The sequence below is a fragment of the Marisediminitalea aggregata genome, assembly GCF_900129565.1.
Classification (GTDB): Bacteria; Pseudomonadota; Gammaproteobacteria; order Enterobacterales; family Alteromonadaceae; genus Alteromonas; species Alteromonas aggregata.
Genome location: NZ_FQWD01000003.1, coordinates 530,686 through 646,028, shown reverse-complemented (window position 1 = coordinate 646,028; position 115,343 = coordinate 530,686). Strand labels below are relative to the sequence as shown.

The window sequence follows — 115,343 nt, the reverse complement described above, 5'->3', positions numbered from 1 at the left end:
TGAGCCAGATGCTGGCCGTCAAACAGCTTCTCAATGATATCCGTATAGTCAGCCATGGGATTCGGCCCCTTTGGTCAAATAGTGAATACTTTGCAACAGTAGCTGGCTGCCCTGGGCGGTTAAAATCGACTCAGGGTGGAATTGAAAACCCAGCATGTTGTCTTGTGCCTGGTAAACCGCCATTACCGTTGTACCAACTGTCGCCAGAGGGGCTAAGCCGTCTGGTAGTTCCGTTGCCATCAATGAGTGATAACGGGCAACGTGCAGTGGCTGCGGCAGGCCTGCAAACATGGCTTCGCCGGTGTGGGTAATCGCCGATGATTTACCGTGCATAACGTCCTCAGCCCGGCCTACTTTGCCGCCGTAATGGGCCACAATAGCCTGATGACCCAGGCAAATTCCCAATACCGGGAAGTGGCCCTGAACCAACGTCAGAAGCTCTGGCATACAGCCGGCCTCATGAGGCGCGCCCGGACCCGGGGATAATAACAGTAAAACCGGCCCATTTTCAGCCGCTGCCTGCATTTTATCGAATAATAATTGTGCCGGCACGTTATTGCGGTAAACCACAATGTTCAGTTCCATGGTGCGTAGCTCATCTACCAGGTTGTAGGTAAATGAGTCGACGTTGTCGAGCAGAAAGACGGTGATTGGCTGACTCATGCGGATGCTCCTTTTACTACCATGGCACTTTTTACTGCGTTAATTACAGCCTGGGCTTTACTGCGAGTCTCATCAGCTTCGGCTTGCGGGTCAGAGTCGTACACCACTCCGGCACCAGCCTGAATATAAGCGGTGCCGTTTTTAACGAAGGCCGACCGAATAACAATACAGGTATCCATGTCACCGGCATTATTCAAATACCCTACCGCGCCGCCATAACTGCCCCGGCGCTTTTGCTCTACCTTGCGAATTAAATTTGCGGCACTGACTTTAGGGGCGCCAACTAATGTGCCCATGTTCATGCACGCCTGATAGGCATGCAGGGCATCTAAGTCGCTGCGCAACTGGCCTACTACACGGGATACCAAATGCATTACGTGGGAGTAGCGGTCAACTTTCAACAGGTCTTTCACATAGCGCGTACCAGGTTCAGACACTTTGGCAACGTCATTACGGGCCAGGTCAACCAGCATTAAATGCTCTGCTTTTTCTTTCTGATCTTCACGCAGGTTCAGCTCAATGCGGCTGTCTAAATCGGGATTGATTTCGCCATTCGGACGTTTGCCCCGTGGACGCGTACCGGCAATCGGGTAGATTTCTACTACGTTGCTCTCGGCGGAGTATTTCAATGCAGACTCTGGTGATGCCCCAAAAATAGTGAAATCTTTGTCTTGCATATAAAACATGTAAGGGCTGGGGTTTTGTTGTTTTAACGCGGCGTAGGCGGTCAGTGGAGCAGGGCAGGGAAGCGAGAACGTTCGGGAGGGAACAACCTGGAAAATATCCCCTGCCAGTATGTGTTCTTTTAAGGTCAGCACGTCCTGGCAATAGGTTTCGTCTGATTTGTCGACGTTAAGCGCGACATCGTCCACTTCCGCCGGTGTCAGGTCGAGCGCCGGGATGTGTTGCAATTCTGCAGCAAGGTGCTCAAGGCGTTGAGCAATAGCAAAATAACTGGTTGCTACATCTGCGCCACTGAACACACTGCCCAGCAAGCTTGCCTGTCGGGTTTGATGGTCGAAGGTGATTAGGGTTTCAGCCAGATAGAACACGTAGTCGGCGCAGTCGTTATCGCCTTCCTGTACCTCGGGCAGTTGCTCGAACGTAGCCAGCAAGTCGTACGCAAAGACACCGCCCAAAAATACCGCGTTCTGATGCTCGCGAATGGGGCTGATTTCATTAACCACGCTGCGAAGTACATCAAATACGCTGGATGATTTGAGGCGCGCGTCTTCGTCCAGTGCGTCATGGCTGGTATCACAGGTCAGGGTGAGTTGTGTTTCACTGACAACCTGGCACTGCAACCCGGGCAGGTTGAGTTCGGTAAACAAGGGAAGAATACCTTTGCCATTGGCACTAAGTGCTTCCAGTGACACCTGCTGACCGCGGCACTCGAAACGCACAGCGGCGTCGACCATTAACAAACTTTGTAAGTTGTCTTTGCTGTCAATCTCAGCAGACTCCAATAGCAGGGCATGGGGCTGATCGCCGCAAAGCCCGGCAAAGGCTGCCAGTGGATCATTTACGTAGGTCGCCGTTCTTTCGATGGTTTCCACTTTTCCCGGTACGACGCCTAATTCGGCCAAACTCATTGCTTTACTCCGGTTAAAAAAAATTAAAAAAAAGGCCCGTATGTTACGGGCCTTTTTTTGTTTATTCTGCGCACTAACGCTCACACCGCCCGTTTATCGAAGGGAGTGCCACCACCAGATAGTTGCCACGTTAAGGCTGTTTAGGGGTTGTTTGAGCATTGTCGTATTCTGTCTTAATTCTTTATCGTTGAAGTTTGATAGGCAATCGCGCTATCAATCCGTATACTTGGCCTATAGAAGAAAACAAAACTCACACTGTGTCAACCTTAAATTTGAAAATACATGAAAATTGACTTACACAGTCACACGACTTTTTCCGACGGGCAACTGACGCCTGCCGAGTTGGTAATGCGGGCGCAGAACATGCAGGTAGATGTGCTGGCTATTACTGATCACGACACTACAGCCGGACTCGACGCGGCTCACGACGGCGTTGCCGCACACTATCCGGGCTTACAATTAATCGATGGGGTGGAAATCTCTACCCATTGGCATAGCTTTGAGATCCACGTTGTGGGGTTAAACATCGACCGGCACAATCAAACCCTACAGGCATTTCTGCAAGTTCAACAGCAAAAGCGCGATGAACGTGCTGCTAAAATCGCCGATAAGCTGGCAAAATGCGGATTCGAAGGTACTTTGGGACGAGCGAAGCGATATGCGCGTGACGGCCAAATCACCCGGGCCCATTTTGCAAGGGTGCTGGTGGACTGCTACTCGGTGACGTCCATGGAGACAGCCTTTAAGAAGTTCCTGGGTAAAGGCAAACGGGCCGCGGTGAAAGCGGAATGGGCAAGCATTGCTGAAGCGGTTGAGGCGATCCATGCTGCAGGCGGTCAGGCAGTACTTGCACATCCTCTGCATTACGATATTACGACCAAGTGGCTGCGAAGACTACTGACGGATTTTAAACACGCAAAAGGCGATGCTGTTGAAGTGGTATTCCCAACGGCAAACCCGGCTAAACAACAATTGTTATTCGAATTGGTCGACGAATACGGTTTTCTGGCGTCGGCTGGTTCCGATTTTCATATGCCGGGTCGTTGGACAGAACTCGGGCGTTGCGGTCTGAAAAGCGATACACTGACCCCAGTATGGCATGATTGGGCGTTAACGCCTGTTTTATCCTCTGAGAGATAATTGTATGAGTCAGTTTTTTTATGTGCACCCCGACAACCCGCAAACCCGCTTAATCAAGCAAGCGGTTGAGTTGATTCGCCAGGGGGAAGTCGTGGTGTATCCCACCGATTCAGGCTACGCCATTGGTTGCCAGATGGAAGATAAGCGTGCGCTGGAGCAGATTTGCCGCATACGTCAAATCGACAAAGACCACAACTTTACGCTTATGTGTCGCGACATGTCCGAACTGTCTGTTTATGCAAAAGTAGACAATACGGCATTTCGCCAAATTAAAAATAACACCCCCGGGCCTTACACCTTTGTGTTAAAAGCTACACGTGAAGTGCCGCGCCGATTGCAAAATCCGAAACGCAAAACCATTGGCATGCGGGTGCCGGACAACGCGATTGCACTGGCGTTGCTGGAAGAGTTAAACGAGCCGCTGATGTCGACGTCTTTAATATTGCCTGGAGCACAGGTAGCCGAATCGGATCCAGATGAAATTCGCGACAAGCTGGAAAAACAGGTTGGCCTGATTTTACATGGCGGCTATTTGGGCGAACAGCCCACAACCGTGGTGGACTTAAGCGAAGGCGAAGCGGTTATCGTGCGTGAAGGTGCTGGCGATATCACGCCTTTTCAGTAATGACAGATTCAAACGATAACCCGTCTTTGCCAACCAATGAGCCAGTGCAGCAGCCGCTGCCGCTGGCGTTTGTGCATGGTGAAGCGGTTATCCAAAAGCCGGAAGACTTATATATTCCGCCGGATGCGCTGGAAGTGATTCTGGAATCGTTTGAAGGTCCGCTTGATTTATTGTTGTATTTAATTCGCAAACAGAAGTTTGATATTACCAGTATGCCGGTAGCTGAAATCACCCGGCAGTACATGGAATACGTCGAGGTGATGCGAACCCTTAAGCTGGAGTTAGCTGCAGAATACTTGCTTATGGCTGCCATTTTGGCGGAGATCAAGTCAAGGTTGTTACTACCTAAGCACTCAGACGACGATGACGAAGAAGCCGACCCGCGCGCGGAGCTCATTCGCCGCTTAAAAGAATACGAGCTGGTAAAGCAGGCGGCGGAAGATTTGGATCTGCAGCCGCGCATGGAACGCGATATCTTCGACGTTTCGGTGACACCCGACGACAGTATTGAGCCGGTCATCATCCAGCCCGACGTGAGCTTACAGGATTTGGTGATGGCGTTTTCTGCTGCTATGCAGCGTGCGGCAGCGTTTGAGCATCACCATATTGCGCCTGAAGCACTGAGCACCCGGGAAAGAATGAGTAAAATTCTGCAAACGCTGAATACTGAAACTTACACCCCCATGGAAGCGCTGTTTACCGCAGAAGAAGGACGCGCGGGTGCCGTTGTTACGTTTTTAGCCATTCTGGAACTGGTAAAAGGGCAGAGTATTCGACTCGTACAGGCCGGGCCTTACGCCAGAATTCATGTGAAATTGGGAAGTCATCATGAAGAAGATTAATGCGCAACAGCTAAAGCAGCTCATTGAAGCTACAATATTTGTGTCAGATGGGCCGGTTTCGATAGAAAAATTGAAAAATACCGTACTGGCGGATTTTACCGTAGCCGATAAAGCGATAAAATCAGCGCTTGATGAATTAATGCTCGATTACCGACCGCGCGGTATCCAACTGGTAGAAGTCGCCAGTGGGTTCCGGTTTCAGTCACTCGACAGCTTGAGCCCCTGGCTCAGCAGATTATGGCAGGAGAGCAGCCCGCGATATTCCCGGGCGATGTTAGAGACCCTGGCGTTAATTGCCTACCGCCAGCCTATTACCCGTGGTGAAATCGAACAGGTAAGGGGCGTAGCGGTAAGCAGTAACATCATCAAAACCCTCACTGAGCGTGAGTGGATTAAGGTAGTGGGCCATAAAGAAGTACCGGGCAGGCCGGCTTTGTATGCCACTACCAAACAATTTTTAGATTATTTTTCGCTGAAGTCCTTGTCGGACTTGCCTAATGCAGACGCGTTTATGCAGTCACTGGAAGACGTCGCAGATGCCTCGTTACATGTATTGGGTGATAGCGACCAAACAGAGCCATTACACTAATGACAGAGAAATTACAGAAAGTCCTTGCTAATCATGGCCTCGGTTCTCGCCGGGAGATGGAACGCTGGATTGAGCAGGGCCGGGTATCGGTTAATGGCGCGGTTGCCACATTGGGCGATCGCGTAGATGCAACGGCGCAAATTCGCGTAGACGGACACGCATTAGCCCGTCAGCAGGAGACACCGGTGTGCCGTGTGCTGATGTATAACAAGCCGGAAGGCGAGCTGTGTACCCGTGTTGATCCGGAAGGGCGCAGTACGGTGTTCGATCGCTTGCCGAATATCAGTCAGGGCCGCTGGATTGCGGTGGGCCGACTGGATATTAACACCAGCGGTTTGCTGTTGTTCACCAACGATGGTGAACTGGCGAATCGATTAATGCACCCTCGCTGTAAAGTTGAGCGTGAGTATGCAGCGCGTATTTTTGGTGAGGTGTCTTCCAAATCACTGCAAGCGCTGACCAAAGGGGTTGAACTGGAAGATGGCTTGGCTAAATTCACTACCATTAAGCCACGCCCTAACGATGATGAAAGTGTTAACCAGTGGTTCAACGTGACGCTCGAAGAAGGCCGTAACCGAGAAGTACGTCGCTTGTGGGAAACTCAGGATTGCCAGGTGAGCCGCCTGATCCGCGTGCGTTACGGACCCATTGAACTGCAAAAACGTCTGCCACAGGGCGCATGGGTAGAGTTGCCGCTGAGCGATGTCAACGCGCTACGTGGTTTGGTGCAACTGCCTCAAGAAAACGAAAGTATGGTAGATGATCGCCAGAATAAGCTTGATCATGCCCGTTTGAGCCGTATGCGCCGTTCGGTAAAGAAACACAAGCTTAGAAAAGAGCGTACACACCGCCGCCAGAGCTAAGTCTAGCAAAGCAAGTTTACTCACAAACAAAGCGAATCTTGAGCAACAGGGTTCGCTTTTTTTATTGGCAATAGCCGCTTATCTATAGAACACCTTCCTGGTTCATCACGTTTGTTGGCCTAAGTATTGTATTGTCCTCTCCGGATAAAGAAATACTAATGAATGCGTAAATAATAATAATTATCATTTACGAATTAAGCTTTAGTCTCTATAATGCAGCCGAAATATTTACCCACACTGATCCAGAGAACACTATGACCAAGAAGCAAATTTTTGCGCTGTCGCCCATTATGCTGGCGTTTGGCCTCCACGCACAGACAACCGAATCTGCCCAGACAGATACTGCGCAGGATGACGTAGAAGTCATCCGTATTGTTGAAAGCCGTATCCAACGTGTGAGTTCAGGTGCCACTGGTTTGGGTTTGGATAGCTTTGATACACCACAGTCATTGTCGATCATCGAAGATGACACTATTGCCAACTACAATTTATTTGATATCAACAGCTTGTTTAAACAAGTGGTGGGTATCAATGTCGATCAGAGTGAAACCGACCGCACTTATTTCAATGCCCGTGGTTTTGACATTACCAGCATGCACATTGACGGCTCTGGTATCCCATTCGGCGATATTTTCGTTGGCGATTTGGACACGGCCATGTACGAAAAAATCGAATTTATTCGCGGTTCCAATGGCTTGATTACCGGCTTGGGTAACCCGTCAGGTACGGTGAACTATGTTCGTAAGCGCCCAGGCAACGAGAAGCAGGCCAGTGTGTCACTGACCGCAGGTCGTTGGAATAATTTCCGCGCCGTTGCAGATGTATCAACGCCACTTACCGAGTCAGGCAGTTGGGCGGCGCGAGCTGTTGTCGTGTATCAGGACAAAGACAGCTGGCTGAATCACTATTCAAATAACCGTACCATTTTCTATGGTGTTGTTGATGGCCAGATCAGCGATGCGCTTACCGTGACGTTCGGTTACTCACACCAGGACAACAACAGTGACGGGGTAACATGGGGTGCGGTACCTCAAATTTATTCTGACGGGACACAAGTCGATTTTGATGAGTCCACTACAACGGCTATGGACTGGACTTACTGGGATACCCTCAACCAAACGGCTTTCGCCGAGGTGAGCTGGTTTATTAATGACAACCTGAACTTTACCAGTAAGGTTAACTACATTAATTACGAAGATCAGTCAGAGCTGTTTTACGCTTACTACAACACAGGTCTGGACAGCAGCACGGGCTTAGGCATGCTGGGCTATCCGGGTAAATTTACCGCCGATGATAAAACCCTGATTTGGGACAACAACCTGCAGGGTACGTTCGAAGCATGGGGTCTTGAACACACCTTTAATTTAGGTGTAAGCCTGGCCGACGCTGAAACCAGTGATATGGATTTTGGTGCGCTGTCTGGCTTTGATGTAATGCCGGCACTGCCTAACTGGACGGGTACTGAAGTTGCCAGACCGACCTGGGCTGACCCTTATCAGGCGGGCTTCACCGATATCACCCTTAATCGCTACTACGGTGCGTTGCAGTTAGCCGTTACTGAAGATTTTGATTTTGTGCTGGGTGCCAGTTTTGTTGATTACGAAAACGAAGGTGAGTCCTGGGGAGCATCAACCTCTACCACTGAAGACGGCAGCAGCCCGTATATCGGTTTTACCTGGGAAGTTTGGGAAGATCTTAACTTCTACGGTAGCTACAGTGATATTTATCAGCCGCAGTATTACCTGAATGAAGACCTTGAACCGCTGGGCTCCGCGGAAGGCCGCAGCTACGAGCTTGGCGTGAAAAAACGTCTTGATAACAACCTGCTGATCAGCTTTGCGGTGTTCAGAACTGAACAGGAAAACCTGTATGAGTTCATTGAATACGGAGACGGTGACGGCATCGATGACGACGATTACTCAGATGACTTCAACTATGCCTTGTACCGCGGGGTCACTGTTGATTCAAACGGTTTCGAGCTGGAAGTATCTGGTCAGGTGTCAGATGAGTGGTTTGTTCAGGGCGGATTTACTGCACTGACAATGGACGACGAAGCAGGTAATGAAGCGCGTACCTTTATTCCTCGTCGCACGCTGAAGTTGCTGGCGGACTACACCCCGTCGTGGGAAGAAAAGCTGAAAGCAGGTGTGTCGCTGAGATGGCAAAGTGAAACCTATTTCACTACCGGCTTTGGTCGAATTAGCCAGGATGCCTACGCGTTGCTGGGCGGCTACGTGCAGTATAGCGTTAACGAGCAGATTTCAGTTAGCCTGAATCTGGATAATATTCTGAACGAAGATTATCTGAGCTCAGTACGCACCGAGCAGGCGTTTGTTGGTTCACCAGTGAACTACAGCTTGTCGCTGCACTGGAACTACTAAAGCGCTGTTCGAGCAGGGTTGATACAACCAGCATGGCAATAAGACGCCCGGTGTAAACACCGGGCGTTTTCGCGTTTTGGATGTCGTGTTTACTAATCCAAAACGGTAACAACGATTAAAGAGGGAGTTTGGCATGAATGTACAACGTCATCCGTTCGCGTTTCTGTCCAGTCAACGATTCTGGTTAAGCGGGCCGGCAACACTGGTAGTGACTTTACTGGTGATGCTGGCGATGGCGGCCTGGTTTCCGCCGGGAATCGGAAAGGTCAATAATATCATCGTGCCACTGGTTATGTTTCCGTTGATTTGGGCGGTGTTGTTTTTCTACACCTATCTGACACAACGTATGCAATCCGCCTGGTGGTTGCTGGTTGTGTTGGCAGTGGTCAACGGCGTTATTCTGGCCTTTCAGTTCTGGGGGAAATAATGAGCAACCTAAACGAACAACCAATACGCTCCAAAGCTAAGGCGTTACTCAGCCTGCATTCCTGGTCGGGGATCGTGTTGGGAATGCTGCTGTACGCAGTCATTTTTACCGGTACGGTAGCCGTCGTGTCAGACGAAGTGGGTGAGTGGTCGAATAGCAATCTTAATCAGCAGATGTTGGCGACACAGGACGTCGATAACGTGCTGGCAACACTGGCAGCCCAAACCGACAGAGCTTATCTGGAGGAAATTTCAGCTTACGAAGATCATCGCCAGAATCTGGTGTTTTTCTTTCACACTCATAAGCAAAATCCCAGTGGCGTGATGGATGAATACGGCGTTCAGTACAAAGTGAATGGGCAAGGCGAGATTGTTCAGCAGCGGGAAGGATTTGGCAGTGATATCTACGCGCAGGACGACAGTTACGCACTCAGCCGCTTCCTGGTATCAATTCACACCGAATTACACCTACCGGCACCCTGGGGCTTAATTTTAACCGGTATTTTAGGCCTGGCAATGCTGGTTGCTGCGGTATCCGGATTTATGATGCATCGCCATTTGTTTACCGACTTATTTACGATTCGTAAACAGCGTGATGGCAAGCCGCTGAAACGCGATTCACATACTGTGGCGGGAACCTGGAGTATCCCGTTTGCGATATTGCTGGCGTTCACGGGAAGCTTCTTCAGTTTTGCTACCGCGTTTGGTTTGCCCGCAATGGCGGTGGTGGCATTTGGTGGCGATCAGGAAGCCATGATGCAAACGTTGGTGGGTGAGCAGGCGCACAAAAGTGAAGCGCCACAAGACTCCGCCAGCATCAACGGTATGCTGGCCGATGCCATCGGTAATCAGTCTGCAGTACCGACCTTTATTGCCATTTCGCACTGGGGGACGGAGTCTGCCAGTCTGACTGCGTTTTTTATGCCGACGGAAGGTGAGGTCGGGTTTGCTCAACGGGTCTACGACGCAACCAATGGTGAGTTTGTTGAGTATAAGCCGCTGGTAGGCACTGTACCGTCTGCCGGTAGTGCCATTATGTCGCTGATCTATCCGATTCATTTTGGCACGTTCGCCGGACTCATGTCGAAAATCATATGGATCAGCCTGGGTGTCGCCTCTTGCTACGTCACTATCACTGGTCTTCAGTTGTACGCGTTCAGAAATGAAAAACAAGCGACTGGCTGGCAGTGGTTCAGCCGCATGTGCGTGTGGGGCTTCACCGGACTGCCATTGTGTTCACTCAGCAGCGCACTGGGCTTTTTTGTTAGCGGTGCACTGCAATCGAATCAGAGTCTCTGGACACCCGTATCGTTTTTGCTGGCCGCAGCAATGGTTTCACTCATTACTCTGATTATCAGGTCAGTAAGGCAGCTTCAGCTGATCTTATTGGTGGCGAATGGCGCGCTGTGTTTAGCACTGCCGGTTATTCGCTATCTGACCTCCGGGTTTGGGTGGATACAGGCCATCGAACAAGGCAACGTTGCGCTGATGTTTATTGATGCTGTGTTGTTACTCTGCGGCGTGTGGTGTTTCTATCGCGTCTATGCATCCAACCAAGCGCAGGAAAGCGATCACACGGCAACAGAAGCGGTAGCCAGTGAACATGTCGGAACCCTGTCAGGAGCGGCAAAATGAACCATTTGATTGCGACGTTACCCTTTATTCTGTTTAGCCTGGTTGTCATTCTGCTGTTGACCTGCTCGGACCCCCGTCGCCGCCAACAGCAGCAAAAGCACAATGGGCACAGTAAGCTGGGTTTTGGTCTGTCGTCACGGGCTAGAAAGTGGCTTGCCTGGAGTCTTGTATTGCCTGTATTGCCATTGGTATTCAGTGGCAATTATGCGGGGCTGCTCATGTATGCGGGGGCTGTGACTGTGATTGGCTGGCTGGTGGTAGAGTCACCTGCATCGGCAATGTAGCGAAGTTAAATGGTTTTCTAGTCAGTCGATGAAAACCTGGCGTTTACCTTACTGCCTTTATCTTAATAGGGGGTAACGCCAGGCTTTGTGTTTTGGAAACCCTTTCGGGCTCTATTAATGACCGCTACCTTGATGTTTCCAGTTCTTTGCGCACTATGGCAGCACCTGCGCTCAACGCACTAAGTTTGGCATTGGCAATATCGCGCGGCAGCGGTGCCATGCCGCAATTAGTGCATGGGTAGAGGTTGTCGGCATCGACATATTTCAGGGCGTTACGCAGTGTATTGGCCACTTCTTCCGGTGTTTCTATGGCATGGTTAGCCACATCGATAGCGCCGACCATTACCTTTTTTCCGCGGATCAACGACAACAGTTCAATGGGCACGTGCGAGTTATGGCACTCCAGCGAAATAATGTCGATATTGGATTGTTGCAGTTTAGGGAATACGGCTTCGTACTGGCGCCACTCTGAACCCAGTGTCTTCTTCCAGTCTGTGTTGGCTTTAATGCCATAGCCATAACAGATATGCACGGCTGTCTGACAAGACAAGCCTTCAATCGCCCGTTCTAAGGCAGCGATGCCCCAGTCGTTCACATCGTCGAAAAACACGTTAAAAGCCGGCTCGTCAAACTGGATAATGTCTACGCCGGCTGCCTCGAGTTCCTTGGCCTCTTCGTTGAGAATTTTGGCAAACTCCCAGGCCAGCTTTTCGCGACTTTTATAGTGCGCATCGTACAAGGTATCAATCATTGTCATCGGGCCAGGCAAGGCCCATTTAATTGGCTGGTTAGTTTGCTTTCTGAGGAACCTGGCGTCATCGACAAACACCGGTTTGGTTCGGGACACCGGGCCAACCACCGTGGGTACACTCGCTTCGTAACGATTGCGAATTGTCACGGTTTCGCGCTGCTCAAAATCCACGCCATTGAGGTGTTCAATAAAGGTCGTCACAAAATGCTGGCGGGTTTGCTCGCCGTCGCTCACTATGTCAACGCCCGCGTGCTGTTGCTCTTGTAATGACAGTCGCAACGCATCTTTTTTTCCTTCGGCAAGTCCCTGTTCAGTTAACTTCCAGGGTGACCAGAGTTTTTCCGGTTCGGCTAACCAGGATGGCTTTGGCAAACTGCCTGCTGTAGAGGTGGGTAACAGTGTTTTCATGGTAAATCTCTGCAATATAAGGTCAACAGAATGCCGGGTTAGGCGTGGTTGGCTGACCATTGTTCAAGGATGTGCTGATAAGGCTTTATAAAATGCTCTTCAGCAAATTTGCCCTGGGCCTTTGCAAGGCGACTGCGCTCTTCGCGGTCATACACAATTTGTGTTATGGAATGATCAGCATTGTTTAAGTTTGGTTTATAGCATTTACCTGCCACGGCGTTGGCGTTGTAGATCTCCGGGCGATAAATTTTCTGGAACGTTTCCATGGTGCTAATTGTGCTGATCAATTCCAGGTTGGTGTAATCGTTCAACAGATCGCCGAAGAAATAAAACGCCAGCGGTGCCACACTGTTAGGTGGCATAAAATACCGTACTTGCAGCCCCATCTTTTTAAAGTACTGCTCGGTAAGCGACGTTTCATTGGCCAGGTATTCAAAACCCAGAATAGGATGCTGGTTTTCGGTGCGGTGATACACCTTGTTGTCAGACACACTTAAACAGATGACCGGCAACTTTTTAAAGTGGGCTCTGTAAGCCTCTGAGTTAACAAAGTGCTGAAACAGTTTGCCGTGCAAGTCACCAAAGTCTCCGGGTACCGAGAATTGGGGTTGGTTTTTATTGTGGTCCAGCAGAACCACACTGAAGTCGTAGTCGCGAACATACGATGAAAAATTGTTGCCGACGATACCTTCAATACGTTCGTTAGTGACGTGATCGACGATATTCGTTTTCAGTATTTCGATTGACGGGAAGCTTTCACCGCTACCCGCAACATCCATTTCAACCGAGATAATGTCAAGCTCAACTGAATAACGGTCACCTTTGGGATTGTCCCAATTTGCGAGTGCATTGAAGCGGTTGTCTACCATTCGCAACGCATTACGGAGATTTTCCTGGCGCTTTTCACCACGCGCCAAATTTGCAAAGTTAGTGGTAATACGGGTGCTGTCTGCCGGATGATAATGTTCATCGAAGCTCACGCGCTTAATGGTAAATGTAAAATCGGTATTCATGATGATTTGCTCGTCTCTTTTCCGAGATAAAACCTAAACTCTTTTCCTTTTGTTGTGCGCAGCTGACCGACTACAACTGCTGGCGGTAACTGGAGCACGGTGTAAGTTATACGCCTATCATATTATGAAAAAAAATGGTTTTATTTCATCAATGCATGAGCTCTGTTCATGGTTTGCTGCCCGTTCCCTGTTTACGGGGGGGCAGCGTTTACAGAAAACAGCAGGTAGGGCGTGGTGAACTTAGTGCTCATCTTCACTTTGCGTTTGTTTCTTCAGGCGTTTTTCCTTCGATTCAGCAATCCACTCAATGGTGTGTTCGACCTTGGGGTCTGGCAGCATCATTTGAACAAACAGTCCAATCGCTAACGCAGCGCCTTTGCGTTTTTTCGCCCAGCGATAAAACACAAAAAACAGGCCAATCAGGCAGAAAAAGGCCAGCCAGACCAGCGCGGGTAAATAAAGGGAATACGGCAAATCCATGTTGCTTCCTTATCAATAGCATTAAGTCCGCTGTGAAGCGGGGTAATTTAATGGTTCAAGGAAAACGGATCTAAAGAGCTCTGATAGTGCTGATAAGTAATTAGGGAAAGATAGGTATTGAGCTGGCTCTCAACAGGGACGGTAGGTAATGGTGCCTGCAGATAAGGCCTAGGTTCGGGACATGTCAGCGTTAGCCAATGCACTGCATGCTTTAGATAATAAAGTACCGGAGCAATACCAAGCGTTTGTGCGTTTGATACGTCACTCGGCGTGATTTGAGCATAGGGTGCAGAGTGATGAGTGGAGGCAGTGTCGACTGAATGCGCACCAGCAACTTCCCATATTACTGACAGGAAAAGTAGCCAAAGTGAAAGATACGATATGCGCTTCATTTTCTTATTGTGGTGACAATAATTCGAGTTTTCAATGTTGTTTTTATAGGTGAGGTGAGATTTTTACGTTATTCGAAATATTGCTCTGGTTGGAAAAGTGATTCCAATCAAATTAAATTTATTAGAGGAGGGATGAGGCGTTTTTGAAAGTAAAGAAGCGGGTGAGCGTTCTTGCTTACCCGCTGGCAGGAATTTATGCCTTACGGCGAATAGCAAGTACGCCCAGTGCAAGACCCAGCAGGGCTAATGGAGCTGGAGCCGGAACTTTGCCTAAGTTATCCGGAGCTTGTGGTACAGACGTTAAGCCTGAGAAGTTTGCAGTTTGGCTCTCAGTGTAAAAACCAACTCGGCCAGACATGAAGCTGGTATTAGTAAATGTTTGCGATACACCGTCTAAAGAGAAGCTAATGTCATTGCCTGAACGACCAACAATAAAGTTGTACTCAACCAGGTCAGCCCAAAATTGCTCGGTTTGAAACAGGATAGTAGATACACCTGCGACTTCCTCAACTAACCACATACCGCTAGCGCCAGAACCTGCATCGTTAAAACCGCCTTGCTCCCAACCCAAGCGATAGTGGTTCATGTCGTCCTGCCAACCAAATACAATACCCATGATGTCATTATCGTTGAATGAGGCCGTGGTCGCAGTCATTGTGCCGAAGAAAGAGAAATCACCGGTTTCAACGAAGTCGCTGACCAAGGTGCCATAAGAATTAGAATTCTGGATAGCATTATTACCGGAACCTACGTTCCAAGTGGCATTCCGACTGTAGTTTGGAGAATCTTCCTGTGACCAAAGTGAAATGTCTACAGTTGTTGCAGCCGCGCTAAAACTCGCAACAAGTAAGCCAGCACTCAATAATAACTTTTTCATTTTAAGTTCCTTTTTCCAGGTTAAGTATTAAATCATCTGTTTTTTTAGATTGACTGTTGCATGACCGGTAGCATTATTGGTGCCAATTTTTTATTTTGATAAATATCAATGCTTTAATGTGCATTCGTAATTGTATTGTAAAGAATGTTGACGAAAATTGGTCAGATGAGTTTGCGTTCAAATTGCTGGCACAGTCTGCATTTTCAAACGCGAAACCTGTGGTGTTTTCACCGAACTGGCAAGGAAGTGTGAGGTTGGTTGCGCCTCAACCACATACCGCAGCGGTGGATTGACATTGCTACTATTAAACGGGTAGCAGGTTACTAATTGCAGGGTATGCTCATTCGGGTCGATGAGCCATTTATGCGAGCGGGTATCAATGATATGGGTGTCTGAAATGACATAGTGTTGCCAGTCCCCCTCGCTAGACTGGATTCTGACAATATCACCTATACTCAGGTTTTCGAGCAACGCGAAATGGGTGTCTCTGTGACCATGAATGATAGTCGTGCCTTTTTCGCCGGGCAGGGCAGTGCCATCAGCTAGGCCAGGTCCAAACGCCAGGCTGGTGCCATGGCTGCCCGCCAACACATACATCGATTCATTTAACGCAGGAAACTCGAGCCGGGCGACCGGCCAGGTATCGGCCCAGGACCAGGGTTTGATAGTTTCTTTCGAGGTTAACGACTGTTGCCATGCGTCAGCAATAAAGTATTGCGCCAACACCGCTTTTCCTTTTATCCACCCGGTGTGCCCCCAACTGCATGCAATAAAGAGGCAGAGTAATATTGAGACCAGAGTTTTGAGCTTCAATCTCGTTCGAATACGGTTTAATGACGTGAACGGAAGCGTTGTCATCATTTCACTCGAATTCTATTGATATGCAAAATAAACAGGGCAACGCAGCCCCAAATACCCAGCCACATGGAGAGGGTTGCAGACGTGGCTGTATTGGCAAACTGCATACGCTGTTGTGCTGAGCCATGGGGCATTACATTGGTGACGCCTTCACCGAACAGGGGCAAATACTGCGGTCTCACTGGTGTTTCATCAACGGCGATAAAGGCGGTAAAGCGGGTTAACAAGCTGTGTGTCAATGCAACGTCCAATACCGCATCCCGAACATCCTGTTGCGGTATGTTGCCGCGCCGGGCCTGGTCCTCGATTTCGGCCACTTTGTATCTTGCCCATAGTGAGCCAATCCCCGAAGTGGAAGCCGCGTCATTCGCTGTTATTGTGGTTTGCCATGCCTGCTGGGCGGTATTACCTGAAATCGGCAAGTGTTGCAGGGGGGCAGATAATTTTGCAAAAGCCAGTAGCGCCTCAGAATGGAATAAGTCTGCTGATTGAGATGGGTAAGGCTCAACGTCTTCAGGCCAGTCTATTGTGATGTTGGTTGCCGCAACGTGATTCAGTTTATTAAACAAGCTCGACATCTTGCCGCGAACATCGTCGCGGTAGCCAATGAGTTCATAGCTGCCACGGCCTAATTGTGCTGCTTTGGCCATGAAAAACGCATTGGGCGCGCTGCCTATTCCTACAGTAAATAGTCGCGCATTGTGGCCGGGAGCCGTTATAAGCTCAAACAGTATTTCCTCATTGCCAATTGCGCCATCAGTAATGAAGACCACCTGTTGCAGGCGTTCAGGATCGGCTAATTGGTTGTAGGCTTCCTGTAACGCCGGGTACATTTCGGTGCCGCCGTCAGCATCCAGCGCAGACACCCATTGTGTTGCAATGTGTTTGAGCTCGTCACTGGCTGGTACTGTACGATCATTAAATACACTGAAATGATCGTTAAAGGCAATGACGTTAAAGCGGTCATCGGGAGAGAGTTGTTTGATGGCGAGGAGCAAGCTGGATTTAGCCTGAATAATCGAGTTGCCCTGCATCGAGCCGGATGTGTCGATAACAAAAATAATATCCTTGGGCAGTGCATGCACGACCGAAGCATTTGGCGGTACCATCATCACCATGGCATAGGTGTCGCCCTCCAGTTGTTGCTGGAAAACCGCCGCGCGTGGCTGCGCCGATACGACTGGTGTCCACTGGAGGACAACATCCCGATCCATCTCTACAACATCATGCTGAAAAGTAATGTTGTAGCGGTCGTTAATTTTATTCACGTCAACGTCGTGGTAAAGACCTTCGATAGACGCCAGCTCCATGCCGCTTTGAAGCGAGACGGTTAAACGCAGTGGGTTTTTCAACCCGTATTCGGGTGGGGGAGTCATCGCCGGCGTAATGAATGGCGCGTCGGGTACCTGATCGGTTGCGCTAGCCCAACCGAATGCGTTGGTGGTCAATGCGTTGGTTGTCGATTCGCTCTCGTCCTCTGGTGGCTGCGATATGCCCGGAATATAGCGCGGCGTAAGCGTTGTGGGCAGTCGCCACTCAAACACGCCAGCTTGGTAAGTTGCCGTATCGATAAAGCTTAGCCTGACTTCTATTTCCTGATGCGGCGCAATATTTGCCACTTTTTGCGTAAAAAGGTTGTCGCGCTGTTGAGTGGTAATGGCCGCGCGCTTGCCTTCGGCGCGGGCTTTTTTATACAGCGTTTCCGCCTTATGGCGCTCTTTAATCTCCCCGATAATACGCCGTTCACCGACGCGCATTTCCATGTGACGCACGGCGGCCATGTCAGGTAGCGGAAAGACGTAAACACCTTCGACCCATTTATCGGAGTCATTCTTAAAGCGCTGAATATACTCGGTAGTTACAACCAGGCCGTTAATGTCGGTTTTGACTGTGGTTTCAAGGTGCAATGACGGCAGTTTTAGTCCACTTTCGCTGGTTAGTTTCAATTCTCCAGCGTGATTATCGTTGTACGGTGTCGCTAAGGCATCAACGCTGAACACGGATATAACCGCGGTGATAGCGATGCCAATCAGCCACCAAATCCAGGCTTTGGATTTGCGTTTGGGTTGTGGGTCAAATATTAAATGTTTAGGTATGCGTTTGGGGTACATAGCAGCTGTCGTTGAGTAAGTGATACCGCTATTCAAACAAGTAAAGGTGTCACAGTGTTGGAGTGAACATGGATATGTAAGAGCAAACTATGGCGAATTATGGCTGGTGGATGGCAAAAACTAACTAGGTAAATCACAAGTAACGAATGATGCTACGTGCCTGAATCCAGAGTTTCGAAAATCAATTAATCAGGGTGACTTTAGCTGGGTTTGCGACATGTGGCGGGTTAGAGCTGCCCTTTTGATGAAAGTATAAGAGAGTCTGAAAAAACGTATTTTGGATCAATATCAACATCACTTACGATAGTTGAAGTTGTATCTGTTCAGCCCAGCCGCTCAAAGGTATTCCGCTTATTGGCCAGCTAAGTATTTGTATCATAGTGACCGTCAGTCAACTGAACACCAGTTTGCTCCTGCTGTTTTGTAACCATTTTTCAAGGTATGTATTAATCAGCCGTGTTATTTGTACCAAGGGATATCTCGATCCAGCAAGGTTTCTAATTTTTTCACGTCTTCATGAAAGCGCACAGAGATTGCCTTATGAACATGTGGAGAGAGCTTGGGCACAGGTTTATTATTGAGCGCTTTTAATTTCTCTATCACCTTCTTTGCGCGCCAGGGAGGTAACCATTTCTCAAGTTTATTTCGGGATGAGTCGGGCCAGTTTAACCACCTGTCCAACATAAGGTTTCTGGGCTGAGTAGGCACTTTGCCTCGTTGGCTCATATCTGGGATGAATGCATCTGAAATGTTCAAATGACGGCAAATTTTTTGGTATGTTTCGAGAGGGTGTTTTACAAAATCATCGTAAAGTATTACTAAAAGCTGGTCATTGTTGAAATGCTGCAAGTAACGCTCGATTTGCTCTGCGTACAAACCAAGGCGTGTATAGTGCCAATCCCAACCCCAACCTTCCGCAACCCGGCTGTCTTCGTTTTCGATAGCTTTTAACAACGGCAGTGGTTCAGATTGAAATTGAACGTTCATACAATAGTGGGAATATAAGCGCGCAACAGGCTCTCGGAGAACTGCAATTAGTTTTGCGTCTGGTGCATGTTGAGCAATGCGTTTAGCGGTTTTGGGGTAGTACAGGTAGCGTACAGATGCATCGGCACGAATTTTCGCGTTGCCCGCATTGGCAAAAGCCTGTTCATAGCTCTCTTGAGTAACGAGTGAGCGGCTGTATTGAAAGTGGTAATTCATTTTCTCTGACAACGGGCCCGGGTGATACAGGTTTTCCCCGACCAGTGCGAAATAATTGGGTTCCTTGTAAGCAGAGAAATATACCTCAGGGTGTTGGTTCAGATAATCTGCAATTGAGGTTGTCCCTGATTTTGCAGCACCAATCAAAAAGAAATTGGGTACGTTTTGCATAAGAAAGCAATGATTCCGTGTAAAAAGCGTTATTGGGGTCTTTTTAGTTAACGCAAATGTAGGTCATATGGATGACTTTACTTAGTAACAATAGCAAAAATCGTATTGAGAGTAAGTTGTTATTTTTTGTAAGTCTTATGCTTAAAATGAGACTTTGTGATAATCATGGGCTTACATCGGAAAACGTGAACTAAAGGAATGATATGAACGAACAGGAATACGCCGGGTTTTGGGTGAGAGTAGGGGCAGCGTTAATCGATTCTATTCTGTTGTTAATTGTCATTGCGCCCCTTATGACGGCTATTTATGGCATGCAGTACTGGACAAGTCCGAACTACTTTCAGGGCTTCTGGGATGTCGTCGTGAATTACTTACTCCCTGCAATTGCGATCATCATTTTCTGGATTTACCGTGCGGCCACACCTGGCAAGATGATGTTGAAATTAACCATTGTCGATGCAAAGACCGGAGGGCAGCCATCCAAGGGCCAATACATTGGCCGTTACCTGGCTTATTACGTGTCTGCGATCCCCTTATTTCTTGGCTTGATTTGGGTAGGAATAGATAAAAGAAAGCAGGGATGGCACGACATGTTAGCGGGTACACTTGTACTGAGAAACAATCAAGCGGTAGCCGTTAATTCAACGCCTGAGGATGAATAGTGGTCTATAACGAACGGATTAGAATCCGTTCGTTATGAAGGAGCAAACTTATTCGCCTAAGGGAGTGTAGGCATATTCTGTTAGTCCAAGTGATGCAAGGGCGTCATCGAGGTGACTCATCGCTTCCTCGGTAGGCCCCGGATAATCACCGGCAATGGCAACATTCCCCATATAGCCAATCTCCTTGCTACCTGGTACGGAGCAAAAATACGCGGCCAGTATCAAGGTTCTCAAACGGTTGAATGCCTGCGCTGGTCGATGGAACGCAATGGGGGCAGCGTCTGTACCAAATGCAATCGTGTCTAAAATAGCCATTTGTGCATAGTTGTCCAGTGCCAAAAAAGGCGAGTTGTACAAGCTTTCTGCTTCGTCATCTAGCCAGTATAACAGTCGTAAAATAGTGTCGCGGTCTCGCTGTTGACTCGCATAGGGTGCACTTACCCATTCATCAACAACATGTGGCGCGCCCACTTCCAATGCCCCGGGTTGACCATTTTCCATTGGCACGAGTATGGCGCTAATGCGCGCAACCAGATCCAGCTGGGTTTGCGTTAGTGTCCTTGGCCAGGGGGAGCTGGGTGGAATGATCAGATTTGGATCTTTGCCGTAACCTTTAAGGGCAATAGGCTGAATATCCATAGCTGGCCAATGGCCGGCATCCATTACACTGTTATTGCCACTGGCAGCGACTTCGGTGGAAGGCGTGCTGGTGCACGCGGCAAGACCTGGTACCGTAGCGCCAGCAACCATGAGTCCGAACAACTTCAGAGACTGACGGCGGCTCATTGCAGGCATTGCCGGTAGACGGGTAGAATTGACGTTTTTCATATCACAGTGCCCCCTGTTGCAATTGACCTGCCAGCCAGTTTGCGTTGCGCATCGCTAGCGTCAGAATGGTCAGTGTGCAGTTTTTATGTGGGTTTGACGCGAAAACACCGCCATCCATGACGAACAGGTTAGGGCAGTCCCAGGTTTGGCCCCATTGATTGGTAACCGAATCCGCGCTGGATGCACCCATACGGGCAGTGCCGACCTCGTGAATGATTTGCCCGCCTTTGGCAATGGCCTGTTCAGCTGGTGGTAAGTCCCCCACCTCGGCACCCATGGTTTCAAGCAGTGCTTTGGCCGTCTCCAGCCCATGTGCCACCTGATTGATTTCATGCGCAGACCATTTCCAGTGAAAACGGGCCACTGGTATACCCCATTTGTCGGTAACCGTCGGGTCGATATCCATGTAGCAATCCGGGTTGGGAAGCATTTCACCTCGCAGTGCGAAGTACACCGACGCGCCGTAATTGGCCTTCGCTTCGTCTTTCAATGACTCGCCGTAGCCTTTGAAATCGCCGGATACCCAGGCACCTGGCTCGCCAAAGCCACTGCCAATCTCAAAGTGGTAACCGCGCGGGAAATTCAGTTCGCCATTGGCTTGTGCCTCATGGCCCCACCAGGGAATGAACAGATGGTTTGCCGTGTGGCCATCTTCGTTGTAGCGAGGCCGGTTGCGCAAAACGGGAATAGTTGCGCCAAGCCCGGCTCCGGTTGAATCCATCAGGTTTTTGCCCAATTGTCCGCTTGAGTTTGCCAGTCCATTGGGGTATTTGTCCGACTTAGAATTCAGCATGATACGAGCGCTTTCGCAGGCACTGGCAGCCAGAATGACGACCTTTGCTGTTAGCGAAATCGCTTCGTTTCGGTTCTTATCGATATAGGTGACCCCGGTGACCTTGCCATCGGCGTCGGTATTGACGTTTTTGACCATGGCATCGGTAATCACTCTCAGGTGCCCGGTTTTTTGTGCCATGGGTAACAGCGATGTTGTGGTCTGAAAGGCTGCGCCAATGGAACAGCCGTGTCCACACGGTGTTGCATAAAAACAGGCTGCCCTGTCATCCTTAGGGCGAGTAAGCACCGCGCGGTGCATGGGCACGGCTTTCATACCCAGTTTATTGGCGGCCGCGGCGACCAATAATTCTGGTACACGTGGTTTCGGCGGTGGTTGTAATACCCCGGGCGGAGAGTCAGGCATGTCGTCCAGGCCCGTATTGGTGCCACATACTCCCACCAATGCTTCTGTTTTGTCGTACCAGGGCGCAATGTCGCTGTACTCAAACGGCCAGTCAGCACCCAACCCGTCTCGCGACTTACCTTTAAAGTCGTGCTCACTAAAGCGCAGGGAATACCTGCCCCAGTGGTTGGTTCGCCCGCCGAGCATACGTGCTCGCCACCACAGGAACTCTGAATCTTCATCGGTGGTGTAGGGCTCATCGGGTACCGTCCACCCACCGTCAACTGTAGCGTCGTAATACCCAAAGTCCTTGTCTACATTACCTGCGGCCATCAGGGGCGCGTCGGCTTTGCGCTTAAACATTGGCGTTTCTTTTACCGGATCGTAGTTGCGGCCGGCCTCGAGCAGTAACACGTTAATTCCGGCTTTAGTGAGTTCGTAAGCAGCCATTGCACCGCCTGCACCCGAGCCTACAACCAGAACCTCATGCTTGAAGGTAGTCATCATGGCAGCTCCCTGATCTTTATATTTTTAAAGGCGACTTTGTCACCGTGATCCTGAAGCCCTATATGGCCTTTAGTCTGTGCTGCAAACCCAGTCCAATTGGCAAATTTGCTGGCAGCTACCAGCTTCTCCCACGTAGAGGAATGCATAACAATGTGCACGGTCATTACGTCGTTTTGCCAAACCTGCAGCACATTGTCATGCAACGAAATCTTAACTGTATTCCATTCTCCCGCGGGCTTTTGAGAGGCAGCGGGTGCCGCAATCATGTCGTAAAGCGCACCGGCGCGACGGGAGTCCAGCTTGCTGTCGGGGTGTCTTTCATTGTCGATGATTTGAATTTCTGGTGCGTGAGAAAAAACGTATTTTCCCATTTCGTCAGCCAGAAAAAAGATGCCGCTGTTACCGCCTTCAGAAATCTTCCAGTCGAGGGTCAGTTCAAAATCGCCGTATTGTTGGCGCGTGATAATGTCCCCGGCACCCCCATCGGTGAGCGTGATGGCGTTGTCCTGAATTTGCCATTTGGGGCTGATGCTGTCTTGTTGGTAGTTTCGCCAGTGTGATAGGGACTGACCATCGAATAATAATTGCCATCCTTGTTGTTTTTCTTGTTCGGTAAGCTGGTTGTCGGTGGCAAGGGCGGAGCTGGATATACCCAGTAAAAACAGGGATATCGCACAGGCTGATAGCGCTTTCATTTTGAAGTCTCTTGTCTTGGTGCATTATTGTTATAACACCAGACTATCACAGCATAAGTTAGCGACAACTGTTATGAGCTTGTTAACAGAAAAGATTCGACCAGTCCTGGAATGGCCAGGATAAATAGCAGATATTACCGGGGGATAATTAAACATGGCGCAGACAAAAGGGAGTCCGCGCCGCATGTTACGCGAGATACGAGAGGTTACATGTTTAACATGTTCTCGATATCGGATTTCAGCGCTTCGGGTTTATCCTTTGGCGCGTAGCGCTTGATGGTCTTGCGATCGCGACTAACCAGAAATTTCGTGAAGTTCCATTTGATACCCTGGGTACCCAATACACCGGGAGCGGCCTTTTTGAGGTACTCATACAGTGGAATGGTATTCTCACCATTGACGTCAACCTTTGCCATTACCGGAAAGGTAACGTCAAACGTCAGTGAGCAAAATTCCTGGATGGCAGCGTTATCGCCGGGCTCTTGTTTTCCAAACTGGTTACAAGGGAAAGCAATGATTTCCAGTCCCATGCTCTGATATTCTTTGTATAGCGCTTCAAGACCGTCATACTGTGGGGTAAAACCACACTTACTGGCGGTATTGACGATCAGTAACACTTTGTCGTCGTAGTCAGACAGAGGAACAGATTTTCCCTGACTATTGGTAACGCTAAATGAATTAAAGTCCATTGTGTAAAACCCGTAAGTTAACCATTACTGGTGAGAATTTTGCCATAGAATACGGGATTTTAATCTATCTGGGATCGTTAAATTTACATCGCGCTCTAAAATAATGCTGCCGTCGAGCATAACGTCATCGCCTAATACCAGGCTAGGGGTGTCACTGTTATTGCTTTTATGCGGTCGCTTGAAGGTAATATCACCGTCAATCTGGCTGTGTCCTTCAATGCGGATATCGCCATTTACTGTTTCAATGTTACCACTCAGGGCCACATCTGCTGCTTCGATATCGCCATTCACCGTAATCAGATTTCCGCCGACTTTGGCGTGCTTCGCTAACTGAATCTCCCCGTTTACGGTAGTTATGCTTTGTCTTACCGTAAGGTGATCATCACTTTCTACGTCGCCGTTTACCACATTGATAGATTCAATGTCGGCATGTTCGCCAACCTGAACACCACCATTAACGGTACTGATGCTGCCGGTGTATACGTGATCGCCAAGCTCTATACCACCGTTAACCGTAGATAAATCTGACACTGTGCGGTGGTCGCCAATATCGATACCGCCAAAGACCTTACTTACACTGCCAGTGAAGTCTTCATTGTGATGATTTCCACCCACGTGTATGACACAGCCCGAAATGGCAAATGACAGAGTAAGACCAAGGGCCAGGGTGCGAAATGTATTTTTGGGTGACTGATGCATAAAAGGCGTGCCTGTTGTTGATACTCAGCACACTTTACCATTGGGAAAGGTGTAAGAAGAGGAGGAATTCTTTACAAGGTATGTCAACAGACACACTTTGTTCGACAACAGGTTGAAGCTGTTGTGCGGGAAAAAACGGGGCTTGTATAAAGCCCCGTTGAAGTGATGTAAATTAGAAGTAGTTGTAACTCACTCGGATGCCTACCGTGCGAGGAGGTTCATACACAGTAGAAATCACGTTATCAACCAGACCAATCGTTTGGGTGATGGACTGTATTCCTTCGTTAGTAATGTTGCGTGCATAGGCCATGACCTGCCAGTCGCCATCCATTGTTTCAAACTGGAAGGCAGTATCAACCGTTGTGACGGCCTCTGCGCGTTGAACAGGCAGGTAATCAAAGCCTATCCAGCGGTCGCCCCGATATCGGGCATCCAGCGAATAAGTTCCGATCCAGTCTCCCAGCTCGAAGTGATAGTCGACACCTAGATTACCTGATAGCTTTGGTGAGTTCCGACCTTCTTTGCCAGAACAATCAACATCCCATATCCCACCATTTTCAGTGGTTTCTACCAGTTCCTGAGCACAACCTGTCACAACACGTACATCAGGATCAGGTGTAAGCTGCTGGTAGCTGTATTGCTCAATTTTATTGTTCAGATATTGCATCGTGCCTCGAACAGTAAGATCGGCTGAGGCGGCATACCAGATATCCAGCTCTGCCCCTTTTATGCTGGACTCACCGATATTCTCGGTAACCAGCGCCGAATTGCCATTTGCATCCAGGCCTAGGTGACTGGCTTGCTGATCTTCATAGTCCCAGTAAAACAATTCGGCATTAAGCTTTAACACGCCGTTTAAAAACAAGTTCTTACTGCCGAGGGTATAGGCATTTAAAAACTCAGGTTCAAACTCTTCCTTACCGGTACTTAACGTAAAGCCGCCTGAGCGATAACCGGTTTCTACACTGGCATACAGTAAACTGTCTTTGGCTGCGTCATATTCAGCGGCTATGCGATAGGTGACTTCGCTCTCATTACGGGTTCTTTGCACTGTAGTGGGGTTTATAAACAATAAATTTGCCCGCAGGTTATCAGGGGCACCGGGGAACAATGGCAACTGACCAAAAGGGACGGGGCCCGTGCCGATGCCAGGTGCGCCTAAAGGCAAATCGGCAGGGTCAATTTGCGCCAGCGTTTCCTCAATGGTGAGACCGGCAGGGATCACCGGGGCGCCGTCACAGTTGGGAATGACAGGTCCACCAGGATACACTTCCATTTCACGTATACATACGTTCAAGAATACATTGGCCACGCCGTCCATGGATTTTTCATCATCACTCCACCGTATACCGCCAACCAAGCGCAGGTCGTCGTTCAGGTGATAGGTTGCACGGGCGAACAGCGCGGTGGAAGTGGACTCAGATGCCTCAATAGTTTGGGTAGATTGCAGACTGTATTGATTGAATGACAGCGCGCCTGAGACGGTTTCGTCGAAGTAATAGGCGCCGAAAATCCAGTCTGTGTTGCCTGCCGTGAATGAGAAACGTGACTCCAGGCTGAATTGTTCATGGTGCTCATTATTCTCTGCAGCCTGAAAGCCAGGGCTCACAAACACCAAATCGATATCTGCCTCTCGATAGGCTGGCAGAATAACTAAGTCTCCCAGATCGGTGGTTAAGTTAATTTCACCCGTGACGCCGATATATTCATTGTCAATATACGAAGGCCGCTGAGGAGTGGTAGATGTAAATCCCGGTGTCGTTGATAGCGTTGCAAAGTAATCGCGAGCCGCATCTGTGTAAGGGCCAGTAAACGGCGCTGACACGTTTTCAGGGGCGGGATTAAAATTGTAGCCAGGAATATTGTTTGGATTGTCACTCACACCGGCAAACGGAAATCCGTAGGTGCCAAGATAGGTGGGTGCGCTGCCTGTTCCTTGTGTCGTAGAGTAGTCAACACTAACGCGAACAGTCAGATCATCTGATACTTCACCGAAAACCTGTGCGCGAAGCGCGGCGTCATCGGTGGACGCCGTGCCGTCGTCGTTATATCCATCATTGGAGAGCGTTGCCCCTGCAACGCGTGCCGCCCAATTATCCGCAATGGGGAAGTTTACGGCTGCCGATGTTTCCAGTGTGCCGTAGTTACCCACCCCCAAAGACAGGGAGGCTGAATATTCGTCCAGCACAGGCTTCTGCGGGATGATGTTAATCGCACCTGCCGTGGCGTTTCGACCATACAGAGTACCCTGGGGACCTTTTAACACTTCTACCCGTTCGAGGTCGAGAAATGACGCTGTAGTGGCGGAAGGACGGCCAATATAAATACCGTCGACATTAAAAGCCAGTGCCGGGTCGGTATAGGCATTCACTGCGAAGTTCCCAACCCCCCGCACAAAGTAAACCGCATTTGAGCCACCACCACTGACTACGCTCAGTGAGGGCGATACTTTTGACAGGCCCATGACGTTGGAGACGCCGTCCCGGGATAATTCATTTTGAGTAATGGCATCGATAGGCAGGGCGGCATCCTGAATGCTTTCGGATTTGCGCTGCGCAGTCACTTCAATTTTCTCGAAGCCATATTCTGGTGTAGTGGTTTGTTCATCGGTTTGTGCCCAGGCAGACTGGCTTAATGCTGCCAGCACTGCCAGATAACATGCGTTTTTATTGTGTGTTGTCATTGTGTTTTCTCGGTAGTGTGAATAATAAATGCGCTCATTCAACATCGAGAGCTATGACATCATGTAAATAAGTAGTTAAAAAATTGTTTATTTTGATTGAATGTATTTAAGAATTTAATAGTCTGTTTCTGTTGTTTTATTTCAGCGAAAAATCTGTTTTTTCCTGGTATTTAATGATAAATACGTTGGATTTGTTGCTAAATTTACCGACTTCGTCAGCAACTTTTTTTGGTAAGTTGTCGCTATAAATAATCGCTTTGATATTGACCTGTTGTGGTTTAGGGTAAAGATAACCGGGCAAAAACAGGATTATTTGCACAATGGTATATCGGGATCTACAAGGTACAGCGGCGTTCAACGGCAACGGAATAAGGTCACTGATTCGTTTCTGGCAAGCATTCGGCGGGCTTGCCACCCTGATTGGCAACAGCGTTAAAGCACATGTGACCACATCGTTATTAGTACTCGGCTGCGTTGTGTACGGGGTAATGGAGTATCGGGCTGAACAGGAGAGTCAGCTTGTCTACGAAACGATGCAGCGAAATGACTTTTTGTTCGTCGATTATTACCAGATAAATCCCGCTTCTGATCCCATTTATCGCTACATTCCATTAAAAGTACTCAGGGTGAACGGGGATACAGTCGATTTTAAAGTTGGGAACATCGCTCATACTACGCCGGTTTCTCCCCGTAAACATGTGCAATATGATGCCGCCATGCGCCGCAACTTTTTCAAAACCGATGCGTTAACCTTACCAATCAGCATGGTAAATCAATACATCGAACAGGGTGTCGTTTATGCGGGTCGACGTCCTAAAACCATGTATATAGATGGCTGGATCGCGATACATAAATTCGAAATTGTGCCAATCGAGGAATAAGCTCAGGCGTGGGGGATGACCAGACCGGCTCTGAGCAACAATGTAACTGCTGCCTGATGTGAGTGGCCTGAACCCGCAAGTAATTAGCGGACACAAAAAAAGCGACATAAAGTCGCTTTTTTTGTGTTTCTTGACGACGTTATTCTTGATCTAACGGCGTGTTGAAATCTTCGGACAGTTCAAAGTCACCGGTAACCGTACTTACTTTTCCGTCTACGAAGGTAATGACCATATTCTTTTCAAAATCTTCACCGCGCTTTTCCATGCCGCGCTTCATTTCGTAGTAGTAGTACCAGGTGTCCTGATCAAACGCGTCTTTCAAAATAGGGCGTCCGAGTACAAACTCTACCTGTTCCTTGGTCATACCAACACGCAGTTTCTTAACGTCTTTATCGTCAAGAAAGTTTCCTTGCGGAATATCTATACGATAAATCCAATTTGAACATGCACTGGTAAATACAGTGAGCGAGAGCACAACAATCAGGTGAGACAGCTTCATTAACAGAAAAATCCAATTAAAACAGTTTGTAATCGTTATAGTGGGCCAAAGAACCGCTATATTACACGTATAGCCGGTGTCTCAGACATACTGGACGTTGAGCATGCTAATCGCTCCGTGCCAGTACGTCAACTTCGACCCACAAAACGGCAATTAGTTCGGTTGGACATTTTCTAAAAGTTCACGAGCATTCGCCAGTGCATTTGGCGTTATTTTATCGCCGGCTAGCAAACGCGCTAGTTCATCAATTCTGGCTTGTTCAGTCAGCGCCAGAATGTGCGTTTGTGTTTCATTACCGTCTGTGGTTTTTGTTACAAACAACTGGTTGTGTGCTTGTGCGGCAACCTGAGGCAGGTGAGTGACACACATTACCTGATTCTCTTTACCTAACCGGCGGAGTAATTGTCCAACAATTGACGCAGTCGGCCCACTTATGCCTGTGTCAACTTCGTCAAATATCAACGTAGGTGTCAGGTCACTGTCTCGACTGATGACCTGCAAGGCCAGCCCAATTCGTGACAATTCACCACCCGATACCACTTTATCGAGCCTGTCGGCAGCCTGACCGGGATTTGTTGATACCAGCATGGCTATATCGTCCATGCCAATCGCTGACGGTTTGGCTGTCGGGTTGTAAGCAACGTCAATGGTGAAAGTGGCATGAGGCATGTTTAACGTACGAATTTGTACTTCAACCTGCTTTGCCAGTTTTGCTGCGGCTTTTACGCGGCTTTCGGACAACGCCTTACTGGAGGCAAGAAACGCCTGGTGCGCCGCTTCCAATTCGGCATTTAATTCGTCGAGACGTTCACTGTCAGCATTCAGGTTCGACAATTCTGAGCTTAAGGTCTGATGGTAGGCGTATAATTCTTCCGCCATTACCTGATGCTTTCTGGCCAGTTCCAGTGCTGTACTGTAGCGCTTTTCAACCTGTTGTAGGCGTAGTGGGTCAATCTCAAGGTGGTCACAATAGCTGCGCAGTTCGTGGGCTGCTTCTTCAACCTGAATGGAGGCGTCGTTAAGCATTGTGACTATGGGCGCCAGGGCTGGATCGTGTTCCTGCAAATCGGCCAGCTTATCCATACTGGTCTGAATGGCTTTTAATGCGTTAAACTCGTCTGATTCATACAGGTTGTAGAAGCTCATCTGCGCTTGCTCTAGCAGAGTCTGACCATTACTCAGGCGTTTGTGCTCCGCTTCCAATTCGGTAAATTCACCGTCTTCAAGGGCAAATTCATCCAGTTCTGACACTTGATAACTCAGCAACTGCTCGCGATCGGCACGTTGCTGCGCGGCTTCCTGTAATCGGTTTAATTCTTTCGCCAGGGCCTGCCAGTGTTGATAGGCAGCACGGGTGTCTTCAAGTGCTTTATGGTTAGCGGCAAAATCATCAACAAGTTTACGTTGAACATCGTCTTTCAGGAGCTGTAAATGGGTATTTTGGCCGTGTATTGCTATCAGGTGCTGACCCAGTTGCTTTAACTGTTGTAGCGCAACAGGGACACCGTTGATGAAGGCTTTTGAGCGTCCTTCCTTTGAAATCAGGCGGCGTATAAAACACGTGTTAGCGTCATCGTCCAATACCAGGTCATTTTCGTCTAACCAGTCTCTGGCTTTCGGGCTGTCCAGCAATGAGAAGTACGCAATAATTTCAGCTTTGTCCGCGCCTTTGCGCACTGCAGACGCGTCTGCGCGCTCGCCCATACACAGGCTCAGTGCGTCAATGGCAATAGACTTACCCGCACCGGTTTCACCGGTGACCGCTGTCATTCCAGACTCAAATGCTATATTGACTTCTTTAACGACCGCGAAATTCTTAACCGAAAGATGAGATAACATAACTAACTCGATATTTATACAGTACGTGTAAATATATACAGTATTTTTGTGATGTAAAGATCTGTGTGGAGAATATTTTTAAAACACCCACCAGGCAACGATTGCCGCGCAGCAGGGGAAAATTAAAAAGTACTTTTGACTCAATAGTATACCGACCTTGGTGACGACCAACAGCGCAAGCAGCAATACCCAGTGTGACAGGTTAAAACTGTCGAACCATAGGATCAGTGCGAGCAGCGGTATACAGTAAAGTGTACTGTAAATTACCGCCAACGTTGACTGGGTTGTGCGAGTAACGGGCAGTGAGTCCAAATAGAACTGGTGTTGCGCTTTCACTTGAAGCGTATCCAGTAATTTACTGCCCAGCAGCACAGCCATGAAGAAACTGCAAAGATAGCCGGCCGCAATGGCTGCATCCAGGTTGACCGCTTGCATAAACACCTGAGCGCAAATTAACAGGATAAGCAGTGAGATAAGTCGTAGCATGACTTTGTTGGCTTGTGCGATGTCTGCCTGCAAGAAGAACCGAAGTAATCCCTTAAGGAGCAGGGGCAGACCTAGTCGGAAAGCAGGTATTTTTTGCTCAGCGAACAACACGCCTGACCAGACTATAATAACCAGCGGCTTTGCTACTTCACCCAGTAATGGCAATGTCATCAATGGTCCCAAAATTAAGCCGATTATGGGGTAGCGACTAAATAGGGCCAACCGAATTACCTGCACGCTTAGTAAACAGGCTGCGGCTATGGGGAAAAGTTGATGTAGCGACATGGATACTGGCTCAGTCAGCAACAAGTCAACGTTCCCAATTGCCATAATTAAAAACAACAGTATCGGACCAGCGACAAAGACGTGGGAAGCATAAACAGTAAGCAGTGCGGTGGTGACTTTTCGCTGTGCCGTCGATAAGGGGAGTCCATTATGGTAGTGCTCGTAGGGCGTGGCAAGAATGCCATCTTTCTGAAGAATGACCCAACTGTGTGTTAGCAATAGAAAGCCCCACAATGCCAGACAATATTGCTGGGTGGATGTCGCTGAGTCTGCCATGACACCCAAAGCCAATAAAGGCAACATCAGTAAAGCTGGCATTGCCATTGGGAATAAATATACCACCCCGGCAGCGGCTTGTTTGATGGTATTTAACCAGGCTTCCAGATGTCGTTGGTATACGGTGAGACGGAATTGCCAGTATTGCACTAGGAAACTCCGCGAATGTGTTGCATGGGGATTTCGCGATCAAATGACAAAGACAACAGCGCGGTATCGTGACTGGCTATAATCAATTGTCCGGTAAAATCCGACAGAATAGCATTCATTGCATGCCGGGCATCGTCATCCAGGCCATTTGTGGGTTCGTCCAGCAACAGCAAATCAGGCTCATGAAGCAAGGCGGTAAGTAAACTGAGTTTTTTGTAATTGCCCAGCGAGAGATCTGATACTCGGGTTTGCAAAAAGGGCGAAAACCCGAGTTGCTCTGCCATTGTTAAGTCCAACGTGCATTGATGCATGTGGCAATGAAAATCTAGCAGTTCACGAGAGGTGAAAAATGTTGGCAAAGCCACTTTACTGGCACTAATACCAATACGCCGCTTGTTTTGTTGTGATGTGACCGGCTGGCTGTTGAAAGCTATCTCACCGGCGTCTGGCATTACCAGGCCTGCGGCGAGCATTAATAACGTGGTTTTGCCACTGCCATTTTCTCCGGTGATGACAACCCGCTTCTCCGGCAAATTCAGAGTGAGATTATTAAAAATAGTCGCAGTGGGGTAACGCAGTGACACAGCGGTAAAGGTGAGCAATGGTCCATCTCTTATTCATAGAATCCAACGACCTAATAGTCACTTTAGGGCAGACAATCTTCAAGTGTTAATTCATTACAAGGTGTGTCTGCTTTCCGCGTATCGGCGTTAACCGCGGTTTGCGGAATGGCACTGGGTAACGAACTCGCATTGCTCGGTTTCCAGAGCATTGTGCACAGGGCCAGCTGCCAAAAGCGACAGCAGAGTAGGTAGGTCTACCGGTTTTGAAAACAGGAAGCCCTGAATTAAATCACAACCACTGCGCTGCAAAAATTCCCATTGGCAGGGGGTTTCCACCCCCTCCGCCAATACGGTTAATTTCAGTGCTTTACCGATACCAATAATCGACAGTAGGATTTCTCTGTCCTGAAGACTGGATTTAATGTGATCGATAAAAGACTTGTCTATTTTCAGTTTGTTGACCTTGAGATGCCGAAGTCTGGCCAAAGACGAATAGCCTGTACCGAAATCATCAATAGACGTGTGAATGCCACGGTCTTTGAAAGCCTGTAAAAACAGGTTGGTTTCGTCATCGTGAGCGGCGATGAGTTTTTCCGTGATCTCCAGTTCAAAGTCGTCAGGCTGAATGTTGTGCTTCGCCATGAGTGCTTCGATTACGTTCAACGGTATCAATTGATCCGAAATGTTTATCGCAATCCGCGGTAATTGAATTCGTCTCGTTTTGGCTCGATGAATGTGCTCAAATACCTTGTTTACTACGTACTCATCGAGCTTGTTCATCAAGTTATACTTTTCTGCGACAGTTAGAAATTCGCCAGGTGAAATCTGGCCATCTGGCGTAAACCAACGCAGTAAGGCTTCAGCTCCCAGAATACTCTGATCCACGCTGTTTACCTGTGGTTGAAAATAAATCTCAAAATCGTCATTTTTCAATGCCAGTTGGAGTCGCTGGGCGAGCTCGAATTCATCTCTAATTTTGTCTTTATTGCTCTGATTAATAAAGTAAAAATCTTGATTTGATGATGCGGGGTCGCGATGTGAATCGTGCTCTGAGTGAGTAAATAACTCAAGGTCAAATTCCTGCTCATGAGCCTGTTCCAACACGCCAATCTCTACTTGCGGGAAGATCTCCCGGTCTTGCACCACGATGGGGGCTTTGAGCTCTCTGGCGATATGTTGAAGTGCACTTAAGCGCTGTGGCTGTTGGCTTTGATAGGGCGTAATCAGGGCAAACTGCCCGCCGCTTATGCGTGCTGCGAAGAATTTACGGTGCCCCAACGATTTAATTCGCAGTGCGATTTCTGACAAAAACAAATCACCAAACTCAGTGCCATAGGTTGAGTTAATGTCTTTCAGATCCAGGTAATTGAAAGTGATATAAGTGAACGATGTTTGCTGATTTTTTGACAGGCTTTTCACATATTCCTGAAGTTTTCGTTCGTTTGGCAGTTGTGTTTTTCGGTCATATCGCTCATTAAACCGCTTGGTTTGTGCCTCTCGAAGCTGGCGAGTGCGATCATAAAATATTGATATGTAATATTGCGTGGCACCACTGTCATCAGCAATTGCCATGATGTGCTGGTGCTCGTAAAACAGGCGCCCGCTCTTGGCACGATTCCAAAGTTCACCACGCCACTCGCCTTTTTGCGCGATTGTTGCCCATAGCTGCGCGTAGTATTCGTCTGTTTGAATACCCGATTTCAATATACTTGGATTTTTTCCAATCACGTCATCTTCGGTGTATTCAGTGAGTTGGCTGAACATGTTGTTGACGTAGATAATTTGATTGTCTTTGTCGCTGATCAGAATGGCGTCGCGGCTTTGCTCAGCAGCCAGACGAAAAACCTGGTCAATCAGCAAGTTGTTTGGCGCACTCATCAGGTACATCCTCGTGGTTACGGGGGCGTCTTACACTGGCTTCGTTAAATCCGCACTCAGGGTAACAACACGCGCGTAAATGTTGCGATAAGCCGACCATTGCTAGTGGAAAAAAGCGCAAACATCTAATGTAAATTCGATGAGCTGAATTATAGTATCGATTAAATCGATGTCAATATCGATTTTTATGTTATTTAACTCTAAATATCGATGTAATCGATTTGGTGAGGTCTTCTTGGGTTATTGGTTTCTCCAACACGATTTCTGCGCCGGCACGCAAGAACTGATCAATCCCTGTTGCGTCTATCATGCCACTCATCCCGATTAATCTGACGTGCTTCAGGTCGTCTATAGATTTGATATTTAAGCACAACTCATCGCCATTGAGGCCTGGAAGATTGAGATCTACAATCATTACATCGGGTTTGAGTTGCTGCACGCGAAGACCTGCTTCAAAACCGTCATGCGCAAGGGTGATTTGCCAGTTGGGCTCATATCGTTCCAACATGACTTTAAGGAATTCGCACAGTTCTTTGTTGTCATCAACAATGAGAATCGACAGGGATTGCAAGGGTTTACCAGGCACAAAGTCCGTTTGGGCGGGGGCAGAGGGGTCACTGAGCTCCATACCCATGATTTTCGCAAACGAATACAACTCTGATCTTTTATAACGTCGATGACCTCCTGGCGTAATTTGAAACGGAATTCGCCCTTTTTGAGACCATTGTCTGAGTGTAACCGGTGAAACGTTCAGGAGTTCTGCCGCTTCACTCGGCGATAGCAACACGTTATTGTCAGTCATGATTGTTTGTTTTTTGACTAAAGTATGATTCTATTCTAAAAGACTTTATTATCCTTTCAAGCGATAAAATCGATATAATCGAAAAAATATGAATAAAACGCTCAACCCGAATATTAATTCGATGAAATTTTCACAAGTGTATTGGATGATGTGGTGCGCAATAATGGCGCTCTTGTCATTGTCCAGCGTGGTGATTTCTGACCCTATACAAGCGCCCTCGATTGGCTTCGCGTTGGGGTATGGTATTGCATTGAGCTTTTTGTTGATGCACGGCTGGCGACGCATATCGATCGTAATGATCGCTAATGTGATCAGCACCATCTTGCTTGTGTTGTTGTCTGATTGGGGAAAGTTGCCTGCCTGGCAGTGGCTTACATTCACGTTGCTGAATTGTTTGAGCCCTTTAGTCGCTATTGTTTTGTTAAATGTGCTGTCACCGGTACTACGACCGGTGTATTTTACGTCGTCAGGTCAATTTGCCGGTTTTGTCTCGGTGGTAGGCCTGGCGGCACCGGCTTTGTTGTTGGTATTGGTTGTCGGACTGATGCTTACAACCAGCATTGAGCCGTCAAATTATGCCGAACAGTTCTTTTTCTGGTGGTGTAGCCTGTTCCTTGGCGCTATTGTCATTACGCCGTTGACCACCCAGTTGTTATACGTAAGCAATGAACCTAGAGAGTGGCGGCGGGTTTCAGTGTTTTTAGTATTTGTCGGTTTGGTCATCGCGGCCATTGTGGTGTTCACCAATAAAGGTGAGCGTTATGCAAGAAAACTGGAGCTGGAGGAAGTTGCTCAGTTAATCAGTCGGGATATTGATAACCGATTGCTGCATATCGACGACGCCATCTTCGTCATTTCTCAGTTTTTTTCCGGCGATCAGAACGTCGATAAAACCATATTTAATTGGTATACACAGCCTTTTTTAAAGAATGAAGAAGGCCTGAGTTTAAGCTGGAACCCCAAGGTAAATGATTATAACCTGGCCGCGATTCAAGCTCAGTTGAACAGCGTGATTGAAGACAGGCCTATTGCTATCCATCAGCCTTCTGAGTCAGGAAGTAACAGTGACGTAAAGCGGCTGGGAGATTTTAAAATCGTGGTGTTACATATCACGCCTTTGGAACCCAATATTAAAGCAGTAGGGTTAGATATCTATGCAAACCCTTCGCGGCGATTAGCAATAAATGCAGCGATACAAAGGGAAAAGGCGACTGCTACACCGCCCATAACACTGGTGCAAAACAATCATCGAGGCGTTTTGTTGATCAGTCCGGTTAGCTACGAGCAATCAGGCACATTAAATGGGCAAATTGGCAACCTGAAAGGTGTGGTGGTGGGGGTTATCGACCTCACGGTGATCATGTCCTCGGTACTCCAGTTACATCAAACCGCCACCCTTGAAATCAAGGATGTCACCGATCCGGCTAATCAGTATGTGGTTTTGGCTGGCCCTGAACAGCACAATTCAGTTCAGCAGGGTATCAGTGGCGTTGCTAACTTCGACTGGGCTGGCAGGCACTGGCAAATCAATGTGTTTAATTCCAGCCTGGGATGGTTAAGCGGCGCTAATCTTGTTCGTTATGGCGTACCGCTTACCGCTTCATTACTACTGTTTTGGGGAATGTCGCTATATCTGGCGAATCAGTTCCGTTTAAGCCGAACGGATTCGCAGTTGCAGGATAAGTCCAGGCTGCTGTGGCAAGTGGCATCTATTCAGCATGCTTTTCTGACCGAACCCAATCTTGCCGTGTGCCTACGTAACTTGTCTCAGGCGTTTATGACAACCTACGACGCGTTGGGTGTAGCGGTTTATCAGCGGGGTGTGTCTGATTACACATTAGCAGAAAAGTACTGTGTAACAGACGATCCCCAACAGATAACCACTTTTGGCAAGTTACTCACTGAATCGGTCAATTATGCTATGGCGTCGTCTGTACTAGAGCAAGAAAAAGCGTGGCAGGCAATTCCCGTTGAAGGTCATGGCAGTCAGGTGCTTCTTGTGTTTCCCACTGCCAATGCCGGACAGTTACTTGGGGCTGTTGTGGTGTGGTCAGCGAATACGCCCGCAATGTCCAGTCACAGTGAGGAACATCATCAGCTACTCATGACCGCGGCAGGCATTCAAAGTGCAGCGCTTGAACAAGCCCGAAGTCAGCAGGCACTTGAGACAATCCAATCTGCAATGGAAGCCAAACAGCAAGCTCAAAAACGGGTTAGAGGCCAGGGTGATGCCCTTGCCGGGTTAGTGCAACATGAACACATTGTCGCGGGCAGCTGGATAGATTCTATACACCTCATTTGTAAAGCGACCAGCAGGGTACTGGATGCAAGTAGAGTGAGTGTCTGGAGCCTGAGTGCGAATAGTAAACAGTTGGTGTGTGAATCAATCTACGATGCTAACACACACAGTTTTAGCGCTGGGTCTGTAATAAATGTAAAGGATATTCCTACTTACTTTAATGCACTCAAGTGTCATAGTCGAATCAACGCGTACGATGCAGTAAATCATCCCAATACCCGTGAATTGGCCGAGAGTTACCTGCTGGTTTACGGCGTAAAGTCTATGCTGGATGCATGCATAGTTAAAGACGGCGAGATAGTCGGCGTAGTGTGTGTGGAAGAACTGCGCCAAAAACGAGAATGGCAGGTAGACGAAGAGAATTTTGTAACCATTGTTGCCGGTTTGGTCGCCCAGTTGTTCCTGAAAGAGGAGTTAGGCAAAGCTAAGGCGTTCTCAGATTATCAGCGACTGGAGAGAGCGCTCGTCGTTGATAATATTCCCGATGCGCTGGCGACGCTGGACATCCAAGGGAAGGTGACTAGTTGTAATCCCGCATTCCTGAATTTGTTTACCGATGGACTCCCATTACCTGAGAAACGAGATATACAGCAGTTTTTGCCGGCTGTAGATGCACAAAGTCTTCATCAGGCACCTACGCAGCAATATGCCATGGAAGTTGCTGGAACACGCCGTAACGGAGATAGCTTCCCGGTCAGCGTGACTGTTGTGAGGTTGCCAGAAGATCGCGAGGTTACCCAGGATGCCTGCCTGGTGCTGCTGCGCGATTTGAGCCGGGAAAAAGCTCAGGAACAGCGTCTTATTCAATCCCAGAAACTGGAAGCCTTGGGTCAGTTAACCGGTACTGTCGCTCATGACTTCAACAATATTCTGGGGATCATTGTTGGCTACGGTCAACTTGTCGCGTCTGAGGTCGACGGTGATTTACAGGCCTACATGAAGCAAATTGTGAGTGCAGGTGAGCGCGCCAAAACACTGATAAAACAACTGTTGGTATTTTCAACCAAAGACAATAAAAAGACCTCATTCGTCGACCTCAATGACGTTATCGACAGTATGCTGCCCAACTTTCAACAAGCAGCTTCACAGCGAACGCTAACTTTTCATGCGTGTGAAAAAGGGTTGCCCGCCCTTATCGAGTCTGAACAACTTGAACATGTTTTGCTAAATCTGGTAGTCAATGCCGTTCATGCAACAAAGCCTGATGGCAGTATTACACTGACAACGCAGGCAGAGAAACTCGACAACGAACAAGCGGAAGTCCTGGGTATCGCGCCAGGTAACTACGCCATACTGGCAATACATGATGACGGTGCAGGTATTCACCCCGACATGCTTGTTCGCATTTTTGAGCCATTTGTAACGACGAAAGGCAAGCAAGGTACGGGTCTTGGATTAGCGCAAGTACTTGCCTACATGAAAAACTTGGGCGGTAGTGTGGTTTGCAACAGTAAGCCCGGCGAGGGTACGGTGTTTACCTTGTATTTTCCAACGCAGCGCAAGCGACCGACAGAACAGCCTGTATTGACAAGTGAGCCAGGTGAATCCAAAACCGTCCTGATCGTTGACGATGAAGAGCTGCTCGCCAGATTGTTTGCAACCCAACTCGACAAACTAGGCTACCAAACCCGGGTATCGACAACCGTTGCTGATGCCAAACAGCAATTACTCGATGCCCCGGTAGACTTGTTGCTGTCAGATATCAAAATGCCAGATGGCGGTGGCTTGGCACTGGTTTCTTTTATTCGGGAGCACAAGTTAACGTGCTACATCCAGTTAATGAGTGGTTACAGTGATGAGGCCGGGTGGGACAGCACGGAGAAACAACTGATAGAAGCCAGGCTCACTAAACCCTTCACCGGTGATGAGTTACAGCAAGCTCTGGAAAGCTGCTTTAGTTGCTCAGTCAAATCGTCAAAGAATGACGCTTAATACAGCTTGCTACCCCAGCCTAATTTTTTGCGCAATACGTTAAAGTAGTTATAGCCCTTCGGGTGCACCATAGACAGCCGGTTGTTGCCTTTGCGCACGCGTATCTCGTCGCCAGGCAGCACCGGCAGCACAATGTGGCTGTCGCAACTCACCTGCAAACTGTCAGAGTTGACCTTTGATACGCGCATAGAGACTGTGCTGTTGGCATCTACTACAATTGGGCGACTACTCAGAGTATGTGGGAACATAGGTACGAGGGTAAGTGCATCCAGGTGAGGCATTAAAATTGGTCCGCCGCCCGACAGCGAATAAGCCGTGGAGCCAGTTGGGGTGGCGACAATAAGTCCATCGGAACGTTGACTGAACACGAAGTGATCGTCAATGAACACTTCGAACTCCATCATATGGGCGACTTTGCCATGGTGAAGAACGACTTCATTGACGGCGGAATTATTACTTTTCAGAAGCTCGTGGCGGTACACTTCTACTTCCAGCAGAAAGCGCTGCTCCACCATTGTTTCGCCGTTGTAGATCAAATCCATCTGCTGAACGACTTCGTCGGGGTGAATATCGGTAAGAAAGCCCAGATTCCCGCGGTTGACGCCGACCACATGAATATTAAACCGGGAAAGCACGCGGGCTGCGCCAAGCATATTGCCGTCGCCACCTACAACGACTGCCAGGTCGGCTTGTTTACCAATGGTGACTAAATCACAAACAGTAAAATCGTCGCAGTCCATTTCTGCGGCAACGGTTTCTTCAACCAGAATGGTGCAATGCTTAGCGCGTAAATAGTCGGCCAATGCATTTAAGCTTGCATGCGCCCCTTTGTGGGCCGCTTTACCGATTAATCCAACGGTCTTATAAGGCATGTGTGTAATTTCCCCATTTACTGGGGCGACATTACCATAACCAGTGAAGCAAAATAAAGCCGGTGTAGGCGCTATCTGGCCTACACCGGCAAAATAGGTGTGAGAAACTTAGCGGGCGGTCCAGCCTCCGTCGAGGATGAGAGTTTGACCCGTGATGTTGCGTGCTGCACTGCTTATCAGGAAGTCTGCTGTGTCACCCAGCTCTTCCAGGCTGATAAAGGCTTTTTTCGGCATCGGCTCCAACATGATCTTATTAACCACTTCTTCTTCGGTAATACCGTTTTCTTTCGCTTGTGCCGCTATTTGTTTTTCAACCAGCGGCGTTTTGACATAAGCAGGACACACGGTATTAATGGTGACATCACAGTCTCCGGTCTCCAGCGCAATGGTTTTAGAAAAGCCCAGCAGACCATGTTTGGCGGCTACATAAGCCGACTTAAAAGGGGAAGCAACAACCGAGTGAATGGACCCAATATTAATAATGCGGCCAAAATTGTTGCTGCGCATATGCGGCAGAAAAGCCTGAGTGAGCAGGGCAGGGGCTACCAGCATAATGTTGATCAATAGCTGCCACTTCTCGGGCGGGAAATCCTCAATTTTCGAGACATGTTGAATACCGGCATTGTTTACCAGAATATCTACTGGCGTATCTTTTAATTTTTCTGGCAATGCGGCTACGCCGGCTGCATCGGTCACGTCGATTTCGACCGGTTGGGCACTGCCACCGGCAGCTTTTAGTTTTTCCGCTGCGGCAGTTGCTGCGTCTAAATTTATATCAGCAATCAATATATGGTGCCCTTTTGCTGCAAGGCGCTCGGCAATACCATAACCAATACCACTGGCACCACCGGTAATGAAGACATTATACGAAGACATGAAGAATCCTTAACGTTTGGCAAGATGAGAAATGAGTGCATCAACCGCTTTGAGCTGCGGCCCGTTTTTAGTGGCGTACTGGTCGCCGGTATAGCCCCACCAATCCCAGCATCCCTGAGGATTCATTGGCATCAGCAGTGACTTTTTGGTTTGAGGATACAATACGACGATTTGATTGTCGTCAGCCCAGCGGTTCAGCCCCGTTTGCTCTACATAGGCCAGGTTAACCGCATCGGAATATTGATTACAGCCGTGAAAGCTAACGTGCACGCGACACGCTTCACCCGCCGCGCAATCGGCAGGAATATAGGCATAGGCTTCATCACCCATGGTATTGGCGTTATCGCCAGCAATGGCCTGTTGATCCAGTGTTACCACCGTACCCGACAGGCTTTCATCGGGAGGCGTTAATTCGCCCAACAGGGCGTTCAGTAATTCGCCCGCCGCATCGTATTCGCACTTGCCAACGTAGGGTGAGGCCGATTCAGTACAACTGCCCCCTTGGTCCAGCGTAGGAAAGACATGGGCAAACGGTTGGTCATTCACGTAGGTCAACTGGGTCTCGGGCACCCATTGCTGGTATTGGGCGAACAAGGCGTCACTGACTTTACTGTTTACCCGGGTATCGGCGGTGCCGTGAAACAACCACACGTTGCTGTTCTTTAACCCTTCTAGTGGTGCAATAGCACCGGAGTCAGCCCACTTTTTTGCTTGCGCATTAAGCGCATTGACGTCGATGGGCGTGTCGACTTTGTTAACACACCGTTCAAGCGCAACGCCAATATCATTGGTCGCACAGTAATACGGGCCTGACGCCAGCATGGCAGCGCCTATGACTTTGTCGCTGTTGGCAATATGGTATTGCGTAGCCATATAGCCACCTGACGACAAGCCGGAAACGGTGAGTTGTGCAGTATCCAGATTCAGCACTGGCAGGCTGTCGGCAGCTATCGAGGTACAGCTGCCAGAGGCAAGCGCTGCGCCAATCAAGGCAAGGGAAAGTTTTTGCATAATACGGTCCTAATACTGAAGAAACGCTTGAATGGTGTCGGCTTGCTCAGCAATGCGCAGTACGCCCTCAAGGTGTCCTAACTGGCCAGAAAGCTCGCTGTAGCGACTGTCTTTACCATTTTCCAATAGTTGTTTATGTGCTTTTTCTGCCATGTACGGCATCAAAAGCAGGTCGGTGCTAGCAGGTAAAAATAAGCTTTTCGCTTCTACGGCTGCCAGGCTTTGTTTCAGGTTGTCACCGTATCCGGCCATAAACAGCTGGCAGGCTCTGACCAGATATAACAGGTGATTGGCATCCATTTTAGCCGCGCGACTGCGAGCGCGACTGTCCAACCACTTTACGATTGAATGTTGTTGGGTAATGCTGTTTAACGGGCCGGTTTCCAACGGGTGATAGTCGAGCTGTTCGCCTTGTTGATTGAAAAAGGCCGGCGTTAATGCTTGTTGCGTGATCAGCATTAAGGAAGCCGCCAAACCATCTACCGGCGCGTCGCCTTGGTAATAGTCGCCATTTGCCCAGTTTTTATCCAGACGAATAGGTATGGCCCACTGTTCCAGTGCGGCTGTTGTCCAGGCATCGCTGTCGCCGGCGCCGATCACTGAAATCATCCGGGGGACCCATTCCGGGTAGCTCGCCGCCCACTCAATGGCCTGCATGGATCCCATGGAAGGGCCAATTACAGCATGCAGCTTTTTAACACCCAGGCTTTCTAACACCGCTTTTTGTACATTAACAAAGTCTTTTATGGTTACTACCGGGAAGCTCAAACCATAGGGTTTGCCGGTATCCGGGTTAATGGTTGCCGGACCGGTGGTGATGACATTGTCGTCGTATACATTGAGGTTGGCCAGGCTATCTACACTGATCACAAAATAACGATTGGTATCGATGGCCTTGCCCGGGCCGATAATCGCATCCCAATAACCGGGCGCCGCGTCATCGGGATGATATTTACCTGCGGCATGGGAGGTCGCTGAAAAATAATGGGTGATTAAAATGGCATTATCTTTCGCGGCATTCAGTTTGCCATAGCTTTCCCAACCGACTTGTAACTGTTTAATGGTGCGGCCACCCACGGTTTTGTAGCTAGGCATACTGAACCGCTGCTTCGTTGTCAGCAGCGACTCAGCTTGTGCAGGCGCGGCAACACTGCACGCGCTAAGCATCAAGGCAAAACAAAGTGCAAGGGTCCTTGCCATGAATTACTCCTAAAAAATACTGAACAGCGCGATAGCCATCGCTAAGCCGAGTAAGGGCACGACCACTGTAAGGGCAGCGACAGAACCATAAGCGGCTTTGTGGGTTTCATGACATATCGCACGAATTGTGGTTACAACGTAACCATTATGGGGTAAAGAGTCCAGCGCGCCCGATGAAATTGACACTATTCGATGCAATTGTTCAGGTTCTACGCCACGGTCTATGTAGTGCTGACCTATTAATGGCAACACAATAGCCTGTCCACCTGAAGCCGAGCCAGTCAGACCCGCAATCACACTCACCGCGATGGCTGCGCCAATGAGCTCATTGCCAGGAATATGGGTCATGACTTCAACCGTAGACTGAAAGGCTGATGTCGATTTGGCAATGGCGCCAAACCCGACGACCGCCGCCGTATTTCCTATTGCGACCAAGGCACCCGTCGTGCCGGTATTAATGGCTTTCGACAAGTCGTGGAAATACTGAAAATTTATAATCATCAGTGTTAGAACGCCGCCGCCTAACGCCACAATCAACGCCAGTTGAGCCAGCGTATCGTGCAACATAAAGCTGAGTACCAGCACCACAATTAATGGAATAACGCCGGTAAGTGGATTAGGCAGATCCCGCATAGGCACCTGAGGATCCGCTTCGCGAGCCTCAAACACCTCGCCGTTGGCAACCGCTTTGCCAATCATTCGCTTTAACCACCAGTAGCCAAACGATGCCATGAAAACAGCAACCACTAGGCTGACTTCCCAGGCGGCAAAAGGCGAGGTGCCAAGATACTTTATTGGGATCCAGTTTTGAATTTCCGGCGAACCCGCCGACGTCATGGTAAAGGTGACCGAGCCAAACGCCATGGTCGCCGGTATGAATCGACGGGGCAGGTTGGCGTCTTTAAACAGGCTCAGCGCCATGGGGTAAACTGAGAAGGCGACAACAAACAAGCTGACACCGCCGTAGGTCAGAATGGCACAAGCCAGAACAACCGCTACAACGGCATGCTTGAAGCCTAGCTTGCCGACAATCCAGCGCGCAACGGAGTCTGCTGCACCGGTGTCTTCCATGAATTTTCCGAAGATGGCGCCTAACAGGAACATGAAGAACCAGGCTGCAATAAAGTTTGCAAAGCCGCTCATGTAGGTAGCCACGAAATTGGCGTCACCAGTGAATACCGGTAATCCGCTGGTCAGCGCAACAATGAGGGCGCATAACGGTGCAGCAATAAACAGGTTCATCCCGCGAATTGTCAGCACTATCAATAGCCCCAGTCCACCGACGAGTCCTAGTAAACTTAGCATAGTGTTACTTTCCTTTAATTAGATACTGTGACCGCAGATCTTCAGAAAGTAGGCAAAGTGTGGCCTGATAAACGTCATCTGCCCATAGTACGATGGTACTAGTTACGAAAATGTTAAAACTCTCTACAGTAATTAACGACCGCACCCTTCAGACAACATGAACACTGAATTACACAAGAAAAGGGACACCACACATGAAACACACAATAGTACAAACCAATGGGTTCACCCGCACGCTTTGCGCGACGGCTGTAACACTTGCCTGTCTGGGCAGCACAAGCGCGCTGGCACAGGAATCAGACAATGTTGATGCGAGCAAGGGCAAGCTGGAAAAAATTGAAGTTACCGCGCGTAAAACGGTAGAAAGCCTGCAGGAAGTACCTGTGGCTATCACTTCAATTGGCGCTGTTGAGCTGGAATCAAAAGGCATTAGCGTTTTAACAGAAGTGCAACAATTCTCACCAAACACCACACTGCAAACCAGTCGTGGTACCAACTCAACGCTGACCGCATTTATTCGTGGTCTGGGCCAGCAGGATCCACTGTGGGGCTATGAACCCGGTGTTGGAATTTATGTCGATGACGTTTACATTGCTCGTCCGCAAGGTGCGGTGCTTGACCTGCTGGATGTTCAACGTATCGAAGTACTGCGTGGGCCACAAGGTACGTTATACGGCAAAAACACTATTGGTGGTGCGGTTAAATATGTGACCAAAGACATGACGGGCGACCCAACCTTCAACATTGAAGGGACAGTGGGTAATTACGCCCGTGCGGACGTGAAGGTGACAGGCCAATATCCGTTAGTCGACGACAAAGTATATCTGGGATTTGGTTATGCCAACCTGAATCGCGACGGTTACGGGGAATACCTGGAAAGTGCACTGGAAGGCCAGGACAAAGAAAACTACAACAAAGACTTATGGGCTGCGCGCCTGACCCTCGAAGCGCATATCACCGACGATCTGTTTTTCCGCTTGGGCTGGGATAAGACTGAAGATACCTCGAATGCCAAAGGCGGCTACCGCTTGCTTCCGAGTATCCTGACGGACGCACCTGTACCTAAATCCAAATATGACTCGTACACCAGTTTACCAACCTGGAACAAAGTAGAGCTGGAAGGGTATAGCTGGTTATTGCGCTACGACGTAAGCGACGATTTCGAATTGAAATACGTGGGCTCACATCGCGAGAGCTACTCTCCAACGAACATCGACTTCGATAATACGCCGCTGGATATCTTTGATGTACCAGCAGAATATGACGATACCAATGACACCCACGAAATTCAGGCGAATCTGGTTGGCGACAACTACACCTTTGTGAGTGGTGTTTATCTTTACGACGGTGAGTCATGCGGTAACTTTGACGCGGTGCTTGGTTTCCTTGGGCGTGCGGCGTTTGGTACACCGGGATTAACCCGTGAAGTATCGGGCTGTAATAACAGTGAAAGCTGGGCGGTATATGGCCAGTTAAACTATGACATTACCAACGAGTTATCGGTATCGGTTGGTGCACGTTATACCGATGAAGAAAAACAGGCTACCGTATTCAATGGCCTGATCTTCGACAATGTGTACCCTTATTCTGGCTGGATCCCTGGCTATGTTCGTCCGGACGGACAATTAACACCACAGGTGCTGGGTTCCGACGGCGATGGTGATGGCACGCTTGACGCGCCGGCCGTACAAAGCTGGTCGCGCTTTACGCCGCGTCTTGGTTTGGAATATACCGTGTCTGACGACACCATGGTATTTGCCAGCTACTCGCAGGGCTTTAAGTCAGGTACCTTCAACCCGCGTGCAACCATTAATGAACCAGGCGTTAATCCTGAAGTGGTTGATTCATACGAGCTTGGTGTGAAGAGTGATGTAACTGAAAGCTTCCGTGCTAACGTTACCTTGTTCGCATACGATCACAAGGATCGTCAGTACATTGGTATTGAAGGTGGCAGCGATGACCCAACTGCGTTAGAGCAGCGTTTACGTAATGCAGCTGAAACGGCAGCAAAAGGTCTGGAAGTTGAGCTGACCTATGTGGCAACTGACAATCTGACATTAACCGCAGCCTACGGCTTTATTGATTTCGAAATTAAGAAAAACGATGCAGTACCGCCTCTGATTGGCCTGGCGAGTACACCAGAAAACACGCTGAACATGGCTGCAACATATCACCTTGATACCGATATGGGTCTGTTTACGTTTAACGCAAACTACTACTACCGCGACGACTATCTGCTGTTTGAAACCAGCGATCTCATTCAACAGGACGCCTACGGTATGGTTAACCTGAGCGTTAACTGGGAAAGCGTGGAAGGCAACTGGTACGGCGGTATTCACGCTAAAAACCTGACCGACGAAGAATATCTGGTAGGTGGATATGACTTTGTTACCCGTAACGAAGATGGCAGCTATGGTCCGGGGTTAGGTGGTGATACCACGCTGATTGGATACTATGGCGACCCAATGACGGTGCTGTTAACGGTAGGCTACCGTTTCTAACCAAACCGCATTAACGACAGAAACGAGGTCAGTCAGGGGATATCCCCTGGCTGACTTTGTCGTTTATCAGCTAATCTGAATCCCAGTATTAAAACCAGAATGTCAAATTACCTGTATTTTCCTGTAAACTGCTTAAAGTTAAACAAAAAAAGAGAAGTTCAGTGGATACCACTATTTTAATTGCTGACGACCATCCCTTATTTCGCGCAGCCATGCGTCAGGCGCTGGTGGATATCGTAGGCGACAGTATTCTGGAAGTGGCGAGCTTTTCTGAGGCCTATGAGGCGGTAGAAGAACACGACGAGATTGAACTGGTGTTTTTGGATTTAAATATGCCAGGCAATGAAGGCTTAACCGGCTTAACTGAACTGCGTACGCAATTCCCCAGTGTGCTGGTGGTCATTGTGTCGGCGGAAGAGGACCCTACACTTATTCGCCGTGCAATCGATTTAGGGGCCAGCGGCTATATTCCGAAGTCTACACCATTGCCGCAAATCGCCGACGCAGTAAATAAAGTGCTGGATGGTGAGCAGTGGTTACCTGGCAATATCAACGATGCAATCTCTCAACTTGAAAATAAGCAGGACAAAGCCTTTGCCGACAAGCTAGCGCAACTTACCCCGCACCAGTTCAAAGTACTCAAAATGATGGCGGATGGCTTGTTGAACAAACAGATTGCTTACGAGCTGGATATTTCTGAGTCTACCGTTAAACAGCACGTGTCTGCTGTGTTACGAAAGCTGGAAGTGATCAACCGCACTAAAGCGGGCGTGCTGTTCAAACAAATGATGAACAACGAAGAAAATCACTGACCGGGGCACCGGCCAGTGAGTCCGGTTTACTGGTTATCAAGCACCAGTACACCCGCACCTGTGTTTGAAATGGGGGCGTGGTAGTGTTTGTGAATGACCTTGGCGTCATCTTTTAAGGCGCCTCGCATCACCAGCCACATAATGGTTTCAATACCCTCGCTCCCGGCACGACGAATGATGTCGGCATTACTGAATTGGGTCATCCATTCAGGATCGGTGGCAATCTTGTCCATGCATTCCAAATCAAATTCAACATCGATAATACCGGCCCGTTCACCTTGTAGCTGGTGAGACATGCCGCCGGTACCTAAAATCACGACGCGTGTATCTTCCGGATAAGATTCCAGCGCTTTACCCAGGGCTTTGCCCAATTTTAAGCAGCGTGCAGCACTGGGAACCGGATGCTGAACAGTATTTACTGCCAATGGAATGGCTTTTACCGGCCAGGGTTCCTGATCACCAAACAGGGCGCGAATAGGGTTCACAAAGCCGTGATCGACTTTCATTTCCTGGCACATACAAATGTCGAATTCCTGTTCAATCAGGGACTCTGCCAAATGCCACGACAGTTTCACATCACCAGTAAAGGACGGTACTGGTTTTAAGCCCCAGCCCTCATCGGCGTTTTCATAGATGTCGGCGCAACCAAGTGCGAAGGTAGGCACCTTGTCTAAAAAGAAATTCAGACCGTGGTCGTTATACACCACAATCACCAGATCGGGTTTGGCTTCTGCCAGCCATTCCTTTGCCGGCCCATAGCCGTCGAAAAAGCGTTTCCAATAAGGCTCCTGAGTGATCCCCTGAGATATTGCATTGCCTACAGCCGGGATGTGCGAACTGGTAATTCCACCAATAATTTTAGCCATTCCAGTAGTCTCCTCTTTTTGCCAGGATTGCTTCCAGGCCGTTGCCCTTGTCTAATAAATTCTGTTGAAACTCTTCAGTGGTAATGCCCTGAAAAGCGGCACCTGCGTCCTGGACAGACACACCACGAGGCACACACATTTTGGCCAGGAAGTAGATATTGGCGCCCATGCGAAGCAGGCCAAGAAAGTCCTGTTCCAACACGGCTTTTTTGTAATCGCCGGTTACGCCCAGCTTGTCACAATAAGCCGCCGGTTCCGCATCAAATTCATCACGACAGGCCTGATCGTTAAATGTGTACAACAATTTATTGATGGCATAGGCCGGGTGAGCGCGCTGACCGTCGAACACATAGGTGCCGGGGATATCGTCATAGTCTTGCTTTTTCCAGTTCATGGGAAACCCTTTGTTTGTTTCTTAATGGTATTTTATGTGGATTTTTTGTGTTTATAAGGGTTAAATTAGTTATTTGATGGCTAATTTTATAGATTGTGATAAAAATGTTGGGAAATGTGGAGTTTGTCGACTTTTACGGTGAGGACGGCACGTTTGCACCGCAAACTTTGTTGTATTGTGAGGCGTTGGTACAGCGCAGTGAACAGCATAACTGGACCATACAGCCTCACCGACATCGCCAGATCACGCAGGTGTTTGTTGTCTTGGAAGGGGGCGTCGACGTCAGGCTTGATACCCAGCAGCAAACCATATCGGCCCCGGTTGCTATTGTTATTCCCGAAGGCGTGATGCACGGATTTGACTGGCAGGCCGATTCTCAGGGCGTAGTGCTGTCCGTGGCGAGCCCATTGTTAAAAGAGGTAACCAGCAACCTTGGTGTGACGTCCAGATTGGACAACGCATTTGTAACCCCCATCCCGAATACAGACCGGGATTACGTGGCGCAACTATGCCAGCAGCTTCAGCATGAGGCTAATCAGCCTAACGCTTTTCAGGAAGCCATGTTACAGGCTTTGCTGCAACAGCTCATGATTTGGTTGTTGCGTGCCGGGTCCGACAATACCGATGACGCAAATCTGACCAAGTCGGAACGCAAAGTCAGGCAGTTTCGGGCGCTAATCTCACGTCATTTTATGCAGCAGCATCAGGTTGGCTGGTATGCGAAGGAAATACGGGTAAGTCAGGCGCATCTCAATCAGATTTGTCGGGAACACACCGGAGAAAACGCACTGGCTTTAATCCACAACGTACTGATCAATGAAGCGAAACGCTTCCTGGTCTTTGCCGATATGCCCGTCGCGGAAATCGCCGAGCGTCTCGGGTTTTCCGATCCGGGTTACTTTAATAAATTCTTTAAACGCTACACCCAAACGAGCCCGGCAAAATACCGCAAGCAAACGCAATAGTTAACAGATATGCTGTTTTAACAGGCGTTTTAGTGCAGCGGGCTTTAACGGTTTTGGCAAGTAGTGCAGCCCAGCCTCGCGTGCTTCATCCCTGACGCCGTCGTGACGGTTTGCCGTATTCAAGATACCTGGCACGTCATATTGCCACAACTCGCGCAGGCGACTCGCTGCCTGAATACCGGTTTCACCATGGTCCAGATGATAATCAACTAGCATCAAATCGGGCACGGGTGTTATGTCTTTTGCTTCTTCAAAACATCGGCTTACGCTAACTGTGGCGCCCCAATCTTCCAATAATTGCGTCATGGCAGCGCTGATTTGTTCATCGTTTTCAATGACTAGTACAAATCGGTTTGCCAACAGGGGGGCGCTGTCTGAGGTTATAGGCTGGCGCGTCTTCAGCGCTGGTGCCGCATGTTGCACAGAGCGGGGAACACTAACGCGGAACTGGGTGCCTTTGCCAGGCTCCGACTGCAGTGACACCTCGTGACCCAGCAAGTGACTAATCCTTTCAACAATCGTCAGGCCCAATCCCAGTCCTTGATTCTGGTGGTTATCCAACTGGTGAAATTCATTAAAAATCTCTGCCTGCTGGTGTTCAGGTATACCTGGGCCGGTATCTATCACGCAAATCGAGACGGCTTTGTTGTTGTGGCGTCTTGCGCCAATAAGCACGGTGCCTTGCTGGGTATATCGCACGGCGTTGGACAGCAAATTTTGTATAACACGGCGTAGTAATTTCGGGTCAGAATGAATGACCAGTTGCGAGGGAACGTAGCGTAACCGAAGCGATTTTTGCTCGCAGATCAACGCAAACTCCTGACACAAACCCGCCAGCATGTCGTCCAGTTTAAAGTCAGTTTTTTGCGGGGTAAGACGACCTGTCTCAAGCTTCGTCATATCAAGCAGTGCGGAGAGTAGGGATTCTGCGCTGTTAAGCGAATTTACCAGTCCTTCGCTTAACGACTGTAATGCCGAGCCAGAGGTCTTTTGCGCCAGCATCGACGCAAACAAGGTAGCAGCGTTAAAGGGCTGCATTAGGTCATGACCGGCAGCTGCCAGAAATTTGGTTTTACTGTCATTGGCTTTGTCGGCTTCAAGTTTGGCTTGTTCCAACTGTTTTGTGCGCCTTATCACACGAGCTTCCAGTTCAGATTTCGCTGTTTCCAGTTCTTCCTGTATTCGCATGTATTCAGTGATATCACTGTAGGTAGTAACAAATCCACCGCCGGGCAGCGGGCTGCCGTTTAATTCAATCACGCGGCCGTCACTCTGTTTTCGCACATATTTATACCGGCTTCCCTCGGCCATGTAGCGAATGCGTTTATTGATCTCTTCGGAGATGTTGTCGGAGTTGCCCAGCAAGCCCCGTTCCGCGTTGTACTCTAGTAAATCCTTTATGGGCATGCCAACCTGAATAAATCCCGGAGGATACTGGAATAATTCAAGGTAGCGCTCATTCCAGGCCAGCATGCTGAGGTTGCGATCCAGTACAGAAATACCTTGTTCTATGTGCTGAACCGATGACTGCAGGACTTCGTGATTAAACTGAAAACTCTGTGATGCTTCCTCTACCCAATGAACCAGATTCGACAAGCCTTGCGGCTGCGTTTCGGCCAGGGCGGTGAGCAATAACCTTGCGCTGGGGTTGCCAACCTGACCGGCTAATAGCTTCTCAACCCGGCTCAATAACCCTTGACTGGCGTAGCCCTGAGGCTGTTGGCTGTCTACCGACAACTGATTTGCCAGCGCGCGGTACACAGGCGGGTCCAGCACCCGTTCTGTGAGAGTTAACAAATCACCGATCTTGATAGCCAGATCAGGCTCAGGCGGTGAGGTATTTTCGTCTTCACTTGTCCGGGTGGCAAAGTGAGGAGTTAGCCAGGCGACAGTGACAAAAACAGCACAGTTGATAAGCAGACTGAATAAATAGCTTTGACCCAGTTGCGCGTCACTGGGAATAGGTTCGAAGTAATAGCTCGATAGCAGGCTGGGGTAGAGCATCCAGCTTACCCAGCAACAAAAGCCAGCTATAAGCCCACAAACCGCTGCGGGCTTGTTGGCGCGTTGCCAGTAGAGGCTGAATAGCATGATGGGAAAAATCTGCGATAGCAGCGCCATTGCAATAATGCCGCTTTTTACCAGGGGCGCAGATTGGCTGATGTTCACGTGATACCAGAAGGCGACTGACAATACGACCAATACGGTTAACCGTCGGATTGACAGCAGTTGCCCGGCTTGCAAAGAGTGCTGTGGCTGTCTTTTGAAGGCGAAGGTAAACCACAGTGGCGTAATGAGGTTATTGGCTATCATGATACCCAGTGCGAGCGTGGCAACAATGATCATGCTAGTGGTGGCCGACAAACCACCAATAAAGGCGATGACAGATACCACGGTATTGTTGTGATGTATTGGCAACGCTAATACCAGTGCGTCAGAAGCATTGGCGCCTTCCGGCATCAACAAACTGCCCGCCAGGCCGATGGGCAACACAAACACGGTCATGCCCAGTAAATACAAGGGGAATACCCAGCGCGCCGTGCGCAGTTCGCTTTCGCCGTTGTTTTCGACGAAGTTCATATGGAACTGGCGGGGCAGGATAAACATTGCGCAAATACCCAGTAACACATGGCTAAAAAAGACGCCCCAGCCTTTGTCGGCATACAGGATTTCACGGGTAGGTGCATGCAGGGCGGCCTGGGTGAATAAATCAAAAACGCCGTCAAACAAGACATAGCAGACATAAATACCGACAACGCACAGCCCAACTAACTTAACCACGGACTCAGCAGCAATACTCGCCAGCAGGCCCGGGTGTTTCTCGGTCAGATTCAAGGTTTGGGTGCCAAACAAAATGGCAAACAGAGCCATTAATGCTGCGACGTAGAAACCCACCGTGCCAGAGCCACTGCTATTGTCAGAGGTTATTAAGGCTATGCTGGCGGTAATGGCGTCGAGTTGCAACGCAATGTAGGGCACTACGCCGAAAAAGCACAGCAAGGTAATGATGGCGGCCAACGTGTGCGAACGGTCGTATCGCAAACTGATAAAGTCTGCCAGAGAGCTGACATTGTGTTGTTGGCAAATGCGGCTGATGCGCAAAATCACCGGAAAGGCAAAAATCATCACCAACACAATACCTACATAGGTTGGGAACACCGGCCAGCCATATTGTGTAGCTTGTGTGGTGGTGCCGAAGAAAGCCCATGACGTACAGTGGACACCTAGCCCCAGACTGTAAAGAAATGGATGCTGTTGATTTCTATCAATTTTTTTGTCGCCCCAAAACGCCAGAACAAATAATCCGATCAGATAAATCAGAACAATGGCCCCAACACTCCAAATACTCAGCATGGCGAATTTCTTTTCCTTATTTTGTACAGGCTTACGTTAGCACAATTCTCGATTCCATAAAAAAATTGTGGATACCCTTGAAGGCCCGCAAACCACCCCCATAACTAGGCACATTGTGAGTGACTACCCAAAAAACATTGTGGAGGAAAGCATGAGCGAGCCACGCGACGTGCAAACAGAAGAACAAGAGCAAACCGAAGCGCAACAAGCCGCTGCCGAAACGGTAGACGAGCAGGTTGAAGCGGCAGAATCTGCAGCGGTTGAAGGTGAGATTGTAGACGAGTCAGCAGCACGTATTGCTGAACTGGAAAAAGCCCTGGCCGCATCAGAAGCTAAATTTAATGAACAGCAGGACTCTGTGCTGCGTGCGCGAGCTGAAATGGAAAATGCCCGTCGCCGTGCTGAAGCGGAAGTCGACAAAGCCCGTAAGTTTGCTTTGGAGCGCTTTGCCGGTGAATTGCTGGATGTGATCGACAACCTGGAACGCGCCGTTATGGTAGCCGACACGGAAAACGAAGCGATCAAGCCCATGCTGGAAGGGGTGGAAATGACACTGAAATCTTTCGTTAGCACGATTGAGAAATTCGGTATGACCCCCATTGATCCGCAAGGCGAAGCATTCAACCCGGAACTGCATCAGGCCATGTCAATGCAAGAGAGCGCTGACTTTGCACCAAACACAGTAATGGCAGTCATGCAGAAGGGTTACGAACTGAACGGTCGCCTGTTGCGCCCGGCAATGGTAATGGTTTCACGCGCACCTGATGGTGGCGTAGATACTCAGGCCTAAAAATTTTTAAAACAACTATTGAAATCAGTGGGCAATAACCCCACTAATTACGCAAGATTACAGAATACTTTTGGAGACACGTAATGGGTAAAATCATTGGTATCGATTTAGGTACAACAAATTCATGTGTCGCAGTTCTAGACGGCGACAAACCGCGAGTAATTGAGAACGCGGAAGGTGACCGCACCACGCCCTCAATTATCGCTTACACCAACGACGGTGAAACACTGGTAGGTCAGTCTGCAAAGCGTCAGGCTGTAACTAACCCAACCAACACACTATTTGCAATTAAACGTCTGATTGGACGTCGTTGGGAAGATAAAGAAGTACAACGCGACATCGACATCATGCCTTATAAAATTGCTAAGGCGGACAATGGCGATGCATGGGTAGAAGTGAAAGGCGAAAAAATGGCGCCTCCTCAGATTTCTGCCGAAGTACTGAAAAAGATGAAAAAGACCGCTGAAGACTATCTGGGTGAACCAGTAACGGGTGCAGTAATCACTGTTCCTGCTTACTTTAACGACTCACAGCGTCAGGCAACTAAAGACGCGGGTCGTATTGCTGGTCTTGAAGTTAAGCGTATTATCAACGAGCCAACTGCAGCTGCCCTTGCTTACGGCATGGACAAGAAGCAAGGCGATAACGTTGTTGCAGTATATGACTTAGGTGGTGGTACCTTCGATATCTCTATCATCGAAATCGATGAAGTAGATGGCGAGCACACGTTTGAAGTACTGGCGACCAACGGTGACACTCACTTAGGTGGTGAAGACTTCGATAACCGTGTAATCAACTACCTGGTAGAAGAATTTAAGAAAGACCAAGGCATTGACCTGCGTAAAGATCCGCTGGCTATGCAACGTCTGAAAGAAGCCGGTGAGAAAGCGAAAATCGAACTGTCTTCTTCACAACAGACTGAAGTTAACCTGCCTTACATTACGGCGGATGCAACCGGTCCTAAGCACTTAGCCATTAAACTGACTCGTGCGAAATTGGAATCACTGGTTGAAGACATGGTGAAAGAGTCTCTGAACCCGGTTAAGCAAGCGCTGGCTGATGCTGACCTGTCAGTAAGTGACATCAATGACATCATTCTGGTAGGTGGTCAGACTCGTATGCCTCTGGTTCAGAAGTATGTAACTGAATTCTTTGGCAAAGAGCCTCGTAAAGACGTGAACCCTGACGAAGCGGTAGCGGTTGGTGCTGCGATTCAAGGTGGTGTACTGTCTGGTGATGTTAAAGACGTACTGCTGCTGGACGTTACTCCGCTTTCTCTGGGTATCGAAACCATGGGCGGCGTAATGACTGCGCTGATTGAGAAGAACACGACTATCCCAACTAAGAAGTCGCAAACCTTCTCAACAGCAGAAGACAACCAGTCTGCGGTAACTGTACACGTACTGCAAGGTGAGCGTAAGCAAGCGTCTGGTAACAAGTCTCTGGGTCAGTTTAACTTAGAAGGTATTCGTCCGGCGGCACGCGGTGTACCGCAAATCGAAGTTACTTTCGACATCGATGCGGACGGTATCCTGCACGTGTCTGCGAAAGACAAAGACACGGGTAAAGAGCAGAAGATCACCATTCAGGCGTCTTCTGGTCTGAACGAAGATGAAATCGAAAAAATGGTTGCTGACGCGGAAGCGAACAAAGAAGCCGATAAGAAGTTCGAAGAACTGATTCAGGCTCGCAACCAGGCTGACGGTATGATTCACGCTACCCGTAAGCAATTGGAAGAAGTGGGCGATGCACTGAGCAGCGACGACAAAGCGCCAATTGAAGCGGCTGTTTCTGCACTGGAAACCGCTGCGAAAGGCGAAGACAAAGCGGAAATCGAAGCGAAAACTCAGGAGCTGATCCAAGCGTCTTCTAAATTGATGGAAGCGGCGCAGGCGCAGCAAGCAGCAGCGGGTGCGGAAGCAACTGACGCTGGTGCAAGCCAGGGCAAGCCTGAAGATGACGTTGTTGACGCTGAATTTGAAGAAGTGAAAGACGACGACAAGAAGTAAGTAACGCTACGCCCGGTTAAGCACCGGGCCACGTTGCAGTCTCAGGCGCAGCAGGGCAATGCTTGTTGCGCCTTTTTATGTAAATAAAGCAGAATTTTTGCAGCCCGTCAGGGTTGTTTCAAACGGGTAGGAATAGCGAGCGATATGTCGAAACGAGATTACTACGAAGTGCTTGGCGTGGACAAAGGAGCCGGCGAGCGCGAAATTAAAAAAGCGTACAAGAAACTGGCTATGAAGTACCACCCTGACCGCACTCAGGGCGACAAAGCACTGGAAGAAAAGTTTAAAGAAATCCAGGAAGCCTATGAAGTACTGACGGATACTCAGAAACGCGCTGCCTACGACCAGTATGGTCACGCAGGTGTCGATCCTAATCGCGGCGGAGCCGGCTTTGGTGGCGGTGCTGACTTCGGCGACATCTTTGGTGATGTGTTCGGTGATATCTTTGGCGGTGGCCGTGGCCGTCAGTCAAGAGCTCGCCAGGGCGCAGATTTGCGCTACAATCTGGAAATGACGCTGGAAGAAGCAGTACGTGGTAAAGAAGTCGAAATTCGCGTACCGACACTGGTTGCCTGTGAGCCTTGTAACGGCTCTGGTGCCAAAAAAGGCAGCAGCCCCAAAACCTGTCCAACCTGTCATGGTAACGGCCAGGTGCAAATGCGTCAGGGCTTCTTTGCAGTTCAGCAAACCTGTCCAACCTGTTCTGGCCGCGGCAAGATCATCTCTGATCCCTGTAATGAATGTCATGGTCAGGGCCGTACCGAGAAAACCAAGACCTTGTCGGTTAAAATTCCGGCGGGCGTGGATACCGGCGACCGTATTCGCCTGAGTGGTGAAGGTGAAGCAGGTGAGAGCGGTGCGCCAGCAGGCGATTTATATGTCCAGGTGCATGTCCGTGATCACGATATCTTTACGCGAGATGGCAATAACCTGTACTGCGAAGTACCGTTAAGCTTCACTACTGCGGCATTGGGTGGTGAGTTACAAGTGCCTACGCTGGACGGTAAAGTGAAGCTGAAAATCAGCCCGGAAACGCAGACTGGTCGTATGTTCCGCCTGCGCGGTAAAGGCGTGAAGTCTGTTCGTAGTGGTGCCATTGGTGATTTACTGTGTAAAGTGGTTGTCGAAACCCCGGTAAACCTGTCTTCCAAGCAGAAAGATCTACTGCGTGAATTGGAAGAGTCTATGGGCAAAGGCTCAGATGCCGCAAAGCATCGTCCGAAGGAGCAAGGCTTCTTTGACGGTGTGAAAAAGTTCTTCGACGACCTGACAAACTAAGCTCACCGCGCTTTTTTGTTCGGTCAACCGAATAAAACTTGTTGAGAGACACGCAATTGTTCAATATAGCAATTGCGTGTTTTTTTATTTGTACACCAATCCCGACCGTCAAATCGCCTTGGTGTCTTATGTTTTTAAATTTTTATTATTAGGGCCTGTTGTTCTTTGCTGTACGACTTTTGGTCTATATGAAAGCATTTTAATCGCGAAACAGCCCTGCAGGCATAGTTGTTCTACGTCAAAGGGCTGTGACAAAGAGTAAAATGCTTTCATGACGACCCCTTCGGGCAGCGCCCGTAGCCGGCTAGCGTGTATCATATATACTGTGTTGACTCTTTTTGATTAAGGCCAACAAGACCAGCAAATAGTTGCCTTGCCTAAATTGCACACGCTAGCCGGCTACAGACTGCTGCAAAAGCGCACAGCAAAGTGCAACAGGCCCTACAATACGCAAAAATAACCACTTTCCATAAGAAAAGGGAGACAGGCAACATGAAAAAGGTTTTGGCCTCAGGTTTGTTGGCATTGTGCGCCGCGGGCACAGTGTTAAGCGGCAGTGCAATGGCCGCAAAGGCAGCGTCTGAAAAACATGCAGAAGCGGCAATCGAGTACCGTCAATCTCTGTATCAGTTAGTAAAAAGCAATGCTGCGCCTATGTTCGGCATGCTGAAAATGAAAAAATTTGATCCGGAAGTTATGAAAACCAACGGCATGCGTTTGGAGCAATTGGCAGATATGATGGCGGACTACCTGTTAGTCGACACAACTGATTTTGATGTACCGACCGACGCAAAGCCTGCATTATTCAGCAACGAAGCTGACGTTAACGACAAAATAGCGGCGTTGAAAAAAGTTGCGATGGATATTCAGGCGGCTTCTGCCACAGGTGACGAAGGCGCTTATGCTAAAGCCATTGCTGGTTTGGGTGGCACCTGCAAGTCTTGTCACGACGACTACAAAGAGTAACGTGTTTATGCTCAGTTCGAACAGCGGTGACGGGCTGAGCGTTTACTTTCTTTCTAACACAGGCAAAATAATTAACTGATACCCACCAGCCGGCAAGTCTGATATTCCCATTAGCCCCGTGCTTGTCCTACGTTTCATCGTTATTCTCTTTATCGAGATGTTTACATCATTAAGCCACATTTTTCCTATCACTCGGCGCAATATTGGTAACTTCTCTGATTCTTACCTATGCTTATTTGAGCGGTAACCAGCAGCCCACAGCAAGGATAAAACACCGGTAAACCGGTGATACTGATGTTTATCAACTTTTTCAGATGAGCACATGGTGTCGGATATTCAGGAAGAGAAATCTCAAAATGCGCTTGAGTCGCTTCCCGGCGTCGATCTCAGGGACATAACTGAACAATTGGTCTCCCTGTCCCGAGGCGCGGGTGCGGCGGTTATTTCTATTGCGGATGATTTTACTCCTCTGCACGGCGTATATTGTCTTGAAGAACATCAGGCAACAGCCACTCAATCCATCGATCTTCAGGTCGTGCGCAGAGCGCCCCCCCAGAGTGATTTTCTGGACGTACCCGTTTTGCATATCGATGGTACGGATTATGAAAAAAAGTATGCTCTGTTGGCGCACCAGCTTAGTGACGCTGATGGGGAATGTGTGGGATGTGTCATTGTGTTTGTGCATCGTCATTTGCATGATGCCGGCCTCGTTGAGGCGGCACTGAGTCTGGCTGCAGGGCGATTATCCTTTGCCCTGATTCAGCAGTTGCAATCTAGCTGCCCGGTGCTGCAAACCAATACCACATTGCATCGCAAATTAGACTTGTTAAACGAGATAGGATCGATATCGAGAACGGGCGGATGGGAGGTTGAACTCAGGTCAGGCAAGGTCGTCTGGACCGATGAAATGTACGCCCTTTACGGTATGCCGGTTGGTTCGCCGGTTACTATGGAATCGGCCTTGGCGTCATTCCCAGCCGATTCCAGAGTCGCAATTGAAGATGCGTTTAATCGCGTCATTAAAGAGGGCAAAGCCTACTGTCACGAAGGGTTCTTAAATCGTATTGACGGACAAGTTATTCGCGTCAAGGCCACCGGTAAAGCGCGCTACAGAGGCGGGCGTGTGACCCATATTTACGGTGCGCTGGAAGACATAACCGACGCCTATCGTCTGTTGGAGACGGAACACAACTACACGGCGTACCTGGCGGCTATTCTGGATAACCTCAATGATGCAGTGGTGACTATCGATGTATCAGGCACGGTCATCACTGCCAACAAATCGCTGTATACCGTCTTTGGTTATTTGCCTGAGGAGGTGATTGGGCAGGATGTGAAAATGCTGATGCCACAGTCATACAGCCAGTTCCATTCCGACTATATCCGCCACTACGTGGAAACAGGCAAAGCGAAAATTATCGGCGTTGGGCGGGAAGTGATAGGTAAACACAAGAGTGGCAAGGAATTTCCTATCGAACTGTCTATTTCTGAGGTGATTCAGGACGGACAACGTCAGTTTGTCGGCATTGTCAAAGACATTACCGAGCGGAAAAAAGCCATTCAGGATATCTATCAAACGGCTTACTTTGACTCACTGACATTGCTGCCTAATATGCGGTCGTTTGAAAAAGATCTCGAACGGGTACTGGACCAAACGGCGTCACAATACCGGTCCTTAGACATCTATTGCTGTTTGATTGATATGGATAACTTCGCACAATACAACTTATCGTTTGGTAAGCATGTGGGCGATGCCATATTGCGGATTGTTGGTCAGCGGTTGAAAAAGCTGTTGCCCGATGGACTCATGCTATACCGAGGGATCGGTGATAATTTTCTTATTTTATCTACCACGCCTATCGATAATAACGCCAAGCAGTCAAGCATGATACTCGATAGCCTGGAATGGGAGTGCCACAAACAAATATCAGCGCCACTTACTATTTCAAAACTAGTCCATAACGTAACAGCCGCTATTGCATCTTGTCGTCTGGACGCCAGAAAAGCGTCATATGAAAAGATTAACGGTGTACTGACCTTTGGTAAGAAACGAGCTAAAAAACAGGGACCTGGCGGCATGCTTGCGCTGGATAAGGCCGCTTTTAACGACTATGCGCGGTATCAGGAAATTTCGCATTCTTTTGCGCGCGCGCTTGATGATGGGGAATTTTATCTCATGTTGCAGCCTCAGTATGACGGTAATCAGCACATTGTCAGTTCGGAAGCGTTGATTCGATGGGAACACCCGACTCTGGGCTTTATCAGTCCGGCGGAGTTCATTCCGGTTGCAGAAGAAAGTGATGCCATCATAGACATTGGAAATTGGGTCATTGAAGAGGCATGCCGGTTGCTGCAAACGTGCCAGAAGCAGGGGGTTCGTACCCGGATAGCAGTCAATATCAGCGGCAGACATATTGTTCGGGCTGATTTTGCCAAACAGTTGCTGGAAACCGTCATCAAATGGCAGGTTAACCCGGATATGCTAATGCTGGAAATCACTGAAACCACGTTAATCAGCAGTGTTGAATTAGTTCGGGAGCGCATGGAGTCGTTAGGTCATGAAGGTTTTTCGTTTTCCATTGATGATTTTGGTACCGGCTACTCAAGTTTGAGTTACCTCAAAGAGCTGCCCATTTCGGAATTAAAGATAGACCGCTATTTTGTCGACGAAATAACTTTTCAGGACGAACGCGTACCTATTGTCGACTCTATTGTCGACTTAGCACATGCGCTGAATGTAAGTACGGTAGCAGAAGGCATCGAGAACGAATTTCAGTGTGATTACCTTAAACAGCGGGGCTGCAGCTACTTTCAAGGCTTTTATTTCTCAAAACCATTAGCTGAAAAGGACTGGCTTAATGCTGTTCTTTCCGCTGAAAAAGTGCAGGTTGCTCAGACCGAAAAATAGCCGTTTTTCGTTAAATTGTCGACATATAAGCCAATGGTCGTATGCGCATTTTTACCATTTTCTATTAATGTAATGTCATGTTGAAACTTTCAAGGCAAGTTTCAGGGTCACCAAATAATAATTAGGAAATGCATGCGTATGTCATACCAAGCCGAATACCAGCGTTCTATTGAACAACCAGAATTATTTTGGGCTGAACAAGCCCGTACCATACCCTGGTACACCTCGCCAAAGACGATCTTGAGTCAGGATAACGACGGAATTTATCATTGGTTTGAAGACGGTGAACTGAATACCTGCTATATGGCTGTTGACTATCATGTCGAGCAAGGACGCGGTGAGCAGCCTGCAATTATCTATGATTCGCCAGTAACCGGCACAAAAAACACTGTGACCTATAGCGAACTGCAAAGCCAGGTTGCCGCCTTTGCCGGCGTATTGAAAAGTCAGGGCGTGGAAAAGGGTGACAGAGTCGTTGTTTATATGCCCATGATTACCGAAGCGGTAGTTGCAATGCTGGCTATTGCGCGATTAGGCGCAATTCACTCGGTTGTATTTGGCGGGTTTGCCCCTCACGAGCTGGCCGTGCGTATTGAAGATGCACAGCCCAAACTGATCGTCACAGCGTCCTGTGGCATTGAGGTCGCTAAAGTTATTGAGTACAAGCCACTTGTCGACAATGCTATTGAACTTTCTTCGTATAAACCACAAGCCTGTATAGTACTGCAGCGCCCTCAAGCAAAAGCGGTTATGCAGGAAGGGCGGGATATTGACTGGTATACCGCCGTGGCTGGTGCCGCTCCCGCTGACTGCGTGGCTGTGAAAGGCACAGATCCGCTTTATATCCTTTATACATCGGGCACAACAGGCAAGCCAAAGGGCGTGGTTCGAGAAAATGGCGGGCATGCTGTTGCGCTGAAATATTCCATGACGGCTGTTTATAATATTCAGCCAGGCGACGTGTTCTGGGCCGCATCTGATGTGGGTTGGGTTGTGGGTCACTCCTACATTGTTTACGGCCCTTTATTACACGGTTGTACCACGGTGGTTTATGAGGGCAAGCCCGTGCGAACACCGGACGCGGGTGCGTTCTGGCGAATGGTAGACGAGTATAAAATTAAAGCTCTGTTTGCCGCTCCCACCGCATTCAGAGCTATCCGCAAAGAAGACCCGACTGCCAGCGAGTTGGCAAAGTATGATATCTCGTCACTCGACACGATTTTCATGGCAGGAGAGCGATTGGATCCTCCTACTTACTTATGGACCGTTGATAAAACAGGTAAGCCTGTTGTGGATCACTGGTGGCAAACCGAGACCGGGTGGGCAATATGTGCCAATCTGATGGGCGTAGAGCCTAAGCCGGCCAAGCCGGGGTCGTCGACTGTGCCAACACCTGGATTTAATGTGCAGGTACTGGATGCTCGCGGGCAGGAACTCCCGCCCGGAGAGCAGGGTGCAATCGCTATAAAATTGCCGTTACCGCCAAGTTGCCTGGCGACGATTTGGGGCGACCTCGAGCGCTTTAAGTCGGGTTATCTGAGTGATTTCCCTGGTTATTACTGCTCAGGCGATGGCGGCTACAAAGATGATGACGGTTATGTGTTCATTATGGGGCGTACCGATGACGTAATAAATGTGGCTGGCCACCGACTGTCTACCGGTGAGATGGAAGAAATCCTCGCCGCCCACGATGCCGTGGCGGAATGCAGTGTTATTGGCGTACACGATGCATTAAAAGGGCAGGAGCCGGTGGGTTTGGTGTTACTGAAAGACGGTTACGATATCGACCCGGATGATCTGCAAAAAGAGCTGGTAGCCATGGTAAGAAAAGAAATTGGTCCTATTGCCTGTTTTAAACGGGCTGTTGTGGTGCCGCGCTTACCGAAAACCCGTTCAGGTAAGATCCTGCGTAAATTACTTCGCCAGATTGCGGCGAATCAGGAAGTCGCGGTGCCATCAACCATTGATGATCCGGCAAGCGTGCCGGAAATCGAATCTATCATGAAAGCGCAAGGGCTGGTGGCGTCAGACTAACCGTTTCAACATCCGACAGAGCGCGTTCTCTGCATTGGCCGGTTTATGCCGGCCTTTTTTGTTTTGACAGTTGTTAGCTTGCCTTTCAGAATACGCGTACTTTTCTGGGGTTGGAGTTGTTAAGTTGTCTGCGTATACCATCCACATAAGCCATATTCTGGCAGAGTATTTCGACGAAATGAGCCTGATGCTGTTAGCGACGTTACTGGTAGTGTATGGCGATATCATCAATAAACACATCAAACGCACGCTTTCGCCATATCACTTTGTGATTCGGTGCGCCCTATTTGTTGTGCTGTGCGCTTTTGGCTACGGCGCATTGACTGTCTACGGCGCGCCTTTTTTGCATCATCTGTTTAACTACATTGCGTATGAATACCGCGGGCTGGCATTTGTTGTAGCGTTTTTTGCGCTGGGGTTAGCTGCAGAACGACGTCGCTATATTTAGATTTTCACAAAGTGTGGTGTGCTCCACAACAAAAAGGGGCGAGATGCCCCTTCGTATTGTACTGAATACAGCTAGTAGAAAAACTCTTCGACAATCGGTTCTGGCGGCAGCACTTCAATAAACACGTACATGGCTGCAATGACAATCAACGCAAGGATGGCGGCAACCAGTAAGCGGGATGAACTGATACCCTGCGCCTTAGTCGTTTTCTTTCCGTGCAGCATGGCTGGCACAAGGAGCTGCTTTTTGTATCTGGCATAAAACACCACCGCGCCCACATGTAACACAATGGCAGCCAATAACACGTTAAAAGCAGTGTGGTGAATGGCGTTCATAACATCACGTGTCGCGTCGGATACCGCGTCGTAGTAGGGACCGTTGCTGAAAATATCATCGCCAATGAACAAACCACTGATGCCCTGGGCTGCTACTAACAGTAACAGCGCTATGACCATCCAGCCGCCAAGCGGGTTGTGTCCCGCATGTTCTTCAGAATGTTTATTAGTCAGGGTTTTGGCATAGGCGACCACTTTACCGGGCCCGGTAAGGAACTGACTGAATTTCGCGTAAGTTGTGCCTACAAAACCCCAACACAACCTGAATAAAATCAGCCCCAGGGTGAAATAACCAATCTTAAAATGCCAATCGATGGCGTCAAAAACTTCGGCTGTCAGATACTGGGCCAGAATACAGGCTACCAATAGCCAGTGGAAAAGACGGGTGGGGATATCCCAGATAAGGCGTTTTTCCATACGTACCACTCCAAAACAGGATGAACAAAAACAAAAGCTTGCACGAGTTGGCGCTGTCAGGCAACGCCGACTACCGCAAATTTTGATCTATCACAGTACTTTTTTATATTGAAGAGCGTGGATTCGCGGTTTTCATCTGGGTCAGCTTCGGGCACAATTTGCGCAAATACAACAACACCCACTAAATAGCAGCATGACGATACAATGTTAGTAGAAGTGGTGTTTTTAAATGTTAAGTAAGGTTTTTCATGAAAGTAGGTCTTTTTGGCGCAAATGGCAGAATGGGGCGCGTGCTTATTGAAGCATTGAACGAGCACGAACAAGCCAGTTTGTCGGTTGCCAGTGTGCGGGATGACTCCCCATGGGTAGGTATGGATGTGGGTGAACTGGCCGGTATTGGCAAACTGAATACAGCTTGCGAAGGTGTATCCGGTCTCAACCCTGATGACGTGGATGTGATGATTGACTTTACTCTGCCAGCCGCCTTTGACAGCAATCTGGCCTGGTGCGTTCAGCACAATAAGCCGGTTGTTATTGGTACGACGGGGCTGTCTGACGCACAGTTAACCAGCCTGGCAGACGCTGCGAAGTCTATTCCTGTGGTATTTGCTGCAAACTACAGTGTTGGCGTTAACTTAATGTTATCGCTGGTAAAACAAGCGGCCAGAGCGCTAGGTAGCAGCGCCGATATTGAAATTATTGAAGCCCACCACCGCTTCAAGCAGGACTCGCCGTCAGGAACCGCTATGGCCATTGGCGAAGCGATTGCCGACGAACTGGGACGCGATCTCAAAACCTGTGCGGTGTACGGACGGGAAGGTAAAGAGCCGCCACGTGACCACAATACAATCGGCTTTGCGACCGTTAGGGCAGGTGATGTAGTGGGTGAACATACTGCTTTATTTGCTGACATTGGTGAACGTCTTGAAATCACCCATAAGGCGTCCAGTCGTCTTACTTTTGCCCGTGGTGCAGTACATGCTGCGTGTTGGTTGGCTGATAAGCCGGCGGCCCAATACGGCATGAATGACGTGCTTTCACTACAAAAGTAAATACTATTATTAATACTTTTGAAGGGTTTGAGTGCTTTTTAGCGCAAAAGCGATATTTTTATAAATTTAGTGGATTGGATTAGACCTTTTGGAATAGTTCAGATATAATCCGCGGAATTTGCCAAAATTTTGCGCTTGAAAAGTGCTTTGCCTTAATTTGGCTGGTACGTAGCGCAGTTTAATTAGCTGCAAATAATTGTAAACGGGAAGTAAGTGTGTCTTTACCTCCCGTTTTTTGTGAGTGTTTATCGTAACTGGCTTAAACTCTCGGTTATCCTTAATTTGGAGGTTGACTTGGCTAATTCCGCCCTTTTGGTGTTAGAGGATGGTTCTGTCTTTAAAGGAACTGCGATTGGTGCGCAAGGCGTGTCTGTTGGTGAGGTTGTTTTCAACACATCAATGACCGGCTATCAGGAGATCCTGACTGACCCCTCTTATGCTGAACAAATTGTAACTCTGACTTATCCCCACATTGGTAACACGGGTACTAACCCGGAAGATGTTGAATCCGACAAAATCTGGTCCAAGGGCCTGGTGATTCGCGATTTACCCCTCGTTGCCAGTAACTTTCGTAACGAACAAACCCTGTCTGACTATTTAAAAGCTAACAACATTGTTGGTATCGCAGACATCGATACACGTCGCCTTACGCGAATTTTGCGTGACAAGGGCGCGCAGAATGGCTGCATTATGTGTGTCGACTCGCTTGACGAGGCCGAAGCGCTATCGCAAGCCAAAGCCTTTCCTGGCTTAAAAGGCATGGACTTAGCCAAAGTGGTTTCAACCACTGAAACGCAGCAATGGGATGGCGGCGTATGGGAATTAGGCACTGGCTACAAAACGGGCAGTGATTACAAGTATCACGTCGTTGCATACGATTATGGTGCGAAGCACAACATCCTGCGAATGTTGGTAGACCGCGGTTGTAAATTGACCCTGGTACCAGCACAAACGCCTGCTGAAGATGTACTGGCGATGAATCCGGACGGTGTATTCCTGTCGAACGGCCCGGGTGACCCTGAGCCATGTGATTACGCAATTGAAGCGATTAAGACCATCGTTGATACCGGTCTGCCGGTATTTGGTATCTGTTTAGGCCACCAGTTACTGGCATTAGCCAGTGGCGCAAAAACAGTAAAAATGAAGTTTGGACACCACGGTGCTAACCACCCGGTTAAAGACCTCGAGCGTGACATTGTGATGATCACCAGCCAGAACCACGGTTTTGCGGTAGACGAAGCATCATTGCCTGACACGCTGAAAGTCACCCATATTTCATTGTTTGATAAATCCCTGCAGGGCATTCATCGTACCGACAAGCCAGCGTTCAGCTTCCAGGGGCACCCTGAAGCGAGCCCGGGCCCGCACGATGCAGCTGCATTGTTTGATCATTTTATCGACCTTATTGAACAGTCAAAGCAGTAGGAACTAGCCCAATGCCAAAACGTACCGACCTAAAAAGTATATTGATTCTGGGCGCCGGACCGATTGTTATCGGCCAGGCATGTGAGTTTGACTACTCAGGCGCTCAGGCTTGTAAAGCCCTGCGCGAAGAGGGCTACCGGGTAATTCTGGTTAACTCTAACCCGGCTACCATTATGACCGACCCGGAAATGGCGGATGCGACCTACATCGAGCCAATTCACTGGGAAGTGGTCCGCAAGATCATTGAGAAAGAGCGTCCTGACGCCATTCTGCCTACCATGGGTGGTCAGACTGCACTGAACTGTGCGCTTGACCTGAACCGCGAAGGCGTACTGGAAGAATTTAACGTTGAGTTGATTGGTGCTACGGCGGATGCCATCGACAAAGCGGAAGACCGTGAGCGCTTCGATAAAGCCATGAAGTCAATTGGTCTTGAGTGTCCGCGTGCTGAAATTGCGCACTCGCTGGAACAAGCTCACGACGTGCTCTCACGCATTGGTTTCCCTTGTATTATTCGTCCGTCTTTCACCATGGGTGGAACCGGTGGCGGTATCGCTTACAACATCGATGAATTCAATGAAATCTGTACCCGTGGTCTGGACCTGTCACCGACCAACGAACTGTTGATCGATGAATCGCTGATCGGTTGGAAAGAGTACGAAATGGAAGTGGTTCGCGATAAAGCAGACAACTGTATTATCGTATGTACCATTGAAAACTTTGATCCAATGGGTGTACACACCGGTGACTCCATCACCGTTGCACCAGCGCAAACCCTGACCGATAAAGAATTCCAAATCATGCGTAATGCCGCCATGGCAGTACTGCGTGAAATCGGTGTTGAAACCGGCGGTTCAAACGTACAGTTTGGTGTCGACCCTAAAACGGGCCGTCTGGTTATCATCGAAATGAACCCGCGTGTATCGCGCTCTTCAGCGCTGGCTTCTAAAGCCACAGGTTTCCCTATCGCGAAAGTCGCTGCCAAACTGGCAGTCGGTTACACCCTGGATGAACTGGCTAACGATATCACCGGTGGATTAACACCAGCGTCGTTTGAGCCGGCTATCGACTACGTTGTAACTAAGATCCCACGTTTCAACTTTGAGAAGTTTGCCGGTTCTAACGACCGACTAACAACACAGATGAAGTCAGTGGGCGAGGTCATGGCGATTGGTCGTAACCAGCAGGAATCACTACAGAAAGCGTTGCGCGGTCTGGAAGTGGGTGCCAACGGTTTTGACCCGATTGTAGACCTGGATGATCCTGAAGCACGCAATAAGCTGATTTATGAACTGCGCGAGCCAGGCGCAGAGCGTATCTGGTACATCGCAGATGCGTTCCGTATGGGCATGACAGTAGAAGAAGTCTTCAATCTGACCAACGTTGACCGCTGGTTCCTGGTGCAAATTGAAGAAATCATCAATCTGGAAAACCACATCGCTGAGATTGGCCTGAGCCAGATTGATGAGACCTTAATGCGCACGCTGAAGCGCAAAGGCTTCTCTGATTCACGCATTGCAACCCTGACTAACGTGGGTGAGAGCGATGTACGTGACACGCGTCGCGGCATGAGCATTAAGCCGGTATACAAGCGTGTTGATACCTGTGCAGCCGAGTTCTCAACCAGCACCGCTTACATGTACTCAACCTACGACGAAGAGTGTGAAGCAGCACCTTCTGATCGCGATAAAATTATGGTGCTGGGCGGCGGTCCAAACCGTATCGGTCAGGGTATCGAGTTTGACTACTGCTGTGTTCACGCAGCTCTGTCGATGCGTGAAGACGGTTACGAGACCATTATGGTTAACTGTAACCCGGAAACCGTATCAACAGACTACGACACCTCAGACCGTCTGTACTTCGAACCAGTCACACTGGAAGATGTACTGGAAATCGTTGCGGTAGAACAGCCTAAAGGCGTTATTGTTCAGTACGGTGGTCAAACACCACTGAAACTGGCGCGTGCATTGGAAGCCAACGGTGTGCCAATCATTGGTACGTCACCAGAGGCGATTGACCGTGCGGAAGACCGTGAACGATTCCAGCAAATGGTTAACAAGCTGGGTCTGAAGCAGCCTGCAAACGCGACCGTAAGTAACATGGAGCAAGCGCTGGCCAAAGCAGAAGAAATTGGCTTCCCGCTGGTAGTTCGTCCATCTTACGTACTGGGTGGCCGTGCGATGGAAATCGTGTACGACCTGAAGGACCTCAAACGCTACCTGAACGAAGCAGTTAAAGTGTCGAATGACTCACCAGTTCTGCTGGACCGTTTCCTGGATGACGCCATTGAGGTTGACCTGGATGCGGTATGTGACGGCACTGATGTTGTGATTGGCGGCATTATGGAACACATCGAACAAGCGGGTGTTCACTCAGGTGACTCTGCGTGTTCACTGCCTCCACACTCACTGGGTCAGGACATCCAGAATGTGATGCGTGAACAGGTTAAAGCGATGGCCCTGGAACTGGGTGTTATCGGTTTGATGAATACGCAGTTTGCAATCAAAGACGGCGAAGTGTACCTGATTGAAGTAAACCCGCGTGCAGCGCGTACTGTGCCATTTGTATCTAAGGCTACCGGTGTACCGCTGGCGAAAATCGCGGCGCGCGTTATGGCTGGCAAGTCGCTGAAAGAGCAGGGCTTTACAGAAGAAGTTATCCCGCCGTTCTACTCGGTGAAAGAAGTGGTTCTGCCATTTGCTAAATTCCAGGGTGTTGACCCGCTGTTAGGCCCTGAAATGCGCTCTACCGGTGAAGTCATGGGTGTGGGTGACACGTTTGAAGAAGCGTACGCCAAAGCCAACTTGGGTGCTGGTGCACCACTGCCTAAGCCGGGTAAAGCGTTATTATCTGTTCGTCAAACCGACAAGCCGAAGCTGGTTGAGTTGTCGAAAGCACTGATTGCTAACGGTTTTACTATCGAATGTACCCGCGGTACGGCAGAATCTCTGCGTGCGCAGGGCATCGAGGCGTCAATCGTAAACAAACTGTCTGAAGGTCGCCCAAATATTGTGGACGCCATCAAGAACGGTGAGTACGCGTACATCGTGAACACCACGGAAGGCCGTCAGGCTATTACCGACTCGGTATATATTCGTCGTGAAGCGTTGCTGAATAAGGTAACTTATACCACAACCATGAACGCGGCATTTGCGACGGTTCAGGCTAAGTCAGCTGATGACCGTGGAAAAGTGACGTCAGTTCAGGAATTACACGCCAAAATAAACGGCTAATGACAGCGAACAGGATACCTAGTATCCTGTTCACCTATGCCGATAAAAATTAACTTGAAAATTGCGCCTGCCGGGCGCATTTTTTATTCAAGAGCAACAACTTTTAAAGTGAGAATAACACAATGACGCAATATCCTATGACAGCTCGTGGGGCAGCACTTTTGCGTGAGGAACTCAATGAACTGAAATCGGTTCAACGCCCAAAAATCATTGCTGCCATTGCCGAAGCCCGTGAACACGGAGACCTTAAGGAAAACGCTGAATACCACGCCGCACGCGAACAACAAAGTTTCTGTGAAGGACGTATTCAGGATATCGAGGGCAAACTGTCTAACGCGCAAATCATCGACGTCACCAAAATGCCAAACAATGGCAAAGTGATCTTCGGTGTAACGGTAACCATTATGAATCTGGAAACCGACAAGGAAACCACGTACCGCATCGTGGGCGATGACGAGGCAAATATTAAAGAAAACCTCATTTCTGTTAATTCACCCATTGCGCGTGGGTTAATTGGCAAAGAATTAGACGACGTTGTTAATATTCAGACGCCAGCGGGTACGGTTGAATACGAAATCGTAGAAGTTGAATATATCTAACTACACCTAATTTGAAAAAGTGGAGCTCTGGCTCCACTTTTTTGTTTTCAGACAGCAGGAAAACAACGCATGGACGAACAAAAGCAAGACGAAATCTTCACACTCGACACCAAAGTGGTGTATCAAAATCGCTGGATGACGGTACGCGAAGACAGTATCGGACGGGAAGATGGCTACCGCGGTATCTACGGTGTGGTGGATAAGCCGAATTTTGTGGTGGTAATTGCGCTTGATGACGAGCAGGTCTACATGGTGGAACAGTTCCGCTACCCCGTAAAAGGACGTCATTTGGAGTTCCCCCAGGGAGCAAAAGAAGGCGACGCACCTTTTGAGCCCCTTGCTGTTGCGAAAGCGGAGTTAAAAGAAGAGTGTGGTCTGTTGGCAAATGAGTGGTTACCGGTTGCCGAACAATTTCTGGCGTTTGGGATGTGTTCTCAGCGCTATCATATTTTTGTGGCTAAGGGACTCTCTCAATCTACCCAGGACTTGGAAGAAACAGAGCAAGGTCTTGAAGTTCACAAAATGCCAATCGCTGAGCTGGAACAAAAAATCCTGGCGGGAGAAATAATGGATGCCACGACCTGTAACGCCTTTGGACTGGCCCGCTTGAAGGGCTTTATCTAACCGTGCGTATTATTGTCGATGATTTGTCTCACCCTCAGGTGCATGCGTTACTGGAAGAGCATCTTGAAGATATGCGCGCTACCTCGCCACCTGAAAGTGTTCACGCGTTGGACTTAAGCGGGTTAAAGCATCCGACTATCACCTTTTTCAGCGCTTGGGAAAACGATGAGCTGCTTGGCTGTATTGCGATAAAACAGCACAATAAAGCGCAAGGTGAGATTAAGTCGATGCGTACTCCCAGAGCAAAACGTGGCCGCGGTACTGCCAGATTATTGTTGCTTCACCTGATGGATTTCGCCCGTGAAAAGGGCATTGAAGCGCTGTATCTAGAAACAGGCTCTATGGCCTTTTTTGAACCAGCCAGGCAGCTTTACGCTCGCCACGGTTTTGAGTTTTGCGGGCCCTTCGCCGACTATACAGACGATCCAAACAGCTGTTTTATGATGCGTTTGCTGTAGGCCAGTATTTAAAGCTATGGCGACTGCTCAGGCACTCTCTGGCTTATCACTGGCTGTCTCCTGACTCTCGGTAGGCACATACTGGGCCAGTGTCAAAGCCTGTATCAGCGGTGAAACATCGATAAGGTGAATCACGTGTGAATAGGTGTGCTGCAGGTTGAGCAGTTTCTCATACACGTCCATGTCTACCTTGGAGAGCAAAGCCAAACGTTGCTTGGTCATCGGCGTAGTCTGGCGAACGTTTGCATGGCATTCCAACGTCGTTGCACACAAAATTACCTTGTTTTCTTCCAGATATTGCACGATTTGTTTGCGTAATTTACTGGCAAAACACTCGTGGGCTGTCAGGGCAATCAGGCGTTGATCGGCTTTTCTTTCACAGTGGATTGCCATGTGGTATCGATTTGCCTGTTGCAGCAAGCGTCGTAATACACTGGAGTCAGGTGGTGACTTGTCCATATCGGCAACAAAACCATGCAGAGGCACTTCATTCGTAAGTTGCTTGAAGGGATACAAGTCATTACTTTGCTCTGGCATATACACGGTTTTCAACCTGCCGTGCATTTGTCGGCCATTAATGATTTGAATCGCAATATGCGGTTGGTTTCTCGAAGCCAGTTCCCACAGATATCGGAAATACACTTTTTGTTGCTGCTCGATATTGCGAATCTTCAGCATGGAAGCGTTCTGGCCTTTAATTTTGCTGGCCATTTTGTTGTTGGCATCGTTCGCCTCGAGCTTTAAGCGCATTACCAGTGTTTGCGGTGAATAATTGAGGACCTGATAGCGCAAGCCTTTCATTTTTAAATCAGGGACACTCACTTTAATAAATTCCGGTGTCGCTTCCTGTGGGGGAGACAGTAGCTCTATTTGCATGCCGCTTAACGAAAAATCCCTGACGATGGCATGGTAAGTGCTCATCAGGCCAAATTTTACGGAGGCGCTTTTTTCTATTCGATAACGCGGCTCTGCGCGGCGATCATTGCCTTCTTCCATAACAAAATGCAGTGGCCAACAGGCCTGACTGTCGCTTAGCTGTTTGGGAAGTTTCGCCTTCTCTATATTACAGTGTGCTTTCAGTTTCCCCAGCTCTTCGTTCATCATGCGAGCATATAAAATGTGCTTCAACTGTGGGATCAGTTCGGAGTCTTCCGTTTTTATATCCTGAATTGTCATCGCATTGCTGCGATCTGTGTCCGGGATTTCACTCAAGCGGTATTGCCAGATAGCTAAGCTACCGGATTCTTCTGCCAGTTTGATAAAAAAGCCCAGTATATTCGCGTGTTCAAGCTCTCTGAGGGTAGCGCATAACTCAATGGGTTTACCGGTGCCTGAGACAATAGTTGCTCTGAACACAAAGGTTTCGTGATAGCGTTGGAGTTCGTCCATAATCCGCTTAAACCTTGCCTTACCAGGTAGGAAGCGGGTGTTGCGACAGCCGGGATTACGCTCGGCGTTGGTGCCGGTCAGCAATACCATGGTGGGAATAAAGGTGTCATTTTCGTTGCGCAGAAACACTGGGATCCATGGCGAGTTCTCCACAATACGGTCGCGATCCAGCGCTTGCATGGTACGCTCGATTTCCAGGTCGCGCTCCAAAGGCATGCGCAACGAAACACCGGCCAGGTATTTGGCTATTTTGGGACGCCACTCCTCATCCTCTTCCGCTAGCGTGAATGTGGCGTGATGCCGTTGTGTGCGGCTACTGAACTCGACATCTTTAAACCGGTAGTGGATTTCCTGGTGCGCCTTGCAAAGTCCCATAATGTCGGGAAACAGAATGGGAACCGGCTCGTCAGCAAACTTGGGGGAGCGGGTACAGGCTACCGTGATTTCCGAGGCGCTGAGTGCGACTACAGCGAGGCTTCTACCATTCTGGTACGCCGTTGTTGATACTGAAAAATGGGGAGTAATTGACAAGTCATCGTCAAATACAATGTCTTTATAGCTTTGCGACTGCACCGTGAACGCCTGCATTATTTTCTGGCGTAATTTGCGCGTGACCTGATTTTTATAGAAGTCCGAGTTGGTAATAGACTCGAATACGCCGACCGTGTATTGGTCCAGGTAGCGCGCCGTTTCCCGCTTCAGTATTTCTGCGCCTACCCGGTCAAGGGTCATGGTGATGCCGAAGTGAGCAAATTTCTTAACCGGAAATTGAGCGAATGCAGAGTTGTCGGCTGGCGCATCTGTTTGCGATGTCAGTCGAATAACTTCGTTTTTTATAACGTTGCGGGCCTGCGCATTCAGTCTGGAAGAAAAGCGATTCAATCCCTCCAACAACTTACCTTGCTGCTGATAAGGAATGAGTGCTTTTATAACGGAGCCGTAGCGTTCAATAATGTCTTGTTCGGTACTCATCGTTTTTGTTCTTTTCGAGTACGTAATGCCATGAAACTTAACATAACACCAAAGTGCCGCCATTGAACAGTGTTTATGGTTTTATCAGGGGCATGGGGTAGCGTCACGCGACCCTTAACCATGTGTCTCACAGTAAAAGATTACCTTTCAAAAGTTCGTATTTTAACCAAAATGATTAATAAAGACGGCTATTGCTTGTTGTTGATTATTTGTTTGTCTAGTTTACATTTTCTTAACTTTTGAAGTTTTTATTAAAACCAGTGACGAACATCGACAAGGTAGGGCATATGACACTGATAAAACGAAACGGAAAATCGCGGCTATGCCTGGCTGCGGCTTTGCTACCGATTGTGTTTAGCGCAAGTTGTGGGGCTAAACAATTAACCAGACCCACTAAGGCACAACATCCTGTTGCAACCAGTGGGCCTCAGGTTGAACAGCTGGACCGGGGACTGATAGCGGTGCCGACCAATAACGGCAATTACCTGAGTTGGCGTTTACTTGCCAGGGATCCCGAAACAGTGTCATTTGATGTGTATCGCAATGGCCAGAAAATCAATCATAGTAAGTTGACCGATGTGACTTCGTTTGTTGATGAACAAGGCACAGCTTCAGATCGGTATCAGGTTAAAGCGTTCTATAGCCGACAGCACAATCGCATACAGCCGCCAGTTGGCGGTACCGGCGTGTCTGATAAAGTGACGCCCTGGACCATGCCTTACTTATCAGTACCGCTGGTAAAGCCTGAAGATGGCTGGATAAAGGGCCAAACTTACAGTTACTCTGCAAATGACACCTCTGTGGCCGATTTGGACGGCGACGGTCAGTATGAAATTCTGGTGAAGTGGTATCCCAGCAATGCCAAAGACAACTCACAGGCCGGGGATACGGGGCCAACATTGATTGATGCATATACCCTTGAGGGCGAACAGCTGTGGCGAATCGACCTTGGGCCAAATATTCGATCAGGCGCACATTACACACAATTTATTGCTTATGACTTTGATGGTGACGGCCGTGCAGAGCTTGCAATGAAAACGGCAGATGGTAGCGTCGACGGTGAGGGTCAGATTATTGGTGATGCTACTGCGGACTACCGCAATGATGCCGGATATATTTTATCGGGTCCGGAATACCTTACCATGTTCGATGGCCTCACAGGTAAAGCGCTGGATACTATTGATTATGAGCCCGCACGCGGCGATGTGAATAGCTGGGGAGACGGGTACGGCAACCGTGTTGATCGTTTTTTGGCCGGGGTGGCTTATCTGGATGGTAGCAAACCGAGTCTATTTATGGCGCGTGGTTATTATACCCGGGCGGTCATTGCAGCTTATGACTGGGAGGCCGGTGAATTTCAACGTCGCTGGGTATTCGATACAGACAATGGTGGTGCCGATGCACTGGCATACGGACAAGGCGCTCACAGCGTCACCGTTGGCGACGTGGATAATGACGGCAAAGACGAGATCGCCTACGGCGCTGCGACCATTGATGACGACGGGCACTTATTGTATTCCACCGAGTTGGGACATGGTGATGCACAGCACATGACCGACATCGATCCTAACCGCCCGGGCATGGAAATCTACATGGTGCACGAGTCCCCGTCGGCTTATACAAAAAATGGCGTTGAGTATGGTGTGGAATTACATGATGCCGCAACCGGCGAAATACTGTGGCATCGCCCCAGCAATCAGGCTGATGTTGGCCGAGGAGTAAGTGCAGATATCGACCCCAACTATGTCGGTAATGAAAACTGGGCGACGCGCGGCGGACTGGTTGCAGCAGATGGCACGTTAATTAGTACTTCACGCCCTGCACCAGTAAACTTTGTCACCTGGTGGGATGGCGATCTAAGCCGGGAATTGCTGGATAAAACGACGATTTCAAAATGGTTGCCGGAGAGTGCTGGTACAACGCCATTACTGGAAGGGGCAGATTATGGTGTGGTGTCGAACAATGGCACCAAGGCAACGCCTGGGCTGTCTGCTGATATTCTGGGAGACTGGCGCGAAGAAGTTATTTGGGCCACAGCAGACAGCAGTGAACTTCGTATTTTTTCAACTACACACCCGACGCAATATCGCTTCCCAACGCTAATGCATGATCCCCAGTATCGCGTTGCGATTGCATGGCAAAACGTCGGTTACAATCAACCGCCGCACCCCAGTTTTTACCTGGGGACCGATATGACCGACACCCCTGCGTTTACTGTGTCAGAAACAGCCGTCGAACCGTTTGCTAAGGCATCGGCTAACGGTTTTGAGCAACACATTGTGGTTAAGCTGTATCAGTCGGGTGATAAAGTAAAATCGACGGATATTTACCGCAGTACTGCTGACGATCCTGAAAATAAACAGTGGGTCGCAACGTTAAACCGAAACGATTCTGTGTTTGTAGACACCGATGTTGCACCCGATGTCACCTATTTATACTGGGCTGAAATGCAACTGCTTCGTCAGTTTGAGGTCGTTAAGCTCGAGCCCACCTATGCCTCACTTACAACCAGCCTGATTCCCGTTGTTGACACTTACCAAAACAGCACGGATGGTCCGGTACAATTAGCCTGGTTTACCCGGTCAATTGATATTGTCAGTATCGACATTGACAGAGCCACGATCACGGACCCTGACGCCGATTCTGGCACATTATCACGTCAAACAGTGGCAACGCTGGCTGCAACTGATACTGCCTGGCAGGATGCATCGAGTCTGGGGGGAGAACAATACTATTACTGGCTGTCATTCATTACACGCGATGGTACGGTAATAGAAGAAGGCCCGATTTTCGCCGAACGCTTTTTAGTACCCAAGACACACCTCACCAGTGAGGAAGTACAGGGTGGCATTCAGATAAGCTGGTCTTTGGAAGACTTCCCACAACCTATTCGCGGTGTGCAGGTGTACCGCAACACCCGAAACCAATTAGGCGGACGAACCCGAATCAGTCCCAGCGCACAGGTTGCCGGTAGCCTGACAGATTCACAGGGACTGGTTGCAGGCACTACCTATTGGTACATGTTCAAATTAACCATGCAGGATGGCAGTACCTTCAATACAGAGCCAGAAGCGGCGATCACCTATTCACAAACAAATGCGGTTCCACAAACCAATCTGGTGAGTCAAAAGGTTGAAGGAGGCATTCAAATCAGTTGGTCTCTTGAGGGTTTCGCCCAACCGATCCGCAGTGTGCAAATTTATCGTAACACCAGCGAGCAGCTTGGCGGACGCACTCGAATCAGCCCCGGGGCACCTACCAGCGGCGTGTTTCTGGATAATCAGGGGCTGGTTGAAGGTACACAATACTGGTACATGTTTAAACTCACTATGCAGGATGGCACTACCTACAATACCGATCCGGAAGCCGTGGTAATGTTCTGATAGTCAATTAACAGGCCCCAATTGCTGAACAGAGGCACTTTTCGCTATTCAGCGCGGCGCCGGGAAAGACGATTTAAATGAAAAAGCCTCGGGGGATTCACCTTGTTCCCGCAACAGGGTGAGTCGTTCGATGGCTTCATCAATGGTTGGAATATGCCCATCTTCTATCCACCACAATACGTAGGTATTCTGTTCAGGCGGGTAGAACCATTCATTTTTTCTGCGCATAAAGTCCCGGTGCAGGGTTTTGAACATAAAGTCTTTTAACGCTTGAGGCGAGGTCCACACTGACATATTTATCAATAAGTCGGGGTCTTCAAACACCTTAATATTGGTCGCATTACCGGCCTCGTCTTTTAAACGCCATACAAATCCATCGCAAGACTCTGCAATAGCGTTAACGTTGTCCAGATTATCTACAAAATCGCTAATTTCAGGGGCGTCTAATGAATAGCGCGCTTTGGCGATATTGAGTTGAGCGAGTTGCATGAGGATGTCCTTGTCCAAATAGTGATGTCAGTTGACTGGATATTATGGGGACATCGGGAGGTTTTTTAAACAGCGATGGGTGGGTAATCATAGGGAAGGAAGAGTTATACCGGAGCAGCGAACTGCCCCGGGTCAACTATGGTTAGTATTTCAACGCCACCGTTTCTACAGAAATATTGCGATGATGGGCTTTGGCACTGAAGTCCTTCACCAGCTCTATTACGTCGAAGGCAACGGATTTTGAGTTAGTAAAATCCAGGATGACTTTTGAGTTTTCAGGCAGAGAATTCAGTTTCTTCAAAATACTGGGCTTGTTAAAGAACGAGACTTCCTCTGCCAGCACAATGTGATGGGTTTCCAAATCGTTCTGATTTTCTACGGTATCGCGGAAGTGGAACGAGTTCTTGTAGCTGTGCTTGAGGGTAAAAAATACGCTCACGGCTAATCCGGCAATCACACCTGACAACAAATCGGTAACCAGCATCACAATGATCGTAGCCATAAAGGGTAAAAACTGCTCCCAGCCCGCGCGGTACATCACGGAAAAAGTAGCCGGTTTAGCCAGTTTGTAGCCCACAATAATTAATACCGCCGCTAACGATGCGAGTGGGATCAGGTTGAGAAGTCCGCCAATGGCGACCACGGCAATCAGCAGGAAAAAGCCGTGCATGATGGCACTGAGTTTCGATCTGGCACCAAACGCGATGTTGGCTGAACTGCGAACAATTACCTGTGTTACCGGTAAACCACCAAGTAAACCAGAGAAAATGTTACCCAGCCCCTGAGCTTTCAATTCACGATTGGTTGGTGTGGTATTGCGCTGAGGGTCAAGTTTGTCGGTAGCTTCTACGCTCAACAGGGTTTCGATACTGGCGACAATGGCCATCACCGCAGCAACCGTCAGTACATCAAGGCTAAACATTTGCTCGAAGGCAGGAAATGCCATCTCGTTCGTTAAGTCAGTAAAACTGCTGATTACCGGCAGAGATACCAACTGGTCCACGCTCAATGGCGCACTGGCCTGATTGAGAATGACGGTAAAGACGATACCCAACAATACAACCACAATGGGGCCTTGAATAAGCTGGAAAATCTTGTGCTTGGGCGTCAGGTATTTGTCCCACACCACTAGCAACGCCAGCGAGAACGCTGAAATCAACAGGGCAGGTAACGAAATCTGAGAGATGGCATGAGTAATGGCTGAAAATGTGTTTTCCCCATTAAATTGTTGGAACGCTTGCTCGCCCAGAAAGTCGGCGTGCCAGCCCAGTAAGTACGGCAGCTGTTTCAGAATGATCAGTAAACCGATCCCCGTCAACATGCCAGTAATGACCGACGTTGGGAAAAAGTAGGCAACGAACCCGGCGCGTAAATAGCCAAGCGCAATTTGAAATACCCCCGCCAGTACAACCGCACAGAGAAATAGCTCCCAACTACCAAGCGTAGCAATAGCATCGAAAACAATTACAGCCAAACCTGCTGCCGGGCCGCTCACACCCAATCGAGAGCCACTGGCCATACCTACGACAATACCGCCCACGATACCGGCGATGATACCCGAGAAAAGTGGTGCACCAGATGCCAGCGCAATACCTAAACAGAGAGGCAGGGCCACGAAGAACACAACAATACTGGCAGGGAGATCCTGCTTAATATGTTTAAATGAGAGATCCATTTTCATCATTGATTCCTTAGAGTGAGGCTGTCAGCCTGGATTCGGCATAAGCCTGTTCCATTTCTTCAAACGCTTTAGTTTGCGGGTTCCAGCAAGCGATCGTGCCGTGCTCAATGTTGTAAACCCAGCCGTGCAGCTGAACTGCGCCGGTTGCCAGTTTTGCCGCCACAGCAGGATGCGTTTTAATGTGCTGTAATTGCTGTAACACATTTTCTTTGGTGACGTCGTCCAGATGATCCATTGTTACTTCGCCGTGGACTTCTTTAACGACTTCGGTGGCACAACGGCAATGACCCAACCACTCTTTTACGTGAGGCAAGCTGTCCAGTTTGTCAGGGGTAATCGCCCCTTTCATAGCACCACAGTCGGTATGACCGCAAATAACGATGTGTTTCACGCCAAGTGCAGCCACAGCAAATTCGATAGATGCAGTCATGCCGCCAGTCTGGTTGCTGTGTGGCGGAACAATGTTACCTGCATTTCGGCAGATGAATAATTCGCCTGGGGCAGTTTGTGTTACCAGGTTTGGATCGATGCGCGAATCTGCGCAGGTGATAAAGAGAACTTCAGGGCTCTGGCCATTGGCCAGTTTTTTAAACGTATCTTGCTGCTCGGGGAAAACATCACGCTGAAATTTAGCGACACCAGATATAACATGATCCATGGGGAAAGCTCCGGTTATAGAAGAAAATAAAATGTCTGATAGTCATATTCGGTGATAACGATATAGTTTAAAATCTCACTTAGTGATAGTCATTGACTATCATGGGGTGGGAATGAGCCAGAGCGGAGAATTAGCGGGTTAAACTGCGGGAAGCCGGCATTTTTTACTGCAGATAAACGAAATTTTGCGACAAATCACTGTCACGTTTTTCATTTGAAAATAGTTGTAAAAACAATGGTTTGTTTATATTTTGTTAAAATTGTATTTGTTGTGTTGTGTTGGTTTTGTGAGGTTGTATAACTCAGCATGTCAGTGTACTGGCAGCAGGTCACGAAGCGCTTCCGTGAGATTTTGATTTTACAGTATGTTGTTCTGCCCGGTGCTTCATGAGCCGTAACAACATGTAGTGAAAGTCATGGAAAATGACACGTCCCCAAAACCGCGAGTACCCACCCAGGTTGGTGTTATCGGTTAACGTTGTACTGAGGGTAAGCAGGGTATAGCCTTCCGGTGTCAGTTGCAGGTGATAACTACCGTACAAAGGCGAAAATAATTCGCCGCCCATTTTTACATGTTTATCCAATGCCGTATCCGGGATTTGCTCGGGATTAATGTCAAAGCGATAGGCCATTCGCTCGGCTGGCTCCCAGGCAGTAATGATTTCCTGGAACACCACGCCTTTTTCCCATTCACTGGTTCTGACTGCATTGTTCTCAAGCGCGCTCATAGACGCACGTAATGGTCGGGGAATACCGATAAGTTGCCCGAATGACAATGGAAGCTCATCTTTGCTAATGTCGCTGACGTTTCCTAATTCCTGCCAAACCTGATCTGGTGTGGCTTGTATAATCACACTGTCGCTAACCGTGTATTGATAGGTTGATGAAAGGGTCGTTAATTCAATAGGAGTACACAGTACGGGGAGTAATACGGTACACAGTAAAGGTTTGTCTGATTTCGTAGCCTGACGAAGTTGGATCCAGCGCGCGGCCAGGCCGCCCATACTGGCAAAAAACAGAAAGGCGGGTGAAGCAAGAACGACGCAAATACTGCCCTCTAACAGCGTAATAACGGATACCAGCATACAAACAAAAACAGGCTGCCACGCCAATGTACTCGCTCTGGACGCCGAGATGGTCTGGCATTGCTTTAGTTCATAATAGATGCGGATGTAGCCAATCGCAAAAGGCACCAGGAATAAAAACGACGCTGTCACCAAACCGTTCAGATGACTGAGCTTATCCAGTTCCCATACAACCCTGAATAACAGGCCATAGAGCGCGCCGCAAACAATACCAATATGTGAGGGAGACAACGTCATGACGGGGATTATTGATCCACGGGAAGAGAAAGCGCACCGCCGAGAGGAATAGTGCGAATATCTTCAAGGAGTGCTTTAATATAGTCGGCAAAACCAAGATTATCAGGATCTTTTAAGCTCAGCGATAACTGTTCAAAAGCCTGCTTGTAAGTGTTGCCGTCATCCGTCTTACCTAAGTGATAACTGTAAGCCGTGGCCACATAGAGGTATTGTAAACGATGGTATTCATCAACTTCACCGGCTGCATTATTTGCCAGGAAAAGAGCGATTTCAGAGAGCGCTGCTTGTCGGTATTTATTGGCTTTCACAGGGTCACCCAGGTCTTCGTACCAACGGGCCAGTAATCGTTTCATATGGTTGCGCTCATCCCCATCTAGATCGCGTATTGCAGTCAGGGCTTCAAGCGTTTCCAGCTTTCCTACGATGGTCGTATTGTCGGGAGTATGGGCTGAAAGGTAATGAGTGATGGCGGCTTTTTCCTGTTCGGAAAGTGTAAAGTCACCTATTAAACCGACAAAACCAGACGCTTCACATACCCAGATACCGTGCCGGTCGGTGTAAGGCCAAAATACCTGATCGTATTTACTTGGCCAGTGATAGATATAGCTTCCGTAACTCGCCGGTTCGGAAACCTGACAGGTCTCGCCTGTCAGTATGGGGTCTGCGACCTCGGCTTCTCCCCAGGTAGTTGCGAAAACAGACTGGCTGGCCAAAATGACAACGCTGAGTGAAGTACATAGCTTTCTGATTAACATAAGTGCTTCCGACTTTGTGTAATTTGAATCAAGCGCCCTTGATCGTCAAAGACCAGTTCTACAAAGTTACCCGCCATCAATTCGGCGTCAGCCCGTTTGTGCAGCATTAAATCCTGCATGAGCTGTGGCGACACCGTAATTTTTTGATTGTTACAGTCGGTGAATAACCAGTTGCCTTCATGTTTGGCCAACATAGCGTGCTTCGAGTGGAACGCGGTTAACGTAGCCAGTTTGTCTTTATAGGCTTTGTTATACACAGTGAGTTGTTGTTGATACTGGCTGGTGTCAGGTAATTCATCTTCGTAGCCGTGATAAGCAACAGCAACCTCAAGTGCGTCTGAATGCGCAACTGGTGACTGTTGAGTAAATGTGTTCATTGCGTAGATCACGACCAAACAACATAGTGCGCCGCACAATGCCATCCACTCTTTACCCGGCAGGTAGTTCTGCCAGGAGAATGGCTGTTTTGCCTGATTAATCACCTGCCGTTTAATGCGTCCCGGCGCCGGATATTGCTGCTTACTTTGTTCGTAAGCTTGTTTAAATTCGTTGTCGTTCATGCTGATGGCTTCCACAGTTTCCGCAGGTTATCCCGGGCGTAGCGCAGTCGTGTTTTGACGGTCTCAACCGGTACATTACAGATGGTTGCGATGTCCTGCAGGCTAAAGTCCTCCTGCTGTAGTGAAAAGGCTTCGCGCTGGGCGAAAGGGAGTTGCTTCAACGCCTGATGAAAATCGTCGCAGTGACGGAGTTCCTGATGTTCATCGGGCAGCGACTCGACATCATCGTCGTAGGTCCAGCGTTTGTCTCTGCGAATTTCATCAATGAGCATGCGATGGCCAACCGTAAATAGCCACGCCTGGAACTGCCCCTGTGCTTTGTACAGATGCGGCGACTCTACCAGTTTGAGCCACACTTTTTGCGTGACATCGGCGGCAGTGTTGGGGTCGCTCATCACCAATAGATAATAGTAAAGGCGGTTGGCATGTTCGTCGTACAGCGCTTCCAGCGCGCGGTTATCGCCGGTGGTTTGATAGCGCTGTAAAAGCGAATCCCAGCTGCTGGCGGCAGGAGAGGATTGCGCCAATGTGGGCGCGGTTTCCTGGCCGGCAGCGGTTAGCCTGTTTTTTATTGAAGTCAGAAATCCCAGTCTGGCTATTCCCATTGGCACTGTCCTTACTGCTCTAACGCGAACGTCAGTATCACTTGTAACCCAGTTTGTGCCATGGGTACACCTTTTTCTACCCGAGGCTGGTATTTCCATTTTGCCAGTGCGCGGCGTGCTTCGCGATCAAAGACGCGTTTGGGTTCAGCATCCAGAATACTGATATTGGCTACCGAACCTTGCGGTGTCAGGTCGAAAGCCAGCTTTACCCAACCTTCTACACCATCACGCGCGGCATCGGGTGGGTAGCTGGGGTCAACACGCACAATAGGACGGGCCATCATATCCTGCGTACCATTACCCATTGTGGTATTTATCGTGACTTCCGTATTTACCGTTACCGGATCGACATTGAAGTTCGTATTAGTCGGGCCGGGATCCTGAGGCGGAATGGTAGGCTTGGTTTCCGGTGCTTTTACCGGTTCAGGCATGGGCTTTATCTTAGGACGTACCTGGGTTTTGGTTTCTTCCACATCCAGCACAATGTTCGCTAATACCGGCGTTTCTGTTGGCACGGGCACTTCCGCGTTCTGCTCAATGAGTTTGGCCATCATAACGAATAAACCAAATGTCACCGCACCAGCTAGTGCTATATGAGTAAGCGTTTTGACGCTTCCAGGGACAACAAGAGAATTGGCGGGTATTGCGTGAGGTGTTGGCGTAGCGATGTTTGTTTGCATGCGAAGCTCCTTATTATTAATGCGAAGCAGCGCATGAAACGGCCATGTTAAATCACCTGTTTCTGCGCCTCTTCACACATACAACGACGGAGTCGGCCAGAAGGGGTGAACTATTTTAAACTATTTTTCCCCAGCCAGATAATGCAGCAGCATTGCCTGCACAAAGGCCTGACAATCTGTAGCGGTAGTGGGGTCGTAATGTCCGCCATTGGTCAGGTTATTGGAAAGCACCCGAATGCCGACAAAAGGCACACCGTAAGCTTCAGCGACCTGAGCAGCAGCCGCGGTTTCCATTTCCTCAGTGCTGGTACCAAATTGGTTGTGTAGCCAGGCAATACGATCAACTTCATTGTTCCAGAAGTTCCCGCTGGCAATTGTGCCTTCAACCACTTTGCCACGTTCATATTCGTGTTTAACCGCATGCGCAGCGGCAATGAGTTCTGGTGACCCCAGATAATAGCGAATGCGCTCCGCATCTTTCGCTGAATCGCCTTCACCGGCGCTGCCCGACGATGCAAGTAAGTCCATGGGCAACCATTCCAGTGGGGCTGAACCTTCGCCTTTAGCACGAAACGGCGTTTTGAAGTTACTCGCGTTCACAGAGCGTTTGCCTATTACAATATCGCCCACTTTCAGGCTCGGATCATGGCCACCCGAGGTGCCCTGATTGATGATCGCGCGGGGGCGGTAACGCTCTATCCCAATTGCCGTAGCAGCGGCGGTATTCTCCAACCCTTTGCCAGTTTGCGCTACCACAATGGGGTAGCCGTTTAACGTACCTAAGTAAAAGGTGGCATGGCCTGATTGTTCTTTTCGTACATTATCCAGCAGGCCGGCAAAGTGTTCGGCTTCAATTGGCATGGGGCCCTGAATCATTACGGGGGCTTGGGTAGCAGGTGCGGCAGGAATGGCGACTTGCTTAAAGTTGTCGGCCTGCACAAACGCAGAGATTAAAAGCGAAGCGAAGACAATAATACGGCGAAATACACTCATAAGATTACAGCATCCATTTCCAAACAATAAAGACGGCTAAAAAGCCAAACAGATAAACAAGACCAGCCCGACTTAACCACAATAATGCCTTACCACCGCTTAGTTCCGGTGACAGGTTTGCTCTCTGTACCAACCGATAATTCAGCCACGCAAACATAGGCGTGGTAACAAATGCCAGTGTCATGGCGAATCCCAGCATGGTGAGCAGGGCAGACTTGAAGAACACCACAATAGCGAAACTCATCACCGATACCCAGATCAACCAGCCCACATAGATGTTTTCCGGGATATCTGACTTGCCTTTAAGTAAGCTGTGACATTCCGCAAGTGCACGGGAATAGCCATCGTAAACGGTAATGGCGGAACCAAAAATACACAGGAAGGCGACAATAGCGATCAGGTAGCGCGCCCATTCACCAATGGTAGAGGCATATAAACTTACCAATTGTTGAGAAAAACCAATACCGCCACTCGCCAAAGGTTCACCGCTGCCATGCAACACCAGTGCGCCTAAGGCAAGAAAAACCAAAGCCAGGAGCAGGGTAACAACATAGCCCAGATTAAAATCAAACAAAGCGGACGAGGGCGTAACGGTTTGCTCGCGGCACTGTTGTTTTAACCACAGTGACGTAATACCCGATATTTCGATTGGCGCGGGCATCCAGCCCATGGTGACCACTAAAAAGCCGATGGCAGCTAAATTCCACGGCGAAGGTGACTCGAAGTCTGCCGGCGCAACCGGGCCTTGTTGCCAGGCTATGAGCGTCGCGCTCACTGTGGCAATAACCAACGCAATCATGATGAACTTGGCCACCTGATTGAGCAGGTGATAGTGACCTGCAATCAACACCAGCAACATAACCGCCAATAACCCGCCTGCTATTACCGGTAAGGGCAGGGTAAAAGGAATGAATAAACTAAATAAGCTGGCAGAAAACAACAATAGTGCGGCAGCGTTCACAAAGGAAACCAAGCCATTTAATACAAAACTGGTGAGCAGATAAGGCTTACCCATTTCCGCATAGCCGGTCTGTAGTGTTTGTTGTGTGGAAATGGTGTAACTCACACCCGCCCGAAAAAATGGGTATTTAAACAGGTTAACGGCCAGAATAAGCAGCGCTAGTTGCCAGCCAAATTTTGCTCCAGCCTGAGTGGAAGCCACGAGATGGCTGCCGCCTATAGCCGCTGTGGCCATGAGAATGCCCGGGCCAAGGCGTTGTATAAGTAATTGAAGACGAGAAAAACGGTTATCCGATACCGAGTGCTGTTCCACGAGCAGTCCTGAAAAGACGTAAATGCAATATGTGTGACCAGTGTAACCTAATTAAAGCACTAATAAATAACGATTGTTTTTTCGCAAACATCAATTCATCGCATGCTCTTCTATGGTTTTATTAACAATACCCACATTGCGCTGACATTACTCAGCATTGTTCGCTTTAAAGTGCCTGGCTTATTCCGCGAATTGCAGCTAAAAGTCGGGAAAATACAAGTGTGTAGTAGAACGCGCCCATTTCTCCTATACTCAATATTACATGGTGTCCTTACAGGGATTCAGGCGACGTATAAATTTATGGAAGTCTCAATGAATAAAATCTTAAAAATAGCGGTATTGAGTTTAGCTACTGTCGGGTTGGGGGTAAAGGCTGAAACAGAAACCTTCGACGAACTGTTTAACACCGAAAAAACTGACCAGTATGTATTTTCCACGCACGCGGGATCACAGTACACCTTTAAATACAAATACGATGATGTCATTTCGGTTTGTAGCACTTCTCAAAATGATGGTTATGGCGTGTTTACTTACATGGTTTTCGCTGACCGTTCAACAAGTTTTGACGTAGGGTTTGAATTTATTGATGGTAAATATACCGCCGGTCATCAATCGCAATGTAATCGTTATCAGGAGCATTACCCTGTGGACGTTAGTGATATAGAAACATGGAAAGCAGATCAAATTGCGGTGCGAACAAAATATGGTGTGAATAGTTACCCAACTGCAGAGACGCTGGATAAAAAAATCAGCGACAGGGTGACCTATGAAAATAACTATGAATTAGAAGTCGAGGAGCAAGCGGTCGGTGATATATATCGCATTAGCAATGCGACGACTGAATTACTTGGATGCAGGATCGAAACAACCAACTATACCTATCCGCTTTATTTACTGATCCTTCCAGATAATATGCAGACATTTCAGGTTCTTGCGTCAAGTGATGGCTCTTCTAATATAAAATTAAAAAACTGTCAGACTTTTCCATTAACAGGAGAAATTACGTTATATGCTTTGAAGCAATTTTTAACGGACTGACATATTGGATCTCTAACTAGTTTATTTCTCAGGCGAGAATTCAAATTCTAGTTAATCGAGGCGTGTGGACGAAAAACGGCGCACAATGTGCGCCGTTAGTCATTTAGCGGTTAATTACTGTTTGTTTTCCAGTAATGACGCGCCGATTTCGATTTGGCGCGGCTTCTTCTCTTCAGGTATTTCCCGCACCAGCTCAATATTCAGCAACCCGTGTTCAAGGTCAGCTGCGGCCACTTTGACGTGATCGCCTAAGTGGAACTTACGCTCAAAGCTGCGCTCAGAAATGCCTTTGTGTAAGAACTCACGCTTGGTGTCGTCCTGGGTATCTTCGGGCTTTTTACCGGAAATAGTCAACGAGTTGTCCAGGACTTCAATAGTCACATCGTCTTTGCTGAAACCGGCAATCGCCATGGTAATTCGGTATTTATCCTCGCCCAACAGTTCGATGTTGTAAGGGGGATAGGTAGTTTGGCTGCCGTTTTGTGATGCTGCATCAATCATAGATGCCAGACGGTCGAAGCCAATAAATGAACGGTAAAGTGGAGATAGATCGATAGTACGCATAGTCATATCCTCAAAATTAAGCAATATGGTTTTTAATAAGTTGCCCCGCTTTGCGGCGGCAGGTTTACCGGTCTCTTACTCAAGCCCCGGTACTAATTAATGTGGGAATGCGCAGGTCGAATTCAAGAGTGCAGATAGAAATTTTTTTAACTATTTATTCAGGAAGCGGGAAAACCGGGCGTTTCCCCGCTGGAATAAACAGGGAATTACATGGCCAGAGACTTCACAACCTGGCCATCTTTTACCACAAGGCCAATGTTCTCCAATAGTGAAATATCATCCAGAGGATTGCCTTTTACGCCCACGATATCCGCTTTTTTACCTTCGGACACGCTGCCCAGCACTTCCTGTTGTTTTAGCAAGGTGGCAGCGTTGATGGTTGAGGCCTGAATGGCTTGCATGGGGGTCATACCAAACTTCACCATACGAGCGAATTGCTTGCCATTGTCACCATGGGGATAGACACCCGCGTCGGAACCGAACACCATTTTAACGCCTGCTTTTACGGCTTTGGCAAAGTTGTCACGCTGGCGCTGACCAACAATGCGTTCTTTCGCCAGGCTTTCTTCAAGAATACCTGCTTTGGCCCCTTCAGACAGGATGTACTCAGTAACGTAGATGTCCATGGAAAAGTAAGTACCGTGTTTTAAGGCCAGCTTGATCGCTTCGTCATCCAACAGGCTAACGTGTTCTACCGAATCTACGCCCGCTTTAATCGCGGTTTTGATACCATCAGTACCATGCGCGTGGGTTGCTACGGTTAATCCACGCATGTGGGCTTCGTCTACCAGCGCCTGCATTTCTTCGAAGGTGTATTGTTGTACACCCACTTTAGTGCCTTTCGACAACACGCCGCCGGTACCACAGAACTTAATAACCGTTGCGCCGTATTTGATGTTTCGGCGTACTTTTTCACGGACTGCCCAAGGGCCGTCGGCTACCCCTTCGCTTACAGTATGGTATTCGTAGGGCAGTAAATTGTTGTCACAGTGGCCGCCAGTGACGCCCAGAGAAGGGCCTGCTACAAACATACGGGGGCCGGTGATATCGCCATCGTTAATGGCATCGCGCAGAGCGACGTCAGCGAAGCCTGGCGCGCCGACGTTTCGGACGGTGGTGAAACCGGCCATCAACGTCGCTTCGGCGTGTTTCACGCCTGTCAGCGTCACTCTGGGCAGTGAGTCTGCTAAGCGTTTGTAACCGTGTTTGGTGGCATCACTGGTTAAATGCACGTGCATGTCCATTAAGCCGGGTAGCAGTGTGTAGTCACCAAGTTCGATGATTTTACTGTCTTTAGAGAACGTCACTTTGCGTGCTTCTCCAGCAGCCACGATAGTGTCATCTTCAATGACAACGACGGCGTTTGAGATTAATTTGCCGTTTTCAACATCGATTAATCGATCGGCTTTGAGTACCAGTGTTTGCGCAAAAGAGAGTGTGGAGGTAGCGGCAAGTAACACCGCAGCAGCCAGTTTTTTCATTGTTATCTTCAAGACCTGTTTACGAGTAATCCCTTATTAAACGTAATTCAGGCCCTGAAGTGAAGTTTGCTATCGGCAAGCGGGTTATTTTTCCCGAGGAGTCGCGCGTTTACTGACTGCAAACAGGTACAAAGCCAGTGAGATTAGCCATACCAGGCTGTCACCCCATTGCCGGTACAAAGTGTACCCGGTTACTTTGGATAACTTGCCCGATAACGTTGCAGCTTCGAACTGTGGCAGGCGGGCAACTATATCGCCATGGTGATCAACCAGCGCGCTGATGCCGTTGTTGGTGGCGCGGATGACGGGAATGCCGAATTCCTTTGCTCGTACCTGTGCAATTTGCATGTGCTGGTCGGGCCCGTGTGACGCGCCAAACCAGGCGTCATTGCTTACGGTAATAATAAAATCCGTGTCCTCATATAAATTTGCAGCTACCTGACGCGGAAAGGCAATTTCAAAGCAAATGGCGGGTGCCAGATGATTGCCGTTTGCAACCAGGTTGGTTTGTTGAAAATCACCGCGACTAAATGATGACATGGGTAAGTCAAACAGAGGGGCGAGAGGGCGTAATAAGTCTTCGAAGGGGACAAATTCGCCTACCGGCAACAAGTGGTGTTTTGCGTAGCGGTTTCCGTGGAAATAATAGTAATGGCCGCTTTCATCCTGCTCATACTTTTTGCCCATCACAATTAAATTGTTCCAGGCCTCTTCGCTCTCGAAATTGTAGTTCACCACACCGGTAATAATGGCCGTGTCGTGCTCAGTAGCGCGAGCGTCCATTTTTTGCAGGTATTCGAGTGCGAGTAATTCAAGTTTTGGCACCGCGGCTTCGGGCCACACTATGATGTCATTGTCCCATAGCAGATCGGTCAGGGTTTCATAACGGGTCATCGTTGGCAGGTCCTGCTCAGGTACCCAGCGTAGCGATTGAGCAATGTTGCCTTGCACCATGCCTACAGAGACATCCTCGACTGGCGACGTCCAGTTGATCTGATTCAATCCAACGCTACCGGCTATTGCAATGGCGGCCACGATACCGCTGCCGATAAAGCGCCTGGTATAAATACTCGCCACAATACTCGCCGACAACCCGACCAACAACGCGGTTACGCCTGTCTCTCCAATGGCGGCAAACCAGCCGTTTAACCAGCCGTTTAGCTGACTGTAACCAACTGATAACCAGGGGAAGCCCGACAACATCCAGCTTCGCAACCATTCAGCACTCGTCCAGAATAAAGGCAAGGCAAAAGGCCACCAGGTAACGCTGAAGTAGCGCTTCAGAAAATGAAAGGCCAGGGCAGGATATAGCGCCAGATAGCCACAGAGGGCTAACATCATCAGTACCGAAGCAAATAATGGCATACCGCCAAAGTCTGCAATGCTGACATGGACCCAGCTAATGCCTGTACCAAACCAACCTAATCCAAACAGCCATCCCAGTTTAAAACCAGAAACGTGCTGCTTATTGAGTTGATATAGCGCTAAACACAACGCAACGGGCGTTAATAACCAGATATCAAAGGGGGCGTAAGCTAAGGTAAGGGAACTGCCGGCCAGCACGGCCAGCAGATAAGGTAACCACTTGCGCAAGGGAATTACTCCAAATCAGGCAGTGTCACTTTGAGTTGCACCAAACGACGCTTGTCAGAGTTGGTGATTTTGAACTGAATATTGTCGATGGTAATTTCATCGTTGGTGGCTGGCATATGGCCAAATGCCTTCAACACAATACCGCCGATGGTATCCGCTTCTTCTTCACTGAATTTGGTTTCAAAGAAACGATTAAATTCTTCTACCGGGGTCAGTGCTTTTACCGAATAAGTATATTTGTTTAACGGGCGAATATCATCGGTACCGTCTTCTTCCGTATCGTATTCGTCTTCGATTTCACCGACGATCAGCTCAAGAATATCCTCGATAGTAACCAGACCCGACACACCGCCGTATTCGTCTACAACAATGGCCATGTGGTAGCGTTGCTGGCGAAATTCTTTCAGCAGCACGTCTACGCGTTTGCTTTCCGGTACAATGACCGCCGGGCGCAACACGTCGCGGAGTTGGAAAGGCTGCTCATCTTTATTGTTGAAGGCAAAGCGCAAGAGATCTTTGGCGAGTAGGATGCCTTCGATATGGTCTTTATCTTCGTTGATAACCGGGAAGCGGGAGTGTGCGCTGTCTAACATAACAGGCAAAAACTCTTCTACGGGTTGATCGATGTCGATGGTCACCATTTGCGCTCTGGGGATCATGATGTCCCGTACACGCATTTCGTTTACGCCAATGACGCCTTCGATCATTTCTCTGGTCTGTGGATCGATCAGCTCGCGCTGCTCGGCTTCCGTGATCACTTCAACCAGATCTTGTTTACTTTGCGGCTCTCCGGAGAAAGACAGTTTGAGTTTTTCAAACCAACTTTTGCCCGAGGAGCCGTTGGTAGAGTGGGGGTTATCGTCGCTCATAATATCCGTTATTTTTACATTACTAGGCAAAGTTAATCGTCTTGATACGGGTCGTCAATGGCTAATTTGGCTAAAATCGCAATTTCCAGCCCTTCCATTTCTTCCGCTTCGGCGTCTTCAATATGGTCGTAGCCCAGTAAATGCAAGGTGCCGTGCACAATCATGTGGGCATAATGGTGAGCAATGGGTTTTTGTTGCTCTTCTGCTTCCCGGGCAATAACGGGGACGCAAATGACCAAATCACCCAGTAAATCCAATGGCACTTCGGGGGGGCATTCAAACGGAAATGACAGCACATTTGTGGGTTTATCTTTCCCGCGGTAGTCATTGTTTAGTTGTTGGGATTCATCATTGTTAACAAATCGAACGGTGATTTCTTTATCGCCGATATGTAAATGAGACAGCACGGCAGAGGCCCATGCTGTTACCTGTGCCTCTCCCGGCAAGGTAGCAAGCAAGCCCTGATCAGCATCAAAGGCTTGCTGGTAGTCGATAATGGCAACCATAGCTCAGTTAATCTTCGCGCTTGTCGTTGTCGTTACCTTCTTGCTTTTTGGCAATGCGGATACGCTCTTGTTCGGCTTCATAATCTTCATAAGCTCGAACGATACGCGCTACTACCGGGTGACGCACTACGTCGCCCGCGGTGAAGAAATTGAATGAGATGTCAGGTACCGGCTGAAGTACGTTGATCGCATGACGCAATCCAGAGCGTGCCCCACGAGGTAAATCAACCTGGGTGATGTCACCCGTGATCACTGCTCTGGAATTAAAGCCAATACGGGTCAGGAACATTTTCATTTGCTCGACCGTGGTGTTCTGACTTTCATCCAGAATAATAAAAGCGTCATTTAGCGTTCGACCACGCATATAGGCCAGCGGCGCAACCTCAATCACGTTGCGTTCCATCAGCTTTTCGACCTTTTCGAAACCCAGCATTTCAAACAGAGCATCGTAGAGCGGACGCAAATACGGGTCGACTTTTTGTGACAGGTCGCCGGGCAGGAAACCCAGCTTTTCACCGGCTTCTACAGCCGGGCGCGTTAACAGAATGCGACGGATTTCCTGACGCTCAAGGGCATCAACGGCACAGGCAACGGCCAGATAGGTTTTACCGGTTCCTGCAGGACCAATACCAAAGGTAATGTCATGGTTAACAACATTGGCGACATATTGCGCCTGATTTGGGTTACGCGGTTTTATAACGCCGCGCTTGGTTTTGATGTTAACTTCTTTACCGTAAGTACCGGCTTCTTCACGCTCGAGGCAACTGGCTTCCTGAATGGCCAGGTGGACCTGTTCCGCTTCCAGATCAGGCACCAATCCTTTAACCGGTTGAGTTTCGATATACAGCAGTTTCAGTAATTCACCCGCACCGCGGGTTTGTTGTGGCTCACCCACAATTTTGAAAAAATTGCTGCGATAGGTAATTTCCACGCCCAGACGACGTTCAATTTGTTTGATATTGTCGTCGAATGGACCGCACAAGCTGGACAACCGTTTGTTATCTTCCGGCTCCAGGACTACTTCGTTGCTTACCAGTTTACTCAAGTTTGCTCGCTACCTTGTTAGTGTGTCGGTTGAAATTGGCTTACGCCCAACGCGTCAGGTTGTTGTGGCTGGCGCTTTGCCAGAATACTTTGTGGTGATACGGCCACTCGCAGACCCATATCGGCCTCGCGACGAATCACTTCACCACGCAGTGAGTTACTGAATACATCCGTGATCTTCACGTCCACGAATTCGCCAATCATGTCTGGGGTTCCCGGGAAGTTTACAACCCGGTTGTTTTCTGTTCTGCCCTGCAGTTCCATGATGTCTTTTTTCGACGGGCCTTCCACTAAAATACGTTGTTCTGTATCCAGCATGTTTCGCGCAATGCGCAGTGCTTGCTGGTTTATACGTTGCTGCAGCAAATACAGACGTTGCTTTTTTGTCTCTTCGCTCACATCGTCAACGGCGTCGGCCGCCGGTGTACCTGGGCGAGCAGAATAGATAAAGCTGAAACTCAGGTCGTAGTCTACTGCCTGAATCAGATCCATGGTGGCTTCAAAGTCGGCATCGGTTTCACCCGGGTAGCCAATGATGAAGTCTGAAGACATGCAAATATTCGGGCGTACTTTGCGTAACTTACGGATTTTAGATTTGTACTCTAATGCAGTGTGGCCGCGTTTCATCATGTTCAGAATACGATCTGAACCGCTTTGAACCGGCAAATGCAGGTGATCGACTAATTCAGGCACTGTTTCATAAACAGCAATGATGTCGTCGGTGAACTCCACCGGGTGAGACGTGGTGTAGCGAATACGGTCGATACCATCGATGGCTGCAACCAGTTCCAGTAACTCGGAAAAACGACAGATGCTACCGTCGTGGTGCTCACCGCGGAACGCATTTACGTTTTGACCCAGTAAGTTCACTTCGCGAACGCCTTGTTCGGCTAACTGGGCGATTTCCAATAATACATCGTCTACCGGGCGGCTGACTTCTTCACCACGAGTGTAAGGCACCACGCAGAAAGTACAGTACTTTGAGCAACCTTCCATGATAGACACAAAAGCGGTAGGGCCTTCGGCACGAGGCTCTGGCAGACGGTCAAACTTCTCGATTTCCGGGAAGCTTACGTCCACTACTGAGGTTTCACCCGCGCGGATTTGGTTAATCATTTCCGGCAAACGGTGTAAGGTTTGTGGGCCGAATACCAGGTCAACAAACGGGGCGCGCTGACGAATATGGTCGCCTTCCTGAGACGCTACACAGCCACCCACACCAATAATCAGTTCCGGGTTGGTTTTCTTCAGATTCTTCCAACGACCTAGCTGGTGGAATACCTTTTCCTGAGCTTTTTCTCGAATAGAGCAGGTGTTGAGCAAAATAACATCGGCTTCTTCTGCTTCTTCAGCGAGGGTGAAACCGTGGGTTGCATCAAGCAGATCGGCCATTTTCTCCGAGTCGTACTCGTTCATTTGGCAGCCCCAGGTTTTGATGTACAGCTTTTTACTCATAACAATTCGATAATCACGTTTAGGCTGGTTCTACAGACCACCAAACAAGGATTTGCCCCAGATGGCAATGGTTGGCGGATAAAGACCAGCGTGGTTGTTCAAAATAGCCGCGTATTTTAACCTTTCTGCTCGTCGATAGCCAGCCATGCAGCCCGGCTTTTTCGGGCTTTGTCGATCCATCCCAACCGGGTTGCACGTAATCATGAAAGTCACTGATCCAACGACAATTTTGTATTACTCTTCACGCCATCATTGAGGGCGCTTGTTGTCTTCAGGCATAATGGTGAAATCACAAACGGAGTGTTTATGTTTGATTTTTGTATTAACGGCGCAGGTATGGTGGGTGCCGCTACCGCATTAGGGTTGGCGCGTGCGGGCTATTCTGTGGCGTTAATAGAGCAGCGACCACCTCAACCATTTAGTGCCGAACAGCCCCCTGATCTCCGAATGTCCGCCATCAGCATGGCGTCGGTCAATCTGTTAGATGAGCTCGGAGCCTGGTCACACATAGAGGCGATGCGTGTCCGGCCTTATCACGGATTGTCGGTCTGGGAACACCCTGATTGCCGCACCGATTTTGTGGCGCAGGAAGTCGGCTATGATTTACTCGGTTATTTTGTGGAAAACCGTATTATACAGCTGGGCTGTCACGCAGCGCTGAAGTCGTATGACAATGTGACCTGGTTTTCACCCGCCCGTATTGAGCACATAGAGCGCAATGATACGCAGCCTGTACAGATAACACTGGATGATAATTCAACGCTCACTTGCCAATGGTTAATTGGTGCTGATGGGGCGGAATCTCAGGTAAGGCAAGCTGCAGGTATTGGCATATCGGGCTGGCAATATCAGCAACAGGCAATGGGAATTACCGTGCAGTTCGACGAACCTGTTGACGGGATCACCTGGCAGCAGTTTACGCCCCAAGGACCGCGAGCGCTGCTTCCTATGCATGAGAATTTTGCGTCGCTTATTTGGTATGACACGCCTGATATACTCAAAGACTTGAAAAGACAGTCAAACGCACAAATTAAAGAGAGTATTGTGGCGCACTTTCCGCCATTGCCAGGCGATTTTGAGGTGCTCAACTGTGCGGCATTTACGCTTATTCGTCGTCATGCCAGTCAGTATGTGTTACCCGGTGTGATTTTAGTTGGTGATGCAGCGCATACGATTAACCCGCTGGCGGGGCAGGGTGTCAACCTGGGATTTAAAGACATTAAAGCGTTGTTGGCGGTGTTGTCAGATAAGCCCGATTTAGCCAGCACAACCTGTTTGAAAATGCTGCAGGAAGATTACGAACAGCCAAGGCAGCGGGACAACGCGCTGATGATGAGCGCGATGGATGGATTTTACAGTACCTTTAGCAATGATGTCGGCCCGCTGAAATTACTGCGTAATGGGTTGTTGAAGCTGGCCCACCACAGCGGCCCGGTAAAGCAGCAGGTACTGAAATACGCAATGGGACTTTCATAATGACAGTATTAATTGTAATTGGCATTTTATTCTTAGCGTTAGCCGTGGTGGTGCCATTGTTGGAAAAATCCAACTGGCGAATGAGCAGCGAAGAACAAAGTAAGTTATCGCGATGGATCTGGCCTTTGTTAATGCTACTGCTATTAGCACAGCTCATAAAAATGATGGTCAGCTAAGAAACGCTTCTTCAAACATAACAAAGCCCGCATCTGCGGGCTTTGTTGCATTTGTTTTACGGTTTACCAGATACCGTCTTCGGATTTACCCTGAATCGGGCAGTCACCCGCCTTGTATTCGGGCAATTCTCCGCGGTCTTTCTTAGAGAAGTAGTCTTTACTGATGCTCACAATCGTTGGCGTCATCCATACGATGGCGATAATGTTAATGACAGTCATAAGCCCCAGAGCCATATCGGCAGCAGCCCATACTTCTGGCAGCGCCGCCATTGAACCCCAGAAAATCATGGCGAGATAGCCACTGGTGTAGGCGATTCGACCCATTTTGTTGTCGAGCTTAAACATGTGAAGATTACTTTCACCGTAGGCGTAGTTAGCGACTACCGAAGTAAAGGAGAAGAAACATATCGCAGCGGCCACAAAGTCTGCGCCGCCTTCACCAATATGGCTGGTCATGGCTGACTGTGTCAGGCGAATCCCTTCCATTTGATCACTACTGCTTCCGCCAGCCAACAGGATGATAAACGCGGTTGCGGTACATAGCACCATGGTATCCAGAAATACGCCAAGCATTTGTACATAGCCCTGAGAAACCGGATGATTCGGGTAGGGCGCTGCACTGGCTGCGGCGTGAGGCACGCTGCCTGAACCGGCTTCGTTGGAATACAAACCGCGCTGAATACCGTTTTTCACGGCTGCCCCCATGGCTCCTGCACCGGCTTCCTGTAAACCAAACGCAGATTGGATGATGTGCCAAAACATACCCGGCAGTTCAGTAAAGTTAACTGCGCAAATTAACAGGGCTGCCAGCACATAGGTAATGCCCATAAACGGGACAACCCATTCTGCAAATCGTGCGATACCGCGTAGACCACCTACAACGATCAATGCTGCCAGAGCAATAATGGCCAGCCCGGAATAGCTGGTGGGAATATCATAAGCGGCATTCAGCGCATCGGTAATGGTGTTCGCCTGTACGGCAGAAAAGATAAACCCATAGCCAAGAAACAAGCACAGTGAAAAGGCCACAGCGAGCCAGGTTTTATTCAGACCTTGCTTGATATAGTAAGCGGGGCCGCCCCGATACTCACCGTTGTCATCTTTTACTTTATAAAGCTGACCAAGCACACTCTCGGCAAAGCCGGTTGCCATGCCCAGAAAAGCAATAACCCACATCCAGAAAATACTGCCAGCACCACCCAGCGAGATAGCCACCGCGACACCGGCCAGATTACCTGTGCCGACGCGCGCCGATAAGCTGGTGCAGAGAGCCTGAAATGAGCTGATACCTTCTTTGGTGCTGGAGGTGCTGCCTTTGAGCAGCGTAAACATGTGGCCAAAATGGCGAAGCTGAACACCGCCCAAGCGAACAGTGAACCAGATACCTGCTGCAACGAGCATGTAGATGAGTACCTGACCGTCGCCCCAGAGAATGTTGTTGATAAATGCAACAATGTCGTTGAGCACTGAAATTCCCGTTAGATTACAAAATTATAGTTATGTGACAAGTGTGCCGAGGTTAACGGGGAGTGTAAAGCAAAAACGCCAGTCAGAGACTGGCGTTTTGAATAATGGCTGGGGTAGCTGGACTCGAACCAACGGATGGCGGGATCAAAACCCGCTGCCTTACCAACTTGGCTATACCCCAAATGGTGCGGAAGGAGAGACTTGAACTCTCACGCCGTGAAGCACTGGAACCTAAATCCAGCGTGTCTACCAATTCCACCACTTCCGCGCAGTGTCTCGCACATTAAAAAACCCATAAACTGGGTTTGCGAGAATGGTGGCTACGGCGAGATTCGAACTTGCGACCCCATCATTATGAGTGATGTGCTCTAACCAACTGAGCTACGTAGCCTCCGATTGTTTTACTTCCCTCTCAGGAAGTGGCGCGTATTATGCGTATATGAACCTAGTGCGTCAACCCCTTTTTTTCGCCCTTTTGTTTAACTGCTTATTATCTGTTCGCCAGCGTTGTTATTTCCAGCAAAATAGCGCTTTTCGTCGTTTTGTAACGCATTCAGCAGGGCTTACCTGCCTACATTTTCATCGATCATGTCATTGTTGAGAAAAGATAATTGTCAGCCAAGAATAAAAATTAAAGTGCTACCAGCAAGCTTAGGACGGCAAATAAGTACATTTTGTGTTCTCAACACGTTACTGGGGAAGACGTTTCGGGTAGATGCGCCCGTAGCGCAATCGAATTATTGAGTGCTCAGTATACAAAATCGCCCAGATGCTTTGTTAGTGCTGGGGGTGAGACACAAAATGCGGCTCGAGTTGTTTAATCAGCGACGGCAAAAGATATGGTTTATCCGCCAGGTACTGCTGGGTTGTTATATTGGTATTATTAATCCAAAAAACACGGAGTTCTGGTGAGTGGATGAGCGCCAGTGAGGAATGAAAGTACTTTTCATAAAGCGCGTCGAGTTGACCCGCCTTAAAGGCTGTTTTTAATCCCTTTTCTATGCGAGCCGCCAATTCAGGTTGCTTGTCTGAGACATAGAAATACATTGGCAGGTAAGTCAGCATTGCTGTTCGTGTTGAATAGGTCAGCGAGGGATATTGCTGGCTTAGGTTCACGTGTTCCCCTGTAAGCTCATAGGGACTGCGCATTAGCAGGTCAAATCGATTTGCCGTCAGCATAACAAATAAACCCTCATACCGGCTGCCATAAACGATTCTGAAATGTTTATCTTGAAGAAAACGAGACGTTGACCAGCCGACGCCCTGACCAAACGAAAACTGATAGAAATCCTTCAGAGACGATACTTTATTTAGTGCAGGCAGAATGTTTGGCGTTGTAAAAAATAACCGGTAGCTCGCCAATCCGCGCACGAGTGGAAAGGGGACTCTGATAGCAGCGTTGTTCCAGCGCTCTTTCGCATGCGAAACAGTCACAGAAAATTGCTCGCCAACTTCAAGCCCTTTTAGTTGCCTCTCAGGCAAGGTTTCCGTGCTGTGATAACGGATCTCGAATTCACCAAACTCCTGTTGGGTTGATTCCAGTGACAATTCCAGTAATGCATGGACATATTGCAAATGTGATGAAGCCCGGTTCATGTGAGGGACTTGAACGACAGTAACTGAATCGTCGGGGGCGGGCGATGAGATTGCCACCGTGGAATAAAGCGCGAAAGAAAGCACGGCGCATACAAACAACTTCATTGATAGCGACTTTTTAATGGATCCCTCCAAATAATAGTGTGCTTTGCTGACAAAAGCGAAAAAGATGTGAATAAAAATAAACAGGTTGGAAGGATAAGTGCACAAAAAAGCCCGACGATTGCCGGGCTTCTGATTATTTATACGTTGAAGCGGAAGTGAATCACATCGCCATCTTTTACGATGTAGTCTTTACCTTCCAGACGCCACTTACCGGCATCCTTTGCACCTTGTTCGCCGTTGAATTCGACAAAGTGGTCGTAACCTATGATTTCAGCGCGAATAAAACCTTTTTCAAAGTCGGTATGAATTTTACCTGCGGCTTGTGGTGCGGTAGAACCTTCTGGGAATGTCCAGGCACGCACTTCTTTCACGCCAGCCGTAAAGTACGTCTGCAAAGTCAGCAGGTTGTAGCCAGCGCGAATTACTCGGTTTAACCCCGGCTCTTCTAAGCCCATATCAGCCATGAATTCTTCGCGATCTTCATCGTCCAGTTCGGCAATGTCCGATTCAATGGCTGCACATACTGCAACGACCACGGCGTTTTCTTCAGCTGCGATTGCCTTGACCTGATCCAGGTAAGGGTTGTCCTCGAAACCATCTTCATTAACGTTAGCAATATACATGGTGGGCTTTAGCGTAAGCATGTGCATATAGCTAATAGCCGCCAGTTCTTCTTTTTCTAACGGCAGAGAGCGCAGCAGTAAACCTTCGTCCAGATGCGGCTTGATTTTTTCCAGCACTTTCATTTCAAACTTGGCATCGGCGTCACCACCTTTTGCGCGCTTAGCAACGCGGTGCAACGCTTTTTCCGTTGTCTCAAGGTCTGCTAATGCTAATTCGGTGTTGATAATGTCAATATCGTCTTTAGGGCTGACTTTACCGGCTACGTGGACAATGTTCTCATTGTCGAAGCAACGCACTACATGACCGATAGCGTCAGTTTCACGAATATTAGCCAGGAATTTATTACCCAGGCCTTCACCTTTTGACGCACCTTCAACCAAACCTGCAATGTCAACGAACTCCATGGTAGTGGGGATGACGCGCTGCGGCTTTACAATCTCCGCCAGTTTATCAAGTCGAAGATCCGGAACCGGTACTACACCTGTGTTAGGTTCAATAGTACAGAAAGGAAAGTTAGCGGCTTCAATTCCCGCTTTGGTCAATGCATTGAACAACGTTGATTTACCAACGTTCGGCAGGCCTACAATGCCACATTTAAATCCCATGATGGAGCCCTTGAAATTAGAGGTTTATATCTGCTTTAAAACTGTGAAGGCGATTTTGCGCCATTTTCAGATCATTTTTAAGTAATATTTCAGTGCAGCGAACCGACTCATCGATAGCGCTTTCAATGGCTTCGCGCTCAGCCGGGGCTGGCTTGCCAAGCACATGTCCGGTTACCCGACTTTTGTGACCCGGATGACCAATACCGATACGCAATCGCAAGAAATCGCGATTATTGCCCATTTTGGCAACGATATCGCGGATGCCGTTCTGGCTTGAGCTACCACCCACTTTGAATTTGGCCACACCTGGTGGTAAATCCAGTTCGTCAAATGCGACTAACATTTGTGACGGTTCTATACGATAGAAGTTCGCCAGTGCTGCAACAGACTGACCGCTTTTATTCATGAATGTGGTGGGGTAAAGCAACCGAATGTCCTGGCCTGCTACGTTGATTCGCGCAGTTTTACCAAAGAACTTACTTTCTGGCGTTAAGCTTGTCTGAAACGTCGCGGCGAGCTGGTCTAAAAACCATGCGCCTGCGTTGTGGCGGGTATTTTCGTATTCGGGGCCCGGATTACCCAGGCCCACAATGAGACGTATGTCTGCCAAAGGAATTATTCCTCAGCAGCGTCTTCTTCTGCTTCGTCAGCCGCGCCACCTTTAGGTGGTTTAACTGTCACAACTGCAAGGTCGTGAGCGTCGTCGCCTTTGGCCAGTTCTACAGAACTTACGCCAGCTGGCAGAGTCAGGTCAGACAAGTGCAGAGTTTGACCCAGTTCGATGTTAGCCATATCGACTTCGATGAACTCAGGCAGGTCTTTTGGTAAGCAGGTAATTTCTACTTCAGTTACGTGGTGTTCTGCAACACCGCCACCTTTAACCGCTGCAGATGATGCTTCGTTAACGAAGTGCAGAGGTACAGACGTGTGAACGTCCTGGCCAGCAATTACACGTTGGAAATCCATGTGCATGATTTTTGGCTTGTAAGGGTGACGTTGAACGTCTTTCAGCAGAACTTCAACAGACTTGCCGTCAACGTTCAGCGTTAGAACGTGAGAGTAAAACGCTTCAAATTCTTGCGCTTGGATTACTTTGTTGTGCTCAAGCGTAATAGAAAGAGGGGCTTCTTCACCACCGTAAACGATAGCTGGAACCAGATCAGCGTGACGAAGGCGGCGGCTCGCACCTTTCCCTAAGTCTGTACGGATCTTCGCGTCCAGATTAAAAATTGCTTCAGACATTAACTGTCTCCAATTTAATATATTGATAATTAAGCAGAATTTCGCGACCAAAATCTGCAGTGTGCAGTAAAAGCACCGTTAATTAACAGCACATACTACCAACCCTGAATTTACAGGGCGGCGAATTCTACCACCCAAGTAGTGAAGATACAAACACAAAGGCCTATCTCTGAAGGGATTTAGCCGCTTTAGCATGGCTTTCATCGATAGTGACTACCGATTTTACGATCAGTAGTTTGCCGTACTGGGTAAATGTAATGGCAGATTCATCGACTACACCACTGACTTCAACAATTAGCCCGTCACGTCGATAGGCGGGTTGTAGCCCTTTGAGCGTGTATTTTTGCCCTTTGTGGGTATGCAAGGCAAAAAAGCCGCCTTCGAGGTTTTTATACACTATGGTACCGGTGTAAGTGACATATTTGACGTTTGGGGTGTCGTCTTGCTGATTTGTGTTCATTTCTGACCCAGACCGGGGCGACTCTACCGGTTTATCGGAAGAACAGGCTGAAAAGAAGGGGATTGATGCGATAGTTATAATGGCGAGAGCCTTCCTGTTGGGTTTAAACATTTATCGTGCCCTGAATAGAAGATGCATACTGATTATCATCTTTGTGTTGCCTATTTTATCTCCATGGCGTCAAAAGTCCTGAAATCATCTATAGTTATAGCAAACTTTATCGTGCAGTTTCAGCAGCACATAGCATATATATGGAATAACAACATATGCAAAACAACCGCCGTACGTTTTTAAAAGGGTCTGCAGCCGCGCTAACAGGGGCCATCTGTGCGACAAAAGCCCCATACGTGTTCGCCAAAAAAACGGTTACGTTACGTGTAATGGGAACCCATGTCACGCTGCAGGAGCCGTTGCGTCGCAGAGCAATGCAGGAGCTGGGGATCGATATACGTTTTGAGCCAATGGGCAGCGCCGCTGTGTTGCAAAAGGCGTCGGCCGATCCCGCATCTTTCGACCTATATGAGCAATGGTCAGATTCCATAAATGTGCTGTGGTACGCTGGTGCAATTCAGGCGCTTGACGTGGATAGGCTGACATACTGGCACGAAATAAACGACTTAACCAAAACCGGTAAAATTAGTCCTGACGCACAGACTGCGGCAGGAGATGCGCCAAATAAAATTCTATTTGTCCAGAATGATGGCTTATTAGGGCCAAAGCCGACCAAACAAATTAGTTTTATGCCCTATGTACACAATGTCGATTCATTTGGCTACGACACACGGGTGATAGCTGAAGCTAAGGGGTATACAGAAGAATCCTGGGGTTGGTTGTTAGATGACGCAAACCGCGGAAAAGTGGGATTGGTAAATGCGCCTACAATTGGCATTTTTGATGCGGCTCTGGCAGCACAAGCTCAAGGACTGGTGCGGTTCAACGACATCGGCAATATGACCATTGCTGAACTTGATCAGTTGTTTACGGTGTTAATTGAGAAAAAGCAGTCCGGACATTTCGCCGGGTTCTGGACATCGGTACCCCAGTCCGTTGAATTTATGGTAAACCGGCGGGTTAATATCCAGAGTATGTTTTCGCCTGGCGTCACAGCCTGCAAAGGGCAAGGCATACCTGTCAGGTATGCGGCGCCCAAAGAAGGCTATCGCGCGTGGCATGGTGTAATGTGTTTGTCTTCTAAAACCACGGGCTATGTAAAAGACGCCGCCTATGAATATATGAACTGGTGGTTGTCTGGTTATCCCGGTGCTTTCATTGCGCGCCAGGGCTATTACATCTCCAATCCGCAGCGTAGCCGTCCGCTAATGAGTGAAGCGGAATGGGATTACTGGTACGAAGGACAGGAAGCGCGAGCGGGATTGACCGGCACCGATGGCAAGTTGTCAGTGAAAGCCGGAGAACGGCGGGATGGAGGTAGCTATACCAAGCGTTTCTCTAATATCGCCGTGTGGAATACGGTCATGGATAACTATGATTACAGCCTGGATCGCTGGTATGAATTTCTCAATGCTTAAGCTGGTCGGGTAAATATGCTATCACGCCTCAAATCTTCTATTGCGTTAAAAGTCAGCGCGGTGCTGGCGGTATTTCTATTGATTCTGGCTGTAAATTACGGTGTTTTGAACAATAAAATCAAACAGGTCGACACGTCGGTTTCGCGTATTTTACTTATTTCAAACAACGCCATCCGGGTACTCGAAATCAACAAGGATATTGTGGACTTACAACGCAATGTGTCGGTTTTCGGTCAGTCTGGTAATGCTGCCATTCTGGAAAAGATGAAAGAAACCCATATCAGTATTCAGCAACGCCTGGATGTGGTCAAACGCAATATCGTGGACCCGCTGGTGAATGAACCCATAAACGACATGCAACTGCTGGTTAACCGTTACGGCGAAAACCTCGAGGTAGTGCAGTCGCTCTACGAAGCGAAAGATGTACTGATTGCCAAAGCGTTGCCTGATACCTTCATTCAGGGGGAGTCGCTCATCCAGTCACTCATTCAACATGCGAAAGGTACAGATAAAACAACAGCCAGCCAGGCGTTGAACGCCTGGTATCAAATGAATCAGTCTGCCAACCTGTTTCTGACTCAGCGGCAATTTAAACAGCGCAGGGCGGTAAACGCGGCCATTGCCCAAATGCGCTCTACCGTCGGGACATTTTCAGATGGATTTGCTCGTGAACATCAGACCGAACTGGATACGCTGCTGCAATTAGGTAGTGACTATCAGCAGGAATTTGGGCAGGGGGTGCAGGCAATCCGCAATTATCTGTCGTTGGTGAATGTGGTGATGGCCGGTGATGCGGTTGAGTTCACCATTCAGGCCAACAAGCTAAGAGAGCGCTCATTAGACTTGCTGGCGAATATAAAGCAGCAGGGCGAACAGGCGGTGTCAGTAACTCAGCGCTTAATTCAGCTTTCGGTGGTAGTTGGGCTTACGCTGTTCATTATATTCGGGCTGTTTTTCCACTTACACATTACCAGCGCCATAAAACGACTCACTGAATCATTCCAGTCTTTCAGAAGCGGCAATTTAACCGCGCCCATTCACGATACCCACAGACTGGACGAAATTGGGTTGTTGGCTGGAGCCGCTCAACGCTTCCGAGCGGTTAGTGAAGACTTGCTTGACGCGAAAAAAGAAGCTGAAAACACGTCTAAAATTAAGTCTGAGTTTTTGGCTAATATGAGCCACGAGATTCGCACGCCAATGAACGGTATTTTGGGGATGGTAGGGCTACTGTCTAAAACCAAACTGGCTGCTGAACAGAAAGAAATGCTCGATATCATAGACTCTTCAGGTAAGAGTCTGCTGGTGATCCTGAACGACATTCTCGATTTCAGCAAAATTGATTCGGGCAAAATTCGATTGGAGCACGCGCCGTTCGACCTGTTTAAGATGCTTATCGAGCTGAATCATTTGTTCAAACCTTTAGCAACAGAGCGGGGTATCGACTTTTCTGTTCCGCGTCTGGACTCGCTAGATCAGCAGTATTTTGTTGGTGACGTCACCCGTATCAAACAGGTGTTGATTAACTTACTCAGTAATGCGGTTAAATTTACTTCACAGGGAAGCGTTAGTCTGGAAGTGATTCAACATGATCTCGATGAGGAGTATCAGGAAATAAACGTCTCTTTCGCCGTTATTGATACGGGAATTGGCATTGAGCCTGACCAGGTCAACTTGCTGTTCGATGCCTTTTCGCAAGCGGACTCTTCAATAACGCGGCGTTTTGGCGGGACCGGTTTGGGGCTAAGTATTTCGAATAAGCTGTTGTTGCTGATGGGCGCCTCACTGGAGGTAGACAGTGCGCCCGGAGAAGGTTCGCGTTTTTCATTTGATCTGACGTTACCGATATCTACCGCAGAGCGTAAATTGGATCTCCGACAGTCAGATCGAACCACATTTAATTTTGATGGTGGTAAACAGGTTCTGATTGCAGAAGACAATGAAATCAATCAATTGGTTGTGAAGGCCATGTTACGTAACTTTGGATTGACAAATATTGCTATGGCGAACAACGGCAAAGAAGCCGTCGAATACTGTAAGTCGAATCATGTGGATGTGATATTTATGGATATGCAAATGCCAGAAATGGACGGACTTGAGGCCACTCGTAAAATCCGCCGTTTACCCAATCATAATCGCACGCCAATTATTGCGTTAACCGCAAATGTTTTACCAGAAGACAGTGCCGCCTGTCTTTCTGCGGGCATGAATCATTTTCTAACCAAACCCATTGATGAAGACGCACTCAGACAAGCGCTTGAAGGAATCGCATAGTAAGACTTACCGGTAAGCAGGAAAGGGTTACAAAGGTGATTAAATATGCAAACAGTTAACGGGTTTTACAATAAGTGTATCTACCAGAATACGTATTGTGCAATTTTTGTATAGTAATATAGTATTTACATAGGGGTAAAGCCCTTGGCGATACTCAGTTGATCTTCCCCGTTCTGCTGGTTTGTTACGTAGTTGGGCATGGACTGGCGAGCATAAAAAAGAAAGGACACATATATGGGTAATTCGAAAGCAAAAAACGGCGGTGGTGACTCGCAATCCGCCGACACTCAGGCTGGTTCAGCACAACAAGATCTGACGCAATTACGCGATATTTTATTTGGGCAGGCTCAACAGCAGCTCACTGAGCGTATTGATATGGTTGAGAAGCAGCTTGCAGAACAGGTAGCTACACTCACCGACAGCATTGAGAAGGGGTTTGCGACGTTGAACGCTTCATTGCGGGAAACAGAAAAAGCGCTTTCACAGCAAATAACCCAGACAGACACCAAACAAGACGACAATTATACCCAGTTGATGAAAATAACTGATGGTCTGCAGTCGTCTCTTGAGATGGCTGAGTCTGCGGCGAAAAGTGACACCCAGTCGCTCGAAAATCACATGGTTCAGGAAATGGATAAGCTGGATGCGCAAATTGCGGCGAATATTGCGCAGCTACAAGAGAAGTTATCAAAAGTGACCAGCGAACTCAGTAACACTAAAACTGACCGCAAAACCCTCGCAGAACTGCTGGCAACAATGGCAACCAATCTGGTTACGGATAAGTCATAATTGCTATGGACAAGCAGGATGCACCACAGCACGGCGAGGATGATTCATCGAAAGTGGCTGAGGCTTCGCTAGACAAAGTCAGGCAGCTATTATTTGGTCAGGATGATCGCTATCTGGCGCCATCGGTGGACAAGCAGGTTCGTCAGTCTGTAAGCGGTGTTGTCTCAGAAGCGTTGATTGAGCGCGAGCGCAAAGACGGTTCTGTGAATAAAATTCTGGTGCCGCTGGTAGAGCGCTCAATTGATCGTTCAATTGAAGTAAACCGTGACAAAATTGTGGGTTCGCTTTACCCATTGGTGGGCTCGCTGGTGCGTAAAGCGGTGTCCGCATTCCTGGTGGATTTCGTAGAAAAGACTAACAATATCATTGAAAGCAGTTTTTCCGTGCGCGGCGCTATGTGGCGTTTTCGGGCATGGCAAGCTGGCATTCGCTATTCTGACTACGTCGCTGCGCAAATATACCAGTATAAAATCGACCAACTGCTGATCATCCATCGGGAAACCGGCACGTTACTGGTGTCTGTCGCCGCAGATGAGTCCAAAGCCCAGGATGCCGATTTACTCTCCTCCATGCTGGTGGCAATAAATGATTTTGTGGCCGATGCCATTACGCAGTCAGCTTCATCAGAATCTTCACTGCACGAGGTGAAAACTGACGCCGTCACCTTGCAAATCAAGGTCGGCCCCGAGGCCATTTTGGTGGCTGCTGTGGTCGGTAAGTTACCGCCCGATGTGCAAGTAAAATTACAAACCACGCTGGAAGAGTTTCATCATTTTTACAACCAGCCTTTGGCGGCTTACGAGGGTGACAATAGTGAGTTTCAGTCGGCGCAAGGGGTGCTTATTGACTGTTTGGTCAGTGACAAGCGCGAAGCTTATCGCAAACCTGCTGGATGGAAAAAAATCCCGGTTTGGTTGTTGCTCCTTGCGTTAGTTGGTTTTGGTTGTGTGCAGGTATATCAAAATATTGAATTGACTTTGCTCACCAACAAGCTGCGCGATCTGGATAACCCACCGGGCATCATTGTAAACCGGGTTGCCGAAAATGACGGGCAAATACATATTTCATTGCTGAGAGACAGTGCCGCAATGTCTGCCACTGCCTGGTTGGCTGAAAAAGGGATTGATGCCAACAAAGTAACAATCAGCGAGCGCCCTTATTTATCGGTGGAACCGGCTATTGTGCAACAAAAAGCGAGCCAGCTCATTGCGGAAATTCCGACGCTGGAAGTCAATTTACAATCGGACAGTTTACTGTTGTCCGGTCAGCTTTCATCACAACAATGGTTGGCGCTGAATCAGTCATTGCAAAAAATACCAGGTATTGATGCCCTGACGATTGACAGTCGCGCTTTAAAAATCAGTGCAAATCAGTCTTTAGATGTTGTGCAGCGAGAGGCGTTGATTCAACACTATCGCAATCGAATTACACAATTTGCGGTGACATTTGAGGTTGATGCATCGCAACTAAATGCCACTCAGCTCGCTCATCTGGGAGATTTAGCGCAAGATATATTGGCCTTACAAGCCATATTGTCAGATACTGGAAGCGCACCAAAGATATTGATCATTGGCAGCAGTGATCAAACGGGCGTTGCATCAAAAAACAAAGCGCTAAGCGCTGTCAGGGCAGAAGCGGTAAAACGCGCTCTGGTTGAGCAAGGTGTGCCAAGCGCTTCGTTGATTGCAACCGGTATAGGTGAGTTACCTATTGATAACCAATCAGGCAGAATGGTTTTATTCACACTGTTTCCCCAATCATTGTTGGGAGCAGAGGACGTTGAACAGTGATCCAAAAGAAAATTTGCATGCTTGGCCCCACAGGAGTGGGCAAAACAAGTCTTGTGAAGCAGTACGTCGAAGGTATTTTTTCTGAAAAATACCTTACCAGTATTGGCGTAAAAATTGACAAAAAGCAGGTCGAGCGTAACGGCTCGACGGTCCAGCTCATGCTTTGGGACATGGAAGGCATCGACCGCTATTGCGGCTTTAATCCGCGCTATCTGCGTGGCGCATCATCTTTTTTCATTATCGTTGACCAAACCCGCTATCAGTCATTAGTGGAAGGGATTGAGGTATACCAATTAGCCAGGGAGGCTAATCCCAAGGCTCACGCCGTGCTGGTGGTTAACAAAGTGGACTTACCGGCAACCAGCCATTGGAGTCGCAGCGAGCTTGAACCCTATGAAAATCACTTCGCAAATGTATTTTATACCAGTGCTAAAACGGGTGAGTCGGTGGAAGATATGTTTGAGTTTGTTGCGTTTGGGGAGTCGTAAAGCATGGACGTATCGTTACTCAGAAAGTTAGGTGTTATTGACTGTGCGGTGCTGCAACCAGACAGCGGTAACCGCTTTCGTGTTCAGGGTGACGCACCGGTATGGTTAACTGAAATAGCTGAACCCTATGCAACAAATAGTGTGTTGATTACCGACGAGGCGAGTCCTTATTTAGCGGATTTTTTAATAGACGCTGAAGCGGTGTGGGCCGGCAAGAACGACAATTACCTGACCGCCGGTATGTGGGAAGAGCAAATTAAGGACGAGGCCCTGCATTTTGATGCTACCGCAACTAAAACCGCCGAGGGCAGTGCCTATTTGATTGTCCAGAATGTTGAAAAAGCCTTTAAAAAGCAGCAGTCGGTGCTGCAAAGCGCCCGGGAAGTGTTGCTCGAACACGATGAAATTGTGGGGGAGCATGAGTACATAAAACAGCGGCTGACTCATGTATTAGCTTCTAACAAGCAGCAACTGTTGGATCCCGCACCAATACACCAGACTATTTATCACCTTGAGACTGGGGTGGTAGTCACACGGGCCGATGGCCCATTATTGTTCGAAAACGAGTCGGCAAAAATGCTGTTGTGCAGCGCCCAAAAAGAAGACACCACAGCACAAATTCACGGCATGCTAACCGAACTGAATCTGAATCAGCAGATTACGGATGATTTGGTGAAGCGAAAAACGTCCTGGCAGGGCGAATTGTTCTGGCACAATAATGCGTCAGCACCAGTGTGGTTACAGTTAACTGTTCATCCGGTTGTCGATGAAGCGAACAATCACTCTCACTGGATTTACGTATTGAGTGAAATCAGTGCATTCAAACAAAATGAAGCAGCGTTACTGCCTCAGACCAGCACGGATTCACTGACACAGTTACCCAACCGCCATTATTTTACTGTGCAGCTTAGACGCACAATTGCACAAAAAACGCCGTTTTATCTGATTTACGTGGACGTTAAGGGCTTTAAGCATATTAACAACCTGCATGGCTATAAAGCTGGTGATGAGATACTGGGCGCCGTAGCCGCCCGACTCACCAAAGCGGTCGGTGAGCTGGGTTTTGTGGCGCGCATAGCCAGCAACGAATTTGCCCTTATTCTGAATATAAAAAATAAAGCGGTGGCAAATGACAATGCGCTGATATTCGCCGAAGCGCTGCAATCCACATTGCGACAGCCTTATGATACCAGCCTGGTGCAAGGCCTTACCCTGGACGTGTGCATAGGTTTGGTGCGTTATCCGGAACACGCCATGTCCGCCGATGAACTAATGCGAAACTGTGATTTGGCACTGTATTACGCTAAGTACCGACTGGACAATGCTATTTGCGCATTCAGTGATGAGCTTAAACGCCACAGTGAAGAGCGCTACAAGCTCGAAGAGTCTTTGCGCCGGGCAATCGAAAACGGTGAGCTGGAAGTGTATTTGCAGCCCATTATCGATTTGAAAGCAAACCGGGTTGTGAAATGTGAAGCGCTGGCGCGTTGGCAACATGCCGATGGTGAATTTATTTCGCCTGAAGTATTTATTCCCGTTGCTGAGCAAACTGGGTTAATAATTCCCTTTGGTAACTGGCTGATTGACGAGGTGTGTAAGATATTGCAGCGCTTTAAGCAGCAAGCCGTTGATGTTCGGGTCGCTATCAATGTGTCGGCACGGCAGGTGTCCGATCAGGATACTATTGACTACATCATCAGCAGTATTGAGTCCTATCAGGTCAATCCGAAGCAACTGTCGGTTGAGCTTACTGAAAGCGTGCTGGTGCACAGCTATGAAAGTGTTTCCGCGCTATTGGTAAAACTGCGTCAGTTGGGTGTGATTGTATCTATTGACGACTTTGGCACCGGATTCAGCTCGTTATCCTATCTGAAACATTTATCTATCGATGAACTTAAAGTCGACAAGTCATTTATTCAGGATGTGGGTATCAACAACAACGAAGACAGCGCCATTGTGCTGGCTATTTTGGGCTTGGCGAAAAGCCTTAATCTGCAAGTTATTGCAGAAGGGGTTGAGACGGCCGATCAGCATCAGTTTTTAATTGATAACAACTGCGATTGTGCGCAGGGCTTCTTATATAGCAAGCCGATGACGGTCGCTGCCTTTAGCTCCTGGTACAAAGACTACGCGTCACAGCCATAAATAAGAGCTGTCTCAGTGCCAACCTGTACTGTGAACAGGCTTATTCGGCGTCTGGTGATTTAGTTATGCCAGGGGCGGACTCAATTTGCTCTGCCTCTTCTTTTACCGGCGTGGCCAGTTCTGCCAGTTGCGCTTTTAGTTCATCGCGGCGTGCTTTCAGCGCGTCTTTTTGTTCACTGTCAGCCCCGGACAGCTGCTCCTGGATAGCAGCCAGTTCCGCTTCCACGGTCATTTTGTCGCGTTGAATGGCTTCTGCCTCTTCGGCCTTGTCGAATAATATATCTTCCGGACGAGGGGCGTCAGGCTCATTGACCTGCACAATGCGTTGCCTCACCGGTATCATTACGCGGTCGTCAGGTTGTGGTCGGGAATTGACGAACGTGGGTGAAACAATTTCAATATTAGCATTATGCAAACAGTCCAACACGGCTTTGTGTAGCTTTGAACGCGCACTGATCATGCTTTTTACATCGGTAAGGAGCCCTGCGATTCGGTATGTAACAGAAAAGTCGCCTAGTGAAATAACCTGAACAAACGGCTCTTCTAATCCCGCTTCGGTGCCTGCCTGTAACAAATGCTGTTCAACTTTACTGTGGTGTATTTCGTATCCCAGGCTGAGTTCAACTGACACAATTGCCCCCGACGAACGTACCACGGTCACCGGACTGTTAATCAAAATCGTGTTGGCAAAAGCAATAAGTTCACGGGTTTCTGTCTGAATTTCGGTTTCCAAAAGTCCCATTTCGGCTACGCGCCCAGAAAAGCCGTTCACCCTTACAAAGTCGCCTAATCGGAAAGGTTTGTTGAAACGCAACACCAAGCCGGCCATGACATTCGAGACAATGGTGGTAGACGAAAACGCAATGACACCCGAGAGTAAAATACCGATTAGCGCCAGGATCTGGTTTTGAATGGCTTCGCTAAGCGGCAATGACAATACAAACGCAATGACACTGACGAAGGTAAGCAACAGCATGATAAGCTGCCGGGGTAGCCTTTGGTCACTGGTTAAGTGCGTATTGCGGCGGATCAGTAACCAGTGGAAAAAAGCCAGGCCCAGGCCAATGACACATAAGGTAAGCAGAGAAGGAATGTAATCAGCCAGGTGCGCCATGTAATCAACTCAGATAATTGTTCTGGGCACACTGTATCGGGGCATGCGAGTGAAGTAAATAGGCGAAGGGGTAGTTCGAGGAGAGAATAAAGCCGGGATATCAGAGAGATACCCCGGACTCTTACAGTGAAGCTTAGTACTCGAACATTGCCGAGATAGATTCTTCGTTGCTGATACGACGAATCGTTTCTGCCAGCATTTCAGACAATGTCAACTGCTTAACTTTACCAATTGCGCGCATATCTGCAGCAAGAGGAATTGAGTCGGTGATAATAATTTCATCAATCACTGAATCACGTAAGTTATTTGCCGCGTTGCCTGAGAAGATAGCGTGTGTTGCATATGCATACACTTTACGAGCACCGTGCTGTTTTAACGCATCGGCGGCTTTCGCCAGGGTTCCACCTGTGTCGATCATGTCGTCAACAATGATACAGTCGCGGTCCTGCACATCACCAATGATGTTCATTACCTGTGCAACGTTTGCTTTAGGACGACGCTTGTCGATAATGGCCAGATCGGTATCATTCAACAACTTAGCTGTTGCACGCGCACGCACAACACCACCAATGTCAGGTGAAACAACAACTGGATCAACGAAATCGCGCTGGAACATGTCGTTCAACAGGATTGGCGTACCGAAGGCATTATCTACCGGTACATCAAAGAACCCTTGAATCTGCTCAGCGTGTAAATCGATGGTGAGTACACGGTCAACGCCCACGTTAGACAGAAAATCCGCAACCACTTTTGCGGTAATGGGTACACGCGCTGAGCGAACACGACGGTCCTGACGGGCATAACCAAAATACGGGATAACGGCTGTAATACGGCCTGCAGATGCACGGCGTAAGGCGTCGATCATAACGATCAACTCCATCAGGTTATCATTGGTGGGCGCGCACGTAGACTGGATAATAAAAACGTCCGAGCCACGGACGTTTTCATGAATTTCTACTGCGATCTCGCCGTCACTAAAACGGCCGACGGTGGCGTTGCCAAGCTTGGTGTAAAGGCGATCAGCAACTTTCTGGGCTAATTCAGGAATCGCGTTACCTGCAAAGAGCTTCATGTCTGGCACAAGTGTTTCCTCAGTGCTTTGATAGTAGGAGGTGGCTGGGGTAGCTGGACTCGAACCAACGGATGGCGGGATCAAAACCCGCTGCCTTACCAACTTGGCTATACCCCATCAAATTGTTGTCGTTAGATTAGAGACACTTGTTCTAATTTTAATAAAAGCGGCGAAGTATTCATACCTTTTGCGACGAATCCCGACCATTTTGATGGCAATTGTTTATGCACATCGCTGGCCTGTGACACTGTCTCAAATTTGGCAAAAACACACGCGCCCGTGCCAGTCATCCGCGACGGTGCGTAGTGTACCAACCACTGTAATAATTTTGCAACTTCCGGATGCGCATTAAAGACAATTTGCTGGCAATCGTTATGGGTAGATTCAAATTCGTAATCCTGCCATCGCATTGGCGGGGTATCTCGCGGCAGTTCAGGATGCCCGAATACCTCAGCAGTCCCCACGTGTACGCCCGGGAACACCACTAAATACGCTTGTTCCGGGAGTGTTGTTGGATGAATATCTTCACCCACACCACCGGCAAACGCGGTCTTTCCGCGTACAAATATCGGTACATCTGCGCCTAATGTCAGCCCCAGTTCTGCCAGCTCATCGGTGCTGAGTTTGCACTGCCAGTAATGGTTGAGCGCAACCAGTGTGGTGGCGGCATTAGATGACCCGCCACCTATACCACCACCCATAGGTAATTGTTTATCCAATAAAATATCGACGCCCTGACTAACATTACAATGGCGCTGTAGCATGCTGGCGGCGCGATAGACCAAATTATCTTCAGTATTCACCCCGGGAATTTCCGGGCTAACCGTGATGTCACCCGTTGTATTCAGACTAAAAGCCAGACGGTCCCCGGTGTCTAACATCTGAAACAGGCTTTGTAACTGATGGTAGCCATTGGGGTATCGGCCGAGAATATGAAGAAATAAATTGAGCTTGGCGGGACTGGGCCACCAGTCTGGAGTTAATTGAGTGTCCATTTATAAATTCGAATTTTAATTGAGTGATCAGGCTGTAATGGGTTGGTAAGCGTGAGCGCGTGGGGCAGCCAAACATCGTCCACTTGCTGATATCTGCCGTAACTGACTATCCAGCCGGCACATTGTTGGCAGGCGGGTTTGAGCTCCGACACCAAACCGTGCTCGTCTAACTGGTAAATATCGCCGGTTTTTGGCACGCCTTTGATCCAACTGAGCAACTG

The 115,343-nt window shown here is 48.7% G+C and carries 98 protein-coding genes and 4 tRNA genes (2 of these 102 only partly in view); 38 read left to right on the top strand and 64 right to left on the bottom strand.

Annotated features, from left to right (window positions below; genetic code table 11):
* The 3 genes in view from trpD to BUB81_RS10835 are tightly spaced (each overlapping or abutting the next) and all read right to left on the bottom strand, a layout consistent with a single transcriptional unit that may run on beyond the window.
* Window positions 1–56, bottom strand: partial view of an anthranilate phosphoribosyltransferase gene (gene trpD / locus BUB81_RS10845; RefSeq protein ID WP_073322532.1) — the start only. The gene continues 973 nt to the left of window position 1, outside the view; the window shows 56 of its 1,029 coding nt (coding positions 1–56); its start codon is at window positions 54–56; the stop codon falls past the left edge of the window.
* On the bottom strand, window positions 49–663 hold the full coding sequence (locus BUB81_RS10840) for an aminodeoxychorismate/anthranilate synthase component II (protein WP_073322530.1): 615 nt from the start codon (window positions 661–663) through the stop codon (window positions 49–51). Before BUB81_RS10840 ends, trpD begins: the two co-directional genes overlap by 8 nt.
* A complete protein-coding gene (locus BUB81_RS10835) occupies window positions 660–2,255 on the bottom strand; it encodes an anthranilate synthase component 1 (protein ID WP_073322528.1) in 1,596 nt (531 codons plus the stop codon). The genes BUB81_RS10840 and BUB81_RS10835 overlap by 4 nt, the downstream gene beginning before the upstream one ends.
* 282 nt (window positions 2,256–2,537) lie before the next feature.
* Between BUB81_RS10835 and BUB81_RS10830 the strand changes: the two genes are divergently transcribed.
* From BUB81_RS10830 to BUB81_RS10790, 9 genes are all read left to right on the top strand, one after another.
* Window positions 2,538–3,395, top strand: a complete 858-nt coding sequence (locus BUB81_RS10830; RefSeq protein WP_073322526.1) for a PHP domain-containing protein — start codon at window positions 2,538–2,540, stop codon at window positions 3,393–3,395.
* Window positions 3,396–3,399: 4 nt separating this feature from the next.
* Window positions 3,400–4,020 (top strand): L-threonylcarbamoyladenylate synthase, encoded by a 621-nt coding sequence (locus BUB81_RS10825; protein ID WP_073322524.1) that lies wholly within the window; start codon window positions 3,400–3,402, stop codon window positions 4,018–4,020.
* The gene (locus BUB81_RS10820) at window positions 4,020–4,862 is read left to right on the top strand and encodes a segregation and condensation protein A (protein WP_073322523.1); all 843 of its coding nucleotides are present in this window, start codon (window positions 4,020–4,022) and stop codon (window positions 4,860–4,862) included. The genes BUB81_RS10825 and BUB81_RS10820 overlap by 1 nt, the downstream gene beginning before the upstream one ends.
* The gene (gene scpB, locus BUB81_RS10815) at window positions 4,849–5,451 is read left to right on the top strand and encodes an SMC-Scp complex subunit ScpB (RefSeq protein ID WP_073322521.1); all 603 of its coding nucleotides are present in this window, start codon (window positions 4,849–4,851) and stop codon (window positions 5,449–5,451) included. The genes BUB81_RS10820 and scpB overlap by 14 nt, the downstream gene beginning before the upstream one ends.
* On the top strand, window positions 5,451–6,314 hold the full coding sequence (rluB, locus tag BUB81_RS10810) for a 23S rRNA pseudouridine(2605) synthase RluB (protein WP_073322519.1): 864 nt from the start codon (window positions 5,451–5,453) through the stop codon (window positions 6,312–6,314). Before scpB ends, rluB begins: the two co-directional genes overlap by 1 nt.
* Window positions 6,315–6,568: 254 nt before the next feature.
* Entirely contained in the window at window positions 6,569–8,695 is a 2,127-nt protein-coding gene (locus BUB81_RS10805) for a TonB-dependent siderophore receptor (RefSeq protein WP_073322517.1), read from the top strand.
* Between the two features lie 133 nt (window positions 8,696–8,828).
* Window positions 8,829–9,122, top strand: coding sequence for a hypothetical protein (locus BUB81_RS10800; RefSeq protein WP_073322515.1), 294 nt, complete (start codon window positions 8,829–8,831; stop codon window positions 9,120–9,122).
* On the top strand, window positions 9,122–10,756 hold the full coding sequence (locus tag BUB81_RS10795) for a PepSY-associated TM helix domain-containing protein (RefSeq protein ID WP_073322514.1): 1,635 nt from the start codon (window positions 9,122–9,124) through the stop codon (window positions 10,754–10,756). Before BUB81_RS10800 ends, BUB81_RS10795 begins: the two co-directional genes overlap by 1 nt.
* Complete coding sequence (locus BUB81_RS10790) at window positions 10,753–11,040, top strand: hypothetical protein (RefSeq protein WP_073322512.1); 288 nt, start codon at window positions 10,753–10,755, stop codon at window positions 11,038–11,040. Before BUB81_RS10795 ends, BUB81_RS10790 begins: the two co-directional genes overlap by 4 nt.
* Before the next feature lie 124 nt (window positions 11,041–11,164).
* Here BUB81_RS10790 and BUB81_RS10785 read toward each other — a convergent pair whose 3' ends face one another.
* The 7 genes from BUB81_RS10785 to BUB81_RS10755 all read right to left on the bottom strand — a co-directional run bounded on the left by BUB81_RS10785 (window position 11,165) and on the right by BUB81_RS10755 (window position 19,304).
* Window positions 11,165–12,199, bottom strand: coding sequence for a methionine synthase (locus BUB81_RS10785; RefSeq protein WP_073322510.1), 1,035 nt, complete (start codon window positions 12,197–12,199; stop codon window positions 11,165–11,167).
* 38 nt (window positions 12,200–12,237) lie between these two features.
* A complete protein-coding gene (locus BUB81_RS10780; RefSeq protein WP_073322508.1) occupies window positions 12,238–13,212 on the bottom strand; it encodes a DUF1852 domain-containing protein in 975 nt (324 codons plus the stop codon).
* A 240-nt stretch (window positions 13,213–13,452) separates the two neighbouring features.
* Window positions 13,453–13,692: a hypothetical protein gene (locus BUB81_RS10775; RefSeq protein ID WP_073322500.1), complete on the bottom strand. Its 240-nt coding sequence runs from the start codon at window positions 13,690–13,692 to the stop codon at window positions 13,453–13,455.
* 585 nt (window positions 13,693–14,277) lie between these two features.
* Window positions 14,278–14,961 (bottom strand): PEP-CTERM sorting domain-containing protein, encoded by a 684-nt coding sequence (locus tag BUB81_RS10770; RefSeq protein ID WP_073322498.1) that lies wholly within the window; start codon window positions 14,959–14,961, stop codon window positions 14,278–14,280.
* 177 nt (window positions 14,962–15,138) lie between these two features.
* Complete coding sequence (locus tag BUB81_RS10765) at window positions 15,139–15,819, bottom strand: class GN sortase (RefSeq protein ID WP_084526482.1); 681 nt, start codon at window positions 15,817–15,819, stop codon at window positions 15,139–15,141.
* Window positions 15,819–17,930 (bottom strand): marine proteobacterial sortase target protein, encoded by a 2,112-nt coding sequence (locus BUB81_RS10760; RefSeq protein ID WP_073322493.1) that lies wholly within the window; start codon window positions 17,928–17,930, stop codon window positions 15,819–15,821. Before BUB81_RS10760 ends, BUB81_RS10765 begins: the two co-directional genes overlap by 1 nt.
* Window positions 17,931–18,389: 459 nt before the next feature.
* Window positions 18,390–19,304, bottom strand: a complete 915-nt coding sequence (locus BUB81_RS10755) for a sulfotransferase family protein (protein ID WP_073322490.1) — start codon at window positions 19,302–19,304, stop codon at window positions 18,390–18,392.
* Between the two features lie 203 nt (window positions 19,305–19,507).
* On the opposite strand from BUB81_RS10755, the gene BUB81_RS10750 reads away from it, so the two are divergent.
* Window positions 19,508–19,966, top strand: coding sequence for an RDD family protein (locus BUB81_RS10750; RefSeq protein WP_073322487.1), 459 nt, complete (start codon window positions 19,508–19,510; stop codon window positions 19,964–19,966).
* 48 nt (window positions 19,967–20,014) lie between these two features.
* Here the strand turns inward: BUB81_RS10750 and BUB81_RS10745 are convergent, their stop codons facing one another.
* From BUB81_RS10745 to BUB81_RS10720, 6 genes are all read right to left on the bottom strand, one after another.
* The gene (locus BUB81_RS10745; RefSeq protein WP_073322485.1) at window positions 20,015–20,794 is read right to left on the bottom strand and encodes a gluconate 2-dehydrogenase subunit 3 family protein; all 780 of its coding nucleotides are present in this window, start codon (window positions 20,792–20,794) and stop codon (window positions 20,015–20,017) included.
* 1 nt (window position 20,795) lies between these two features.
* On the bottom strand, window positions 20,796–22,478 hold the full coding sequence (locus tag BUB81_RS10740; protein ID WP_245819158.1) for a GMC family oxidoreductase: 1,683 nt from the start codon (window positions 22,476–22,478) through the stop codon (window positions 20,796–20,798).
* The gene (locus BUB81_RS10735) at window positions 22,475–23,173 is read right to left on the bottom strand and encodes a 3-keto-disaccharide hydrolase (RefSeq protein WP_073322483.1); all 699 of its coding nucleotides are present in this window, start codon (window positions 23,171–23,173) and stop codon (window positions 22,475–22,477) included. Before BUB81_RS10735 ends, BUB81_RS10740 begins: the two co-directional genes overlap by 4 nt.
* Window positions 23,174–23,379: 206 nt before the next feature.
* Window positions 23,380–23,862: a glutathione peroxidase gene (locus BUB81_RS10730; RefSeq protein ID WP_073322481.1), complete on the bottom strand. Its 483-nt coding sequence runs from the start codon at window positions 23,860–23,862 to the stop codon at window positions 23,380–23,382.
* 24 nt (window positions 23,863–23,886) lie between these two features.
* Window positions 23,887–24,561 (bottom strand): DUF4097 family beta strand repeat-containing protein, encoded by a 675-nt coding sequence (locus BUB81_RS10725; RefSeq protein WP_073322479.1) that lies wholly within the window; start codon window positions 24,559–24,561, stop codon window positions 23,887–23,889.
* 172 nt (window positions 24,562–24,733) lie between these two features.
* The gene (locus BUB81_RS10720; protein WP_073322834.1) at window positions 24,734–27,244 is read right to left on the bottom strand and encodes a TonB-dependent receptor; all 2,511 of its coding nucleotides are present in this window, start codon (window positions 27,242–27,244) and stop codon (window positions 24,734–24,736) included.
* A 320-nt stretch (window positions 27,245–27,564) separates the two neighbouring features.
* Here BUB81_RS10720 and BUB81_RS10710 point away from each other — a divergent pair, with 320 nt between their 5' ends.
* Window positions 27,565–28,125, top strand: coding sequence for a hypothetical protein (locus BUB81_RS10710; RefSeq protein ID WP_073322474.1), 561 nt, complete (start codon window positions 27,565–27,567; stop codon window positions 28,123–28,125).
* Window positions 28,126–28,264: 139 nt separating this feature from the next.
* Here the strand turns inward: BUB81_RS10710 and BUB81_RS10705 are convergent, their stop codons facing one another.
* The 6 genes from BUB81_RS10705 to BUB81_RS10680 all read right to left on the bottom strand — a co-directional run bounded on the left by BUB81_RS10705 (window position 28,265) and on the right by BUB81_RS10680 (window position 34,903).
* Window positions 28,265–28,624, bottom strand: a complete 360-nt coding sequence (locus BUB81_RS10705) for an outer membrane protein assembly factor BamE (protein ID WP_073322468.1) — start codon at window positions 28,622–28,624, stop codon at window positions 28,265–28,267.
* Between the two features lie 153 nt (window positions 28,625–28,777).
* Window positions 28,778–30,463, bottom strand: a complete 1,686-nt coding sequence (gene recN, locus BUB81_RS10700) for a DNA repair protein RecN (protein WP_073322466.1) — start codon at window positions 30,461–30,463, stop codon at window positions 28,778–28,780.
* Between the two features lie 78 nt (window positions 30,464–30,541).
* Window positions 30,542–31,660, bottom strand: a complete 1,119-nt coding sequence (locus tag BUB81_RS10695; RefSeq protein WP_073322460.1) for a DUF6136 family protein — start codon at window positions 31,658–31,660, stop codon at window positions 30,542–30,544.
* Entirely contained in the window at window positions 31,660–32,262 is a 603-nt protein-coding gene (locus BUB81_RS10690) for an ABC transporter ATP-binding protein (RefSeq protein ID WP_073322458.1), read from the bottom strand. The genes BUB81_RS10695 and BUB81_RS10690 overlap by 1 nt, the downstream gene beginning before the upstream one ends.
* A gap of 108 nt (window positions 32,263–32,370) precedes the next feature.
* The gene (locus BUB81_RS10685; RefSeq protein WP_073322456.1) at window positions 32,371–34,101 is read right to left on the bottom strand and encodes a putative bifunctional diguanylate cyclase/phosphodiesterase; all 1,731 of its coding nucleotides are present in this window, start codon (window positions 34,099–34,101) and stop codon (window positions 32,371–32,373) included.
* Between the two features lie 190 nt (window positions 34,102–34,291).
* Window positions 34,292–34,903 carry a response regulator gene (locus tag BUB81_RS10680; protein WP_073322454.1) on the bottom strand — a complete coding sequence of 204 codons (612 nt, stop codon included), beginning with the start codon at window positions 34,901–34,903 and terminating at the stop codon, window positions 34,292–34,294.
* Between the two features lie 121 nt (window positions 34,904–35,024).
* Between BUB81_RS10680 and BUB81_RS10675 the strand changes: the two genes are divergently transcribed.
* Window positions 35,025–39,134 (top strand): CHASE domain-containing protein, encoded by a 4,110-nt coding sequence (locus BUB81_RS10675; protein ID WP_175555798.1) that lies wholly within the window; start codon window positions 35,025–35,027, stop codon window positions 39,132–39,134.
* Here the strand turns inward: BUB81_RS10675 and nadK are convergent.
* From nadK to BUB81_RS10650, 5 genes are all read right to left on the bottom strand, one after another.
* Complete coding sequence (gene nadK / locus BUB81_RS10670) at window positions 39,131–40,006, bottom strand: NAD(+) kinase (RefSeq protein WP_073322450.1); 876 nt, start codon at window positions 40,004–40,006, stop codon at window positions 39,131–39,133. The two genes, BUB81_RS10675 and nadK, sit on opposite strands and share 4 nt — an antisense overlap.
* A gap of 108 nt (window positions 40,007–40,114) precedes the next feature.
* A complete protein-coding gene (locus BUB81_RS10665) occupies window positions 40,115–40,882 on the bottom strand; it encodes a 3-hydroxybutyrate dehydrogenase (RefSeq protein ID WP_073322448.1) in 768 nt (255 codons plus the stop codon).
* A gap of 9 nt (window positions 40,883–40,891) precedes the next feature.
* The gene (locus BUB81_RS10660) at window positions 40,892–41,893 is read right to left on the bottom strand and encodes an extracellular catalytic domain type 2 short-chain-length polyhydroxyalkanoate depolymerase (RefSeq protein ID WP_073322446.1); all 1,002 of its coding nucleotides are present in this window, start codon (window positions 41,891–41,893) and stop codon (window positions 40,892–40,894) included.
* Window positions 41,894–41,902: 9 nt separating this feature from the next.
* Window positions 41,903–43,093, bottom strand: coding sequence for an E22 family MetX-like putative esterase (locus tag BUB81_RS10655; RefSeq protein ID WP_073322444.1), 1,191 nt, complete (start codon window positions 43,091–43,093; stop codon window positions 41,903–41,905).
* 9 nt (window positions 43,094–43,102) lie between these two features.
* Window positions 43,103–44,398 (bottom strand): GntP family permease, encoded by a 1,296-nt coding sequence (locus BUB81_RS10650; RefSeq protein WP_073322442.1) that lies wholly within the window; start codon window positions 44,396–44,398, stop codon window positions 43,103–43,105.
* A 194-nt stretch (window positions 44,399–44,592) separates the two neighbouring features.
* On the opposite strand from BUB81_RS10650, the gene BUB81_RS10645 reads away from it, so the two are divergent.
* A complete protein-coding gene (locus BUB81_RS10645) occupies window positions 44,593–46,899 on the top strand; it encodes a TonB-dependent receptor (RefSeq protein ID WP_073322440.1) in 2,307 nt (768 codons plus the stop codon).
* A 161-nt stretch (window positions 46,900–47,060) separates the two neighbouring features.
* The gene (locus tag BUB81_RS10640; RefSeq protein ID WP_073322439.1) at window positions 47,061–47,711 is read left to right on the top strand and encodes a response regulator; all 651 of its coding nucleotides are present in this window, start codon (window positions 47,061–47,063) and stop codon (window positions 47,709–47,711) included.
* A gap of 26 nt (window positions 47,712–47,737) precedes the next feature.
* On the opposite strand, the gene BUB81_RS10635 is transcribed toward BUB81_RS10640, so the two are convergent.
* The gene (locus BUB81_RS10635) at window positions 47,738–48,577 is read right to left on the bottom strand and encodes a class III extradiol dioxygenase family protein (RefSeq protein WP_073322437.1); all 840 of its coding nucleotides are present in this window, start codon (window positions 48,575–48,577) and stop codon (window positions 47,738–47,740) included.
* A complete protein-coding gene (locus BUB81_RS10630) occupies window positions 48,570–48,971 on the bottom strand; it encodes a protocatechuate 3,4-dioxygenase (protein ID WP_073322436.1) in 402 nt (133 codons plus the stop codon). The genes BUB81_RS10635 and BUB81_RS10630 overlap by 8 nt, the downstream gene beginning before the upstream one ends.
* Window positions 48,972–49,075: 104 nt before the next feature.
* Between BUB81_RS10630 and BUB81_RS10625 the strand changes: the two genes are divergently transcribed.
* Window positions 49,076–49,936 (top strand): helix-turn-helix domain-containing protein, encoded by an 861-nt coding sequence (locus BUB81_RS10625; RefSeq protein ID WP_139241554.1) that lies wholly within the window; start codon window positions 49,076–49,078, stop codon window positions 49,934–49,936.
* Here the strand turns inward: BUB81_RS10625 and BUB81_RS10620 are convergent, their stop codons facing one another.
* Window positions 49,937–53,290, bottom strand: a complete 3,354-nt coding sequence (locus BUB81_RS10620) for a PAS domain-containing hybrid sensor histidine kinase/response regulator (RefSeq protein ID WP_073322434.1) — start codon at window positions 53,288–53,290, stop codon at window positions 49,937–49,939.
* Window positions 53,291–53,441: 151 nt separating this feature from the next.
* On the opposite strand from BUB81_RS10620, the gene grpE reads away from it, so the two are divergent.
* The 7 genes from grpE (at window position 53,442) to BUB81_RS10585 (ending at window position 63,723) form a co-directional block, all read left to right on the top strand.
* Complete coding sequence (gene grpE, locus BUB81_RS10615) at window positions 53,442–54,080, top strand: nucleotide exchange factor GrpE (protein ID WP_073322832.1); 639 nt, start codon at window positions 53,442–53,444, stop codon at window positions 54,078–54,080.
* Window positions 54,081–54,163: 83 nt separating this feature from the next.
* Window positions 54,164–56,089 carry a molecular chaperone DnaK gene (dnaK, locus tag BUB81_RS10610; RefSeq protein ID WP_073322433.1) on the top strand — a complete coding sequence of 642 codons (1,926 nt, stop codon included), beginning with the start codon at window positions 54,164–54,166 and terminating at the stop codon, window positions 56,087–56,089.
* A gap of 144 nt (window positions 56,090–56,233) precedes the next feature.
* Complete coding sequence (gene dnaJ / locus BUB81_RS10605) at window positions 56,234–57,367, top strand: molecular chaperone DnaJ (RefSeq protein ID WP_073322432.1); 1,134 nt, start codon at window positions 56,234–56,236, stop codon at window positions 57,365–57,367.
* A 492-nt stretch (window positions 57,368–57,859) separates the two neighbouring features.
* Window positions 57,860–58,333 (top strand): c-type cytochrome, encoded by a 474-nt coding sequence (locus tag BUB81_RS10600; RefSeq protein ID WP_073322429.1) that lies wholly within the window; start codon window positions 57,860–57,862, stop codon window positions 58,331–58,333.
* A gap of 322 nt (window positions 58,334–58,655) precedes the next feature.
* On the top strand, window positions 58,656–61,241 hold the full coding sequence (locus BUB81_RS10595; RefSeq protein WP_073322426.1) for a putative bifunctional diguanylate cyclase/phosphodiesterase: 2,586 nt from the start codon (window positions 58,656–58,658) through the stop codon (window positions 61,239–61,241).
* Between the two features lie 138 nt (window positions 61,242–61,379).
* Complete coding sequence (locus BUB81_RS10590) at window positions 61,380–63,275, top strand: propionyl-CoA synthetase (protein ID WP_073322830.1); 1,896 nt, start codon at window positions 61,380–61,382, stop codon at window positions 63,273–63,275.
* A gap of 124 nt (window positions 63,276–63,399) precedes the next feature.
* Window positions 63,400–63,723, top strand: coding sequence for a DUF3392 family protein (locus BUB81_RS10585; protein WP_073322424.1), 324 nt, complete (start codon window positions 63,400–63,402; stop codon window positions 63,721–63,723).
* Between the two features lie 71 nt (window positions 63,724–63,794).
* Here the strand turns inward: BUB81_RS10585 and BUB81_RS10580 are convergent, their stop codons facing one another.
* On the bottom strand, window positions 63,795–64,475 hold the full coding sequence (locus BUB81_RS10580; protein WP_073322422.1) for a cytochrome b/b6 domain-containing protein: 681 nt from the start codon (window positions 64,473–64,475) through the stop codon (window positions 63,795–63,797).
* Window positions 64,476–64,723: 248 nt separating this feature from the next.
* On the opposite strand from BUB81_RS10580, the gene dapB reads away from it, so the two are divergent.
* From dapB to BUB81_RS10550, 6 genes are all read left to right on the top strand, one after another.
* Window positions 64,724–65,527, top strand: coding sequence for a 4-hydroxy-tetrahydrodipicolinate reductase (dapB, locus tag BUB81_RS10575; RefSeq protein ID WP_073322420.1), 804 nt, complete (start codon window positions 64,724–64,726; stop codon window positions 65,525–65,527).
* 294 nt (window positions 65,528–65,821) lie between these two features.
* Window positions 65,822–66,952: a glutamine-hydrolyzing carbamoyl-phosphate synthase small subunit gene (gene carA / locus BUB81_RS10570; RefSeq protein ID WP_073322828.1), complete on the top strand. Its 1,131-nt coding sequence runs from the start codon at window positions 65,822–65,824 to the stop codon at window positions 66,950–66,952.
* Window positions 66,953–66,963: 11 nt separating this feature from the next.
* A complete protein-coding gene (carB, locus tag BUB81_RS10565) occupies window positions 66,964–70,185 on the top strand; it encodes a carbamoyl-phosphate synthase large subunit (protein WP_073322418.1) in 3,222 nt (1,073 codons plus the stop codon).
* Between the two features lie 122 nt (window positions 70,186–70,307).
* Window positions 70,308–70,784, top strand: a complete 477-nt coding sequence (gene greA, locus BUB81_RS10560; protein WP_073322416.1) for a transcription elongation factor GreA — start codon at window positions 70,308–70,310, stop codon at window positions 70,782–70,784.
* 69 nt (window positions 70,785–70,853) lie between these two features.
* Entirely contained in the window at window positions 70,854–71,408 is a 555-nt protein-coding gene (locus BUB81_RS10555) for an NUDIX hydrolase (protein WP_073322414.1), read from the top strand.
* A gap of 2 nt (window positions 71,409–71,410) precedes the next feature.
* Entirely contained in the window at window positions 71,411–71,866 is a 456-nt protein-coding gene (locus BUB81_RS10550) for a GNAT family N-acetyltransferase (RefSeq protein ID WP_073322412.1), read from the top strand.
* Between the two features lie 27 nt (window positions 71,867–71,893).
* On the opposite strand, the gene BUB81_RS10545 is transcribed toward BUB81_RS10550, so the two are convergent.
* The gene (locus tag BUB81_RS10545; RefSeq protein WP_073322410.1) at window positions 71,894–74,227 is read right to left on the bottom strand and encodes a PilZ domain-containing protein; all 2,334 of its coding nucleotides are present in this window, start codon (window positions 74,225–74,227) and stop codon (window positions 71,894–71,896) included.
* 287 nt (window positions 74,228–74,514) lie between these two features.
* On the opposite strand from BUB81_RS10545, the gene BUB81_RS22485 reads away from it, so the two are divergent.
* The gene (locus BUB81_RS22485) at window positions 74,515–77,610 is read left to right on the top strand and encodes a rhamnogalacturonan lyase (RefSeq protein WP_073322408.1); all 3,096 of its coding nucleotides are present in this window, start codon (window positions 74,515–74,517) and stop codon (window positions 77,608–77,610) included.
* A gap of 48 nt (window positions 77,611–77,658) precedes the next feature.
* On the opposite strand, the gene BUB81_RS10535 is transcribed toward BUB81_RS22485, so the two are convergent.
* From BUB81_RS10535 to BUB81_RS10490, 10 genes are all read right to left on the bottom strand, one after another.
* Window positions 77,659–78,099, bottom strand: a complete 441-nt coding sequence (locus BUB81_RS10535; protein WP_073322406.1) for a DUF3291 domain-containing protein — start codon at window positions 78,097–78,099, stop codon at window positions 77,659–77,661.
* Between the two features lie 142 nt (window positions 78,100–78,241).
* Complete coding sequence (locus BUB81_RS10530; RefSeq protein ID WP_073322404.1) at window positions 78,242–79,780, bottom strand: SulP family inorganic anion transporter; 1,539 nt, start codon at window positions 79,778–79,780, stop codon at window positions 78,242–78,244.
* Window positions 79,781–79,790: 10 nt separating this feature from the next.
* On the bottom strand, window positions 79,791–80,438 hold the full coding sequence (locus tag BUB81_RS10525; protein WP_073322402.1) for a carbonic anhydrase: 648 nt from the start codon (window positions 80,436–80,438) through the stop codon (window positions 79,791–79,793).
* A gap of 328 nt (window positions 80,439–80,766) precedes the next feature.
* Window positions 80,767–81,759 carry an SRPBCC family protein gene (locus BUB81_RS10520; protein WP_073322400.1) on the bottom strand — a complete coding sequence of 331 codons (993 nt, stop codon included), beginning with the start codon at window positions 81,757–81,759 and terminating at the stop codon, window positions 80,767–80,769.
* A gap of 8 nt (window positions 81,760–81,767) precedes the next feature.
* Window positions 81,768–82,514: a hypothetical protein gene (locus BUB81_RS10515; RefSeq protein WP_073322398.1), complete on the bottom strand. Its 747-nt coding sequence runs from the start codon at window positions 82,512–82,514 to the stop codon at window positions 81,768–81,770.
* A complete protein-coding gene (locus BUB81_RS10510) occupies window positions 82,508–83,074 on the bottom strand; it encodes a hypothetical protein (RefSeq protein ID WP_073322397.1) in 567 nt (188 codons plus the stop codon). The genes BUB81_RS10515 and BUB81_RS10510 overlap by 7 nt, the downstream gene beginning before the upstream one ends.
* Complete coding sequence (locus BUB81_RS10505; protein WP_084526436.1) at window positions 83,071–83,679, bottom strand: sigma-70 family RNA polymerase sigma factor; 609 nt, start codon at window positions 83,677–83,679, stop codon at window positions 83,071–83,073. The genes BUB81_RS10510 and BUB81_RS10505 overlap by 4 nt, the downstream gene beginning before the upstream one ends.
* 11 nt (window positions 83,680–83,690) lie before the next feature.
* On the bottom strand, window positions 83,691–84,359 hold the full coding sequence (locus BUB81_RS10500) for a TonB family protein (RefSeq protein WP_084526434.1): 669 nt from the start codon (window positions 84,357–84,359) through the stop codon (window positions 83,691–83,693).
* A 120-nt stretch (window positions 84,360–84,479) separates the two neighbouring features.
* On the bottom strand, window positions 84,480–85,352 hold the full coding sequence (locus BUB81_RS10495; RefSeq protein WP_073322396.1) for a 5'-methylthioadenosine/S-adenosylhomocysteine nucleosidase: 873 nt from the start codon (window positions 85,350–85,352) through the stop codon (window positions 84,480–84,482).
* A gap of 4 nt (window positions 85,353–85,356) precedes the next feature.
* Complete coding sequence (locus BUB81_RS10490; RefSeq protein WP_245819172.1) at window positions 85,357–86,547, bottom strand: NRAMP family divalent metal transporter; 1,191 nt, start codon at window positions 86,545–86,547, stop codon at window positions 85,357–85,359.
* A gap of 390 nt (window positions 86,548–86,937) precedes the next feature.
* Here BUB81_RS10490 and BUB81_RS10485 point away from each other — a divergent pair, with 390 nt between their 5' ends.
* Window positions 86,938–87,663: a hypothetical protein gene (locus BUB81_RS10485; RefSeq protein WP_073322394.1), complete on the top strand. Its 726-nt coding sequence runs from the start codon at window positions 86,938–86,940 to the stop codon at window positions 87,661–87,663.
* Window positions 87,664–87,777: 114 nt separating this feature from the next.
* On the opposite strand, the gene BUB81_RS10480 is transcribed toward BUB81_RS10485, so the two are convergent.
* The 8 genes from BUB81_RS10480 to BUB81_RS22150 form a co-directional block, all read right to left on the bottom strand.
* Entirely contained in the window at window positions 87,778–88,227 is a 450-nt protein-coding gene (locus BUB81_RS10480; protein WP_073322393.1) for an Hsp20 family protein, read from the bottom strand.
* 206 nt (window positions 88,228–88,433) lie between these two features.
* Window positions 88,434–89,708, bottom strand: coding sequence for a Xaa-Pro dipeptidase (locus tag BUB81_RS10475; protein ID WP_073322392.1), 1,275 nt, complete (start codon window positions 89,706–89,708; stop codon window positions 88,434–88,436).
* Window positions 89,709–89,792: 84 nt separating this feature from the next.
* A complete protein-coding gene (gene lnt / locus BUB81_RS10470; RefSeq protein ID WP_073322391.1) occupies window positions 89,793–91,301 on the bottom strand; it encodes an apolipoprotein N-acyltransferase in 1,509 nt (502 codons plus the stop codon).
* A gap of 5 nt (window positions 91,302–91,306) precedes the next feature.
* A complete protein-coding gene (gene corC / locus BUB81_RS10465) occupies window positions 91,307–92,170 on the bottom strand; it encodes a CNNM family magnesium/cobalt transport protein CorC (RefSeq protein WP_073322390.1) in 864 nt (287 codons plus the stop codon).
* Window positions 92,171–92,202: 32 nt separating this feature from the next.
* Window positions 92,203–92,676, bottom strand: coding sequence for an rRNA maturation RNase YbeY (ybeY, locus tag BUB81_RS10460; RefSeq protein ID WP_073322389.1), 474 nt, complete (start codon window positions 92,674–92,676; stop codon window positions 92,203–92,205).
* A 7-nt stretch (window positions 92,677–92,683) separates the two neighbouring features.
* On the bottom strand, window positions 92,684–93,721 hold the full coding sequence (locus BUB81_RS10455) for a PhoH family protein (protein ID WP_073322388.1): 1,038 nt from the start codon (window positions 93,719–93,721) through the stop codon (window positions 92,684–92,686).
* Window positions 93,722–93,738: 17 nt separating this feature from the next.
* Window positions 93,739–95,175, bottom strand: coding sequence for a tRNA (N6-isopentenyl adenosine(37)-C2)-methylthiotransferase MiaB (gene miaB, locus BUB81_RS10450; RefSeq protein WP_073322386.1), 1,437 nt, complete (start codon window positions 95,173–95,175; stop codon window positions 93,739–93,741).
* Between the two features lie 30 nt (window positions 95,176–95,205).
* On the bottom strand, window positions 95,206–95,379 hold the full coding sequence (locus tag BUB81_RS22150; RefSeq protein WP_175555797.1) for a hypothetical protein: 174 nt from the start codon (window positions 95,377–95,379) through the stop codon (window positions 95,206–95,208).
* Window positions 95,380–95,481: 102 nt separating this feature from the next.
* Between BUB81_RS22150 and BUB81_RS10445 the strand changes: the two genes are divergently transcribed.
* Together BUB81_RS10445 and BUB81_RS22145 are read left to right on the top strand one after the other, a co-directional pair.
* Window positions 95,482–96,651: an FAD-dependent oxidoreductase gene (locus BUB81_RS10445; protein ID WP_073322384.1), complete on the top strand. Its 1,170-nt coding sequence runs from the start codon at window positions 95,482–95,484 to the stop codon at window positions 96,649–96,651.
* Window positions 96,651–96,827 carry a hypothetical protein gene (locus tag BUB81_RS22145; RefSeq protein ID WP_174237788.1) on the top strand — a complete coding sequence of 59 codons (177 nt, stop codon included), beginning with the start codon at window positions 96,651–96,653 and terminating at the stop codon, window positions 96,825–96,827. Before BUB81_RS10445 ends, BUB81_RS22145 begins: the two co-directional genes overlap by 1 nt.
* Window positions 96,828–96,890: 63 nt before the next feature.
* On the opposite strand, the gene BUB81_RS10440 is transcribed toward BUB81_RS22145, so the two are convergent.
* The 9 genes from BUB81_RS10440 to BUB81_RS10400 all read right to left on the bottom strand — a co-directional run bounded on the left by BUB81_RS10440 (window position 96,891) and on the right by BUB81_RS10400 (window position 102,926).
* Window positions 96,891–98,294, bottom strand: coding sequence for an alanine/glycine:cation symporter family protein (locus tag BUB81_RS10440; protein ID WP_073322382.1), 1,404 nt, complete (start codon window positions 98,292–98,294; stop codon window positions 96,891–96,893).
* A gap of 105 nt (window positions 98,295–98,399) precedes the next feature.
* A tRNA-Gln gene (locus BUB81_RS10435) sits at window positions 98,400–98,475 on the bottom strand.
* 2 nt (window positions 98,476–98,477) lie between these two features.
* Window positions 98,478–98,562, bottom strand: a tRNA-Leu gene (locus BUB81_RS10430).
* A gap of 46 nt (window positions 98,563–98,608) precedes the next feature.
* A tRNA-Met gene (locus BUB81_RS10425) sits at window positions 98,609–98,685 on the bottom strand.
* A 386-nt stretch (window positions 98,686–99,071) separates the two neighbouring features.
* Entirely contained in the window at window positions 99,072–99,995 is a 924-nt protein-coding gene (locus tag BUB81_RS10420; RefSeq protein WP_073322380.1) for a type 2 periplasmic-binding domain-containing protein, read from the bottom strand.
* 137 nt (window positions 99,996–100,132) lie between these two features.
* On the bottom strand, window positions 100,133–101,224 hold the full coding sequence (gene ychF, locus BUB81_RS10415) for a redox-regulated ATPase YchF (RefSeq protein WP_073322378.1): 1,092 nt from the start codon (window positions 101,222–101,224) through the stop codon (window positions 100,133–100,135).
* A gap of 16 nt (window positions 101,225–101,240) precedes the next feature.
* On the bottom strand, window positions 101,241–101,834 hold the full coding sequence (pth, locus tag BUB81_RS10410; protein WP_073322376.1) for an aminoacyl-tRNA hydrolase: 594 nt from the start codon (window positions 101,832–101,834) through the stop codon (window positions 101,241–101,243).
* A gap of 5 nt (window positions 101,835–101,839) precedes the next feature.
* Entirely contained in the window at window positions 101,840–102,466 is a 627-nt protein-coding gene (locus BUB81_RS10405; RefSeq protein ID WP_073322374.1) for a 50S ribosomal protein L25/general stress protein Ctc, read from the bottom strand.
* A gap of 163 nt (window positions 102,467–102,629) precedes the next feature.
* The gene (locus tag BUB81_RS10400; protein ID WP_139241553.1) at window positions 102,630–102,926 is read right to left on the bottom strand and encodes a hypothetical protein; all 297 of its coding nucleotides are present in this window, start codon (window positions 102,924–102,926) and stop codon (window positions 102,630–102,632) included.
* Window positions 102,927–103,192: 266 nt separating this feature from the next.
* Here BUB81_RS10400 and BUB81_RS10395 point away from each other — a divergent pair, with 266 nt between their 5' ends.
* The 6 genes from BUB81_RS10395 (at window position 103,193) to BUB81_RS10370 (ending at window position 111,941) form a co-directional block, all read left to right on the top strand.
* Window positions 103,193–104,455, top strand: a complete 1,263-nt coding sequence (locus tag BUB81_RS10395) for an ABC transporter substrate-binding protein (RefSeq protein WP_073322370.1) — start codon at window positions 103,193–103,195, stop codon at window positions 104,453–104,455.
* 15 nt (window positions 104,456–104,470) lie between these two features.
* Window positions 104,471–106,729 carry a hybrid sensor histidine kinase/response regulator gene (locus tag BUB81_RS10390; protein WP_073322368.1) on the top strand — a complete coding sequence of 753 codons (2,259 nt, stop codon included), beginning with the start codon at window positions 104,471–104,473 and terminating at the stop codon, window positions 106,727–106,729.
* A 234-nt stretch (window positions 106,730–106,963) separates the two neighbouring features.
* Window positions 106,964–107,518 carry a hypothetical protein gene (locus BUB81_RS10385; protein WP_073322366.1) on the top strand — a complete coding sequence of 185 codons (555 nt, stop codon included), beginning with the start codon at window positions 106,964–106,966 and terminating at the stop codon, window positions 107,516–107,518.
* Window positions 107,519–107,523: 5 nt separating this feature from the next.
* A complete protein-coding gene (locus BUB81_RS10380) occupies window positions 107,524–109,308 on the top strand; it encodes an OmpA family protein (protein ID WP_073322364.1) in 1,785 nt (594 codons plus the stop codon).
* Window positions 109,305–109,796: a Rab family GTPase gene (locus BUB81_RS10375; RefSeq protein ID WP_073322362.1), complete on the top strand. Its 492-nt coding sequence runs from the start codon at window positions 109,305–109,307 to the stop codon at window positions 109,794–109,796. The genes BUB81_RS10380 and BUB81_RS10375 overlap by 4 nt, the downstream gene beginning before the upstream one ends.
* A 3-nt stretch (window positions 109,797–109,799) precedes the next feature.
* The gene (locus tag BUB81_RS10370; protein WP_073322360.1) at window positions 109,800–111,941 is read left to right on the top strand and encodes a putative bifunctional diguanylate cyclase/phosphodiesterase; all 2,142 of its coding nucleotides are present in this window, start codon (window positions 109,800–109,802) and stop codon (window positions 111,939–111,941) included.
* 40 nt (window positions 111,942–111,981) lie between these two features.
* On the opposite strand, the gene BUB81_RS10365 is transcribed toward BUB81_RS10370, so the two are convergent.
* From BUB81_RS10365 to lolB, 5 genes are all read right to left on the bottom strand, one after another.
* Window positions 111,982–113,055, bottom strand: a complete 1,074-nt coding sequence (locus BUB81_RS10365) for a mechanosensitive ion channel family protein (protein ID WP_073322358.1) — start codon at window positions 113,053–113,055, stop codon at window positions 111,982–111,984.
* Window positions 113,056–113,188: 133 nt separating this feature from the next.
* The gene (locus BUB81_RS10360) at window positions 113,189–114,136 is read right to left on the bottom strand and encodes a ribose-phosphate pyrophosphokinase (protein ID WP_073322356.1); all 948 of its coding nucleotides are present in this window, start codon (window positions 114,134–114,136) and stop codon (window positions 113,189–113,191) included.
* A gap of 32 nt (window positions 114,137–114,168) precedes the next feature.
* Window positions 114,169–114,244, bottom strand: a tRNA-Gln gene (locus BUB81_RS10355).
* A gap of 14 nt (window positions 114,245–114,258) precedes the next feature.
* The gene (gene ispE, locus BUB81_RS10350) at window positions 114,259–115,122 is read right to left on the bottom strand and encodes a 4-(cytidine 5'-diphospho)-2-C-methyl-D-erythritol kinase (RefSeq protein ID WP_073322354.1); all 864 of its coding nucleotides are present in this window, start codon (window positions 115,120–115,122) and stop codon (window positions 114,259–114,261) included.
* A protein-coding gene (gene lolB / locus BUB81_RS10345; RefSeq protein ID WP_073322822.1) for a lipoprotein insertase outer membrane protein LolB crosses the window boundary here: on the bottom strand, window positions 115,107–115,343 show its end. Its footprint extends 366 nt past the window's final position; the window shows 237 of its 603 coding nt (coding positions 367–603); its start codon lies off the right edge, out of view; it ends in the stop codon at window positions 115,107–115,109. Before lolB ends, ispE begins: the two co-directional genes overlap by 16 nt.

Coding starts and splice junctions, on each gene's coding strand:
- BUB81_RS10510 (WP_073322397.1), bottom strand. CDS start 83,074: ATGAACGACAACGAATTTAAACAAGCTTACGAACAAAGTAAGCAGCAA.
- BUB81_RS10805 (WP_073322517.1), top strand. CDS start 6,569: ATGACCAAGAAGCAAATTTTTGCGCTGTCGCCCATTATGCTGGCGTTT.
- grpE (WP_073322832.1), top strand. CDS start 53,442: ATGAGCGAGCCACGCGACGTGCAAACAGAAGAACAAGAGCAAACCGAA.
- BUB81_RS10475 (WP_073322392.1), bottom strand. CDS start 89,708: ATGAAAAAACTGGCTGCTGCGGTGTTACTTGCCGCTACCTCCACACTC.
- BUB81_RS10660 (WP_073322446.1), bottom strand. CDS start 41,893: ATGCAAAAACTTTCCCTTGCCTTGATTGGCGCAGCGCTTGCCTCTGGC.
- BUB81_RS10775 (WP_073322500.1), bottom strand. CDS start 13,692: ATGGATTTGCCGTATTCCCTTTATTTACCCGCGCTGGTCTGGCTGGCC.
- BUB81_RS10505 (WP_084526436.1), bottom strand. CDS start 83,679: ATGGGAATAGCCAGACTGGGATTTCTGACTTCAATAAAAAACAGGCTA.
- BUB81_RS10755 (WP_073322490.1), bottom strand. CDS start 19,304: ATGCAAAACGTACCCAATTTCTTTTTGATTGGTGCTGCAAAATCAGGG.
- BUB81_RS22145 (WP_174237788.1), top strand. CDS start 96,651: ATGACAGTATTAATTGTAATTGGCATTTTATTCTTAGCGTTAGCCGTG.
- ybeY (WP_073322389.1), bottom strand. CDS start 92,676: ATGGTTGCCATTATCGACTACCAGCAAGCCTTTGATGCTGATCAGGGC.
- scpB (WP_073322521.1), top strand. CDS start 4,849: ATGAAGAAGATTAATGCGCAACAGCTAAAGCAGCTCATTGAAGCTACA.
- BUB81_RS10390 (WP_073322368.1), top strand. CDS start 104,471: ATGCTATCACGCCTCAAATCTTCTATTGCGTTAAAAGTCAGCGCGGTG.
- BUB81_RS10825 (WP_073322524.1), top strand. CDS start 3,400: ATGAGTCAGTTTTTTTATGTGCACCCCGACAACCCGCAAACCCGCTTA.
- BUB81_RS10500 (WP_084526434.1), bottom strand. CDS start 84,359: ATGCAAACAAACATCGCTACGCCAACACCTCACGCAATACCCGCCAAT.
- BUB81_RS10735 (WP_073322483.1), bottom strand. CDS start 23,173: ATGAAAGCGCTATCAGCCTGTGCGATATCCCTGTTTTTACTGGGTATA.
- miaB (WP_073322386.1), bottom strand. CDS start 95,175: ATGAGTAAAAAGCTGTACATCAAAACCTGGGGCTGCCAAATGAACGAG.
- BUB81_RS10590 (WP_073322830.1), top strand. CDS start 61,380: ATGTCATACCAAGCCGAATACCAGCGTTCTATTGAACAACCAGAATTA.
- dnaK (WP_073322433.1), top strand. CDS start 54,164: ATGGGTAAAATCATTGGTATCGATTTAGGTACAACAAATTCATGTGTC.
- BUB81_RS10630 (WP_073322436.1), bottom strand. CDS start 48,971: ATGAACTGGAAAAAGCAAGACTATGACGATATCCCCGGCACCTATGTG.
- BUB81_RS10490 (WP_245819172.1), bottom strand. CDS start 86,547: ATGGCCACAGCGGCTATAGGCGGCAGCCATCTCGTGGCTTCCACTCAG.
- rluB (WP_073322519.1), top strand. CDS start 5,451: ATGACAGAGAAATTACAGAAAGTCCTTGCTAATCATGGCCTCGGTTCT.
- BUB81_RS10820 (WP_073322523.1), top strand. CDS start 4,020: ATGACAGATTCAAACGATAACCCGTCTTTGCCAACCAATGAGCCAGTG.
- BUB81_RS10445 (WP_073322384.1), top strand. CDS start 95,482: ATGTTTGATTTTTGTATTAACGGCGCAGGTATGGTGGGTGCCGCTACC.
- BUB81_RS10555 (WP_073322414.1), top strand. CDS start 70,854: ATGGACGAACAAAAGCAAGACGAAATCTTCACACTCGACACCAAAGTG.
- BUB81_RS10840 (WP_073322530.1), bottom strand. CDS start 663: ATGAGTCAGCCAATCACCGTCTTTCTGCTCGACAACGTCGACTCATTT.
- BUB81_RS10665 (WP_073322448.1), bottom strand. CDS start 40,882: ATGTCTTCGTATAATGTCTTCATTACCGGTGGTGCCAGTGGTATTGGT.
- carB (WP_073322418.1), top strand. CDS start 66,964: ATGCCAAAACGTACCGACCTAAAAAGTATATTGATTCTGGGCGCCGGA.
- BUB81_RS10765 (WP_084526482.1), bottom strand. CDS start 15,819: ATGACAACGCTTCCGTTCACGTCATTAAACCGTATTCGAACGAGATTG.
- BUB81_RS10675 (WP_175555798.1), top strand. CDS start 35,025: ATGAAATTTTCACAAGTGTATTGGATGATGTGGTGCGCAATAATGGCG.
- BUB81_RS10745 (WP_073322485.1), bottom strand. CDS start 20,794: ATGAAAAACGTCAATTCTACCCGTCTACCGGCAATGCCTGCAATGAGC.
- BUB81_RS10770 (WP_073322498.1), bottom strand. CDS start 14,961: ATGAAAAAGTTATTATTGAGTGCTGGCTTACTTGTTGCGAGTTTTAGC.
- BUB81_RS10395 (WP_073322370.1), top strand. CDS start 103,193: ATGCAAAACAACCGCCGTACGTTTTTAAAAGGGTCTGCAGCCGCGCTA.
- dapB (WP_073322420.1), top strand. CDS start 64,724: ATGAAAGTAGGTCTTTTTGGCGCAAATGGCAGAATGGGGCGCGTGCTT.
- ispE (WP_073322354.1), bottom strand. CDS start 115,122: ATGGACACTCAATTAACTCCAGACTGGTGGCCCAGTCCCGCCAAGCTC.
- BUB81_RS10800 (WP_073322515.1), top strand. CDS start 8,829: ATGAATGTACAACGTCATCCGTTCGCGTTTCTGTCCAGTCAACGATTC.
- BUB81_RS10710 (WP_073322474.1), top strand. CDS start 27,565: ATGGTATATCGGGATCTACAAGGTACAGCGGCGTTCAACGGCAACGGA.
- BUB81_RS10635 (WP_073322437.1), bottom strand. CDS start 48,577: ATGGCTAAAATTATTGGTGGAATTACCAGTTCGCACATCCCGGCTGTA.
- BUB81_RS10485 (WP_073322394.1), top strand. CDS start 86,938: ATGAATAAAATCTTAAAAATAGCGGTATTGAGTTTAGCTACTGTCGGG.
- BUB81_RS10760 (WP_073322493.1), bottom strand. CDS start 17,930: ATGTACCCCAAACGCATACCTAAACATTTAATATTTGACCCACAACCC.
- recN (WP_073322466.1), bottom strand. CDS start 30,463: ATGTTATCTCATCTTTCGGTTAAGAATTTCGCGGTCGTTAAAGAAGTC.
- BUB81_RS10835 (WP_073322528.1), bottom strand. CDS start 2,255: ATGAGTTTGGCCGAATTAGGCGTCGTACCGGGAAAAGTGGAAACCATC.
- ychF (WP_073322378.1), bottom strand. CDS start 101,224: ATGGGATTTAAATGTGGCATTGTAGGCCTGCCGAACGTTGGTAAATCA.
- BUB81_RS10580 (WP_073322422.1), bottom strand. CDS start 64,475: ATGGAAAAACGCCTTATCTGGGATATCCCCACCCGTCTTTTCCACTGG.
- BUB81_RS10600 (WP_073322429.1), top strand. CDS start 57,860: ATGAAAAAGGTTTTGGCCTCAGGTTTGTTGGCATTGTGCGCCGCGGGC.
- BUB81_RS10720 (WP_073322834.1), bottom strand. CDS start 27,244: ATGACAACACACAATAAAAACGCATGTTATCTGGCAGTGCTGGCAGCA.
- BUB81_RS10480 (WP_073322393.1), bottom strand. CDS start 88,227: ATGCGTACTATCGATCTATCTCCACTTTACCGTTCATTTATTGGCTTC.
- BUB81_RS10535 (WP_073322406.1), bottom strand. CDS start 78,099: ATGCAACTCGCTCAACTCAATATCGCCAAAGCGCGCTATTCATTAGAC.
- BUB81_RS10405 (WP_073322374.1), bottom strand. CDS start 102,466: ATGTCTGAAGCAATTTTTAATCTGGACGCGAAGATCCGTACAGACTTA.
- BUB81_RS10725 (WP_073322479.1), bottom strand. CDS start 24,561: ATGCATCAGTCACCCAAAAATACATTTCGCACCCTGGCCCTTGGTCTT.
- BUB81_RS10380 (WP_073322364.1), top strand. CDS start 107,524: ATGGACAAGCAGGATGCACCACAGCACGGCGAGGATGATTCATCGAAA.
- BUB81_RS10830 (WP_073322526.1), top strand. CDS start 2,538: ATGAAAATTGACTTACACAGTCACACGACTTTTTCCGACGGGCAACTG.
- BUB81_RS10520 (WP_073322400.1), bottom strand. CDS start 81,759: ATGACGTTGTCTCCCTCACATATTGGTATTGTTTGCGGCGCGCTCTAT.
- BUB81_RS10595 (WP_073322426.1), top strand. CDS start 58,656: ATGGTGTCGGATATTCAGGAAGAGAAATCTCAAAATGCGCTTGAGTCG.
- BUB81_RS10400 (WP_139241553.1), bottom strand. CDS start 102,926: ATGAACACAAATCAGCAAGACGACACCCCAAACGTCAAATATGTCACT.
- corC (WP_073322390.1), bottom strand. CDS start 92,170: ATGAGCGACGATAACCCCCACTCTACCAACGGCTCCTCGGGCAAAAGT.
- BUB81_RS10645 (WP_073322440.1), top strand. CDS start 44,593: ATGAAACACACAATAGTACAAACCAATGGGTTCACCCGCACGCTTTGC.
- BUB81_RS10545 (WP_073322410.1), bottom strand. CDS start 74,227: ATGAGTACCGAACAAGACATTATTGAACGCTACGGCTCCGTTATAAAA.
- BUB81_RS10790 (WP_073322512.1), top strand. CDS start 10,753: ATGAACCATTTGATTGCGACGTTACCCTTTATTCTGTTTAGCCTGGTT.
- BUB81_RS10705 (WP_073322468.1), bottom strand. CDS start 28,624: ATGAAGCTGTCTCACCTGATTGTTGTGCTCTCGCTCACTGTATTTACC.
- BUB81_RS10365 (WP_073322358.1), bottom strand. CDS start 113,055: ATGGCGCACCTGGCTGATTACATTCCTTCTCTGCTTACCTTATGTGTC.
- nadK (WP_073322450.1), bottom strand. CDS start 40,006: ATGCCTTATAAGACCGTTGGATTAATCGGTAAAGCGGCCCACAAAGGG.
- greA (WP_073322416.1), top strand. CDS start 70,308: ATGACGCAATATCCTATGACAGCTCGTGGGGCAGCACTTTTGCGTGAG.
- BUB81_RS10730 (WP_073322481.1), bottom strand. CDS start 23,862: ATGGACTTTAATTCATTTAGCGTTACCAATAGTCAGGGAAAATCTGTT.
- BUB81_RS10525 (WP_073322402.1), bottom strand. CDS start 80,438: ATGGATCATGTTATATCTGGTGTCGCTAAATTTCAGCGTGATGTTTTC.
- BUB81_RS22150 (WP_175555797.1), bottom strand. CDS start 95,379: ATGATTACGTGCAACCCGGTTGGGATGGATCGACAAAGCCCGAAAAAG.
- BUB81_RS10515 (WP_073322398.1), bottom strand. CDS start 82,514: ATGTTAATCAGAAAGCTATGTACTTCACTCAGCGTTGTCATTTTGGCC.
- BUB81_RS10785 (WP_073322510.1), bottom strand. CDS start 12,199: ATGAAAACACTGTTACCCACCTCTACAGCAGGCAGTTTGCCAAAGCCA.
- BUB81_RS10650 (WP_073322442.1), bottom strand. CDS start 44,398: ATGCTAAGTTTACTAGGACTCGTCGGTGGACTGGGGCTATTGATAGTG.
- BUB81_RS10495 (WP_073322396.1), bottom strand. CDS start 85,352: ATGAGTGTATTTCGCCGTATTATTGTCTTCGCTTCGCTTTTAATCTCT.
- BUB81_RS10655 (WP_073322444.1), bottom strand. CDS start 43,093: ATGGCAAGGACCCTTGCACTTTGTTTTGCCTTGATGCTTAGCGCGTGC.
- BUB81_RS10795 (WP_073322514.1), top strand. CDS start 9,122: ATGAGCAACCTAAACGAACAACCAATACGCTCCAAAGCTAAGGCGTTA.
- BUB81_RS10625 (WP_139241554.1), top strand. CDS start 49,076: ATGTTGGGAAATGTGGAGTTTGTCGACTTTTACGGTGAGGACGGCACG.
- BUB81_RS10680 (WP_073322454.1), bottom strand. CDS start 34,903: ATGACTGACAATAACGTGTTGCTATCGCCGAGTGAAGCGGCAGAACTC.
- dnaJ (WP_073322432.1), top strand. CDS start 56,234: ATGTCGAAACGAGATTACTACGAAGTGCTTGGCGTGGACAAAGGAGCC.
- BUB81_RS10420 (WP_073322380.1), bottom strand. CDS start 99,995: ATGAAGTTGTTTGTATGCGCCGTGCTTTCTTTCGCGCTTTATTCCACG.
- BUB81_RS10750 (WP_073322487.1), top strand. CDS start 19,508: ATGAACGAACAGGAATACGCCGGGTTTTGGGTGAGAGTAGGGGCAGCG.
- BUB81_RS10370 (WP_073322360.1), top strand. CDS start 109,800: ATGGACGTATCGTTACTCAGAAAGTTAGGTGTTATTGACTGTGCGGTG.
- BUB81_RS10620 (WP_073322434.1), bottom strand. CDS start 53,290: ATGCTGAGTATTTGGAGTGTTGGGGCCATTGTTCTGATTTATCTGATC.
- BUB81_RS10685 (WP_073322456.1), bottom strand. CDS start 34,101: ATGAGTGCGCCAAACAACTTGCTGATTGACCAGGTTTTTCGTCTGGCT.
- BUB81_RS10780 (WP_073322508.1), bottom strand. CDS start 13,212: ATGAATACCGATTTTACATTTACCATTAAGCGCGTGAGCTTCGATGAA.
- BUB81_RS10740 (WP_245819158.1), bottom strand. CDS start 22,478: ATGATGACTACCTTCAAGCATGAGGTTCTGGTTGTAGGCTCGGGTGCA.
- BUB81_RS22485 (WP_073322408.1), top strand. CDS start 74,515: ATGACACTGATAAAACGAAACGGAAAATCGCGGCTATGCCTGGCTGCG.
- BUB81_RS10385 (WP_073322366.1), top strand. CDS start 106,964: ATGGGTAATTCGAAAGCAAAAAACGGCGGTGGTGACTCGCAATCCGCC.
- BUB81_RS10530 (WP_073322404.1), bottom strand. CDS start 79,780: ATGAAAATGGATCTCTCATTTAAACATATTAAGCAGGATCTCCCTGCC.